We start from the raw sequence: 114,059 nt of genomic DNA, 5'->3' as shown, positions 1-114,059 counted from the left end.
CACGGTGGCGGTGTCCGCTGCGTCGCGTTGGAGTTGGCGCAGGGTTTGCAGGATATCGGTCTGGCGGCGCAGGCGCTCGGTGTGCACCTGCTGCGGGTCGAAGCCAGACTGCGCCACCTGCTGGCGGATCAGCGCTTTTTGGGCCGCATCCATGCGGCCATAGACCATCTCGGCGCGCTCCAGGGCTTTATCAAAACGCTTTTGGGTCCGCTCGGCAGGGGCCGGGGCCAGCCAGTCGCTGCGGTATTCGGCGTTGGTCTTGGCGTATTTGCGCTCCAGGGTGTCGATTTGCGCCGGTGCGAGGCTGTGCGCCAGGGCCGTTGCAGCCGGTTCGGCATCGGCCAGCAGGGTGTGGACGTAGCCCCGCACGGTGCTGCCGACGGCACACACCTGCTCGGCATCCACCTGCTGGCGCACCAGCGCCTGCGCGTGCTCCAGGGTTTGGGCATAGGCGGGTAGGGCTTGGGTGCGGTGGCGTGCCTGCCACTGGCGCAGGTCGCCGCGCAGTTGCTGGGTTTGGGCTTTGTCCAGGTCTACATAGCCATCTAGCCGCCACACGGCCAAGTCCACCGCGTTGTTGTAACCCAGCTGGATGCCGGTGCAGGCCTGGAGCGCCAAAACCAGACCTAACAGACCCATAATTCGGATCCATTTAACTAAAAAGTAGCAACACATGGCAGAAGTCGATGTAGTCATCATGGCGGCGGGCAAAGGCACCCGCATGAAAAGCAAGTTGCCCAAAGTGTTGCATTCTTTGGCCGGGCGCGCATTGCTGGCCCATGTGGTGGACACCGCTAGCGCCCTGCAACCCCGCAACGTGGTGGTGATTACCGGGCACGGTGCTACAGAAGTTGAAGCGGCTATTCCAGCATACATATGCGCTGGAGCCGAATTTTCTATAAATTTTGCGCGGCAGGAACCCCAGCTGGGTACGGGCCATGCGGTGCAGCAGGCGCTGCCGTTTTTGCCCGACCATGAGGGGGGGGATAAAGGCGTGGTGCTGGTGCTGTCGGGCGACGTGCCACTCACCCAGGTAGACACCCTGCGCCAGCTGGTGGCCGCCAGCGGGGGCAAGCAGCTGGCTCTGCTGACGCTGGAGCTGCCCAACCCTAGCGGCTACGGCCGTATCGTGCGCAGTGGCGACGCGGTGCAGGCCATCGTCGAGCACAAAGATGCCACCGAGGCGCAGCGCGACATCCGCGAAATCTACAGCGGCATCATGGCCGCGCCCGCCGCCCGCCTGCGCACCTGGCTGGCCCGGCTGGACAACCACAACGCCCAGTCCGAGTACTACCTGACCGACATCGTCAAGATGGCCGTGGCCGACGGCGTGCCGGTGGTGGCCCACAAAATCACCGACGAAGTGCAGGTGGCCGGTGTCAACAGCCCTGTACAACTGGCCGAGCTGGAGCGTGCCTACCAGCGCCAGCAGGCCGTGGCCCTGATGGAGCAAGGCGTGCGCCTGGCCGACCCGGCGCGGCTGGACGTGCGCGGCAGCCTGGTCTGTGGGCAAGACGTGTCCATTGACGTGAACTGCGTGTTTGAAGGCACGGTCACGCTGGGCGAGGGCGTGCGCATCGGCGCGAACTGCGTCATCGCCAACGCCAGCATCGCGGCAGGCGTGCACGTCCATCCTTTCACCCACATCGACGGCGAGCAGGCCGGAGTCAGCGTGGGCCGCAACGCCCGCATCGGCCCGTTTGCCCGCCTGCGCCCCGGCGCGGTGCTGGGGGCAGATGTGCACATCGGCAACTTTGTCGAGGTCAAGAACTCCACCCTGGCCGAGGGGGCCAAGGCCAACCACTTGGCCTACCTGGGAGACGCTACGGTGGGCGCGCGCGTCAACTTTGGCGCGGGCAGCATCACCGCCAACTACGACGGCGTGAACAAACACCGCACCGTCATCGGCGACGACGTGCACGTGGGTAGCAACTGCGTGCTGGTGGCTCCCATCACCCTGGGCGCGGGCGGCACAGTGGGCGGCGGCTCCACGCTGACCAAAGACGCACCCGAGGGCGTGCTCAGCGTGGCCCGGGGCCGCCAGGTGGCGATTGCTAACTGGAAGCGCCCCGCCAAGAGAGTGCAGCCTTGAGCGATCTGGCAGCCCGCCTTGCTGATGTAGAGGCCCGTTTGGGCCAGAGCGAAGCCCGCAACGCCGCCTTGCAGGCCGAGCTGGAGCGCTTTGTGTTCAGCGTCTCGCACGACCTGCGGGCCCCGCTGCGCCACATCAGCGCCTACGCCCCGCTGGTGCGCGAAATGCTGGCCGAGGGTGAAGACCCCGGCCCTTGCCTGGACACGTTGGAGCAATCGGCCCGCAGCATGGCCCGCATGGTGGATGCTCTGCTAGAGCTGTCGCGCCTGTCGCGCATTCCGCTGCAAACCGCCCCGGTGGTGATGGCCGACCTGGTGGCCGAGGCGCAACATGCGCTGGCGGCCGACATGGCCGGGCGCAGCATAGCCTGGCAACTGCCCACCGACTGGCCCGCCGTGCAGGGCGATGCCGCGCTGCTGCGCCATCTGTGGCAGCAGCTGCTGTCCAACGCCCTCAAGTTCACCCGGCCCCGGCCGGTGGCGCAGATCACATTGGGCTGGGAGCCCGCAGCCGACGGCATGGCTTTTTGGCTGCGCGACAACGGCGTGGGCTTCAACCCGGCCACCAGTGGCACTATGTTTGACCTGTTCCAGCGCCTGCACACCACCACCGCGTTTGACGGTGCCGGTGTCGGCCTGGCCCTGGCCCGCCAGATCGTGCAGCGCCACGGCGGCGGCATCACTGCGCACGGCGTGGTAGACGGCGGCTGCACCGTGCGGTTTACCTTGCCCTTACTTTTGCCACATTCTTAGCTGGCGATAATCATTGGCAGCACCTTCTTACGTTTTAACCCCGAGACCTGACCATGAAACACACATTACTGGCCGTTGCGCTGCTATCCGTTGCGGCTTTGGTGCATGCCGAAGCCAATCCGGCCAAGAAGGAGCTGGTCAATAAGGTGCTGCAATTACAGCAAGCAGCGGTAGACAGCGTGGCCCGCTCGATCGCGGAACAACCGGCCTTGCAGCTTATGCAGCAGGCCGCGCAAGTGGTGCAGATGCGGGTGCCGATGGAAAAGCGCGAAGCCCTCGGCAAAGACATCCAGGCCGATGTAAAGAAATACCTGGACGAAGCCTCCCCCCTGGTACGCGAGCGTGCGGCCAAGATCGCCCCGGCCACCGTGGGCACATTGCTGGAAGATAAATTCAGCGAAGACGAACTGCGCCAGCTCATCGCCATCATGGAGTCGCCCGTGCAGAAAAAATACGCGCAAATGGGCGTTGAAATCCAGAAGGCGCTGGGCGAGAAGCTGGTGGCCGATACCCGGGCCCAAATAGAGCCCAAAGTGAAGGCACTTCAGCAGGCCGTCACCAAACGCCTGGATGCCGCACTGAAGCCGCCAGCGCCTGCCAAGTAGGCTGGGTTCAGGCCGTTGCCATCTCGCGGGCGACCGAACCCGCATACGCCAAACCCGCCGCCACGCTGCCAAAGCGGTCGCCCGCCACCAGGCGGACCTGCGGAAACAGGGACTGCATGGCGGTTTGCAGCGGGGCCAGGGCCGACGAACCACCGGTCAGGTAGACCGCATCGGGCCGCACCACCCCGGCCAGCGCCACACATTCCTGCGCGCACTGCACCACCCGGGCCAGCTGAGCTTGCAGCGCCTGGGCCAGACCGTCGGGGCTGATCTGGGCGGTCAGGTTGCGCTCGATGCAGTCCAGATCGACGCCAGTGGCTGCGCCAGACAGCGAGCAGGCAATCTTGGCGGTTTCCACGTTGGCCAAAATATGGTGGCCCACCCGCTCTTGCAGCACGTGCAGCAGGCGCTGGTGCAAGGTCCGGTTGGCATAGGCATCGCGCAAATCGGCCGCCTGCGCCAGGCTCTTGCGGGAATACGACTGGTGGATCAGATGCCAGGTGCTCAGGTCAAAAAACACGCCCGACGGCACCTCGCGCCCGCTCGGGCCAATGTGGCCCAGGCCCAGCAGCGGCATGGCATGGCGCAGGTTCAGCAACTGGTCGAAATCGGTTCCGCCAATGTGTACGCCGGTGGTGGCCAAAATATCGCGGCTGCGGTCGCCCAGGGCTCGCCGGCCGGGGCCTACGCGCACCACCGTGAAGTCGGAGGTGCCGCCGCCAATGTCCACCACCAGCACGGTGGTGTCGGTGCTCACGCGGCGCTCGAAGTCGAAGGCGGCGGCGATGGGTTCCAGCTGGAACTGCACCTCGTCAAAGCCCGCCGCACGGGCGGCCCGCTCCAGCGTGGCCTGCGCCAGCGCATCGCGCTCGGGGTTGTCGTCTACAAAATGCACCGGGCGGCCCAGCATGGCGTGCTGCACCGCGTGGCCCAGGTGGGCCTCAGAGCGCTTTTTCAGCTCCTTGAAGAACATGCCCAGAATGTCGGTGAAGCTGACCAGCTGGCCGTTGACCACGGTTTTTTCGTCCATCAGCGGGCTGCCCAGCAGGCTTTTGATGGAGCGCATCAACCGCCCCTCGGTGCCTGCCAGGTAGGCCTGCATGGCGGCGCTGCCATAGCTGGTGTGCTGGTCTTCGTGGGAGAAGAACAGCGCGGTAGGCAGCGTGGGCTTGCCCGCGTCCAGCGCAATCATGTCCAGGCTGCCGTCGGCGCGCACCAGTGCGGCTACGGTGTTGGAGGTGCCAAAGTCGATCCCGAGCATCATGCTTTTACAGCTCCCAGCACCGATTGCAGAAACGCGCTGATGTCGGCCACTTCCTGTGGATGCACGCTGTGCGGCATCGGGTAGGTGTGCCATTGCACGGGGTAGCCCAGCGCCAGCAGGGCCTGGCGCGAGGCCTCGGCGCGGGCCAGGGGCACCACCGGGTCGGCCGTGCCGTGGGCCATGAAGATGGGGGTTTGGAAGTTGGCCGGATGCCGCTCGGTGGCCAGCGTGTCGGCCAGCGGCAAGTAGCCTGACAAAGCCATCACCCCGGCCAGCCGGGCCGGATGCCGCAGCCCGGTGTGCAAGGCCATCGCGCAGCCTTGCGAGAAACCGGCCAGCACGATGCACTCGGGCGCAATGCCACGGGCCACTTCCACGGCGATCAGCGCCTCAATGGCGCGGGCCGAGGCGTGGATGCCGGCCGGGTCTTCTTGGCGCACCAGGTCGGCGTTTTTGATGTCGTACCAGGCGGGCATCACGTAGCCGTTGTTGATGCTCACCGGCATGGTGGGCGCGTGCGGAAAGACGAAGCGAATGGCGGCGCAGCCGCGCAGGTTCAGCTCGGGCACGATGGCCGCAAAGTCATCGCCGCTGGCCCCCAGGCCGTGCAGCCAGATCACGGCGGCGGTGGGGTGGGGGGCGCTTTCGATTTCGATGCGTTGCAGTAAGGTGTTCATGGTGGTCATCCAAGGGCTTACCCTAGGATTGCGGTCTGGAGAGGAGCGTGATTTTAAAGAGGTCGCGCCAACCCGGGCAAAATCACCTGCATGCCCATTTGCCGCCTATCCCTGTTGCTATCGTTTTGCCTGGTGTTCTGTGGCGCAGCCGGGGCTGCCAGCAAAGACATGCAGATCGTGCAGCGCATCGACGACGTGCTGGTGGGCGTGGACGCGGTGTCGCTGGAGGTCATCGGCCGCCGCCATGTGGCGGGTAGCTATTTTTTGATCAACCTGCACCGGCCCAGCCCCTTGGTGGGTACGGCGGAATTTGTGGCCGATTGCGACAACCCGCCCCGCCTGGCCACGCTGGCCTCCAGCCTGCCATCGGCCTCGCTCCAGCCCGAAGCCCCGGTGTTGCAGCGTCGCGCCACGGCTTTGGACATTGATAGCCTGAACTTCGCCCCGGTCCACATGCTGGACGGCAGCTGGATGGTGGCCGAATTTGCCTGCCGCAGCACCAGCCAGCCCGGCCGTGCCCGGCAGATCGCCCAAGCGCTGCTGGAACACGGTGGCCCGCCCGACATGGCCAGCCTGTGGTGCGATTTGCAGGCCGATGGCAGCACGCAGACGCGGCGCAGCGCCGAGGTGCGTTATAGCGTGGCCGACGACGCGGTGGCCGTCCACACGCAGTGGCTGAGTTCGGGGTTTGTGGGCGGCACCGAGGTGGTGTTTGGCAGCGGTGCCCAGTGGATCGTGGACCGCCGGGCCAGCCGTGCGCGGCTGCTGGGGGCCGACGGGGCGCTGCTGTTTGTGGGAGCTTGCAGCAGCGTCGCCCCTACGCCAGCAGCGCCTGGGCAAATTCCCGGGCGTTGAAGGTTTCCAGGTCTTCCAGCTGCTCGCCCACGCCAATAAAGTACACCGGAATCGGCCGCTCCTGGGCAATGGCCGCCAGCACGCCGCCCTTGGCCGTGCCGTCCAGCTTGGTGACGATCAGGCCGGTGAGCTGGATCGCATCGTCAAAAATCTTCACCTGGCTCACGGCGTTTTGCCCGGTGTTGCCGTCGATCACCAGCAGCACCTCGTGCGGCGCGCTGGGGTCGGCTTTGGCCACCACGCGGCGGATCTTCTTCAGCTCTTCCATCAGGTGCAGTTGCGTGGGCAGGCGGCCTGCGGTGTCCACCAGCACCACATCTTTGCCACGCGCCTTGCCTGCGCTGACCGCGTCAAACGCCACCGAGGCCGGGTCGCCGCCCTCCTGGCTGACGATGTCTACCGTATTGCGGTCGGCCCACACGCCCAGTTGCTCACGGGCAGCGGCGCGGAAGGTGTCGGCGGCTGCTAGTAAAACGCTAGCACCCGACGCAGACAGGTGGCGCGTTAGCTTGCCAATGGAGGTGGTTTTTCCAGCCCCGTTCACGCCGGTGACCATGATGACGGTAGGCGTGTGCTGGCCGATCACCAGGGGTTTTTCCAGCGGGGTGAGCAGGGCGGTGATGGACTCGATCAGCAGCGCCTTCACGGCCTGGGGTTCGGTGGCCTTGGCGGCTTTAACGCGCTGGCGCAGGTCGTCCAGCAGAAATTGCGTGGCCTTCACGCCGGTGTCGGCCATCAGCAGGGCATCTTCCAGCTGCTCGTATAGCGCATCGTCGATCTGCGTGCCGGTGAACACGGTGGCGATGCTGGAGCCGGTTTTGCGCAGGCCGTTTTTGAGCTTGTCCATCCAGCCTGCGCGGGGGGCGGTGGGGGCTTCAACCTCGACAGGTTTAGCTGCAAATGGGTTGCGCAACCAGCCGGTGGTGGGGGTTTCTGTGGCGGGCGCAGGGGCCGCAATTTCGGGAGAGGGGGGTTTTTTCTTGAAAAAGCTGAACATTGGGTGGGTTCTTAGAATCAGCCATTCTATGAAACGTCTACTTTTCCCGTTTTTCGCTCTGTTCAGCGCCGTCGCAGGTGCCCAAACCCAGCCCACCCAATGCGACCTGCCCAACGGCATGGCCGTCATCGTCCAGCCCGACCACCGTGCACCCACTGCCGTGCAGATGCTGTGGGTGCGCGTGGGCGCGATGGACGAGGTGGATGGCACTTCGGGCGTGGCCCACGTGCTGGAGCACATGCTGTTCAAAGGCACGCCTAGCCTGCCGCCGGGCGAGTTCTCGCGCCGCGTGGCCGCTGTGGGCGGGCGTGAAAACGCGTTTACCTCGCTGGACTACACCGGCTACTACCAGCAAATCCCGGCCGATAAGCTCGAAGCCGTGATGCAGCTGGAAGCCGACCGCTTCGCCCACAACCAGTGGAGCGACGAAGAATTCCAGCGCGAGCTCGCCGTGGTGCAAGAAGAGCGCCGCATGCGCACCGAAGATGCCCCCCGGGCGCGGATGCACGAGGCGCTGATGGCCAGCGTCTTTACCGCATCGCCCTACCGCCGCCCGGTGGTGGGCTGGATGAGCGACCTGGAGGCCATGACCCCAGCCGATGCCCGCGCCTTCTACCAGCGCTGGTACACCCCGGCCAACGCCGCCGTGGTGGTGGCCGGTGATGTGGACCCGGCCCAGGTGTGTGCGCTGGCGCAAAAGCACTACGGCAGCATCCCGGCGCGCGCCGTGCCTGCCCGCAAGCCCCGGCTGGAGCCCGCGCAAGTGGGCATCCGCCGCCTGGACTTCAAAGCCCCGGCCGAGCAAGCCCTGGTCAGCCTGGCCTTCAAAGTCCCCAGCCTGCAAGCGGAGAGCGACGACGCATTGGCCCTGACTGTGCTGGCCGCCGTGCTCGACGGCTACAGCGGTGCCCGGCTGGAGCGCGCCCTGACGCAAGACCACGGCCAGCCCGGCGGCCCGGTGGCCGACAGCGCTGGCGCCCACAACGGCCTGTCTGGGCGCGGCCCGCAGCTGTTTGTGCTGGACGGCGTGCCCGCCGCAGGCCACAGCGCCGCGCAGGTCGAAGCCGCCTTGCGCGCCCAAATTGCCCTGGTGGCGCACAAAGGCGTGACCGAGGCCGAGCTGAGCCGCGTCAAAACCCAGTGGGTGTCCAGCGCCGTCTACAAGCGCGACTCGGTGATGCAGCAGGCCCGCGAACTGGGCAGCCATTGGGTGCAAGGCCTGCCGCTGGATGCCAATGACCGCCTGATCGCCCGGCTGCGCGGCATCACCGCCGCCCAGGTGCAGGCCGTGGCGGCGCAATACTTTGGCGACGACCAGCTGACGGTGGCCACGCTGCGCCCGCAGCCGCTGGACCCGAATCGTAAGAAACCCCGCACTACGCCCCAGGGGGAGCTGCACTGATGATTACTATTAAAAACATAGCTGCTTGCGCAGGTGCTATATGCGCTAGCGGCCTATTTGGCTTAAATTTTGCGGTGGCAGGAATACCTATCCAGCACTGGACGCAAGCCAGTGGCGCACAGGTCTACCTCGTGCCTAGCCCGGCCATCCCCATGCTGGACGTGCAGATCGACTTTGATGCCGGTAGCCGCCGCGACCCGGCCGCGCAGGCCGGACTGGCGGGGCTGACGGCAGGCATGGCGGCGCAAGGCGTGCGGGCGGTGGGCAAAGACCCGGCCTTGGACGAAAACGCCCTGGGCGAAGCCTGGGCCGACCTGGGCGCAACGCTGTCCAGCAGCGCCAGCACCGACCGCTTCAGCTTCTCATTGCGCACCCTGACATATCCCGACCTGCTGGCGCAAGCCACTGCCCTGGCCGCCCGCCAGATCGGCGAGCCCGCCTTCAGCGACAGCCTGTGGCAGCGTGAACGCCAGCGCGTGGCGGCCCAGATCAAGGAGACCAATACCCGGCCCGCCACCCTTGCCGGGCGGGCGTTTGCCGCCGCTGTGTACGGCAGCCATCCCTATGGTTTTGAGCTGACCGCCGATACGCTGGCCCGCATCCAGGTAACCAACATGCGCACGCTCTACGCCCGCAGCATCCTTCCCTGCCGCGCCACCGTCAGCCTGGTGGGCGCGGTAGACCGGGCGCAGGCCGATGCGCTGGTGACCCGGCTGCTGGCACGCCTGCCTGCCACGGCGTGCACGCCATTACCCGCTGTGGCCGATGTGCAGCCCCTCACACGCGCCAGCGCGCAGCGCATTCCCTTTGATGCCGCCCAGGCCCAGGTGCTGATCGGCCAAGTGGGCTACCCGCGCAATGACCCGGCCTTCTTCGCCCTTCTGGTGGGCAACCACATTTTGGGTGGCGGCGGCTTTGGTTCGCGCCTGACCACCGAGGTGCGTGAAAAACGCGGCCTGAGTTACAGCGTGTACAGCGGCTTTGCCCCCGGCTTGCACGCCGGGGCCTTCACCATTGCCCTGCAAACCCGGCCCGACCAGGCCAAACAGGCCATCCAGGTGGCCCAAGACGTGCTGGCGCGCTTCGTGGCCGACGGCCCCACAGGGGCAGAACTGCAAGCTGCCAAAGACAATTTGGCCGGTGGATTTGCCCTGCGCATCGACAGCAACCGCAAACTGCTCGACAACGTGGCTAACATCGCCTGGAACCATCTGCCACTGGACTACCTGGACCACTGGACCGCACAGATCGCCCGCGTCACGCAAGCCGACATCCAAACGGCATTTGCCCGTATCCTGCAACCCGAAAAAATGGCCACCATCGTGGTCGGAGAAACCCAATGAGCACGTTGCAACGTCCCCCCAAAAAAGCCGCCCGTAAAACCAAACCCCGCCCGTCCGACCCGCATCCCGTGGGCGGCAAGCCCGGCGAGATCCGCATCATCGGCGGCACCTGGAAGCGCACCCGCCTCACCGTGGCCAGCAAGCCCGGCCTGCGCCCCACGCCCGACCGGGTGCGCGAAACCCTGTTCAACTGGCTGGGCCAGGACCTGACCGGCTGGCGCTGCGTGGACGTGTTTGCGGGCACCGGCGTGCTGGGCTTCGAGGCCGCATCGCGCGGCGCCGCCAGCGTGCACCTGTTCGAGCAAGACCCGGCCCTGGTGGCCCAGCTCAAAATCACGCAAACCAAGCTACAGGCCACAGCCACCCAGGTCCAGCGCGGCGATGGCGTGGCGGGCCTGCGGCAACTGGCGGTGGGCAGCCTGGACCTGGTGTTCCTCGACCCGCCGTTCGAGTCTGGTCTGTACGAACCGTCCTTGAACGCCGCAGCCAAGGCGGTGCAGGCCAACGGCTTTGTCTACATGGAAGCCCCCGCCAAGTGGACCGATGAGCTGCTGGCCCCGCTGGGCCTGCGGCTGCACCGCTACCTGAAGGCCGGTGCGGTCCACGCCCATTTGCTGCAATTGCTGACCGCCGCCGTCGCGCCATGAATCCCCCGGTGATAGCGGTCTACCCCGGCACCTTCGACCCCATGACCCTGGGCCACGAGGACGTGGTGCGCCGCGCCGTGCGCTTGTTCGACCAGGTGATCGTCGCCGTGGCCGCCGGACACCATAAAAAGACGCTGTTCAGCCTGGAGCAGCGGCTGGAGATGGTGCGTGCATCCGTCAAAGCCTACCCCCAGGTGCAGGTAGAAAGCTTCAGCGGCCTGCTGCGTGATTTTGTGGTGGCCAAGGGCGGTAAAGCGATGGTGCGCGGCCTGCGCGCCGTGACCGACTTCGACTACGAATTCCAGCTGGCCGGCATGAACCGCACCCTGATGCCCGATGTGGAAACCGTCTTCCTCACCCCCAGCGACGGTTACCAGTTTGTCTCCAGCACCTTTGTGCGCGAGATCGCCTTGCTGGGTGGCGAGGTGCACAAGTTTGTCTCGCCATTTGTACTGGAAAAGCTGGCTGAAAAGGTGCGCGAGCAGGGCTGATTTTTAAGCCAAATCGGCATCTGGCGCATGTTCTATATGCGCAGGTAGCTATTTAAAATATAGCATCACAATGCGAGCCGACCTAACCAGTCCAGCAGCACCGCGTTGACTTCTTCCGGCTGCTCCATCGTCAGCATGTGCCCGCAGCGGGGCAGCAGGTGCAGTTCCGCACCGGGCACCAGGCTGGCGATTTCTTCCGACAGCAGAGCCGGGGTCAGCAGGTCTTTGTCGCCACACAGCACCAGCGTAGGGCAGCGCACCGCGCCCAGGTGCAGGCGTGCGTCGGGCCGGTCCGACAGGGCGCGGTTTTGCTGCACCCACAGGGCGGGCGGGGTGCGCAACACCATGTCTTTGTAGCGTTGCAGATCGGCTTTGTCGCTGGGGTGGGTGGGCGAGAAGGCCATCGCGGCGGTGGCGCGCACAAATTCAGGCAGGCGGCCGGCTTCGACCATCTGGATGGCGGTTTCGCGCTGCTGGCGGTGGTGCGGCAGCTCGGGCCGGGCGCTGCTGCCCAGCAAGGCCAGGGCCTGGATGCGCTGCGGGGCCCGGCGCACGGCTTCCATCGCGATGATGCCGCCCATCGACGCGCCGCACAGCACCATCTCACCAGGGTACGCATCCAGCACGGCCTGGGCCATGCTGGCGATGCTGGGGTGGTTGAGCACGTTGGCCACCGTGGCGTGCCAGGCTGGCGGCACGGCGGCCAACTGGTCTTGCCACATGTCGGCATCGGTGGCCAGACCGGGAATGAAGATGAGTTGGGGCATGCGTGAATCTTTGCGAGAAGAGGGGGGAATTTGGCCTATGCTGGCCCTATTCAAACCACGGGAGGATACCGCCATGAAAATTTTGCTGCCCCTAGACGGTTCCGAAGTCTCGCTGCAAGCCGTGCGCCAAGTGATCCGCTTGGTGCGCCAGGGCCTGCAGGTGGACGTGCTGCTGGCCAATGTGCAGGAGCCGCCGCAGCTGTACGAGATGGTGATGGCCGCCGACCCGGCGTTGATCGCCCGGGCCAGTGCCCAGGCCGGTGCCAAGGCGCTGAAGGCGGGCGAGGCGCTGCTGCGGCACGCCGGTATCGGCTACGCCACCGAGGTGGCCGTGGGCGACCCGGCGCACACGTTGATCGACATCGTGGAGCGTTTTGGCTGCGACATGGTGGTGATGGGCGCGCGCGACAAGGGCAGCCTGCGCAGTGCGCTGTTGGGTTCGGTATCGCACGAGGTGCTGCACGCCGCGCAGGTGCCGGTGATGCTGATCAAGCCCCAGGACGAGGATCTGCCCGAGGCATCCGACTGACTTTTTTCAGGCCAGCCTACGTAATTACCCGGCCCTCTGCCTACGTGGTTTCCCATAGCGCAGATGGTTGCAGCGTGGCTATGATCGGCCCCATTTACACAGGAGCTTTGATGAAGAAACTCGTTACCTTGTTGGCCCTTACTGCCGTTGCATTGGCCAGCCATGCGACCGACTACCCCAACAAACCGGTCAGCATCATCGTGCCGTTTACGGCCGGTGGCCCGACCGACCGTGTGGCCCGCGACTTGGCCGAAGCCATGCGCAAGCAGCTGGGTGGCGTGAGCGTGGTGGTGGATAACGTGGCGGGGGCGGGCAGCTCCATCGGCTCGGCCAAGGCAGCACGGGCTACGCCCGATGGCTACACCCTGTTGTTGAACCACATCGGTATGGCCACCATGCCGGTGCTGGTGCGCAACCTGCCGTTCAAGGTGGAGAGCGACTTTGAATACCTGGGCCTGATTAATGAAGTGCCCATGACTCTGATCACCAAGCCCACCCTGCCAGTCAACAACTACAAAGAGTTGTCGGCCTGGTTGGTGCAAAACAAGGGTCGTGTGAATCTGGGCAACGCTGGTGTGGGCTCCGCTTCGCACCTGTGCGGCCTGCTGTTCCAGAACGCTGTGCAAATCGACATGACCACCGTGCCCTACAAAGGCACGGCACCGGCCATGACCGACCTGATTGGTGGCCAGATCGACCTGATGTGCGACCAAACCACCAACACCACCAGCCAGATCGAAGCCAAAAAAGTGAAAGCCCTGGCGGTAACCACCCCCAAGCGCCTGACCACGCCTTCGCTGAAAGACCTGCCCACCTTGCAAGAGTCGGGTTTGAAAGACTTTGAAGTCACCATCTGGCACGGCCTGTACGCCCCTAAAGGCACGCCTGCTGAGGTGTTGGCCAAGTTGAATACGGCGTTGAAGGCCGCGTTGAAAGACCCCGATTTCATCAAGAAGCAAGAAGGCCTGGGCGCAGTTGTGGTGACCGACAAACGCATGGAGCCGGCTGAGCACAAGAAGTTTGTGATGGCCGAAATCGCCAAGTGGAGCCCGATCATCAAGGCGGCCAACGTCTACGCTGACTGATCTTTTCTGCTGTAAAAAGCCGCCGCGCCGCAAGGTCCGGCGGCTTTTTATTGGGCACTGTGGGGCGAAGCCCGCATTTGCACCTTGACGCGCAGGGCGGTCACGTCCCATCCCTTGGTGCGTAAATGCGCCAATAGTGCGGGCGTCAATTGGCGCAGCTTGGCGGCGGCGGCGTTGCTACCGACCAATAGGCACCAACTGGCACCGTCAATCGGCCCAGGTTGGATGGCCGACCACAGGGCTTCGGGCATGAGCGGTTTGATGGCTTTGAGCCGGTCGCTGGAGTCTTTGGCCAAAGCCGATAACCGGGCCAATGTGGGCGAGTCGGCTGCGGCTTGCAGCAGCGTGAAGGAGCGGTTGCTTTGGCGCATGGTGCGGCAATTATTACAGGCGATAGAGGGAGGTTTTGGGCATCTGCCCCGGATTTCTGCCCCGGCTGACAGATAGGTAAAATCCCAAGGCTGTGGATCGCAAACTGGCCCGTCGCGGGTTGATTTTTGCTGTCAAAGCCTCATCTGACTTCAAGATTATTTAGGAATTTCGATCGCCCACCCCCGGCTTGCGTGGCGGTGGCGGTCTCGCATCCATGACCATCAACTTTCTGACCAAAATTTTCGGCAGCCGTAACCAGCGTTTGTTGAAGCAGTACCGCAAGACGCTCGAAGGTATCAATGCGTTGGAGCCGCAGTATGAAAAGCTGTCTGACGAGGCGCTGCGCGAAAAAACGCTGTCCTTCAAGCAGCGTGTGGCCGGGGGTGAAACACTGGATGCGATCTTGCCAGAGGCCTTTGCCCTGGTCCGCGAAGGCTCCAAGCGCGTGATGAAGATGCGCCATTTCGATGTGCAAATGCTGGGCGGCATGTCGCTGCACAACGGCAAGATCTCTGAAATGCGCACCGGTGAAGGCAAGACCCTGACCGCCACGCTGCCGGTCTACCTGAACGCACTGTCCGGCAAGGGCGTGCACGTGGTCACGGTGAACGATTACCTGGCGAACCGTGATGCTCGCTGGATGGAGCGCCTGTACAACTTTCTGGGCCTGACCGTCGGTGTCAACCTGCCCAACATGCCGCGCGAAGAAAAGCAGGCCGCCTACGCCGCCGACATCACCTACGGCACCAACAACGAATACGGCTTCGACTACCTGCGCGACAACATGGTCTACGAGGTGCGCGACCGCGTGCAACGCGGCCTGAACTTTGCCATCGTGGACGAGGTGGACTCCATTCTGATCGACGAAGCCCGCACCCCGCTGATCATCAGCGGCCAGGCCGAAGACCACACCGCCACCTATATCGCCATCAACAAGATCATTCCGTTCCTGACCCGCCAGGAAGGCGAGGCCGATCCGCGTACTGGCGAGGGTGTCACCAAGCCCGGCGACTTCACGCTGGACGAAAAATCGCACCAGGTGTTCCTGACCGAAGACGGCCATGAAAACGCCGAGCGCATTCTGGTCGAGCACAGCCTGCTGCCCGAAGGCGCGTCGCTGTACGACCCGGCCAACATCACCCTGATGCACCATTTGTACGCCGCGCTGCGGGCTAACCACCTGTACCACCGCGACCAGCACTATGTGGTGCAAGACGGCGAAATCGTCATCGTCGATGAATTCACCGGCCGCCTGATGGCCGGCCGCCGCTGGAGCGAAGGCCTGCACCAGTCGGTGGAAGCCAAAGAGGGCGTGCAGATCCAGGCCGAGAACCAAACCTTGGCCTCGATTACCTTCCAGAACTACTTCCGCCTGTACAGCAGCCTGTCGGGTATGACCGGCACGGCGGATACCGAGGCGTATGAGTTCCAGTCGATCTATGGTTTAGAGACCGTGGTGATTCCGCCCAACCGCGTCAGCCGCCGTGAAGACCAGCTCGACCGCGTCTACAAAACCACGCGCGAGAAGTACGAAGCCGCCATCAAGGACATCCGCGAATGCTATGAGCGCGGCCAGCCGGTGCTGGTGGGCACCACCTCGATCGAGAATTCGGAAATCATCGACCGCCTGCTGATCGACGCCCAGCTGCCGCACCAGGTATTGAACGCCAAGCAGCACGCCCGCGAAGCCGACATCGTGGCCCAGGCCGGTCGCGCCAAGATGATCACCATCGCCACCAATATGGCCGGGCGCGGCACCGACATCGTGCTGGGTGGCAACCTGGAAATGGCGGTCAAAGCTGTCGAAGCCAATCCGTCGCTGGACGATGCCGCCAAGGCGGTAGAGGTCGAACGGGTGCGTGCGCAATGGACCATCGACCACGAGGCCGTGAAGGCCCTCGGCGGCCTGCGCATCATCGCCACCGAACGCCACGAATCCCGCCGAATCGACAACCAGCTGCGCGGCCGTTCGGGCCGCCAGGGCGACCCCGGTTCTTCGCGCTTCTACCTGAGCCTGGACGATCCGCTGATGCGCATCTTTGCCGGTGACCGCGTCAAGTCCATCATGGACCGTCTGAAGATGCCCGACGGTGAAGCCATCGAGGCCGGCATCGTCACCCGCAGTATTGAAAGCGCCCAGCGCAAGGTGGAAGCCCGCAACTTCGACGTGCGCAAGCAATTGCTGGAATACGACGACGTGTCCAACGACCAGCGCAAAGTGATTTACCAGCAGCGCAACGAGATTCTGGACGCGCAGGACCTGACCGCCCAGATCGCCTCCCTGCGCGAAGGCTGCGTAGAAGATGTGGTGCGCCAGTTTGTGCCGTCTGAATCGGTGGAAGAGCAGTGGGACATTGCCGGGCTGGAAAAAACCATGCAGGACGAATGGCAACTGGCCTTGGCCTTGCGCGAGCAGGTGCAGTCCGCCAGTGCCATCACCGACGAAGACATTCTGGAAACCGTGCTGACCGCTGCCCATGCCGCTTTCCGCGCCAAAGTGGACCAGGTCGGCGGCGAGAACTTCACCCAGTTCGAGCGCATGGTGCTGCTGCAAAGCATCGACACCCATTGGCGTGAACACCTGAGTTCGCTGGACTACCTGCGCCAGGGCATCCACCTGCGCGGCTATGCGCAAAAGCAGCCTAAGCAGGAATACAAGCGCGAAGCCTTCGAGCTGTTCGGCCAGTTGCTGGACGCGGTGAAAAACGACGTGACCAAGGTGCTGATGACGGTCAAGGTGCAGTCCAACGAGCAACTGGGCGAAGCCGCCGAAGCCATGGAAAACCGGGCCGAACGCATCGCCAACGTGACCTATACCGCCCCCACCGAAACCGGTGAAGCCGAAACCCGCAGTGATACGGGTGCAGCCATGCCCCGCGTAGGCCGCAACGACCCCTGCCCCTGCGGCAGTGGCAACAAATACAAGCTCTGCCACGGCAAGCTAGCCTGAGCAAAGCTCTGGTTTTTCAACGGGCTTCGGCCCGTTTTTCACATCTTTATGCCCTTTTGAAAGCCCACCATGCCCGTTAACCTGTCTGCCCCCGATCCTGCTGGCCTGCACCCTGTTCCCGGCGTGCTGCTGGGCATCGCCGAGGCCGGTGTCCGCAAGGCCAACCGCAAGGACGTGACCGTGGTGTTGCTGGAAGAGGGGGCATCGGTGGCGGGCGTATTCACCCAAAACCGTTTCTGCGCTGCCCCGGTGCAAATCTGCCGTGAGCACTTGGCGTTGGATATGGGCATCCGCGCCATCCTGGTCAACACCGGCAACGCCAATGCGGGCACGGGCCACGACGGCCTGATGCGCGCCAAAGCCACCTGCATCGCGCTGGCCCAGCACCTGGACTTAGCGCCAGAGCAAATTTTGCCGTTCTCCACCGGTGTGATCATGGAAACCCTGCCGCACGAGCGCATCAACGCCGGATTGCCCGCCGCCCTGGCCGATGCCCGCGCCGACCACTGGGGCCGTGCGGCCGAGGCCATCATGACGACCGACACCATCGCCAAAGCCTTCAGCACCCAGGTGCAGATCGGCGGCGCCACCGTCACCGTCACCGGCATCAGCAAAGGCGCGGGCATGATCCGCCCCAACATGGCCACCATGCTGGGCTTCATGGCCACCGATGCCTGCATAGCCCCGGTATTGCTGCCGCAACTGGCCAAAGACCTGGCCGATGCCTCGTTCAACCGCATCACCATCGACGGCGACACCTCCACCAACGACTCGTTCGTGGTCATCGCCACCCACAAGGCCGCCCACGCACCCATTACTTCGATGGACAGCGCCGATGGCCGCATCCTGAAGGCGGCGATGCAGCAAGTCGCCCAGCAACTGGCCCAGGCCATCGTGCGCGACGGCGAAGGCGCCACCAAGTTCATCACCGTGCGGGTAGAAGGCGGCAAAACGTCTGAAGAATGCCGCCTGGCCGCCTACGCCATCGCCCATTCGCCGCTGGTCAAAACCGCCTTCTTCGCCAGCGACCCGAACCTGGGCCGCATCCTGGCCGCCGTGGGCTACGCTGGCATTACCGATCTGGACCAGACCGGTATCGACCTGTTTCTGGACGACGTGCATGTGGTCATTAACGGTGGCCGCAACCCTAGCTACCGCGAAGAAGATGGCCAGCGTGTGATGCAGCAAAGCGAAATCACCGTGCGCGTGGGCCTGGGCCGTGGCACTGCATTTGATACCGTGTGGACCTGCGATTTCAGCCACGAATACGTCACCATCAACGCGGATTACCGCTCATGAACGACAAGTTTGAACGCCTGATCGACCGCGCCGAGCAGCTGATGCAGCGCATCGAAGCGGCCTTGCCCCAGCCGGTTTCCGCCCCCGACTGGAACGCCGCCATCGCCTACCGCTACCGCCGCCGGGGCAACGGCCACGGCGTGTTGGAGCCAGTGCGCCACATCGGCCGCATGGCCCTGAGCGACCTGAAAGAGATCGACATCCAAAAGGACAAGATCCAGCGCAACACCTTGCAGTTCGTCGAAGGCAAACCCGCCAATAACGTGCTGCTGACGGGTGCGCGCGGCACCGGCAAGTCCTCGCTGATCAAAGCCTGCCTGAACACCTACGCGCCCCAAGGCCTGCGCCTGATCGAGGTGGACAAGGCCGATCTGGTCGATCTGCCCGACATCGTGGACGTGGTGGCCGACCGGCCCGAGAAGTTCATCGTTTTTTGTGACGACTTGAGCTTTGAAGACGGCGAGCCCGGCTACAAGGCGCTGAAGTCGATTTTGGACGGCTCGGTGGCCATGTCTACGCCCAACGTGCTGGTCTACGCTACCAGCAACCGCCGCCATCTGCTGCCCGAGTACATGTCAGAAAACCTCACCTACACCCACACCGACGATGGCGAAGTCCATCCCGGCGAGGTGGTGGAAGAGAAGATATCTTTGTCCGAGCGCTTTGGCCTATGGATCAGCTTCTACCCGTTCACCCAGGACGAGTACTTGGCCATCGTGGCGCAGTGGTTGCAGTCTTTCGGTGTGGGGAAGGAAGCGATTGCGGCGGCACGTGGTGCCTCGCTGGTCTGGGCGCTGGAGCGGGGCTCGCGCAGTGGCCGCGTGGCCTACCAGTTTGCGCGTGACTATGCGGGCCAACACCCGCTGTCTCTATGACCGGCCAGCCGTTGGTTGCCGACGCTGACCGTCCGCGTGAGGGCGGACCGGACCGCGCCACCGTCGATGTGGCGGTGGGGGTGCTGGTGCAGCCGAATGGCGATTTTCTGGTGACTTCGCGGCCCGAAGGCAAGGTCTACGCGGGCTACTGGGAATTCCCTGGTGGCAAGCTCGAAAAAGGCGAATCGGTAGAGCAGGCCCTGCGCCGCGAGCTGGTGGAAGAACTGGGCATCACCATTGGCCCCGCCCAGCCCTGGAAGGTGGAGCTGGTGGATTACCCGCACGCCTTGGTGCGGCTGCATTTCTGCAAGGTTTTTGATTGGGTGGGCGAACTGGAAATGCGCGAAGCCCAAACCCACGCCTGGCAGTCCCTACCGCTGCAAGTCGGCCCGGTGTTACCGGGAACCGTGCCCGTGCTGGCCTGGCTGGCCGCAGAGCGTGGTTTCGAGGGTGCTACATATTAGATAGCTGCTAGCGAAGGTGCTACCTGCGCTAGAGTCATATTTTTTATAAATTTACTGTAGCCGGGCATCGCCGAACACGAGGTCGTCTGGCGGTGCATCCGCAGGCAAACTGAAGCTGGCGCTGGCCCAGGCGCCAAAGTCCAAATTTTTACAGCGCTCGCAGCAAAACGGGCGGAACGCGTTGCTCGGGGCAAACAGGCTTTGGCCTTTGCAGGTGGGGCAGGCGACCCATTTTTGCGGTGTGTCTGTCATGTTCAAGAGCACAAGGTCAATTCAAAAGAAGCGTCTTCGCTGCACGCGTGCAGGCGGTCATCGGAGCCGTGGCGCATCATGCGCACCGACACCATCAGGCGGTTGCCGCTGATTTCGGGAATCAAGTCCAGCGCCGGGTCAATCCGCAGGCGCAGCAGCTGGTAGGTGCGGCCCTGCGGCAGGTTTTGCTGGAACTGGCCGCTAGGGGCAACCACTTTTTGCGGCGCACCCGAGTCGCGCAGCATCTTCAGCAGGTGGTGGATGGACTCGGCCAGCGGGGCCAGGGTGGAGGCCCATTGCTCTATCGCATGGCGGCGCACATCGGCGGGTTTGTGCTGCCAGGCTGCGTAGGCGGGCAGGTCAAAGCCGCAGGTGCCGCCAGGAATGCCGACGCGGCTACGCAGGCCCATCAGCCAATCGTTTTCGGTGAGTGCGTGGCCCGCTTTGCCAGGCTGCTCGTGCAGGGCGGTGTAGCAGCGGTCGAGCTGGGCGATGACATCGTCCAACACCTCTTCGGCAATCGACGGGTTGCCCCGGTAGCCGTTGAGGATGACTTTTTGCTTCTCCAGGTCGCGCATTACGTCAGATTTGAGGTCGGCGCGGGCCGCCACGTCCATCACTTCAAAGATCGTGGTCAGCGCGTAATGGTGGTCCAGCGGGTGGCTGCGGGGCACCAGTTCCCCCAAGCGCCTGAACAGGTGTTCCAGCCGCAAATAGGTGCGGATGCGTTCGTTAAAGGGGTATTCGTAGAGGATCACGCGGTTTTTCCAGTGGCGGCATCATAGCCCGAACAAGGGGGCGATTTTCTCCACCTCCCGTTGCAGTTGCGCCAGCGTTAGGCCCTCGTTGAGGAGGATCACGTCGGCCACGGCTAAGCGCTGTTCCCGGCTGGCCTGGCTCTGGATGATTTGGCGCACGTCGGCTTGCGCCATGCCGCTGCGGGCCACCACGCGGGCTATTTGCGTCTCAACCGTGCAGTCCACCACCAGTACCTGGTCCAGCCGGTCTTTCCAGTGGCCGGATTCGACCAGCAGGGGGATGTCAAACACCACGCAACGGGCTCCACTGGCCTGCGCCTGCTGAAATTGGGCCTCAATCTCTTGGCCGACCAGCGGGTGGAGGACAGATTCCAGGCGCTTTTTTGCGCCGGGGTCGCTGAAGATGAGGGCCCGCATCCGGTCCCGGTCCATCGCGCCCTCGGCGGTGATGCAGTCCGCCCCAAAGGCGGCACGGATGGCCGGCATGGCAGGCCCTGAGGCGGCGGTAGCCTGGCGCGAGATGGCATCTGCATCAATAACTGTAGCGCCCTGTGCAAGCAGCATAAGCGCTACAGTGCTTTTTCCACTCCCAATTCCGCCGGTGAGCCCGAGCCGTAGGCAGTGTGGCATGGCCTTACAAACCGACAAAATGCAAGATGGCGTTGGGGCCAAAAACCATCGCCGTCAAGCCTGCACCCGCTAAAAATGGGCCGAACGGGATGTAACCTCCCTCGCGCAGGCCGCTGCTGAATTTCATGGCAATACCCACGATGGCCCCAATCACCGAGGCCATCAAAATCATCGGCACCAGCGCCTCCCAGCCAAACCAGGCCCCCAGCGCGGCAAACAGCTTGAAGTCGCCATAGCCCATGCCCTCTTTGCCGGTCAGCAGCTTGAAGACCCAGTAAATGCTCCACAGCGAAAGGTAACCGGCCACCGCACCCCACAAGGCGGGGAATAAGGGCACCGCCGTCCAATGCAGCGAGGAAGCGATCAATCCGGCCCACAACAAGGGGAGGGTGATGTCATCGGGCAGCAGAGTGGTGTCCCAGTCAATCAGCGCCAGCGTCAATAGTGCAGCGGCAAAACCGCACCAGGCCAAGCCGGTGGCCGTGGGCCCCCAATGCCAAATGCAGAAGAAAAAGAGCCCGGCTGTCGCAACTTCCACCGCCGGGTAGCGGGGGCTAATGGGGGCGCGGCACGCAGAACATTTGCCGCGCAGCGCCAGGTAGCTGGCGACGGGGATATTTTCGAACCAGCGGATTGGGTGGCCACAGTGCGGGCAACGCGAGCGCGGCACCGACAGGCTAAACGGCTCGGCCGCCACCGACGGGTGGGGCTCGGTGCCCTGCATGTCGGCATATTCCTGCGCCCATTGCCGTTCCATGATTTTGGGCAGGCGGTAGACCACCACATTCAGAAAGCTGCCCAGCAGCAACCCGAAAAGACCGCCTAACAGGGCGGCCAGCCATTGCGCGTCCAGCATCAAACGACTTGGCCCAGCTTGAAAATCGGCAGGTACATCGACACCACGATGCCGCCAATGATGGTGCCCAAAAACACGATGATGATGGGCTCCATCAGGCTGGACAGACCGGCCACCATGTCGTCTACTTCGGCTTCGTAAAAATCGGCTGCCTTGCCCAGCATGTGGTCGATGGAGCCGGATTCTTCGCCGATGGAGCACATTTGCAGCACCATCGACGGGAAGATCTTGGCGTTGCCCATCGCGGTAGTCAGGCTGGTGCCGGTAGACACTTCTTGCTGGATTTTGTCGGTCGCCAGCTCAAACACCGAATTGCCCGAGGCGCCGCCGACCGAGTCCAGCGCTTCCACCAGTGGTACACCGGCGGCAAACATGGTGGACAAGGTGCGGGTCCAGCGGGCGATGCATGACTTTTCAACCAGCACACCAAACACCGGCATTTTCAGCATGATGCGGTCCATGACCTGCTGCATCTTGATGTTGCGTTGCCAAGCCTGCATGAAAAAGTAGATCCCGCCGCCAATGCCGCCAAAAATCAGCCACCAGTAACTCACGAAAACTTCGCTGACGGCAATGATGAACAGCGTGGGTGCGGGCAGGTCGGCACCAAAGCTGCTGAACACCTCTTTGAAGGCCGGAATCACAAAAATCATGATCACCGCCACCACGATAAACGCCACCACCACCACCGATATGGGGTACATCAGGGCCGACTTGATCTTGGATTTGATGGCCTCGGTTTTCTCCATGTAGACCGCCAGGCGGTCCAGCAGGGCCTCCAAAATACCCGCCGCCTCACCCGCTTCGACCAGGTTGCAATACAGGCTGTTGAAGTACAGCGGGAACTTGCGGAAGGCGGCACTCAGCGAGCTGCCGGTTTCCACATCCTGGCGGATATCGTTGAGCAGCTTGGTGACGCTGGCGTTGGCGTTGCCGCGCCCCACAATGTCAAAGGATTGCAGCAGGGGCACACCGGCCTTCATCATGGTGGCGAGCTGGCGGGTAAAAATGGCAATGTCTTTGGGCTTGATGCTTTTGCCCGAGCTCATGCGGCGTTTTTTGATCTTGGTGGGGAACACCCCCTGGCGGCGCAAGGAAGCGGTGACCTGGTTTTCGCCCGATGCCCGCGTTTCGCCGCGCACCTGCTTGCCGTTGCGGTCCTTGCCCTCCCATTCGAAAACAAATTCTTTGATATTTCTGGATGCAGCTGTTGCCATAAAGTGCTTTGCTAAGTCGTGGTCTATTCATTGCTCACGGCGAGCACTTCTTCAAGCGAGGTCATGCCCAGCTTTACCTTGTGCAACCCGGCCTGGCGCAGGGTTCGCACGCCTTCAAGTTTTGCCTGTTCGGCAATGTCCAGTGCGCTACCGTCGCGCAAAATGATGCGCTGGATATCTTCGGAAATGGGCATCACTTGGTAAATGCCGACGCGGCCTTTGTAGCCGTTGTTGCAGGCATTGCAGCCTACCGGGCCGTAGGGTTTCCAGGAACCATCCAGTTCTTCGGGCTTGTAGCCGGATTCCAGCAAGGTCTTTTGCGGAATATCAATCGGAGTCTTGCATGCCGGGCACAAGCGCCGAGCCAAACGCTGGGCGGTGATCAGGATCACGCTGGATGCGATGTTGAACGGTGCAATGCCCATGTTGCGCATGCGGGTCAAGGTGGTGGGCGCATCGTTGGTGTGCAGCGTGGATAGCACCAGGTGACCGGTTTGCGCGGCCTTGATCGAGATGTCGGCGGTCTCCAGATCGCGGATTTCGCCCACCATGATGATGTCTGGATCCTGGCGCAGAAAGGACTTCAGCGCCACCGCGAAGGTCATGCCCGCTTTTTCGTTCACGTTGACTTGGTTCACGCCCGGTAAGTTGATTTCGGACGGGTCTTCGGCCGTGGCAATGTTCACGCCCGGTTTGTTCAGCAGGTTCAAGAAGGTGTACAGCGACACGGTTTTGCCCGAACCCGTGGGGCCGGTGACCAGCACCATGCCGTACGGGCGGCCAATGGCTTCCATGACCCGGGCTTTTTCTTCGGGCTCGTACCCGAGCGCATCAATGCCCAGCTTGGCACTGTTCGGGTCCAGAATCCGGATTACGATTTTTTCGCCAAACAGCGTGGGCAGGGTGCTGACGCGGAAGTCGATGACCCTGTCTGGGCCAATTTTGAGCTTCATCTTGCCGTCTTGCGGAACCCGCTTTTCCGAGATGTCCAGCCGCGATATGACCTTGATGCGTGAAGCCAGCTTGTCTTTGATGGCGACTGGCGGCGAGGCGATTTCGCGCAGTTCACCGTCAATGCGAAAACGCACCCGGTAGTTGTGCTCGTAGGGTTCAAAGTGCAAGTCGGAGGCACGCATGCCGTAGGCGTCCAGCAGCATTTTGTGCAAAAACTTGACGACCGGAGCGTCTTCCACCTCGGCCATATTGATTTCGGCGGCTTCAGCGGGGGTGCTTATCACCGAGTCGTCAAAGTCAAAGTCGCCACCGATGATGTGGTCCATCGTTTCACCGGTGGTGACGGCGTTGGCATCCACCATGCGCGACAGCTTGTCGTATTCGGCAATGATCCAGTCCACACCCAATTGGGTGGAGAATTTGATTCTTTCTGCGGCCTCTTGGTCCGATGGATCGGCGGTGGCCACGATCAGGCGGTTGTTGCGTTTGCTTAACACCACCACGCGGTAAGACTGGCAAATCTTGGCATCCAGCAGGTCTTTGGGCAGACGGTTGCGGTCTACTGCGTCGATGTCCAGCAGGGGCGCGGCAAACGCGGTGGACATGGTGTGTGCCAGGTCCGATGCCGATACCGCCCCGGAGGACATCAGTTCGGCAATGAAGCTGGAACGATTGGTTTGGGCTTTACGGTAAATGTCTTCGGCTGCACGTTGGCCAAGCTTGCCGGCAGAGATCAGAACCCTTCCCAAGCCGGGAAGCGCTACAGAAGATGTTTCTTTGGAGAAGGGTTCAACAGCGGCCATAAGCCCAAAATGTAGCAGGTAGCAAAAGGTAACTGAATCATCCTTGATTCAGCCATGCCTGTAAACCTGCATCAGCCGGGGGAGTGGGTGGTTTTCGCTGGTAATACAGATGAAAATCGCTGCAATTCTTCTGGCAGGCTGGCGTTCAGTACCACGGTTTCAGCGCTGGCGGGGTGGCTCAGTTGCAAGCGCCAGGCATGCAAAAACATGCGTTTAAGCCCCTGTTTTGCCATGGCTTTGTTGGCCTCGAAGTCGCCATATTTATCGTCGCCAGCGATGGGGAAGCCCTCGGAGGCCAGGTGTACGCGGATCTGGTGGGTGCGGCCGGTTTTGATGGTGACCTCCAGCAGGCTGAAGCCGTCAAAATGCTGCGCCACTTTGACCAGGGTGAGCGACCGCATACCGTCTGGATCGTCTTTGGCCACCACTTTGACACGGCGCTCGCCATTGGGCAGCAGGTATTTGTGTAAAGACTTGTCCAGTACCTTTTTGTTTGCGGGCCACTGGCCGATGACCAGCGCCAGATAGGTTTTGCCGGTTTCCCGGTCGCGGAACTGGTCTTGTACGTTTTTCAGGGCGCTGCGCTTTTTGGCCAGCAGCAAAATGCCCGAGGTTTCGCGGTCCAGGCGGTGCACCAATTCCAGAAATGGGGCTTTGGGTCGGGCCATGCGCAGTTGCTCGATGACCCCAAAGCTCACACCACTGCCGCCGTGCACGGCCACACCTGCGGGCTTGTCAATGGCCAGCAGGTGCTCGTCTTCCAGCAGAATGGGGAATTCGCGGGCCGGGGCCGAGGCGGCGGACATGGCTTCGGCTTTAACGGCTACGCGTTCGGAAATACGGGTGGGGGGCAGCCGCACCACGTCGCCACCGTTGACGCGGGTGTCGGCGGACGCACGGCCCTTATTCACCCGCACTTCGCCGCTGCGGATGATGCGGTAAACGTGGGTTTTGGGCACGCCTTTGAGGTGGCGCATGAGGAAATTGTCCAGCCGCTGTCCGGCATCGTCGGGGTCGACCGTAATGAATTTGACTTCTGGCATGGGGGGTGGGGTGTTAGCCCCTATAATATTTTTCACCAGCGTCGTGTCGTAAGTGCTTGATTCACCACAGTTTAGAGCATTGCATCTACGGCGCTGCGAAGTCGATGCCACCCGATGTGATCTGCCGCCAACCCGAGCACCCAAGGCTCCGTTAGCAGCAAAAGCGGATGGGGCGAGCTGACGCGATGGAAATACAGATACGGAATACCCCCCAACTTGCCTGGCTGAACCTCTGCGCTTTGCAGTGTGTCCAGCTTGCTCAACGGATCGAAGCGAGAACTCTTGTGTTGATGGTGATACTTCAAACCTGCTGGCGGTGGCTCATAGCTCCGGTTATGGCCCCGGTTTTTGGCATGGAATCACCCCTGGCGCAGATCTACTATGCGCGAGCAGCTATTAAATTAGTAGCTGTTCAAGCCAACACATCCCCCGCTTCCTTCTACCTCCCCCCGCTGTCACCTTGTGAGCCCAGGCTTACCTAGTGCAGTCTTGGGTCATTCCGGCTGTTTCCGCGCGTTGGTTCAGGCATCAATAGGCCCGATTTGGGCCGTATTGAATTGAAGAACATTGCTGGACCCCCCGTGGTCCAGTTAAAGGAAGCGCACCATGAAACGGATGCTGATTAACGCAACCCAGTCGGAAGAACGTCGGCTGGCGATTGTGGACGGGCAAAAACTGCTCGACTATGAAATTGAAATTGAGGGGCGCGAACAACGCAAGGGCAACATTTACAAGGCGGTAGTTACCCGCGTCGAGCCCTCGCTGGAAGCCTGCTTTGTCGATTACGGTGAAGACCGCCACGGATTTTTGCCGTTCAAGGAAATCTCCAAACAATACTTTGCCCAAGGCGTGTCCGCCAGCCAGGCCCGCATCCAGGATGCGATCCGCGAAGGCCAGGAACTGCTGGTCCAGGTCGAAAAAGAAGAGCGCGGCAACAAGGGTGCAGCCCTGACGACCTTTGTGTCGCTGGCCGGTCGCTATGTGGTGCTGATGCCCAACAACCCCCGTGGCGGTGGCGTATCGCGCCGCATCGAAGGCGACGACCGGGCCGAGCTCAAAGAAGCCATGGACCAGTTGGAATACCCCAATGGCTCCAGCATCATTGCCCGCACCGCCGGTATCGGCCGCAGCGCGCCTGAACTGCAATGGGACCTGAACTACCTGCTCAAGCTCTGGACCGCCATTGACGGTGCCGGCAAGCAGGGCAAGGGCGCGTTCCTGATTTACCAGGAATCCAGCCTGGTGATCCGTGCCATCCGCGACTACTTCAACACCGACATCGGCGATATCCTGATCGACACCGACGACGTGTACGAGCAGGCCCAGCAGTTCATGGCCCACGTCATGCCCGAGCACGCCGCCCGCGTGAAGCGCTACCGCGATGACGCGCCGCTGTTCAGCCGCTTCCAGATCGAGCACCAGATCGAATCGGCCTACGCCCGCACCGTGCAGTTGCCTTCCGGCGGTGCCATCGTGATTGACCACACCGAAGCCCTGGTGTCGGTGGACGTCAACTCGGCCCGCTCCATCCGTGGTGGTGACATCGAAGAAACCGCTACCCGCACCAACTTGGAAGCCGCCGAAGAAGTGGCCCGCCAGATGCGTCTGCGCGATTTGGGCGGCCTGATCGTGATCGACTTTATCGACATGGAAGAGTCGCGTAACCGCCGTGACGTCGAAAACCGCCTGCGCGACGCGCTGCGCCAAGACCGCGCCCGGGTCCAGTTTGGCACCATCAGCAAGTTTGGTTTGATGGAAATGAGCCGCCAGCGCCTGCGTCCGGCGCTCAGCGAAGGGGCTTCGATTCCCTGCCCACGCTGCGGTGGTTCCGGCCATATCCGTGACACCGAATCCAGCGCACTGCAAATTTTGCGCATCATCCAGGAAGAGTCGCTCAAGGACAACACTGCCTCGGTCATGTGCCAAGTGCCGGTGGATGTCGCGTCATATCTGCTGAACGAGAAGCGCACCGAGATCGCCAAGATTGAGCTGAAACAGCGCATCAACGTGCTGATGGTGCCCAATAAAACGCTGGAAACGCCCAACTACAAGCTGGAACGCCTGAAGCACGACGACCCGCGCCTGGACCATATCGAAGCCAGCTACAAAATGGCCGACGTGGTGGACGAGTCCACTTCGGTAACGCGCCGCTCCCAAGAGCCCACCAACAAGCAAACCCCGGTGATCAAGGGTGTGCTGCCCGATGCACCTGCACCGCAAGTTGCGCCCAAGGCCGTGGCCCCTGTGCCTGTGGTGGCGCCGGTGACCGTGCCGGTCGCTGCGCCCGTAGAGGCGGGCTTTTTCGGTTGGTTGAAAAACCTGTTTGGTGCCGCGCCTGCGCCCGTGGTGGTAGCTGCTGTCGTGTCGTCCACGGTGACCGATGCGCCCAAACCCGAAGCCAAGCGTGACCCCCGTAACCCACGGGGTGACGGTGCCAGCCGAGGCGGTCGCAATGGCCGTGGTGGCCGCGAAGAAGCAGCCGAAGGCCAAGGCCGTGGCCGTGGTCCCCGCAATGCCGAGCCCCGTGAAGGCCAGGAAGCCCGTCCAGAGCGCGCTCCACGCAATGGTGCAGACCGCCCAGAGCGCAATGAGGCACCGCGTGCTGAAGGCGACGCCGGCCGTGGCAACCGGGGTGGCCGTGGCCGAGGTGAGCGCCAGCAGGGTCCGCGTGAGCGTTCCGAGGTGGACGCTCAGGCCCTAGGGATGGACGCTGCGGTGATGGACGGCGCCGCCAACATCGAAGTAGGCGACTCCGAGGTGCGTCCAGAACGCGCGCCCCGCAGTGCCGGTGAGCGCAGCCCACGCGGTAGCCGTGGTGGCCGTGGCCCGCGTGAAGACGCGGCCCCAGGCCAGGATCGCCAAGACGAGCCCCGTCCCGACCTGCGTGAACCCCGCGCCCCCCGCGAGGCCCAGCCCGAAGCCAACACTGAATCCGCAGCCGAAGCGGGTCGTAATGGTCGCCCAGAGCGCGAACCGCGTGCGGACCGCGAGCCCCGCCCAGCGCGTGAGCCCCGTGCCGACCGCGAACCCCGTGCCGAGCGCGAGCCCCGCGAATCCCGCATGGACCGTGAACCTGCCGAGCGCCCCGAGCGTCCGTCCTACTTCGCTGCAGCCCAGGCCGCGACGGAAGCCGATGCAGCCTTGTCGGTAGCCGCCGATGCCGATGCCTCCGTGGCGGAACGCAGCGACGAAGCCCGTCCCGAAGGCGAAGAGCCCCAGCGCCGCGAAAAGCGCTCCCGTGACCGCTATGGCCGCGACCGCAAGGACCGCGCGCCGCGTGACAACTCCGGTGAACCTGCCGCGTTTGTGCCCAACCCCGTGGAGTCGGACGCACAGCCGCAAGCCGAGTCTCTGGTAGAGCGCGCAGCAGCGGTGGTGGTAGAGCCGGTGGCGGCACCTGCCCCCGTCGTGGTGGCCGAGATGGCTGCACCGGTGGTGTCTGCGCCGGTGGTAGTACCTGTGGCAGCCCCGGTGGCCGTTGCCATCGCACCCAAGCCGGTGTTCGCCCTGCCGACCGCCGAGCTGGACCAATTGGCCCAGAGCTCGGGTCTGCAATGGGTGGGCACCAGCCCAGAGCGCGCCGCTGCCGTCCAGGCCGCGATTGCCGCCGAAGCCACCGTGGTGCATGTACCCCGCGTACGTCCCGCAGTAGCCCCCATCCAGGCTGAACCCCTGGTGATGGTCGAAACCAAGCGCGACCTAGGCAAGATGGACCTGCCGTTTTAGGAACACCCCCAGGCTACACACTGCGTGTTTACGCCCACCCCCCTTGCAGGGGGCAACACCAGCAGCCTGGCAAAGCCAGTTCTGCGGTGTTCTTGGCGGGCGGACGTTCTGGCTGAAGCCGGGTGTGCGTAGCTGTAGTGGCTACATCTAAAAAATGGACCTTCGGGTCCATTTTTTTTGGCATGGGTTTGCTATTACTTTTAACTCTATTTTTTATAGCTGCGCACGCAAATTGAATATGCGCTAGAGCACTATTTGAACCTATAAAAACAAGTAGAAATTCAAGGATCCCCCGCCCACCAAGAGGCAGAACGCACGCCTCGCAGGAACCCGTGGAACCGGCTTTGCCGGGCCACTGGGTTCGCCCCCTGCAAGGGGGTTGGCGCTGCTACATGCGTTCTCGGCTTTGCAAGCCGATCCCGGGCAGTGAGCAAGCCTGGGGGTGTACCTATATACCTGCGACCTGCTTATAAGCGGCTTGTGCTGCCGCCGTGTCGCCGCGCTGCTCGGCCAAGGCGGCCAGGGCACGCCAGGCGCTGCGTTGCAGGCTGGGGTCGTCCAGTGGGTGGACGGATTGCGCCAGCAGTTGCTGGGCTTTGCCCCAGAGCTGGTGGCGCAGGCAGGCCATGCCAGCCAGGTATTGCAGCCGGGCATCGCGCGGATTGCGCTGCTGGGCGGCTTCGATGCGGTGCAGCCAAGGCAGGTCGGGTGGGCTGTCGTGGCTGGCGAGTCCGGCTTCCAGTGCCCGGACCAGCTTGGTGGCGTAGGCGTGTTCTTGCTCAGGGTGGGCCACCATCTGCTCCCAGATGGGGAGCAGCCAGAGGCGGGCCATAGCGGGATCGCCTTGTAATGTGACCAGACGCTGGGCGGCCTGGATGGCCACGTCGGGCATCAGGCGTTCGGCCGGGTCCAGTTCGGCCCAAGCGCGTTGGAGTTGGGCCGGATCGTGGGCGGTTTGTAGGAGTTCTAGCGCCAGGCCGCGCAGGATGCTTTGGGCGGCGGCGGGCGAGAAGGCCCGGTGCTTGGTCAGCAAGCGGGCGGTTTCCAGTGCGGGCAAGGTTTGGCGCGCCAAGCGGGTGGCCTTGAGGCGCACGCGCAGGGCCAGGGTGCGGCGGGCGGCACCTTGGGGAAGGGTATCCAGCCATTGCAGGGCGGCATCGGCATCGCGGTCGGCCAGCGCCCAGTGGGCGGCGCGCAGTTGCACGCCTTCGCGGGTTTCTTGGGGGTCCAGAGTGTGGCGCTGGGCAGTGCTGTCCAGGGCCAGTTGCAAGTGGATGTCGCGGGTGGTTTTGTCTTGTAGTGAATGGCCACTTTCGGCTGTCACCAGGTGGGCCAGGGCGCGTAGCTTGTCGCCGTGGGCCAGGGGGTGGCCGCTGGCCAGCAGGGCTTGCTCTTGGCGCAGCGCTACTTCGGCGGCCTTGCGGGCACGCAGAAAGCGCCCGGCCAGCAGATGGGAGAACGCATCCAGCAGGGCGGCGTGGGTGGCCCGCTCTTTTTGTTGCAAGCGCCAGCGCTGGGCTTGCTGCGGCATGGCAAACAGGGCCGACAAGGCTTTCAGGGCGAAGTGCAGCGCAATAAAAGTGGCCACGGTGAGCAGCAGCACCAAGTTCAGCGACAGATCGATGCGGTACGGCGGCCAGAAAACGGTGACCGTGCTTTGGTTGTTACCCGCCAGCAGGGCGGTGGCCACCGCCACGCCAAACAAGGCCAGGAGCCAGGCAATTGCGCGCATGCTTAGCGCCCCGCAGCGGCTGTGGCCAGGGCGGCCAGGGTTTCATCGACCTGCGGCAGCTCTACCGTCTTCATTTGGCCTTGCACTTCTTGCAGCAGGGTGGCCATGACCTGGGTTTTGCGCGAGGCGGGGTCGAAGTATTTGTTCAGCGCGGCCTCGGCGGCGGCCAGGTCGGCGCGGGCGGATACCAGTTGGCGGGCCAGCAGGCCCAGGCGGGCGTTGAGCAGTTTGAGTTTGAGGTTTTCGCGCAGGAAGAAGCTTTGCTCGGGCGACAGCAGCGCCGCTTCGGGCTGTTCGATGCGGCTCACGCGCAGCAGCTTGCGGGCTTCCTGGTGCACCAGGTTGAGGGCGCGCTGCCACCATTCTGCGGCCAGCGGCGGGGCGGTTTTGCCCGCGCCCACGGCGGAGGCGGCGACCACGGCATTGGCGGTGGGGATTTCGTCCACCTGGCGCACCAGTTCGTCGAGCTTGACCAGCAGGCCGGGGGTGTCGGTGGTGGTGGCGGTTTTGATGCGCTCGGTGTCGGTGGCGATGGCCCGCTGCAAGGGCGATAGGCGCGGCTGGGCGGCGCGGGTGATGCGCTCGTCGGCACTTTTCAGGGCGGCCAGCAGGGGTTCTATGCTGCCGGTGAGCTGGGCCTGTTGCTGGGCCAGGCGCACGGCGGATTCGATGTCGACCACCAGGTTTTCATCGCGTGAGCGCGACAGGCTTTGCATCAGGTCTTCGAGCTGGGTGCGTTGCAGCGTGGTTTCGCTGATGCGGGCATCGGTGACGGCCTGGCGGGCGGCAATGTCGCGGGCCTGGTCTAGGGCTTGGTGGGCGATGGTGCGGGCCTCTACAGCCTGGGCTCCGGCATCGGCGCTTTGGCGGGCCAGTTGTTCCTGGATGTGGCTGAGCTTTTGCCACAGCATGCCGCTGCTGACCAGGGCCAGCACGGCGACACCACCCGCCACCAGCGTGGGCATGCTGGAGCCTTTGTGCGGCGGTGTCACGGAGGGGCTGGACGGGGTGGAGTTTTCTGTGGGCAGCTCGGCATTCATGCCAGCGATTCTATCGATGCGACTATGTCGGCAAGCAGCGGGCGTGACTCGCAAACAACACCAAAACCCATATTCCGTGCGGCTTGTGCGATGCGGGCGTGGGTGGTGACGGCGCGGGCGGCGCGGAAGTCCTGGCCGGGCAACAGGTTGTGCAGGTGGGTGATGGCCTCGGAACTGCTGAATAACCATACGCTGCCGTCGGTGCAGGCCTGCCGGGCCAGGGCGATGTGGTCGGCCGTCCACACCGGTACGCGGCGCTCGTAGGCCACCACGGTGTCGAGCTGGGCTCCGGCGGTGGCCAGTTGCTCGGCCAGCCAGCTGCGCCCCGCCGCTTCTCCGGTGTGGTCGCTGCCGCGCACCACCAGGATGCGGCTGCCGGGGTGCACCTGGGGGGCGACGATGTGCCACAGGGCTTCCGAGTCGAACTGGCCTGCCGATGCATCGGGTGCGTCGATCAGCGCGGCTGGCACGCCCGCCTGGTGCAGTGCTGCCACGGTGCCGGGGCCGGTGGCCCATGCTCTGGTATTTATAGCTGCTTGCGCAGGTGGAATATGCGCTAGAGGCTTATTTAATGCATAAAAATGGCTGACGGCGTTGCCACTGACGAACATGGCCGCCTGGTAGCGGGCCCAGTGTTGCCAGGCCTGTTGCACGGGCAGCGGGTTCGCCGCCGGTGCGATGGTGATCAGCGGCAGGGCCACGGCGTGCTGCCCCTGTGCGGACAGTCCGCGCACCCAGCGCTGGGCATCTTGCGTGGGCCGGGTGACGATGACCGAGGCCAAAGCTAGGCTGCGCCGCCTGCACGCAACTGCGCAGCCACCTGTTCGCCCAGGGCGGTGGCGCTGGTCAGATCGGTGACGGTGGCTTGCGCGCGGGCGGTAACCAGTGGCGCGGGCTGTTCGGCATCGCCCCAGGCTGCATCTATATGCAGTTGTCCATCCATCCAGGTGGCAAACGCGGCCAGCGGCATGGAGCAGCTGCCTCCCATGCTGCGGCTGACGGCGCGCTCGGCGGCCACGGCCTGCCAAGTGGCGGTGTGGGCCAGCGGGGCCAGGGCGGCCACCAGATCGGTCCGGTCGGCGCAGATTTCAATACCTAAAGCGCCTTGCCCGGCGGCGGGCAGCATGTCTGTAGCAGCAAAGCGGCTGCGGATGCGTTCGGGCAGGCCTAGTCGCAGCAGCCCAGCCGTGGCCAGCACGATGGCATCGAACTGGCCCTCGTCGAGCTTGCGCAAGCGGGTATCGAGGTTGCCGCGTAAGGGTTCGATGCGCAGATCGGGCCGTAGGGCGCGCAACAGCACGGTTCGGCGCAGGCTGGAGGTGCCGACCACGCCGCCCAGGGGCACGTCGGACAGCGTGGCGTAGCGGTTGGAGACAAAAGCATCGCTAGGGTCTTCGCGCTCCAGCACACAGGCCAGGGCAAAGCCCTCGGGCAGGTCCATCGGCACGTCTTTGAGTGAATGCACGGCGATGTCGGCGCGGCCTTCTTCCAGCGCCACTTCCAGCTCTTTCACAAACAGGCCCTTGCCGCCTACCTTGCTGAGGGAGCGGTCCAGAATTTGGTCGCCACGGGTGGTCATGCCCAGCAGGCTGACGCTGTGGCCCAGATTTTGTAACAGGGTTTTGACGTGTTCCGCCTGCCAAAGGGCCAGACGACTTTCGCGCGTAGCGATCACGATTTTCAAAGAAGGCAAGGAATTAGTGCGCAAACCAGTAACCGATTGGTAATTGAGGGGGGGTACTGGATGCTAGCATGGGGTTTGCTCGTATTTTTAGACACTTTTCAGCCCATTTCCACGCTATTTACCGCATTTTTAGGAAGTCCACGCATGACACCGGCCGATTCCCCCAGCGCCCCCAAGCTCTCCAAAGTGACCGGCACCAAGCCAGCGCCAACTGCCGTGGGCCGTTCGGCCAGCCGCGACAAGGCGAACGAGCGCCCACTGGTGGAGGATATCCGTCTGCTGGGCCGCATCTTGGGCGACGTGATCCGGGAGCAAGAAGGCGATGCCGCATTTGAGCTGGTGGAGCAGGTGCGCAAGCTGTCGGTGGCCTTTCGCCGCGATGCCGATGCCGAGGCCGACAAGGCCCTGAAAAAGCTGCTCAAGACCCTGACCGGCGACCAGACGGTGAGCGTGATGCGCGCCTTCACCTACTTCAGCCACTTGGCCAATTTGGCCGAAGACCGCCACCACATCCGTCGCCGCGCCGTGCACGAGCGTGCCGGTGACACCCAAGAAGGTAGCATCGAAGTGGCTCTGTCGCGCCTGCGCTGGGCGGGTATAGCTCCTAAAACAATAGCGCAAACGCTAGCCCGCGCCTACGTGGCCCCGGTGCTCACCGCCCACCCCACCGAAGTGCAGCGCAAAAGCATTCTGGATGCCGAGCGTGATATCGCCCGCCTGCTGACGGTGCGCGACACCTTGCGCGAACGCACCCTGGTGGGCACCACCAAAGATGCCCTGGCTCCGCGCGAGCTGGCCGCCAACGAGGCGCAGCTGCGCGCCCGCGTGATGCAGCTGTGGCAAACCCGCCTGCTGCGCATGAACAAGCTGACCGTGGCCGACGAGATCGAAAACGCGTTGAGCTACTACGAATCGACCTTTTTGCGCGAGATCCCCAAAATCTACGCCGACCTGGAAGGTGCGTTGGGCGACCACCCGGTGCACAGCTTTTTGCGCATGGGGCAGTGGATTGGCGGCGACCGCGACGGCAACCCGAATGTCAGCGCGCAAACCCTGGAATACGCGCTGCGACGCCAGTCGGACGTAGCCCTGCGCCACTACCTGACCGAGGTGCACTACCTGGGCGGCGAGCTGTCGCTGTCGGCCGGTTTGGCCGGTATGTCGCCCGAATTGCAAGCGTTGGCGGCCAGCTCGCCCGACACCAATGTGCACCGCCAGGACGAGCCCTACCGGCTGGCCTTGACCGGCATCTACGCCCGCCTGGCCGCCACTTTGAAGAGTCTGACCGGGGGCGATGCCGCCCGCCATGCCGTTGCGCCGCAAAACGCGTACCTGCTGGCGGAAGACTTTTTGGCCGACCTGCGCACCATCGAAAACTCTTTGTTAGCCAACCACGGTGCGGCGCTGGCCGCCGAGCGCCTGCACCCACTGATCCGCGCGGTGGAGGTGTTTGGCTTCCACCTGGCCACGGTGGATTTGCGCCAAAGCTCGGACAAGCACGAAGAAGTGGTGGCCGAGTTGCTGGCCACGGCCCGCATCCAGGCCGATTACTCCGCCTTGGACGAGATGGCCAAGCGCACCCTGCTGATGGGTTTGTTGAACGACGCGCGTCCGCTGCGCGTGGTGGGGGCCACGTACTCTGAGCACACCTGCAAGGAAATCGCGATTTTCGAGGCGGCCCGCGCATCCCGCGCCCGCTATGGCGCGCAGGCCATCCGCCACTACATCATCAGCCACACCGAAACGGTGAGCGATTTGCTGGAAGTGCTGCTGCTGCAAAAAGAAGTCGGCCTGATGCACCGCACGCTGGACAACCAGGCCACCGCCGACCTGATCGTGGTGCCCTTGTTCGAAACCATTGAAGACCTGCGCAATGCCGCGCCCATCATGCGCGAGTTCTACGCCCTGCCGGACATGGCCGAGCTGGTGCAGCGCAGCGGGGCAGAACAAGACATCATGCTGGGCTACTCGGATAGCAACAAAGACGGCGGCATCTTCACCAGCAACTGGGAGCTGTACCGCGCCGAGATCGCGCTGGTCGAGCTGTTTGACCAGCTGGCCAGCAGCCACAACATCACCCTGCGCATGTTCCACGGCCGGGGCGGCACAGTGGGCCGGGGCGGTGGCCCGAGCTACCAGGCCATCCTGGCCCAGCCCCCCGGCACGGTGCGCGGCCAGATCCGCCTGACCGAGCAGGGCGAAGTCATTGGCTCCAAATATGCCAACCCGGAAATCGGCCGCCGCAATTTAGAAACCCTGGTGGCCGCCACGCTAGAGGCCACGCTGCTGCAACCCACCAAATCCGCCACCCCGGCGTTTTTGAAGGCGGCAGCGCAGCTCTCTACCGCCAGCATGGCCGCCTACCGGGCGCTGGTCTATGAAACACCTGGTTTCACTAATTATTTCTTTGAATCCACGCCGCTGCGCGAGATTGCCGAGCTGAACATCGGCTCGCGCCCCGCCGCCCGCAAGCCTTCGCAAAAAATCGAAGACCTGCGCGCCATCCCCTGGGGCTTTAGCTGGGGCCAGTGCCGGTTGACCCTGCCGGGCTGGTTTGGCTTTGGTTCGGCGGTGGAGGTGTTTTTGAATGAAAACGGCCCCGCAGGCAAGAAGGACGCGCTGGCAGTGCTACAAAAAATGTACCGCCAATGGCCTTTCTTCAGCACCCTGCTGAGCAATATGGACATGGTGCTGGCCAAAAGCGATCTGGCGCTGGCCTCGCGCTATGCCGAGCTGGTGAGCGATGCCAAGCTGCGTCGGCGCATCTTCTCCAGCATCGAAGCCGAATGGCACCGCACCGCCCACGCGCTGACCCAGATCACCGGCGAGAAGCAGCGCCTGTCGGGCAATGCCTCGCTGCAACGCTCCATTCGCCACCGTTTCCCCTACATCGACCCGCTGCACCACTTGCAGGTGGAGCTGGTGCGGCGCTACCGGGCCGGGCAGGGCGACGAGCGGGTGCAGATCGGCATCCACATTTCTATCAATGGAATTGCGGCGGCGTTGCGCAATACCGGCTAAAACCGACCGTTGGCGCTGAAATGCGCTATGTTGCTCTGCAATAATAAAAACCAATGGCCTTTGATGAAGTTCTGGGGCCCTTGGTTTTTTTACTTTTGGGAGTTTTATGCTGATTCAACCCGTAGTTCTCTCCGGTGGCTCCGGCACCCGTTTGTGGCCTTTGTCGCGTGAAAAGTACCCTAAACAACTGCTGCCGCTGATTGGCGACGATTCGCTGCTGCAAGCCACCGTGCGCCGGGTCGAGGGCCTAGGGGTAGGCGCGTTGGTCGCGCCGATGGTGGTCTGCAACGAGGAATACCGCTTCGTCATCGCCGAGCAACTGCGCCTAATGGGCCAGCCCGGCAGCATCGTGCTGGAGCCCTGTGGCCGGAACACGGCCCCGGCCCTGACCCTGGCTGCGCTGGCCGCACTGCGGGACAGTGCCGACCCGGTGCTGCTGGTCATGCCCGCCGACCATGTCATCGTAGACAAGCCCGCTTTCCAGGCCGTGGTGCGCCAGGGCGCGTTGCTGGCTGCCGAGGGTGCGGTCGTCACCTTTGGCATTACCCCCGACAGCCCGGAAACGGGCTACGGCTACATCCAAGCGGGTGCGCCCTACGGCAATGGCGGCGCATCCACCATCGCCCGCTTCGTTGAAAAACCCGATGCGGCCACGGCCCAAAGCTATCTGGACGCAGGCACCTATTCGTGGAACAGCGGCCTGTTCATGGTCAAGGCCTCGGTCTGGCTGGCGGCGATGGCCGTGTGCCGCGCCGACATTCTGGCCGCCTGCCAAACCGCCTGGGATGCAGGCAGCACCGACGGCGAATTTGTGCGCGTCGGCAAAGACCTGTTTGCCGCCTGCCCCAGCGATTCCATTGACTACGCGGTGATGGAGCGCATCGCCTCCGGCCAAGCCGGTTTGCCAACGGGCGTGGTGATTCCGCTGGCGGCGGGCTGGTCCGACGTGGGCGCCTGGGACGCGCTGTGGCAGGTGCTGCCCAAAGACGGCGCGGGCAACGTGGCCCAGGGCGACGTGCTGCTGCACGACTGCCGCAACACCCTGGCCCTGTCTGAAGGCCGCCTGATCGCCTGCGTGGGTGTAGACGACATCGTGGTGGTCGAAACCGCCGACGCGATTCTGGTGGCCCACAAGGACAAAACCCAGGACGTGAAAAAGATCGTCGAAAGCCTCAAGCAACAAGGCCGGTCCGAGGGCCAGCTGCACCGCAAAGTCTTCCGCCCCTGGGGCTGGTACGACAGTGTGGACAATGGCGCGCGCTTCCAGGTCAAGCGCATCGTGGTCAAGCCCGGCGGCACCTTGTCGCTGCAAATGCACCACCACCGCGCCGAGCACTGGATCGTGGTGTCTGGCACGGCCAAGGTCACGAAGGGCGAGGCCACCTTTTTGGTCAGTGAAAATGAATCCACCTACATCCCGCTGGGCACCACCCATCGGCTGGAAAACCCGGGCCGTGTCGATCTTGAAATGATCGAAGTGCAGTCCGGCAGCTATTTGGGCGAGGACGATATCGTGCGCTTTGAAGATGTCTATGGCCGCTAGCCAAGCCCGGCAATTTGACCTGATCGCCTTTGACTGGGACGGCACGCTGTTCGACTCCACGGCCATCATCACCCGCAGCATCCAGGAGGCGGTGCGCGACGTGGGGGGAACCGTGCCCAGCGATGCGGCGGCCTCGTATGTGATCGGCATGGCCCTGATCCCCGCGCTGGCCCATGCCGCGCCGGACGTGCCAGCCTCGCGCCATGCCGAGCTGGGGGCGCGCTTCAGCCACCACTATCTGGCGCACCAGCACGACATCAGCCTGTTTGCCGGGGTGCTGCCCATGTTGGCCCAACTCAAGGTCCGCCAGCATTGCCTGGCCGTGGCCACTGGCAAGTCCCGCCGGGGCCTGGATGAGACCTTGCAGGCGGTAGAGCTGCACGGCCTGTTTGACGGCTCCCGCACCGCCGACGAAACCCAGGGCAAGCCGCACCCGCGCATGCTGCATGAGCTGATGCGCGAATTTGGCGTGGCCCCCGAGCGCACCCTGATGGTGGGTGACACCACACACGACCTGCAAATGGCGGTCAACGCCGGTTGCGCCAGTGTGGGCGTGGGCTACGGCGCGCACACCACGGAGGCGTTTGCCGCGCTCAAGCCGCGCTTTGTGGCCCAAACGGTTGCTGAGTTACACGCCTGGCTGCTGGCGCACGGTTAATTTTTTGGAATCCGTACCCATGGACGAAATCCCCCTGTGCAGCACCGGCGACCTGAGCGATGGCGGCGAGGCCGTGCCGTTTGATGTGGTCTACCAGGGCGAGAACTGCCGCGCCTTTGCCATTCGCTACAACGGCCAACCCCACGCCTACCTGAACCGCTGCACCCATGTGCCGATGGAGCTGGACTACCAGCCGAACCGCATTTTTGACGACTCTGGCGAATGGTTGCTGTGTGCCACCCACGGTGCCGCCTACCGGCCCGACACCGGCGACTGTGGCGGTGGCCCCTGCCGGGGCGGGCTGGTGAAGATAACCCTATCGGAGTCTGACAGCGTTGTGCGCTGGCATACTCGTGAACAATTGCAAGCTGTTGATTTTTAACCCTTATTTTTAACCCCTATGGATGCAGCGCTGCCGTTTTGGCAATGCACTGCTCCCTCGCACGATGACCGAACCCACACAACCATTTGAATCCACCCTCCAGACCCCGACAGGCCCGCATCCGAGTGACACGCCAGGTTGGGAGCGTGCCACGCTAGAGAAGCTGGCTTTTGCGGCTTTGGCAGAGCAAAAAACCGCCCGTCGCTGGCGCAATTTTGTGCGGCTGGCCTGGTTGCTGTGCTTTGTGGTGGCAGGTTGGATCGGCCTGTCGCGCACGGCACCCAGCATCGATAAATCTACCGCCCACACTGCCGTGGTCGAAATCAAGGGCGAGATCGCCTCGGGTGCCGATGCCGGGGCGGAATTTGTGGTGGCTGCGCTGCGCAGTGCGTTTGAAGACGAGGGGGCCCAAGCCGTGGTCTTGCTCATCAACTCGCCCGGCGGCAGCCCGGTGCAGGCCGGCATCATCAATGACGAAATCCGGCGGCTGAAAGTGCTGCACAAAAAGCCTGTTTATGCCGTGGTGGAAGAAACCTGTGCCTCGGCGGCCTACTACATCGCGGTGGCTGCCGACGATATTTACGTCGATAAAGCCAGCATCGTCGGCAGTATTGGGGTGTTGATGGATGGCTTTGGCTTCACCGGGCTGATGGACAAACTCGGCGTGGAGCGCCGCCTGCTCACGGCCGGTGCCAACAAGGGGTTTCTCGATCCGTTCAGCCCGCAAAGCGACACCCAGCGCGCGTTTGCCCAAAACATGCTGGACCAGATCCACAGCCAGTTCATTGATGCCGTCAAAACCGGCCGGGGCCAGCGTCTGAAAGAAACCCCTGAAACCTTCAGCGGCCTGTTCTGGAGCGGCCAGCAAGCCGTGGAAATGGGCTTGGCTGACCACCTGGGTAATCTGGATTACGTCGCCCGCGAAGTCGTCAAGGCCGAAGAACTGATCGACTACACCCGCCGTGAAAACGTGGCCGAACGCCTGGCCAAGCGCTTTGGTGCGGCGATTGGCGAGGGTGCCGTGCGGGCCTTGCAGAGCATGCCTGCGCTGCGCTGATCAGCGCCCGATGGCAAACACGGCGGGCTGGTCACTGACCAGGCCCGCTTTGTTTTTTTGTCGCCAGCCTTTCACCGTGTCGCTAACAGTACGGGGGGCCTCCAGTGTCATCCCGCTGCTGACTGCCAAACGGGTGTTTTGCTGCAAAGTCTGTAGCAGGCCCTGCAAGAGGGACGCGTTGCGATAGGGTGTTTCGATAAAAATCTGGGTTTGCCCGGTTTTCAATGCCAAAGCCTCCAGTTCGCGGATTTTTTGGCCGCGCTCCGGTTCTGCCTGGGGCACATAGCCGACAAACGCAAAGTTTTGCCCATTCAATCCACTGGCGGCCAAGGCCAGAAGCAAGGATACCGGGCCGACCAGCACCACCACTTCCAGTCCCAACTCGTGCGCGGCGCGCACCACGGAAGAGCCCGGGTCGGCCACCGCAGGCATGCCCGCTTCGCTCACCAATCCGATGTCAAAACCCTGCAAGGCAGCGGCCAGTAGCGGCTTGGCATCAAAGTTGCCGCTGTGGTCGCCTTTTTTATGCACTTCGCGCGGTAGCTCCTGGATCTGCAATGCCTGTAGGGGCTGCACCAGCGGCACCAATGCGTCCACCCGCTTCAGGTAAGCGCGGGTGGTTTTGGCGTTTTCACACACCCAGTGTTGCAAGCGAGCGGCCACACGCAAGGTTCCCAGAGGCATCACGTCTTCCAGCGGCGTTTGGGCGGCACAGCCAAAGTCCAGCGGCGCGGGTACCAAATAGAGTTTTCCGGGGGTCATAGCAGCACCACTCCGGCGGCACGCAGCAATTGGCAGGTGCGGATCAGCGGCAAGCCGATGAGGGCGGTGGGGTCATCGCTGTCGATGCGTTCCAGCAGGCTGATGCCCAGGCCCTCGCTTTTGGCGCTGCCCGCGCAGTCGTAGGGTTGCTCGGCCAGCAGGTAGGCTTCGATTTCGGCATCGCTGAGGTCGCGAAACAGCACTTGTACCGGGGCCAGCGCGGTCTGCGCAAAGCCGGTTTCCAGGCAGACCACCGACAGTGCGGTCTGAAACACCACTGTCTGGCCGCGCATTCGACGCAATTGCGCTACCGCGTTGGCGTGGTTGCCGGGTTTGCCCAGCGGTTCGCCGTGCAAATCCGCCACCTGGTCAGAGCCGATCACCACGGCCTGTGGAAAGCGTGCCGCGACAGCGCGGGCCTTTGCCAGTGACAGGCGCAGCGCCAGATCCCGTGGAGATTCGCCAGGCAGCGGGGCTTCATCCACGTCCGGAGCTGCGGTTTCAAAAGGAATGCGCAGGCGTTGCAATAGCGCGTTTCGGTAGCGCGAGGTAGAACCTAAAACCAGGGTACGGGGGGTAGGGGAGTGCATGGCGGGATTCTCTTACACTGTGCCCATGAAAACCGAGATTGCTTCTACCCCCCTGGACGTGCGCGCCTTCGCACAGGCTGCCAGCACCCGCTCCGCCCAAGAATTACTATCAAAATATGAGCGCCTTACGCAGGAAGCATCTGCGCCAGAGGCTGATTTTGTTGTAAATTGGAGTGCCCAGGGCGAGTTGCGTCCTGTGTCTAGCGGTGAGGCCGAAATCTGGCTGCACATCCAGGCTGATACCTGCTTGCCCATGACTTGCCAGCGCTGCCTGACCCCGATCAGCATTCCTTTGGCGGTAGACCGCTCGTTCCGCTTTGTAGCCGACGAAGAAACCGCTGCCGCGTTGGACGATGAGTCGGAAGAGGATGTTCTGGCGCTCGACCCCGCATTTGATCTGGCCACTTTGGTAGAGGATGAGCTGCTGATGGAGATCCCCCTGGTGCCCCGCCACGACGTATGCCCGGTGGCGGTCACGCTGGAGGTGGTTGATCCGGCTTTTGAGACAGCCTTGTCTGAAAAGCCCCATCCCTTTGCTGCGTTGTCCAAGCTGCGTGGTGGGGGCTAGCCTAGTTTCACATCCTTGGGCTATAATCTAAGGCTTAGCGCGAAAAGGCTTTGAGTTTTTTACTTCAAAGTGGAGTGGCCTCTCGTGTGTTTCTCATCTTTAAGCGTTTAGCTTGAAACGCATTTACAGCACATATTTATAGGAGCCGACCATGGCAGTCCAACAGAACAAAAAGTCCCCTTCCAAGCGCGGTATGCACCGTTCGCACAACGCACTGAACGTGCCTGGTATCGCAGTGGAGTCCACTACCGGCGAAACCCATCTGCGCCACCACATCAGCCCCAACGGTTTTTACCGTGGTCGCCAGGTGCTGAAAAATAAATCTGAAGCCTAAGCTGCGCTCGCCATCACAGGCCCGGTGCTACGTAACCCGTAGCCACGGGCCTTTGTTTTGATGCCTGCTATGTCTAGACTTAATGTGAAACAACTTTCATGGTTCGGGGTGCTCTGCACCCGAGTTCATGAAAGTTAGTGTGCCGACCGGCGCTGCTACACCATGATCACACTTGCTGTGGATTGCATGGGTGGCGACCACGGCCCCAGCGTTACGCTGCCCGCCTGTCGCCATTTTCTCGACAATACCCCTGATGTTTCGCTGCTGCTGGTGGGTTTGCCTGCCAGTCTGGCGGGCTTCGTGCATCCGCGCGCCCAGATCGTTGCGGCCAGCGAAGTGGTGGGTATGGATGACTCCATTGAAATTGCCCTGCGCAAGAAGAAAGATTCTTCTATGCGCGTGGCGATCAGCCAGGTCAAGCTGGGCATGGCCCAAGCGGCGGTGTCGGCGGGTAATACCGGGGCTTTGATGGCGATTGCCCGCTATGTGCTCAAAACACTGGACGGTATCGACCGCCCCGCGATTGCTGGGCAAATCCCCAATGCCAAAGGCGGCGCCACCACGGTGCTGGATTTGGGTGCCAATGTGGATTGCACGGCAGAGCATTTGTTGCAGTTTGCCGTGATGGGTTCGGCCCTGGTGTCGGTGCTCAGCGATAACGAGAACCCCACAGTAGGCCTGCTCAATATTGGCGAAGAAGCCATCAAGGGCAACGAAACCATCAAGCGGTCGGGTGAATTGCTGCGGGCTGCTGCACGTGCGGGCGATTTGAACTTCTACGGCAACGTCGAAGGCAACGACATTTTTGTGGGCACGACCGATATCATCGTGTGCGATGGTTTTGTGGGCAACGTGGCGCTGAAAACCAGCGAAGGCCTGGCCAACATGATTGTCAATTTTTTGCGTGCCGAGTTCTCGCGCAACATCTTCACTAAATTTACGGCATTGCTCGCTACTCCGGTGTTATCTGCGCTTAAAAAACGTATGGACCATCGGCGCTACAACGGTGCGGCCTTGTTGGGTCTACGCGGGTTGGTGTTTAAAAGCCACGGTTCGGCGGACGCATTTGCGTTCGAGCAGGCCTTGCACCGGGCGTATGATGCAGCCCGAAACAACCTGCTGGACCGTGTCCAGGCCCGCATTGCGCACGCAGCGCCGCTTTTGACGGTATCTGTGGCACATGCGCCGGACACGACCGCAACCATGAGCGCATGACGAGTCCTTATTCCCGCATCACCGGCACCGGTAGCTATCTCCCCCCCCGTCGATTGACCAATGCCGATCTGGTAGCCGAGCTGGCCGCCAAAGGTATCGAAACTTCAGATGACTGGATCGTGGAGCGTACTGGCATCCGAGCCCGCCACTTCGCCGCTGCCGATGTCACTTGCAGTGACTTGGCGGTGCATGCCGCCCGGCATGCACTAGAGGCGGCGGGTGTTCCGGCCCAAGAGATTGACCTGATTATTGTGGCCACGTCCACGCCAGACATGGTCTTTCCCTCGGCCGCCTGCATCGTGCAAAACAAACTGGGTATCCACGGTTGTCCGGCGTTTGACGTGCAGGCCGTGTGCAGCGGTTTTGTGTATGCCCTGACGGTGGCTGACGCAATGATCCGCACCGGCACGGCCCGCAAGGCGCTGGTGATCGGGGCTGAAGTTTTCTCCCGGATTCTGGATTTCTCCGACCGCACCACCTGCGTGCTGTTTGGTGACGGTGCGGGTGCCGTGGTGCTGGAGGCTTCGAATACACCCGGTATTCTGGCCAGCGACCTGCATGCAGATGGCAAACACGTGGGCATCTTGTGCGTGCCCGGCCAGGTGTCTGGTGGTGCCGTGGTCGGTAATGCCATGCTCACGATGGACGGTCCAGCCGTGTTTAAGTTGGCTGTGGGCGTATTGGAAGAGGCTGCACGCGCCGCTTTGGCCAAGGCCGGCAAAACCCATGACGACATCGATTGGTTGATTCCGCACCAGGCCAATATCCGCATAATGCAAAGCACTGCCAAGCGGCTGAAGATGCCACTGGACAAGGTCATCGTGACCGTGGACCAGCACGGCAATACTTCTGCCGCGTCGATTCCTCTGGCGCTGGACTTCGGTGTGCGCAGCGGAAAGGTTAAGCCGGGCCAGACCCTCATGCTTGAAGGTGTGGGTGGCGGGTTTACCTGGGGTGCAGTGCTGCTAAATTTGTAGCATTTTGCGCAGGCGTAATAAGCGCTACCGGCATTTTTGACTCATAAAATCCATGAACCATTTCGCTTTTATTTTTCCCGGCCAGGGTTCCCAGTCAGTCGGCATGCTCGATGCCTGGGGCGACCATCCTGTGGTGCGCCAAACCCTGCAAGAGGCCTCCGATGCCTTGGGCGAAGACGTGGCCCTGCTGATCAAAGACGGTCCCAAGGAGGCGTTGGCCCTTACCACCAACACCCAGCCGGTGATGCTGGTGGCCGCCGTAGCCGCCTACCGCGCCTGGATGGCTGAAACTGGTGCTGCACCTGCCGTGGTGGCGGGCCATTCGCTGGGCGAATATTCTGCGCTGGTGGCATCTGGCGTATTGACGCTGGCACAGGCCGCGCCGTTGGTGCGCTTTCGGGCGCAGGCGATGCAGAACGCCGTACCGGTGGGGGTCGGGGCTATGGCCGCGATTTTGGGTTTGGATGCTACCAAAGTAATAGCTGGTTGTGCAGATGTAACAAGCGCTATGCGTGCTTTGGGTGCTGAATTTGCAGGGGAGGTCGTTGAGGCGGTGAACTTCAACGACCCAGGCCAAACGGTGATCGCGGGCAGCAAGGCTGCGGTAGAAAAAGCCTGCGAAGTTCTCAAAGCCAGCGGTGCCAAGCGCGCCCTGCCTTTGCCGGTGTCGGCTCCGTTCCACTCCAGTCTGATGCAGCCAGCAGCCATGCAGTTGCGCGAGAAGCTGGCACAAACAGTGTTCGCCGCGCCGCAGATTCCAGTTGTCAACAATATTGATGTGGCGGTGGAGTCGGATGCCGACCGCATCCGCGATGCCCTGGTGCGCCAGGCTTTTGGCCCGGTGCGGTGGGTGGAGTGCGTGGCCGCCATCAAGGCCCATGGCGTGACTACGCTGGTCGAGTGCGGCCCCGGCAAGGTGCTGGCCGGCATGGTCAAGCGCATTGATGCGGGCATGATCGGTCTGCCTTTGTTTGACCCCGCCAGCATGGCCGTGGTCCAGTCCCAACTATTAGGAGCCGCCGAATGAGTGCCGTTGAATTTACAGGCCAGGTGGCCTTGGTCACAGGCGCTTCGCGCGGTATCGGTGCGGCGATTGCGCTGGAGCTGGCGCAGCGCGGCTTGAGGGTCATCGGCACCGCCACCAGCGATGCGGGCGCGGCTGCCATTGGCCAGGCGCTGGCGGCCTTTCCGGGTTGCAGTGGCAAGAAGCTGGATGTCAATGACGCGGCCGAGGCCGAAGCGGTGGTCGATAGCATCACCAAAGAGTTCGGTGGCTTGCAGGTGTTGGTGAATAATGCGGGCATCACCCGCGATACGCTGGCCATGCGCATGAAAGACGATGACTGGGATGCGGTGCTGGACACCAACCTGAAGGCGGTGTTTCGCATGAGCCGTGCGGTGATGCGCACCATGATGAAACAGCGCTATGGCCGCATCATCAGCATCACTTCGGTGGTTGGGGCATCGGGTAATCCGGGCCAGGCCAATTACGCCGCCGCTAAAGCCGGTGTGGCGGGCATGACGCGGGCTCTGGCGCGCGAACTGGGTTCGCGCAACATCACGGTCAACTGCGTGGCTCCTGGCTTTATCCACACCGATATGACTGCCAGCCTGCCCGAAGCGCAGCAAAAAGCCCTGTTGGGGCAAATTCCACTGGGCCATCTGGGCTTGCCCGCCGATGTGGCGCATGCCGTGGCTTATTTGGCATCGTCCCAGGCAGGCTACGTAACGGGCCAGGAGTTGCACGTCAACGGCGGCATGTACATGTAATTCCATTTTTAAATCATCCGTGCAGGTCGTTGCCCCTCCTAGCCGTGCAAAAGCACTCTCTTTGTCGGTGCGCTTACTGCACAAATGATTTGAAAATGGAATCAGTATTTTGACAATAAGGTCAAGGTACTAGTTCACACAAAATCCAGCCGTTCTATCCGTACGGCAGTCTGGGCAGGGGATCTTCTGCAGCCCGGCTAAAATCACGGATTCTTTTACAACCCTCAGAGGGAACTATGAGCGATATCGAAGCACGCGTTAAAAAAATCATTGCCGAACAACTGGGTGTGGAAGAAGCCCAAGTCACCAGCGAAAAGTCTTTTGTGGCCGATCTGGGCGCAGACTCGCTGGACACTGTGGAACTGGTGATGGCACTGGAAGATGAGTTTGGCATCGAGATCCCGGACGAAGATGCCGAGAAGATCACTACCGTGCAAAACGCGATCGACTACGCTACCAGCCACCCCAAAGGCTAATGAGCCTCTTTCGACTGGCTGTGTGCAACCTGCGTGGATACAGCCAGTAGAAAACAAGCGGCACTCGGTGCCGTTTTTTTGCAGCATATAGCTGCCCACTACACCCCATATATTTATGTCCCGTCGTCGTGTCGTCGTCACAGGTTTAGGTTGCGTCAGCCCCGTAGGTAACACCGTGGCCGATACATGGTCGGCTTTGCTGGCCGGGCAGTCGGGCATTGACCACATCAAGTCATTTGATCCAAGCCCCTTCTCCTGCAAGTTTGCTGGTGAAGTCAAGGGTTTTGATATAACAACATTGATTCCTGAAAAAGAAGCGCGCCATATGGACCGCTTCATCCATCTCGGAATGGCCGCCGCGATTGAGGCGGTTCTGGATTCCGGGTTGCGTACCGGGGATGCCCTCAGCGAAGAAGAGGCTACGCGCATTGGCTGCAATATTGGCTCCGGCATCGGTGGCCTGCCAATGATCGAGCAAACACATACCGAGTACGTCAACCGTGGCGCACGGCGGATTTCACCTTTCTTCATACCGGCCTCCATCATTAATATGATTTCGGGCCATGTGTCGATCAAATTTGGCTTTCAAGGGCCCAATATCGCAGTGGTGACCGCCTGTACCACGGGTTTGCACGCGATCGGGCAGTCGGCCCGGATGATTGAGTATGGCGATTGCGATGTGATGGTTGCCGGCGGCGCAGAAGCGGCTATTTCGCCGCTGGGCTTGGGGGGCTTCGCGGCCGCCCGTGCCCTGAGCACCCGCAACGACGATCCCCGCACCGCCTCGCGTCCCTGGGACAAAGACCGTGATGGCTTTGTGCTGGGCGAAGGCTCTGGTGTCGTGGTACTCGAAGAATACGAGCATGCCAAAGCGCGCGGAGCCAAGATTTATGCAGAAGTCGTCGGTTTTGGTTTGACGGGCGATGCCTACCATATGACCGCGCCGAACGAAGACGGTCCACGCCGTTCGATGCAGATGGCATTAAAAAATGCCGGCATCAATGCGGACCAAGTGGACTACATCAATGCCCACGGCACCTCGACACCCCTGGGGGATGCCAATGAAACCAATGCCATCAAACGGGCATTTGGTGACCATGCCAAGAAACTGGTGGTGAACTCCACCAAGTCCATGACCGGCCACTTGTTGGGCGGCGCGGGCGGGATTGAAAGCGTCTTTACGGTGCTGGCCTTGCACCACCAAAAGAGCCCGCCCACCATCAACATCTTCAACCAGGACCCGGCGTGCGACCTGGACTATTGCGCCAATACGGCCCGTGATATGCGGATCGACGTGGCGGTGAAGAACAACTTTGGCTTTGGCGGCACCAACGGCACTCTGGTGTTCAAGCGCGTTTAACCAGACCTCTCAACCCGTATGCACAACGCCCCACCGGTGACTTATCCGGTGGGGCGTTCGCGTTTTCAGGCAGGTGCGCAGTGTGCGCTGTGGCTGCTGGGTGCGGCCACCGTAGCGGTTTGGTGCGGGCAGGTGGATTTTTGGGGTTGGCGGCAAGGCCTGGCGGTGCTTGCGGTGTTGGTGGCTGGCGTGCAGGCAATGTATGGCTGGTGGAAAACGCCGGAGGCGAGCCTGCGCTGGGATGGTCAGCAGTGGTTTTGGACCTGTGCTGGTGCAAGCTGCCCGGTGGTTGTGAGCGCCCATCTGGATTTGCAGCAGCACCTGCTGCTACGGCTGCGGCCCGAGTTGGGGCAGGCACGGTGGTGCTGGGCCGAGCGGGCCCGACAGCCTGTGCTCTGGCGCAGCCTGCGCCGTGCGGTATATTCGCCCGCCAGACCGCTTGAAGCCTCCTCCAGTGCGCTCGGATCTGAACCATGACTGCACTACCTCCCCCTCTTTTGACGACCCCGGCCACGGCCACCGATAGCGACCTGATGTTGGTCGAGCGCACCGTAGCGGGCGACCAGCGGGCCTATGGGTTGCTGGTGGTGAAGTACCAGCGCCGCATCCAGCGGCTGATTGGCCGCATGGTGCGTGATGTGGACCTGGTGGAGGACATTGCCCAGGAAACCTTCATCCGCGCCTACCGTGCCCTGCCCAAGTTCCGGGGGGATGCGCAGTTCTACACCTGGCTGTACCGCATCGCCATCAACACTGCGAAGAAGACCTTGATGGATTTCAAGCGCGATCCCACGGTGTCGGAAGCCGCTCTGCGACCTTCTGATGACGATGATGAAACTTACTACCGAAAGAATGAACCAACCAGTCCTGACACCCCGGACTCGGTGCTGGCGGCCAAGCAAATATCCACCGCCGTGAATGAAGCTATGGCGGCGCTGACCGAAGATTTACGCCAGGCAGTGACTCTGCGCGAGATCGAAGGTATGAGCTACGAGGACATTGCCGAAATGATGCAGTGTCCGATTGGCACGGTGCGGTCGCGTATTTTTCGGGCCCGGGAGGCGATCTCAGCGCGGGTGAAGCCCCTGCTGGAGAACCAGTCTGGCAAACGCTGGTAAGCGTTGGTAAGCAAGAACCAAGAAACCAAGGTATTGATGATGGCTACAGAACACGCAAATAACCCCCAGGATGCCCTGTCGGCATTGGCCGATGGGCAATTGCGCGGTGAGGCTTTTGCGCGGGCGGTTGAGCGCGTGGCGCAGCAACCCGAAGCCCAGGCCACCTGGCACGCCTACCACGTGGTGGGCGATGTGCTGCGTTCCAATGAGCTGGCTGTGGGTGCCGACGACACGGGTTTTCTGGCCCGTTTTCAGAGCCGTCTTGCGCTGGAGCCGGTTTTGGTGTCTGCGGTAAATACTACTAATTTAATAGCTATAGCCGCATATGAATCAAGCGCTAAGGCCATATTTGACACTGAAAATGAATCGGTAGATGCCGCTGCCAACGCGCCCAGCTTCCGCTGGAAGATGGTGGCCGGCGTGGCCTCGCTGCTGGCTGTCGTGGCGGTGGGCTGGAACGTGGCGGGCGGCTTGGGCAGTAGCGTGTCTGGCGCGCAGTTGGCGCAAATACCACCGCTAGCCCCGGTGCTGCAAACCGTGGCCAGCGCCGATGGTGCCCCCCAAGTCATGCTGCGCGATGCCCGGCTGGATGCTTTGATGGCGGCGCACAAGCAATTTGGCGGCACCTCGGCCTTGCAGATGCCTGCGGGCTTTATCAGTAATGCCACTTACGAAACCCCCGCCCGCTGAGGGTATGGCAAGCGATATGCAAATGACCACCCGCCACGGATTCCTGCTGGCCGCGCTATGCACGCTGGTGCCGCTGGCGCAGGCGGGGCCTGCAGAGCCCCCTGCCGCCACCGCTGCGGTCGTGCCTGAGCGCAGCGTCAGCGAATGGCTGATGCGCATGCACGATGCCTCGCGCAAGCGCGCCTATGTGGGTACTTTTGTGGTGTCGTCGGGTGCGGGCAATATGGCCAGTGCACGCATCTGGCATGTCTGCGACGGCACGCAGCAGATGGAGCGGGTCGAGTCGCTGACCGGCGCACCCCGCTCTACCTTCCGCCATAACGACCAGGTGATCACCTTTTTGCCCGATGCCAAGGTGGCGGTAACGGAGAAACGTGAATCCCTGGGCCTGTTTCCCCATTTGCTGGAGGCGGGTGACTTTGCTATTTCCTCGTTTTATGCGGCCAAGCAGGCCGGCAGCGAGCGTGTGGCGGGGTTTGATGCCGACGTGGTGCAGCTCAAGCCTAAAGATGGCTTGCGCTACGGCTACCGCATCTGGAGCGAGAAGAAGACCGGCCTGGTGGTCAAACTGCAAACCCTGGATGCCGATGGACAGGTGCTGCAGCAAGCGGCGTTTTCTGAGTTGCAGCTGGACGCGCCGGTGAAGATGGACAAATTAGGCCAAATGATGGCCAACACCGCTGGCTACCGCGTGGAAACGGCGACGATGGTCAAAACCACGGCTTTGTCGGAGGGTTGGGTCTTGAAAAATGGCGTGCCCGGCTTCAAACCTATGGGCTGCATGCGCCGCTCGGTGGGCGGCTCTGCGGACAGCACGGTGCAGTGGGTTTTCTCCGACGGTCTGGCTTCGGTCTCGTTGTTTGCCGAAGCGTACGAGCCCCAGCGCCATGCCCAAGAGGGAGCGATGGCCGTGGGTGCAACCCAGTCCCTCACCCGCCGCGTGGGCGCATGGTGGCTGACGGCGGTGGGCGAGGTCCCACAGCCCACGTTGAAGGCGTTTGCCCAGGGTTTGACCCGGGCAAAGTAGGGTTTTGTATCCGGACTTGCGCAAGACACTTTGTGCGCCCAGCGGGCGGCACAGAGAGAGCGCGGCGGAAGTCCTCTGTATATTTTGTGAAGGGGTGGACGATGTTCCAAGTCAGTTTGAAAAATTTCCGTTCGGCTGCGCTGTTGTGCAGCATGGCTTTGGTGTCTGTGGCCACCTTGGTCCCAAGCGCGCCGGTCTGGGCGCAATCCCGCACGCTGCCGGACTTCACCGATCTGGTGGAGCAGGTAGGACCGTCGGTGGTCAACATCCGCACGCTGGAAAAAGCCTCGGCCCATGCGGCCCAGGGCAATGGCATGGACGAAGAAATGCAAGAGTTCTTCAAGCGTTTCGGTGTGCCCATCCCCAATATGCCGCGCCAGACTCCGCGCCAGCAAAAACCCCAGCAGCAGGAAGAAGAAGTGCCACGCGGCGTGGGCTCGGGTTTTATCCTGAGCGCCGATGGCTTCATCATGACCAACGCCCACGTGGTGGAAGGGGCGGATGAGGTCATGGTGACCCTGACCGATAAGCGCGAGTTCAAGGCCAAGATCATCGGTTTTGATAAGCGCAGCGATGTCGCCCTGGTCAAGATTGAGGCCACCGGGCTGCCCGCCGTCAAGCTGGGTGATGTGGGCCGCCTCAAGGTGGGCGAATGGGTGATGGCGATTGGTTCACCCTTTGGTCTGGAGAACACGGTTACGGCCGGCATCGTCAGCGCTAAGCAGCGCGACACGGGTGATTATTTATCGTTCATCCAGACCGACGTGGCCATCAATCCCGGTAACTCTGGCGGCCCCCTGATCAATATGCGCGGTGAGGTGGTGGGTATCAACAGCCAGATTTATTCGCGCTCGGGCGGTTTCATGGGCATTTCGTTTGCGATTCCGATCGACGAAGCCTCCCGGGTGAGCGACCAGTTGCGCGCCTCGGGCCGGGTGTCGCGGGGCCGTATCGGCGTGCAGATCGAAACCGTGTCCAAAGAAGTGGCGGAGGCGGTGGGGCTGGCCAAGGCGCAAGGGGCCTTTGTGCGTGGTGTGGAAACCGGCTCTCCAGCGGAAAAGGCGGGTGTGGAAGCCGGTGACATCATCACCAAATTTGAAGGCAAGACCATCGACAAGTCCTCGGACCTGCCGCGTCTGGTGGGCAACACAAAGCCCGGCTCCAAGAGCAGCCTGACGGTGTTCCGCCGGGGGGTGACCAAGGAACTGACGGTGTCCATCGCCGAGATCGAAGACGACAAACCGGTCAAAAAAGCTTCGGGTAAAGAAGACAAGCCCAAGGCCTCGTCGGCGGGCCAGCAGTTGGGCTTGGTGGTGAGCGAACTGTCCGATGCGCAGAAAAAAGAGTTCAAACTCAAAGGCGGTGTCAAGGTCGATAGCGCCACCGAGGCGGCCGCCCGCGCAGGGGTCAAGCCTGGCGACGTGATCGTGGCCATCGCCAATGCCGAGGTGGGCAGCGTCAAAGAATTCGAGGCCGCAGTTGCCAAAATGGACAAAAACAAGCCGATCAACCTGCTGTTGCGCCGGGGCGAGTGGGCGCAATATGCCTTGATCCGGCCTGTGAAGTAAAAAAGAAGGGCCGCCAGCCCCTCCATCTTGAGGAGGCTGCGGGATTTTGAGAGACCAATGAAGTTGGCAGCTGCTAACTTAAAAATGGCCTAGCAATGATTTTGGATAGAATCAATGCCTCGTTTGGTAGGTTTTGGACATATCAAAAGTGCGGAAAACCACGATGCGGTAAGCCATTTCGTGGCACGCTGCTGGCCTACAAACCACCCACACCTTGTCCAGAAACCTATCCACCTGCCTGTGAATATATTGTGCATAAGTCCCCTGTTGTGGCCCTGCAACGCATGACCCACCTGGGTGTCCGGACTTTGCAAGCCAGGCTTTTTGCCTACAATGAAGCTCCAGCTATCGCAGTTGCCAAAGATTGTTGGTTCAGGGCGCGTTCGTTTTCGACGCGCCCTTTTTTCGTTTTTTCCTTTAAATAAAGCTTTTCGTTGATGAAAAACATCAGAAATTTCTCCATCATCGCGCACATCGACCACGGTAAATCAACGCTGGCAGACCGCTTGATCCAACGCTGTGGCGGTCTGGCCGAACGCGAAATGGAAGCCCAGGTGCTGGATTCGATGGACATCGAAAAAGAGCGCGGCATCACGATCAAGGCGCAAACCGCCGCCCTGCATTACAAAGCCAAGGATGGGCAGATCTACAACCTGAACCTGATCGACACCCCCGGCCACGTGGACTTTTCCTACGAGGTCAGCCGTTCGTTGTCGGCCTGCGAAGGCGCGCTACTGGTTGTGGATGCCAGCCAGGGCGTAGAAGCGCAAACCGTGGCCAATTGCTACACCGCGCTGGAGCTGGGCGTGGAGGTGGTGCCGGTACTGAACAAGATCGATCTGCCCAACGCCGACTTGGACAACGCCAAGCTGGAAATTGAAGACGTGATCGGCATTGATGCCACGGATGCGATTCCGTGCTCGGCCAAAACCGGTGTGGGCATTGACGAAATTCTGGAAGCCATCGTGGCCAAGGTGCCCGCGCCCAAGGGTGATCCGGCGGCCCCATTGCGGGCCATGATCATCGACAGTTGGTTCGACCCGTATGTGGGCGTGGTGATGCTGGTGCGCGTGGTTGATGGCCGCCTGGCCAAGGGTGAACGCATCCGCATGATGGCTTCGGCCGCTTGCTACAACGCCGACAACCTAGGGGTGTTTACACCCGCCACCGAAGTGCGCCAGTCGCTGGAAGCGGGCGAGGTGGGTTTCATCATCGCCGGCATCAAGGAATTGCAGGCTGCCAAGGTGGGCGATACCGTCACGCTGGACAAAAAGCTGCCCAACAACGCAGGTCCGGCAGAACAGGCTTTACCCGGCTTTAAAGAGATCCAACCGCAGGTGTTTGCCGGGCTGTATCCCACCGAAGCCAGCGAATACGAGTCGCTGCGGGATGCATTGGAAAAGCTCAAGCTCAACGATGCGTCGCTGCACTACGAGCCCGAGGTGTCGCAGGCGCTGGGCTTTGGCTTCCGCTGCGGCTTCCTCGGCTTGTTGCACATGGAGATTGTGCAAGAGCGCCTGGAGCGGGAGTTTGACCAGGACCTGATCACCACCGCGCCCAGCGTGGTGTACCAGGTGGCGCGCGCAGACGGCACCATCACCATGGTGGAAAACCCCGCCAAAATGCCCGATTCTGGCCGGATGGAAGAAATCCGCGAACCCATCGTCACCGTGCATCTGTACATGCCGCAAGAGTACGTGGGCGTGGTGATGACGCTGGCCAACCAGAAGCGCGGCGTGCAGATGAACATGGCCTACAAGGGCCGCCAGGTGGTGCTGACCTACGAGATGCCGCTGGCCGAAATCGTGCTGGACTTCTTTGACAAGCTCAAATCGGTGAGCCGGGGCTATGCCTCGATGGACTATGAGTTCAAGGAATACCGCGCGGCCGATGTGGTCAAGGTGGATATTTTGCTGAACAGCGAAAAGGTCGATGCGCTGTCGATCATCGTGCACCGCAGCCAGTCGCAGTACCGGGGCCGGGCCGTGGTTGCCAAGATGCGCGAGATTATTTCGCGCCAGCAGTTCGACGTGGCCATCCAGGCGGCCATTGGCTCCGGCATTATTGCCCGTGAGACAATTAAAGCGCTGCGTAAAAACGTGATTGCCAAGTGCTATGGCGGCGACATTTCACGCAAGCGCAAGCTGCTTGACAAGCAAAAACAAGGTAAAAAACGCATGAAGCAAATCGGCTCGGTAGAAGTGCCGCAAGAGGCTTTTTTGGCAATTCTGCAGGTGGAAGATTAATGCAAGTTCTGACGGCGATGATTCTGGCGGCCTTTGTCGCCTACGGTGGGTCTTGGTACATGGGCATGCTGGAGGGCAACTTTGCCCTGCTGCTGTTTTTGGCCACATCTGTCACCGGTGTGTACTGGTTGGCCGAGCGGTTTTACTTTTTACCCCAACGCCAGCGGGCGGTGGTGGCACTGGCGCAATCCAAGGCGCAGCGGCTGGCGGAACTCAACAAAATGGGGATCACCCAAGTCGATACCGAGTCACCCGACACCAAGGCGCTGTTGCTGCAACAGCCGTGGTGGCTGGACTGGACAGCGGGTTTGTTCCCGGTGATTTTGGCGGTTTTTTTGTTGCGCTCTTTTTTGTTTGAGCCGTTCAAAATTCCGTCGGGCTCGATGATTCCCACGCTGTTGGTGGGCGATCTGATTCTGGTGAATAAATTCCACTATGGCGTACGTTTGCCGGTGCTCAATACCAAGCTCACCGATGGCACACCACCCCAGCGTGGGGATGTGATGGTGTTCCGCTACCCGCCCAAGCCCAGCCTGGACTACATCAAGCGGGTGGTGGGTGTGCCGGGTGACGAAGTGGCCTACATCAACAAGCGTTTGACCATCAACGGTAAAGAGATTGATACCAAGGCCGTGTCGGATTTTTTCGACGAAGACCAGATGCGCTACTTCAAGCAGTTTGAGGAAAAACTGGGTGACCAGCCGCACCGTTTGCTGAACGATGAAAATCGCCCGGCATTTGTGCAAGGTGCCGAGGACTTTGGGTTTCGGCAAAACTGCCAGTACAGCGTCGAAGGCGTGGTCTGTAAAGTCCCTGAAGGCCAGTACTTCATGATGGGCGACAACCGTGACAACTCGTTGGATTCGCGCTACTGGGGCTTTGTGCCTGACAAAAACATCGTGGGCAAGGCCTTCTTTGTGTGGATGAATTTCGGCAACATCAAGCGCATTGGCGCGTTCCACTAGTTTTGAAAGAACCCGTATGAAACGTGCATTGAAATCCAAGCAGCGTGGCCTGTCTTTTATGGGGGTCATCTTTTATGGTGTCGTGATCTTCTCGGTGTTTGTCGTGGGTGCCAAGCTGGTGCCGACGGTGATTGAGCACCAGGCCATTTTGAAAGCCCTCGAAAAATCCAAGTCTGGCAATACCGTGCCCGAAGTGCGCATGATCTTTGACAAGGCCGCCGCCGTGGATGACATCTCGTCCGTATCCGGCAAGGATTTGGAAGTCACCAAAAACGGTGACAAGGTCGTGGTCCGCGTGGCCTATAACAAAGAACTTGAATTGGTAGGCCCGGCCTATTTACTCATCAAATACACCGGGACCAGCAAATAGCGTGAACGATGGCCTTTTAGCGTTGCAGCAGAGACTGCAACATGTTTTTTCCGATGGAAAATTGCTGGTGCGTGCCACCACCCACCGCAGCTTCTCAGCCGACCACAACGAGCGGCTCGAATTCTTGGGGGATTCGGTTTTGAATTTGTCGGTGGCGGGCTTGCTCTACACCCGGCTCAAAGACTTGCCCGAGGGCGATCTGTCCCGCGTCCGTGCCAATATGGTTAAGCAAGACACCTTGCACCAGCTGGCTGTGGTGCTGGATTTGCCGAGTGTGCTGCGCCTGGGGGAGGGTGAAGCCCGCTCCGGCGGCCAGAATCGCCCTTCGATCCTGGCCGATGCCCTGGAAGCCGTGATTGGTGCCGTCTACCTGGATGCCGGGTACGTTGCGGCCGAAGCCTTGGTCCACCGCTTGTTCAAAGAGGTGGAAATCAACCCCCAGATGCAGGCCATCGGCAAAGACCCGAAGACCGAGTTGCAAGAGTGGTTGCAGGGTCGCAAAATGAAAGTACCCGCTTACCGCGTGGTCAGCACCTTGGGGGCTGCCCACCGGCAAACCTTCGATGTGGAATGTGAAATTGTTGAGCTTGGCCTTGCCGAGCGCGGCATTGGCGGCTCGCGCCGCGCTGGTGAACAGGCGGCGGCGGCGGCCATGCTGGTCAAACTTCAATCTAAAGCCGTCACCGTGAAAGCTCCAAAATGACCGCAACCCAAAATCCTATTCCTGAATCCACTGACGTTCCTGAAGATGCACTGTCCTCGCTGGAAGGCATGCTGGCCGGGCTGAAAAAAATAGCGCCCGGCGGCGACACCACCGGCCAGCGCTGCGGCCTGGTGGCCATCGTCGGTAAGCCCAACGTCGGCAAGTCCACCCTGCTCAATGCCGTGGTGGGCCAAAAAATCAGCATCACCTCGCGCAAGGCACAGACCACGCGCCACCGGATTACCGGCATCCGCACCCGCGAGAACACCCAGTTTGTGTTCGTCGATACCCCCGGTTTCCAAACCCACCACAACAACGCGCTGAACCGTTCGCTGAATAAAACCGTGCTGGGCGCGGTGGGCGATGTGGACCTGATCTTGTTTGTGGTCGAAGCCGGTAGCTTCACCCTGGCCGATGCCAAGGTGCTGTCGCTGCTGAAGCAAGACATTCCCGTGCTGCTGATCGCCAACAAGCTGGACAACATACACCGCCGGGCCGAAATCGCCCCCTGGCTGCAAACCATGCAAGAGCGCCACGCCTTTGCCGAATTTGTGCCCATGTCGGCCAAGAACGCCAAGGATGTCGAGCGTCTGTTCGCCATCTGCGCCAAGTACCTGCCCGAGCAGGGCTGGTGGTACGCCGAAGACGAACTTACCGACCGCAGCGAGAAGTTCCAGGCGGCAGAGACTGTGCGCGAAAAGCTGTTTCGCCTGACCGGCGACGAGCTGCCCTACACCTCGACCGTCATCATCGACAAGTTCGAAGAAGAGCCGCCCGCCCGCAAAGGCCAGAAGCGGCTGCTGAAAATCGCCGCCACCATCGTGGTCGAGCGCGATGGCCACAAAGCTATGGTTATCGGCGACAAGGGCGAGCGCATCAAGCGCATCGGCATGGAAACCCGTGTCGAACTCGAAAAGCTGATGGATGCCAAGGTGTTTATTGAAGTCTGGGTCAAAGTCCGCTCCGGCTGGGCCGATGACGAGGCCCGTGTCCGTTCCTTCGGCTACGGCGACTGAGTAAGCACACCCCCAGGCTGCCGATAGGCCTAGGCGTGCATTCTGTCTACTATGGCCACCAAACGCACCCTGGATGAACCCGCTTATGTGCTCCACCGTTATGACTGGAGCGAATCCAGCCTGATCCTGGAGGTGTTCACCCGCCACCACGGCCGCATGGCGATTGTGGCGAAGGGGGTGAAGAAGCCGACCTCCAACTTCCGCCCCATCCTGCTGCCCTTGCAGCCCCTGCGGCTGTCGTTTGGCGGCGATGCCGAGATCCGTACCCTGAAGGCCGCCGAATGGGTAGGCGGACATGTTATGCCGACCGGCGACGCGCTGTTGTCGGGCTACTACCTCAACGAATTGCTGATGCGCCTGCTGGCCCGCGACGACCCGCACGCCGTGCTGTTCGATGCCTATGCTGTCGCGGTGCAGGTACTGGCTTCCGAGCATGGCGAGGCGCTGCAACCCGCGCTGCGGGCGTTTGAGCTGCTGCTGCTGCGCGAAATCGGACTGCTGCCGTCGCTAGACGCGCAAACCATGACACTGGAGCCGCTGCACCCCACAGGCCGCTACAGCTTGGTGGCCGAAGGCGGCTTGCGCCAAAGCCAGACGGACGACCGCGCCAGCCTCAGCGGCGCGCAGTGGCTATCGCTCCAGCAATCGCTGCAAGCCGGCGCACCGTTTACCGCCACCTTGCGTGCCTGCGCCGAGGTGCTGAACGGCCTGAAACCCCAACTGCGGGCGGTGCTGCACTACCATTGCGGCATGGCAACGCTGCATACGCGGCAATTGATGATGGACCTCCAAGCCTTATGACACATTCCCCCGCGCGCACCGCGCTTTCCGTCAATGTCAACAAGGTCGCCCTGGTGCGCAACACCCGGCACCTGGGCATCCCCAGCGTCGCCCGCGCGGCCACGCTGTGCCTGGAGGCGGGGGCGCAGGGCATCACTGTGCACCCCCGGCCCGACGCACGGCATATCCGTCCGGAAGACGTGACCGAACTGTCCACACTGCTTAAAAAATGGCCGGGCCGTGAGTTCAATATCGAAGGCAACCCGTTCCAGAACCTGATGGACTTCGTGCGCCAGTGCCGCCCCCAGCAGTGCACCTTTGTGCCCGACGGCGAAGACCAGTTCACCAGCGACCACGGCTGGAACCTGGCGCAAGACGGCGAACGCCTGCGCCCCCTGATCGCAGAGGCCCAAAGCCTGGGCGTGCGCGTCAGCCTGTTCATGGACCCGGTGCCCGCCTCTATGGCGCTGGCCAAAGTGGTCGGGGCGGACCGCGTCGAGCTGTACACCGAAACCTTTGCCAGCGCCTTTGGGCAGCCTAATTTTCAAGAGGTTTTTGAGCAGTTCGTGCAGACAGGACGTTCGGCAGCAGCTATTCATTTAGGAGTGAATGCCGGCCACGACCTGAACCGCGACAACCTCACCACCTTTCTGCGCGGCTGCCCGATGGTGCAGGAAGTGTCGATCGGCCACGCGCTGGTGGCCGACGCGCTGGAGCTGGGCTACGCCGCCACGGTGCAAGACTACCTGCGCTGTATTGACGCAGCCTTCCGCCCGGAGGTTTAGGGTGATCTACGGCATTGGCACCGACATCTGCGATGTGCGCCGCATCCGCGCCAGCCTGGGGCGGCATGGCGACCGGTTTGCCGAAAAGGTGCTCAGCGATGCCGAACTGGTGGTCTGGCGCCAACGCAGCGAACGCAACCCCGAGCGCGGTCTGCGGTTTCTGGCCACCCGCTTCAGCGCCAAAGAAGCCTTCAGCAAGGCCATCGGCATGGGGATGCGCATGCCCATGACCTGGCGGCTGTGCGAAATTGGCAACCTGCCCAGCGGCCAGCCGGTGCTGGTGCTGCACGGTGTGCTTCAAGCCTGGTTTGAAGAACGTAAGCTGACCGCCCATGTCACCGTGACCGATGAGACCGACTACGCCGCCAGTTTTGTGGTGGTGGAGCAGTCGCCACTCGCATAACGAATTGCTATAGTATTAATAGCTACTAGCGCAGGTTATATATGCGCTAGAGCCTTATTTTTTATAAAGTATTGCCATGTCCCAACACGCACCTTTGATCATTGACATTGCCGGTACCAGCCTGACCAAAGTAGACCGCCAGCGCCTGAAACACCCGCTGGTCGGTGGCCTGATTCTGTTTGCCCGCAATTGGCAAGACCGGGCGCAACTTACCGCCCTGTGCCGCGCCATCAAGAAGGTTCGCCCGGACGTACTGATTTGCGTGGACCACGAGGGCGGCAGGGTGCAGCGCTTCAAGACCGACGGCTTTACCCACCTGCCGCCCATGCATGTGCTGGGCGAGCTGTGGATGGCGGATGCCTTGCAGGCCACCAACATCGCCACCGCCTGCGGCTACGTGCTGGCCGCCGAGCTGCGCGCCTGCGGTGTAGATTTCAGCTTCACCCCGGTGCTGGACTTGGACTATGGCGACAGCAGCGTGATCGGCAACCGCGCCTTCCACCGCGACCCGCGCGTGGTCAGCATGCTGGCCAAGAGCCTCATGCACGGCCTGCTGCGGGCGGGCATGGGCAATTGCGGCAAGCACTTCCCAGGTCACGGCTTCGTCACCGCCGACTCGCACACCGCGATTCCGGTAGACAAGCGCGGCCTGAAAGCCATTCTTGCCGATGACGCCGCGCCCTATGGCTGGCTGAACACCAGCCTGAGCAGCGTGATGCCCGCCCACGTGGTCTACCCCAAGGTGGACAAGCGCCCGGCGGGCTTTTCCGCCAAGTGGCTGCAAGAGATTTTGCGTGGCAAGCTGGACTTTCAGGGCGCCATCTTCAGCGACGACCTGAGCATGGCCGGAGCCCGCCAGATTGACGGCCAGGAACTGAGCTACACCCAAGCGGCCATTACCGCGCTGCAAGCCGGGTGTGACTTGGCATTGCTGTGCAACCAAAGCGTGGGCGATGGCCAGGAAGTGGATGCCCTGTTGAACGGCTTGACGGAGGCCCAGCTCAAGGGCCAATGGCAGCCCGATGAAGCCAGCGAAGCCCGCCGCCAGGCCCTGCTGCCAGCGACCCCGGCGTTGGATTGGGACACCCTGATGACCCAGCCCGCCTACATGCAGGCACTGTGGCTGGTGCCTTAGCAGGTGCTGCGTTTTTTATAGCTGCTCACGCTTATTGAATAAGCGCTGGAAGCCTAAAAAGCATATGAGTTACTCTTTTCGGAGTGCCGGGAACAGAATCACATCGCGGATGCTGGCACTGTCGGTCAGCAGCATCATCAAGCGGTCGATGCCGATGCCGCAGCCGCCGGTGGGGGGCATGCCGTATTCCAGAGCGCGCACGAAATCAGCGTCGTAGTACATGGCTTCGTCGTCGCCGCTGTCTTTGGCAGACGCCTGGGCGTTGAAACGGGCGGCCTGGTCTTCGGCATCGTTCAATTCGCTGAAGCCGTTGCCGAATTCGCGGCCCGTGATGTAGAGCTCGAAGCGCTCGGTCACCTCGGGGCGGTCGTCGTTGGCGCGGGCCAGGGGCGATATTTCGGTGGGGTGTTCCATGATGAAGGTGGGTTGCCAGAGCTGGCTCTCCACGGTTTCCTCAAAGTACAGCACCTGCAAGCTGGCCAGGGTGCGGCCCGCCAGTTTATTTTTGGCTTCCGTCAGGCCCAGTTTTTTCACCGCGTTGGTCAGCCATTCGGCGCTGTGGACGTCGTCGCCCGCCTCGGTGTACTTCTGGATGGCTTCCACAATCGTCAGGCGCTCGAACGGCTGGCTCAGATCGACCGGCTTGCCCGTGTAGGTGAGTTGCAGCGACCCGGTGGCGCGCTGGGCGGCATCGCGGATCAGGCGTTCGGTGTAGTCCATCAGGTCCTGGTAGTTCCAGTAGGCCGCGTAGAACTCCATCATGGTGAACTCGGGGTTGTGGCGCACCGAGATGCCTTCGTTGCGGTAGCTGCGGTTGATCTCAAACACGCGCTCGAAGCCGCCGACGATCAGGCGCTTCAGGTACAGCTCGGGCGCGATGCGCAGAAACATTTCCTGGTCCAGCGCGTTGTGGTGCGTCTTGAACGGCTTGGCGTTGGCACCGCCGGGGATGGGGTGCAGCATCGGCGTTTCGACTTCCAGGAAGTCGTGGCCGACCATGAATTCACGCAGGGCGCTGACGGCCTTGCTGCGCGCCAGGAAGCGTTTGCGGGCCTCCACATCGGTCATCAGATCGACATAGCGCTGGCGGTACTTGGTTTCCTGGTCGGCCATGCCGTGGAACTTGTCGGGCATGGGGCGCAGGCTTTTGGTCAGCAGGCGCACGCGGGTGGCGTGGATCGACAACTCGCCGGTCTTGGTCTTGAACACCGTGCCCTCTGCCGCCACGATGTCACCCAGGTCCCAGTGCTTGAAGCTGGCGTACAGCTCCGCGCCAACGTCTTCGCCCTTGATGTAGATCTGGATACGGCCACCCGTGTCACCAAACGACGCGTCTTGCAGGGTGCAAAAGCTGGCCTTGCCCATGACGCGCTTGAGCATCATGCGGCCTGCCACCTTGGCGGTTGCGCCCAGGGCGGCCAGCTCTTCGGTGGACTGGCCGTTGAAGCGCTCAAACAGGCTGGCGGCGTGGTCTGTGGGCTTGAAATCGTTGGGGAACGCAACACCCTTGCCCTCGGCTTGCTGCTGGCGGATAGCTTTGAGCTTTTCGCGGCGCTCCAGAATCAGTTGGTTTTCGTCTTGGGCTGGAACGGCGGGGAGGGTGTTTTCAGACATGGGGCAATACGTTAGGGAAAGAGGGCGAATGTCGCCGAACCCGCGATTTTAAAACGCGGTCAGTGCGTTATTCCGTCACGGCGCAATACCTTGAAGAAGGTCAGCGCCAGAATCCGCAGATCCAGGCCGAAAGAGCGGTGGCGCAGGTAGTAGGCATCGAGTTCCACCTTGGACGGAATCGGTAATTCATCGCGCCCGTGGATCTGCGCCCAACCCGTCAGGCCCGGCACCAGGGTGTGTACGCCTTCGGCCGTGCGCAGGGCCACCAGATCGTGCTGGTTGAACAGCGCAGGGCGCGGCCCGACAAAGCCCATATCGCCTTTCAAAATGCTCCACAACTGAGGCAGTTCGTCCAGGCTGCTCTTGCGCAAAAAGCTGCCGATAGGGGTCAGGTAATTATCAGGATTTGCTAGTAAATGTGTAGCTACTGCCGGAGTATCTATCTGCATGGAGCGGAACTTTGGCATAGAGAAAATGCTATTGTTTTTGCCAACGCGGTTGGACCAGTAGAGCACCGGGCCGGGGGAGGTAAGGCGCACGCTCAGGGCGACTAGCAGCATGGGGAGGGCCAGGATGCAAAATATGGCTATGCCCATGAGTAGATCGAAAAAGCGCTTCATCACTGCATTCCTGCGATGGTGCGACGCAGGCCTTCATCCACGCTGATAGGGGGAGTCCAGCCCAGCAGGTCGTGGGCCTTGCGGATGTCTACCTGTAAGTTGCTACAAAGGCGCTGCACTGCTGCGTGCTTGCCCAGCACGCTGCCCCCGGCCTGCAACAGCCAGGGCGGTATAGGCAATAGGTGCGCAGAGCGACCCATAGCCTGCGCCATACGGCGAACCAATGCAGCTGTGGACAAATCTTCACCGTCGCTGACCAAGAAAGTCTGGTTCGCGGCCGCCGGGTGGGTCATGCAGGCGAGGATGAAGTCCGTCAGATTGCCCAGCCCAACCAGACTGCGCAGGTTGTGGATGGCACCCAGCGGCAGTGGCACACCCCGTGCCACCGCACGTAATAGGGCGGCGAAGTTGGCCTTGACACCGGGGCCGTAGATCAGGGGCGGGCGGATGATGGTGACTTCCATACCGGTCTTAGATGCGATTTGGCGCAGAGCGATTTCCGCTTCGTACTTGCTGACGGCATAGGGGGTGGATGGGTGCGTTGCATCCTTTTCGGTGAATGCTTGTTTTGGCAGCGTTAATTCACCATTGACCTTGACTGAGCTGATGTACACGAAGCGTTTTACACCATGGGCCACTGCGGCAAGGGCCAGATTTTTTGTTCCAAGCACATTGATCTTACGAAATTCGGCCAGTTTATCGGGTGCCGTGTCATTCATCACATGCACCCGGGCGGCGAGATGAATGACGGTATTTGCACCTGCCAACATGCGGGCCCATTGAGTTTTGGGCTCAGAGCCCCCTTCCTGCGAAGTTTGCTGGAACCCACTTCTGTGGAATGCGTGGTCGGGCAGCTGGAGAGGCTTGGGATTCCAAGAGGAATCTGCGCCTATTCTGAGCATTAACGCTCGTCCTACAAAGCCTGTTGCACCCGTAATAACAACGTCTGAAGTCATTCTCCTAATCTCCGTGAAGGAATCCATATCGCGGCCACTACGCAGGAGAAAAAGAAAAATACTTGTTCAATCCGTTTGCGTCGGCAATGCGGTGCTTTTAATGCCAAACGCAAGATGCCTATACGTCCACCTTTTAGTAAATTTATCACCGGGTGCCCCATGGGTAAGCCCGAGACTTGTGCAATTAAAGTCGCTTGTCCCAAGGCCTCTCCGGTGCGTATCTTTTGAACTCTTTTCAAAAAAGGTTTCCAGCCCACATTAACACCGACCTGGTTTGTCGCATGTTGGCGGTACAACAAGGTCGGGTATTCATCAATAATCCAGCGATGACCGTTAATCCGTGCAAAGGCATAAATAAACCAGTCGTGATAGCGCAGTCTCGACAATGTATCGCGATGCTGGCGTGCTGTGAATTGCAAAGCACAAGCCAGATTTCGACGGACAACGTAAGTACAACCGGGACCGGCAGCTTCAAAAAAATGATCCCATTCTTTTTGTGGTTGCGATTTCTTTATCAGCTGTATTTTTCCAGATGGCCAGAATGCAGTCACATTGCTTGAATAGCCATTCGCTTCATGGGCAGTCATTTGCCTGTGCGCTCGAATCAGCTTGTTTCGGTCCCATATATCGTCTTGATCCGAGAAGCTAAGATAGTCAAAATCTTCCAAATTTAAATTTCGGATCACCCGCAAAAAGTTGGGTGCTGCACTACCAAATACCTCTCCGCAGGTAAGTAATTTGACTCGAAATTCAACTTTTGCCAAACGCTCAAACCAAGCCTCGGTACCATCTGAAGATGCATCAACGCTGGCAAAAATGGTTACCTCAACGCCTGTTTGATTCAGGATGGAATCAACCTGCTCGGCGATATAAGCAGTACCATTATAAGCAGCAAGGGCGACCGCGACCTTGGGAGGTGAATTATTCACAGATTTTTAGATAAGCAGAAATTGGCATAAAGCATTGCGGCTGTGACGTGTGTGGGTATACACAAAAACATCAGACCCTCTTGAAGGTTGCAACCAAACAGTATTGTTTAAAATTTTTTGATAATATTTTGTTTTGAATGAAAAATGGTGTTGAGAAAATATTTATTAAAGTCCAACGTTTATCCAAATTTTTCAGAGCCAGGGAGTCATAGAACATTTTATGATCATCGTCCGACTGATAACCAGAAATTCCAGGAACGACAATTATTAGTCCACCATTTTTCTTGGTTATTCGATGACATTCGCTTAGTATTTTTATAGGATTTTCAATGTGTTCCAAGACATTGTCGAGAACACAAGCGTCGATTGAGTCATCCGCGACAGGAAAGTTGCCATCGCTCTCGATCAGGTGGGTATTCAGTTTCGCCGCTATGCAGTGTTCAACTGCTAAAGGATTTATTTCGAGGCCAGTGACAGTTTTAGGGAACGCTCCCAGAATACCGCTACCAATCCCGCAGCCAATTTCGGCGATACGGTGACCAAAGCGCAGTACACAAAAATAAAGGATGGGCGAAGCATAATATTTTTTATAAATACGCCCAGTAAAACTGATGTTTTTCAAATGTTTATAATAGTCGGAAAATTTGCTTGATGCTGTTGACATTTTTATTTTTCTTTTTTGAATTGGTGCGTATCAACTGGTTCCGTTTTTTCATGGTTGAAAAATATTATTTCTCTGATGGCTTCGAGATATTGGTGGCCGTATTTCTCATCTGGTTCAAGATATGCCCCTTCACTCCATTCGTTCCATGCATTAAGGAATATAAAATCCTCTGGAAGATTGCGCTGAGGTAGCGTTTCCACTAAACGGGTAAGCCATTTGGCGAAGTTTTCGGGACTGGCCCCGCGAAATATTGTTGCTCGATTTTTATATCTAGAAGAATTATCCCAGTCTACAAAAGCTCCCGGGAAAGTTGTTAGATTTTGATCTGGGCGTATTTCTAAAATATGTTTCCAGGTGGTTTCGTAATCGTGAAATTTTAATTTTTTTATAAATTTTGATTTGATTCCACGCAGCATATCGAGGTGACGCTCGGGAATTCCACGGATTAACTTGTATAGCAGTGATTGTTGAATATTTTTCTTTGAAAAATTTGGAGAGTACACCGCCTCAAATGGTTGAAATTGAAAAATGGCATCAAATGATTTCAAGTGGCTATTGTTTGGTAATTCATACTGTTTTTGGAAGATAAAATATAATCCGGGTAGTCCATCGTTCTTTGCTAAATCTCGCCAAAAAGTAAGCATTTCATCTATATTTTCGATGAAATGCGGCCTGTAGATCACGAAGACGGGCTTTCCATCTACTTTGATGGCTCTTGGGTCGGTCCAAGCTTTGATTAAATAATCATAATGTCGTTTCCAACTTTTATGGATTGGCGGGTGCGTTTGTTGCATTAGCACTTGGTGGTCATTTCCATCCCATCGTCTTGACCATGTTTCATTAGCCCATGATAAACAAAATGGAAAATCAATGTCTTTGTTTTCCAAGAAGATATCTGTTGGTTTTTCAAGTAATTGTTTTCCGTCGAACCAGTAGTGGTAATGGCAAAATCCATAGATGCCATACTTTTTTGCGACATCTACTTGCCACTTTAATGTTGTTATTTGTGATTGATCGTAATAATTATTATGAAGTGGCGATCGAGGTTGATAATGTGATTCAAACTGCGGAGCTGCGGATTTTACATTATCCCAGTCTGTGAATCCATTGCCCCACCATGAATTATTTTCCGATATTTCGTGAAATTGAGGGAAATAAATTGCAATTAATTTTGCCCTCTTGTGGGTAGGCTCTTCATGTTGTGAGCTTAAGTAAGAAGTCCGAGATTTTTTGATGTTTGCATTCATGTTCATGCTGGATTTTTTGTTTGAATCAAGAGATATTATTTTTACCATGGCATGTGGTGCAAATATTTTATAATAAACTGATCTATTTTTCCCATCGTTGACTGGTGCGATTAAAGTGTTTTATTGTTTTTGCAGGACTACCAGCAGCAATGGTATTCATGGGAATGTTTTGCAAGACAACTGAATTGGCTCCTATCACCGCACCATCGCCGATACTTAGTGGGCCAATAATAATGACGTTATCTCCCAGCCATACGTTGGAGCCTATCGTTACGGGCCCCAATGAAAGCAATTCGCGATCAACAGGAGGGTGCGCCGGGTCGCTGTGCTCGGTGCCTTTGTACGAGCCGTGATTGTGGTCGCTGATGTAGATGCCGCTTCCAAACAGGCAGTTATCGCCGATTTCTATGCGGTTGACGGCTGAAATATGTAGTCGGTCGGAGGCGCTGAAGCCGCGCCCTATCTGGATGACAGGTGCGAAGCTTTGTGCACGGAAGGTATGCACCGCTTCAATCCACGCGTACCGGTTTATATAGGCGCGCTTGCCGACGCTGATGTGACGAGACCCCATAACTCTGGCCCCGGGGCCTATATAGCCGCCTTTCCAGCCCAGAAAGCCCGCAAACAGGCGTCCAACGAGTTGCTCAGCCATTTTCCGGGAAACGGCAAACAGTGCATAAGGCAGACGCTCGTGGCGCATGGCCCGGAGGGTTATTTTTATCATTTTATCTTTTCAACAATTTCCTGACGACGCTAAAAAGCTTGCGGTCCATCAGGAGAATAAGAATCAGATAGGTGGCAAGAAAAGATGCTATTAAAGCCGCGTTCACCCAGAGTTGCGGAAGAAAATCATCCAGCCAGGACTGGGGCTTTCCCATCAGATAAATAAGTATAGGGATCGCTGCCGCCGTGCCAGCTAGGCTCAAGGTTTTTAGAAAATTAGGAAATTTAATTTCCAAACCAAAGAAGTGCACAGCCAGGAAGCCGAAGGGTAAAAAATACAGTAAATCGATAGCCACGCGCGCATAAGGAATACCCTTGTAACCCAGCTTGGTGACTAGGTTAAAGGTCAGTAATATCAAAAAAATATTACCAATGGTGCCAAAAAAAGATGGCCAAACAAGCCGCTGGAATGATTCCACAGTTCTGCCATTCAAGGTGAATAGGCAGGTCAGCGGTACGGAAAAAGCCAGTAGTTGAAGGCAGTTCGCCGCCACCTCCACGTTGTCGTCGGAAAAGGCACCTCGCTGGAAAAGTACCTCTACAATTTCTCTAGAAAAGCAGAAGAAAATAACTGCAATGGCTATTGAAAAATACAATATTATTTTCACTAGATTGTCATATTGAAGCTGAAAAGCCCTCATGTCATTCAGCGCCCGGTATTCGGAAAATCTGGCGCGCGCTATTTCTAACAGCGGATTAATAATTAACGCCACCGGCATGGTAAAGAGACGCTGGGCATAGGTTGTCGATGTCAGTATGCCGACACCCAGGCCCGTTGCCATGTAGTCAAAGAAAAACGTGGCGAAATGGGTTATCAGCCCGGCCGAGGCATAGGGGGCGGAAATTGTCAGGAAATGCGTTGCCGCATGGTTTTTGGCGATCAGGAACCTTAGCCGTATCCCGCGGCCTTTGAGCATCCACAGCAGCATCAGCAGGACGGCGGATTTTGATGCCAGCAGAGACAAGGCGAGCAACTCCTGTCTGAGGTTCTCATCCGGATACAGCAGCAAAGCCACCAGAATGACCGGCGGCAGCAGGGCACCTAGTGCCGCCACGGTATAGCCGCCCAATGCGATGAGTACCAGCCGGAAGTATTCCGACATTACCGAAACACAGAAAACCGGTGCGAAGTAGATAAGGATGCTTCTTTGCTGGTGCAGCTTCAGTTCGCCGAATTTCGACACGGTAGCGAAAAAGGCATCGTGAAAGGCGAAGGTGCCGACTCCGATCAGCAGGCAGCCCACCAAACACCAGCTTAAAACAATGCTGCCAAACTGGTTGGCTGCATCCATACCATGACGCACTTTGAGTTCGATGAATACCGGCAGAAACGCGGCGGAAAGCACGCTGGCGATCAGGGCGGTGAAGATGGTGGTGAGGGAGAATAGGTAAAAATACGCATCGCTGACAGCCGTGCCGCCGAACTGCTGCGCCATCAGCGAAAGTGAAAAATAGGTGGCCAGCGCGCCAACCAAGCTGATGCAGATATTGATCAGCCCGAGCCTGGAGAACGACATCTTGGCGGGGCGCGCTGCCATTTCAAACCAACGCTCTGGAATGGACTGTGCGCTTCAGCGCATTGATGAACCGGTCGTAAACAACAGCGGCCCTCAAATGGCTGTTGACAAACTGACAACCTGCCTCGGCAATTTTTTTCAACTGTTCCGGGTGCTGCTGGAAAAACCCGACCTTGTTCATCAGGTCCGCAACCGTGCCGTCGTAACAGACGTAATGAACACCCGGCAACAGTCCCAGATTCCTGTACATGGGATCGTCAAGGCCGAAATACGCTGCACCACATGCCATGCCCTCCACAAAACCGATCGCGGGCAAGTCGCAAATTTCTTCGGGAACCGCAAACATCGCGTAAGAGTTGTACAGCGCGACAATGTCTTTCTTGTAGTACGCCTGTTGCGAGTTGCCTTGACTTCCTGCTTCGGTGCGGCTTGCGTTCAAGTCGGACACAAAGCAATCCATTTGCGCCGTGTAGTTGGCCGCTTGTGAATATATCTGCCGCCTCATAGGCTGTAGTTCATCTCCATGAAAAAATTCCTGAAACTCAGGATCTTTCATTTTGTAGGTGATGGAGCCCGTGACCAGCAGTTTGTTGATGCGTTGCCCGAAATCGGTACTGTGGATGAATTTGTCCGCCGCAATATATGGCAGACACCAGAAATCACAGGCTATTTTTTTGAAGTGGTGACTGAAAAATCCAGAGTTAGATTTCAGATCATTTTCAGCAACTAGCAAATCCGGCTGTAGTCGCGCCAAGTTATGGGCGCCTGTGCGCGGGCAGTATACATAGTGTGTCAAATGGACGATCTTGTATATCCGCTCGCCAGACAGGCAATCCGCCACCAGTTGGCCCTTGCCGGCAACATCTACCGTTTCATTGGTCAAATTTCCATAATGCATGATGAATAATGCATCTTTGCCCGCCAGCTTTCTCTTGCTGAAAATGAAACCTATCCTTTGGATGCTTATCTTGTTCAAGATGCACCACGAGAACAATTCAAAACAGTCAAATGCCCATTGAAGAAAAGCTTTCGGATTTAATGCGCGGTCCAGAGAGGGTGTGAAAAAAACATCCACATCAGACTTCAACAGGTGATCAAAAAAAGGAGCGTACTTATTGGGGTAGAGTTTATTTTTTAGAATCCTGCCCACCGTATTCCTGAACCATATGTTTGAATGAGGGCGATATATTACGAATTTCAGACGAGTTTTAGTATCAGAGGTGGTTCTGACTTGAGCATCGACACTAGGCATATTATTCGAGAAATAAGCATTCAGGATTGATGTTGACGAGAATATCGTTCCTGATCTCCTCGTTGTAAACCCCGGCTTTCAAAATGACAACTGGTGCCTGGATCTCACGCAGTATTTTGGAAGATTGAACCAAAAGTTGGGTGCCATATAGTCGCCGACCCTGCTTCTTCGGATCATTGTCAAGCAGGCTAGCGATACGACTGGTGTCCAGGCCAAACGCTATCAAATACTGGGCAAATATATGGGCTCCAAACAGGTACACGGGGTTCTTCAGTTCGGCGAGCTTCTGATTCAAGTCATGGATCAGATTTTCATGGTAGCTCACGTAATTTAAATAGAGCTGCTTGTTTTTTTCGTAGAGATCGGGCGGCAGCTTAGTGGCTTGCACCGAGTCATCACGCACCGCAGCATAGAAAATACTGTGGTCACCCATGAAGTACTTCTTCTCCAAAACTTTAAATCCGTGTTTGGCTAGCAGATGGTCCACATAGGGTTCTGTCAAAAAAACTGAGTGCTCAAAGTTAATGCAGTTGGTATATTTTTTTTCAAGCCATTCGAATAGATTGGGAACCGAAAATACCATTCTGGTTCCGGGTTTCGTGAATTGGCGCAGCTGCAGCATGAATTGATCAGGCTCATACATGTGCTCAAATACATGCGAGTGCACGACCGTGTCGAAGTCCTCTGCATAGGTAAATTTTTCATCAAAAAATCCCTTGATGAACTTGGCGTTACATCCCTCTATCGGTGAAGGATTGGGCTCCAAAATGGTCCACGGTATGCTGCCATGAGCTTGGTATTCTTTTTCTAGAATTCCATGGGCACCGCCAAATTCAATGACCTTGCGTGGGGCATGGCGGTACAGAAATCCGGCAAACGCCTTGTGGTGCGCCATCCACAGCGCACCGACCGCCGTCGTCGTCGTTTGCGCCTGGTATAAAACGTCCAGCGGCAACGGATTTTTTAGCTGTATCAAACCTGAATAGCGTGAAATAGACCATGCCAGATCCGCGACCAGATCTTGTGATTTTGGGTGGTCAACCGATCCCATGAATACCGGAAAATCATGCAGGACATGCAAGTCTTCTAGATCCGTCTCACCAGTGACTACATCTTTTTTTCGTTCTAATAGTTTCATTTATTTGTCCAATGCGTTTTCAAGCATTTTTTTGCCCAAAGAGTAAAGCAAAAGACTGTATGGATAATGATGTAGGGCGGCGATGTTCAAGTAAACAAGAGCTGTCAGGACGTATGTTTTTTTTCTGTCATAACCTTCTCTGATTACCCAATTTTCAAAATACTTTTCACATTCCACCAGAATCTGCTTTCGACGGAAGTCATAGCTTATTTCCTGCGCATGCCAAGTGATTGAATACTGGTCGTTGGCGATGATTTCATGGTTGATGATCATGCCGTGCAACAGCTTGGCAAAGTCATAGTAGATGTCGCCTTTAACAATATCTCCCGCAAAATCCTGCCGCCAGTCGAGGAATGTGAATTTCTGATCAGTGTCGTTCCAGAGGATGTTCTCAAAATGGAAGTCACCGTGGAAACGCACTGGGACACCCTGCGAAAGCCAGTCCCAATCGACTGCACCCAACAGCTCATCGAGTGCTGGCATCGCCAGTCCATTGATGGACTCAGTGCCGTCCCGCCGGGAGAAGTTCTTGTAAAACAGCTCAACCCTCTCATAGGTTTTATCGCGATAAAACCTCTTGCATGCGATGTTGAAGTCCATCGTCGCGGGTTCATTGAGCGCCATTCCCGTCCAGAAGCCTTTGCTGTGGGTGAGTAGCTTTTCAAATAGCGGAAGTGTGATCAACTCCGACAGCACCCGGCCCTGCGCCTTGGGGTAGCTGTACATATGGGGCTGAACAGCAGCCACCTCCGGCACGTAGCCCCGCAGAGAGTGGGCGCGTAAAGCACGGTTGGCGATGAATTTCTGGTCATCGGAAAATTTGATGACCAACCTGTCGACAAACCAGATGGCCTCATTGGCCTTTTCCAGGATATTGGGAGCATCTACTTCGGCATAGTCAGCCCGCGCCTGGGCCAGTTTTTCTGGGTTGCCGGTGTCATGCCAAGTAAAGTCATGCGCCGAGATTCCCGTAGTTAGCAGACGGCGCAAACCGTGCGTTTCACCGGTATCGACGGCGGCTTGGCCTCCTTGTTCCATCGCCGACCAGAAGTCTGTGTAGTCGGCGATGCCCGCCAGGCCTATGTACGGCTTGTGGCTGCCTGCCTGCCCCACGCCCTTCTCGCAGATGGCGCTAACGCGGCCATTCTTGATGCTTAGCGTACGGTAGGGGGCAAGATCATCAAGCTGTGCGCAGGCCATCCAGTTGACGTCGGGTGCCGGGACCGGCTCTTTGACTAGCGTGTCACAGGAGATGAAAACAAAAGCCTGCTGTAGGTACGGTTTGCAGGCTAGCAGACTCAATCCCAGGCCCGAGCCGGGGCCTTCGAAAGAGCTAACATCGGCGAACATGAAGCAGCGCCCGGGATAAGCCAATGCCAGGAACTCACGAACCAGGGCGCCCTTGTGGCCCAACGCGATGACAAATTCGGTGTCTTCGGGAAACTGTTCTATCTGATGCGCGAGGGTGGGGCGGTTGGCAATGCTGACCAGCGATTTGTTAATGTAGCGGGTCAACTCACCAAGTCGCGACCCCGTTCCGGCAGTCGGTATGCAGACGCGATAACTCATTACGGCGCGCGCTGGTAGTCGTCTACCAGCCGGACAACATCGTCCATTTCTGGTGTACTGGCCTCAAGATAAACACTGTCGGTTACCGCTTCCATGCGGTGGATAATGCTTGGGACCAGGGTAATAGAGTCGTTTTGTTCGTATATTTTTGATATCAACTTATCCTGCGTTGGGCCACTGTAGATACGAAGTTGCCCGCTTAGGACATAGATAGTCTCACGTTTGATATTGTGATACTGTAGGCTGCAACGATGCCCTGCCCACATCGTCAGCTTCTTCATCATGTAACGATCATTGATTTCGATGATTTCTTCCTTGCCCCAGGGCTTTTCAATAACTTGCATAAAACGCTCTCATATTTGATAGGACGAAAACTCGGGGTGAAACTCAAAGAATTTGTCGTAGAAGCATTTGACATACTGTTGCATGGACCATCGGCTGTTGAAGCCGTATTTATGGCGCATCCAGCTACGGCCTTCTTCGACATAAAGTTGCAAGTTCTCCTTGTATCCTTCTGTTTTGATCAAGTCGGCCTGGGTCAAAAGATGTGATTCGTTTTCCATGGCCCATACTTCGGAAGTGATGGCAGCGGCCCAATCGTTGGCATAGGCTTTTGCAATCAGTTCGCTTTCAGCCCCATAGCCGCGAAAATTGGAACCGTCAAAAACAAAGCCCATATGGTCAGGCTGGTGCTGATTGAGAATAGCCTCCACAAATTCACGCCTGAGCAAATAGGCGTTGTTGTGGATGAACCAGAAGTATTTGGTGGATTGTTCCTTGAGTAATAAACGTTCTCCCCACCGCTCGGCGCAAGGGGAGAGAATGCCCACCCTTGGATGCTGGTCTAGCACATTCATCAGGGGGGCCACGGTGGCACAGGCTTGCAGTTCAGTGTCGTTTGTTAGCAGGAAGAATGCATCGTATTGTTTGAACTTGCCGTCCTTCCAAAGCTGGCTGAGTCCGTGGTTCATTCCGCGGGAGTAGCGTAGGCCATGAGCAAGTGCATCAGGCCAGTCGGCGTGCCAGGACGTATGTGTGGACAGTTGCTCGGCATCGGAGCCTGCTTCAACTACAAATACATCGGTCAGATCCCCGTCGTGATGTATGAGGTGTCGGCAAAGGCTGTCTGTAACCGCTGGTAGATTTCTATTCAGAATAATTGTCGCAACACGTTTCATGTCGACCTCACCAGACGGAAATTGCGAAGATAGCGCAGGATGCTGTTTTTGACGTGCTGACGTAAGTATTGATCAAGGTTTATTCCTTTCGATTCAAGGGCACGACTTGCCTCTTCCTTTAGTGCCACGCACTCCGGTGTTGAAAATACATAGTGCCCCGCGATGATGGCGCGGTCGCGGTCTGTTGCCTGGGTGTCAGGCAGCATCCACTTGTTCCATTTGTTGGATGCATGGGCAATTTGCAGGAATCGTTCGGAGAGCCCTGCTAGATTGTTTGCTTCCAGAATACTTAATAAGGCGCGAGTTTCCGTAACTCCGAACTCGGGCGCCACATTGGCTGCATGGATACCCAAGCGGGGATGCCATTGGAGCGCTTCGTCGGACAGGTAGTCCGTGTTGTGTTCTTTCATGAAGATGCCATAGCGATTGCATATTTCGATCATCTTCGGCAATTGAATCTCTGCTGGAAGCTCATCTGCAACCCGAATCGGGCTGTCGAATGAGCCCACATTTCTGGTTTCCATCACACGTGTGCCACATTGAATGACCACAAAGGTGGGCTGTGGAAGACGGTACTTTTTGCAAAATTGCTGAACCGCGTTCAACGTGTAATCCAGTTCTTCCTGGCTGTTGGTGCTGCCGCTTTGTTCTTCGGTGCCAATCTCAAAAATGACGTCCTGTCCCAATTGCTGTGCTTGGCTCCAGCAATATTCATAGAGTTCAAATATGCGGTCATGAACCTCGTCTACATCGGGTTGGCCGTGTACGTCAATACTGGGGTCTATGTGCAGTATTTGAAAACCGGCTTCAAGGTCTGCGCGATATGAGGCCTTTGCAGACTCCATGGCGCGCCGAAGGCTGAGATTTTCTATTACCTCTTGGGTGTTCTGCCAAGGGCCACCGTGATCACGGGCAAGGAGTAGCTTGCCTTTTTTGTCATTGTCTATGACATACCGGGCAAATTCTTCCGTGGTCCAGTTATTAACGTAGCCACCGCCAAATTCTTTCGAGTCGATTTGGCGGCGACTGGCAATGAGGAGGATAGGAACTTCATGTTCGTTGGAGAGTTCGATTGCGGCGTCAATGCAATTTACGCTCATGGGGCCTACCCCTAACAGCGTACATTTCCTTTTTTGTAAGAAGGATTCAAGTCTTTGTTGGATCATACGGTCCACTCTCCTGATAGTTTCGCATGAGCGCTAGGTAGTTCATTTGGGTTATAAGCAGTGAAGAATTTCTCCATGACGTGAAGGCAAGCTTCCGCCACTGCGCGATCCCCTCCAGCGCGCTCTGTAATGAAATTGGCATGAGTCTTGGCCAGTTTGTCGGCATTGGCGGGTGCAATTGCGTACCCCACTTCGCGCATGACATAGTGATCAAAAATACCGTCTCCCATATAGATGACGCTGTCAAGCTGATACCGTTCCTTAATCCAATCGATTCGGTGAATGGTACTGACAACGTCCAATCGGAAATCCATGTCTTCGACGATACGTTTTTTTGATATCTCGAAGCCTTTTTTATCTCCAGTGATAAAGCGGATATCGAGGTATGGCCTCAGCAGCGAGAGTGCATCATTGTCGTCAGGCCCAAATATCTTCATTACTTTACCTTCGGATGTATAGAGGAAATGTCCTGTTGTTAGGACTCCGTCGACATCAAAGATAAAACAAGTAGGCGTAATTTTTCTGTCCCTTGAGTCAATTTGAGACTCAGTGTTTTGTATGGGGTTGATCTTCTTCATATTCGCTTACGAGATTTTTTAATACTGACTTTAGCTTTCCGGTGTCGTTATTGTTTATTACCACACTTAAACTGCTTAGATGGATAGTCAGTTCCATCCATTCCTTGTAGTGTTCAGTGGCTTTCATGATGCGCGGATGCTGGGTTGTAATTGGATTATTGCCTATCAACAGCTCTTCATAGAGTTTTTCTCCTGGGCGTAATCCCACGATGGAAATTTCTATGTCGCCTCCGGGGCAGTTTTTGTTTCGAAGTTTCAACCCCGAGAGTGCCACCATCCTTTCAGCCAAGTCCAGGATTTTCACCGGCCTCCCCATCTCCAGCACAAACACATCCCCCCCCTGCGCCATGGCACCCGCTTGCAGCACCAGTTGCGCGGCCTCGGGGATGGTCATGAAGTAGCGGGTCACCTCTGTATGGGTTACCGTCAGCGGACCGCCTTGGGCTAGTTGTTTGCGAAATAAAGGCACGACGCTGCCGCTGGAGCCGAGTACGTTACCAAACCGCACCATGGCGAAGAGGGTGCTGTTGGGGCTGCTGGTGTTGTCATTCCATTGCACCACCGGGCTGGCAGCCAAGGCTTGCAAGATCAGTTCGGCGATGCGTTTGGTGGCTCCCATCACATTGGTGGGGCGCACGGCTTTGTCGGTCGAGACCAAAACAAAATGTGCAACGGATGTGGTGATCGCCGCACGCGCCATATTCAGCGTGCCAAACACGTTGTTCAAGATGCCCTCACTCGGGTTGCTTTCAACCAGCGGCACGTGTTTGTAGGCGGCGGCGTGGTAGACCGTGGTGGGGCGGTAGCGGGTGCAGATGTCTAGCATCCGCGCATAGTTGCCCACGCTACCCAGCAGTGGCACCAGCTCCACGGCCAGGCCGTGTGTGGCACACAGAATTTGCAGTTCTGCATGGATGGTGTAGAGCCCAAATTCATTATGGTCTACCAGCACCAAGCGGGTGGGGTGTTCCACCACAATCTGGCGGCACAACTCGCTGCCGATGCTGCCCCCGGCCCCGGTTACCAGCACGGTTTTGGCGGTGAGGTTGCGGGCCAGCAACTCAGGGTGGGGCGGAATGGGTTCACGGCCCAGCAGGTCTTCAATATCCAGTTCGCGGATGTCTTGCACTGTGACGCGACCGCTGGCCAGGTCGGCCATGCCGGGCAGGGTCCGCACGTGTACCGGCAACGTTTGCAGGGTTTGCAAAATGGCATTGCGGCGCTCTCGGCTGACGCTGGGGATGGCTAGCAAGATGTCGGTGATGTTTTCTCGGCTGACGATGCCGGGCACCTGCTGGGGGCCATATACCGGCACGCCATTGATGCTGCGGCCGGCTTTGGTGGCATCGTCGTCCACAAACCCCAGCAAGGTGTAGGTCCGTGTGCTGCCCAGTGCAGCGGCGGTTTGTACGCCGGCGTTGCCTGCGCCATAAATCAGCAAGCGAGCATCGGGGTGGCGGGACGCGCTGCCCAGGCCGGCCAGCCAATGGCGTGCAATCGACCGGCTGATTCCCACCAGCAGCAAAAAAACCAGCGGTTGCAGGATGCCGATGCTGCGTGGGATGACTTCCCATTGCATCCACTGCAGCCATTGCAGCAAGATAAATAGCCATACGGTGTAGATACCTACCGCCTTGGCAGTGGCCGTGAGTGCCGCCATGCCGGTGTAGCGAAAAATGGCACGGTACAGGCCAAAGCGTACAAAAATCGGCACCGCCAACAGCGGGCCTAGTGCATATACCGCCCATTGCGCCCCGGCAGGCCAATGCAGCTTGTCCAGCCGCAGCGTAAAGGCCAGCCACATGGCAAACAAGCCCAGAACGACATCCAGCGAAACCACCACCAACTGCTTGGTGGATCGAGGCCATTCCAGAATCGCGTGGTGGTTAGGCAAAGGCATCCGCATCATGCCGCACGGGGCTGGGTTGGCAGCGGTTTACCCCCATGCAAAGGCAGCAGGCCACCGGGGAATAGCATGGTTTCCTGGGGGAACAAGAGGGGGCTGGCGTGGCGGTGGGATGTGGACAAAGGGGACTCAGGGCAAGCAGTGACAGGCGCTATCATCCCACGACCCGAATAGGCGTTTGCATGTTGTACCAAATCATCTCGTTTTTGTTAGAGGTCGCCACCGGTCTGGTGGGCAGTGCCTGTTTATTGCGTTTGTATATGCAATACCAGCGGATTTCCTTCCGCAATCCGGTTGGCAACCTGGTGTTTGCTTTGAGCGACTGGCTGGTGCTTCCGCTGCGGCGGGTGGTGCCTGCGGTGGGCCGCTGGGATCTGGCGAGTGTGATCGCCCCGATCGTATTGAAGCTGTTGCAGTTTTTCTTGCTGTGGCTGCTGGCGGGCGCCGGGGCTGGAGCCGGGGCGGTGCCGGTGTTAGCCGTGTTTGGGGTGGTGTCGATGGCGATTACCGGCCTGATTGGCATGCTGTTGGTTTACAGCGTGCTGTCATGGGTGCAAGCCCGTTCGGCCCTGTCGGACGTGTTAGAGCGCCTGTGCGCCCCTTTGCTGCTGCCCGTGCGCCGCATTGTGCCGCCGGTGGGGGGCTTTGATTTGTCGGCGCTGGTGCTGTTGGTGCTGCTCCAGGTGGCGTCCATCGTGCTGAATTACGCACTGCCTGCGGTACTGGCGATGTTTTAAGCCCCGAGGCTTGCTATACTTATTTTAAGTATTTTGATAGCAGCTGGCGCAGGTGTTACTTGCGCTAGTTGCCAATTCGGCTTGTGAAAATTTGCCTAAAAACCTACACCACCGCATCGACTGGCTGCTTGAGCAGCATGGCCAACGTGTGGGCAATGGTCTTGCGCAGTTCCTTGCGGTTGCAGATCAGGTCGATGGCACCTTTTTGTTGCAAGAATTCGGCCCGCTGGAAGCCTTCGGGCAAGGTGACCCGCACGGTGGATTCAATCACCCGGGGGCCGGCAAAGCCGATCAGCGCCTTGGGCTCGGCAATCACCACGTCGCCCACAAACGCAAAGCCTGCGCTCACGCCGCCCATGGTGGGATCGGTCAGCACGCTGATGTAAGGCAGGCCTTTTTTGGCCAGGCGGGTTAAAGACGCATTGGTTTTGGCCATTTGCATCAGGCTCAATAGGCCTTCTTGCATGCGTGCGCCGCCGGTGGCGGTAAAGCAGATGAACGGCACTTTTTGCTCGATGGAGGCGTGCACCGCCCGCACAAAGCGCTCGCCCACCACGCTGCCCATGCTGCCGCCCATAAATTCAAATTCAAAACACGCCACCACCACGTTGATGCCGTGGACCGAGCCGCCCATCACCACCAGCGCATCGGTCTCGCCGGTGTTTTCCATCGCCTCTTTGATGCGCTCGGGGTACTTGCGGCTGTCTTTGAACTTCAGCGGATCGACCGGCACCACCTCTTGGCCCAGCTCGTAGCGGCCTTCTGCATCCAAAAACACGTTTAACCGTGCCCGTGCGCCAATGCGGTGGTGGTGGCCGCAGCTGGGGCAGACGTTCTGGTTTTGCTCCAGATCGTTTTTGTACAGCACGCTCTCACAGCTTGGGCACTTGATCCACAGCCCTTCGGGCACGCTGCGGCGGTCGGCAGGGTCGGTGTGCTGGATTTTGGTGGGGAGCAGTTTTTCAAGCCAAGACATAGGGTTTCCTCTGGTCAGGTGGCGCGCCCAGGGTGTGGGCGCGCGGGGGATGGATTATGCGTCCAGCGCAGTGCGGATGCCGCGCAGGAAGTCGGCGGCGGTGGCCACCACCTGGTCGTGCGGTTGGTTTTCGATCAGCTGGATGATTTTGCTGCCGATCACCACCGCGTCGGCCACCTGGCCAATGGCGCGGGCGGTTTCGGCATCGCGGATGCCAAAGCCCACGCCCACGGGGATGTGTACGTGCTGGCGGATGCGTGGCAGCATGGCCTCGACCGCGCCGGTGTCCAGCGTGCCTGCACCCGTCACGCCCTTGAGCGACACGTAATACACATAGCCACTGGCCACCTTGGCTACCTGCTGCATGCGTTTTTCGGTCGAGGTGGGGGCCAACAGAAAGATCAGGTCCATGTCGTGGGCCTTGAGCTTGGCGGCAAAGTCCACGCATTCTTCGGGCGGGTAGTCCACGATCAGCACTCCGTCTACACCGGCTTTGGAGGCGTTCTGGATGAAGGCATCCGTGCCGTGGGTCTGGTCATAGCGCTCCACCGGGTTGGCGTAGCCCATCAGCACCACGGGGGTGTGGGCGTTTTGTAGGCGGAACTGGCGCACCATCTCCAGCACGTCGGCCATGCCGATGCCGAAAGCCAGGGCTTTTTCGCCCGCCTTTTGGATCACCGGGCCGTCGGCCATGGGGTCGCTGAACGGAATGCCCAGCTCGATCACATCGGCCCCGGCGGCCACCATGCCGTGCATCAGCGCGGGCGTGATGTCGGGGAAGGGGAAGCCTGCGGTGACGTAGGGAATCAACGCGGTGCGGCCATCTTTTTTAAGCTGCGCGAAGGTGGTGGTGGTGCGGCTCATGTGGCTTCTTTCAAGTTGGTTCCGGCACCTTTGACGGTCAGGCCGCGCATGGAAGGGCGGTCGTAGAAGTCGCTGCCGGACAAGTCGGCCACGGTGCCGATGTCTTTGTCGCCCCGGCCCGACAGGTTCACCAGAATCGACTGGTCGGGCCGCATGGTTTTGGCCAGCTGCATGGCGTAGGCAAAGGCGTGGCTGGATTCCAGCGCGGGAATGATGCCTTCGGTGCGGCACAGGTAGTGGAAGGCGGCCAGCGCTTCTGTGTCGGTAATGCCTACGTATTCGGCGCGGCCAATGTCTTTCAGAAACGCATGCTCCGGGCCAACGCCGGGGTAGTCCAGGCCCGCGCTGATGCTGTGGGTTTCGGTGACTTGGCCGTTCGCATCTTGCAGCAGATAGGTGCGGTTGCCGTGCAGCACGCCCGGGCTGCCTTTTTGCAGCGATGCCGAGTGTTTGCCCGATTCCAAGCCTTCGCCCGCCGCTTCCACGCCAATTAACCGCGTGGCCGTGTGGTCAATGTAGGGGTAGAAAATGCCCATCGCATTGCTGCCGCCGCCCACGCAGGCCACCACGGCGTCGGGCTGGGTGCTGGTACAGCCCGCAGCCGCCAGCATTTCAGGCATTTGCACCAGGCATTCGTTGCCGATCACACTCTGGAAGTCGCGCACCATCATCGGGTAGGGGTGCGGGCCGGCCACCGTGCCGATGATGTAGAAAGTGTTGTCCACATTGGCCACCCAGTCGCGCATGGCTTCGTTCAGCGCGTCTTTCAGGGTTTTGCTGCCCGACTCTACCGGCACCACGGTGGCACCCAGCAGCTTCATGCGGTAGACGTTGGGGCTTTGGCGCTTCACGTCTTCGCTGCCCATGTAAACCACGCATTCCAGGCCGTAGCGGGCGCAGATGGTGGCCGTGGCCACGCCGTGCTGGCCCGCGCCGGTTTCGGCAATCACACGGGGCTTGCCCATGCGCTTGGCCAACATGGCCTGGCCGATGGTGTTGTTGATCTTGTGCGCGCCGGTGTGGTTCAGGTCTTCGCGCTTGAGGAAGATCTGCGCGCCGCCCATTTCACGGCTGGTGCGGGCCGCGTGGTAGATGGGCGAAGGGCGGCCGACAAAGTGGGCCAGTTCCGACGCGAATTCGGCCAAAAATGCCGGGTCATGCTGGTACTGGGCGTAAGCGTCTTTCAGCTCTTCAATGGCGTGGGTTAGCGTCTCGGAGACAAAACTGCCGCCATAAATGCCGAAGTGGCCTGAGACATCAGGCTGTTGGTAGGTGGTCATGGTTTAACTTTGCAAGTTGGTCGTCTGCCGCGCGCACTGCGGCGACAAACTGGTGGATTTTTGCGGCATCTTTAATCCCCTTGGAGATTTCGACACCGGAGCTCACATCAACGGACAGCGACAGAGCGCGTGGCCGAACCTGCAAAATGCCATCGGTCACGTTTGCAGGCGTGAGTCCACCACTTAAGACGAGGTGAGAGCTGACGCTTGGAGGAAGACGTGACCAATTGAATGTTTTTCCGCCGCCGCCATATCCATCGACGTGTGCGTCGAGCAGGATGGCTTGGGCTGTTGCGTAATCGGATGCGAATTTTAGCAAGTCGAAGCTGCCACTGTCACCGAGTGGGATACGCGCTGCCCGCAGATAAGGTCGTGTGCCTTGCGCACTGGCCGCCCAGCAGTCCGCAGGCGACTCTTCACCATGAAATTGCACTGTAGCGCTTGGTATATATGCGCAAGCAGCTATCACATTAATAGCGGATTCGTTAACGAACAGCAATACCGGCGTGACGAAAGGCGGCAGGCGCTTGGCCAGTTCGGCGGCGCGTTGGGGTGTCACAAAGCGGGGGCTGGGTGGGTACAGCACAAAGCCGACGGCATCCGCCCCGGCGGCTACGGCGGCATCTACGTCCTGCTCGCGGGTCAGGCCGCAGATTTTGATGCGGGTGCGGAGGTGGGTCATGGCTAGGGCATCCAGTCAAAAGCGGCGGTTCGGGTGGGCAAGCCCCAGTGTTCGGGATACACCGGACCCATGAAGTACAGGCCGTCGGGTGAAAACGTGGGGGCTGCGGCGTTGCGGTCCCGCGCGGCCAGCACTTCCAGAATCCAGTCCGGTGGCTGAAAACCTTGGCCGATCACCACCAGGCAGCCCATCAGGTTGCGGATCATGTGGTGCAAAAACGCATTGGCTTCAAACTCGAAGCGCCAGTACACGCCGCGCTGGGCGATGTCGATGCGGCGCATGGTTTTGACCGGCGACAAGGCCTGGCAGCGCGCCGCCCGGAACGATGAAAAATCGTGCTCGCCCAGCAAATGGGCGGCGGCCTGCTGCATGGCGGCCAGGTCCAGTGGGCGGTAGACCCAGCCTACGCGGCCCGCTTCCACGCTGGGCCGCACGGGCGACTCCAGCAATGCGTACATATAGCGGCGGGCCACAGCGCTGGCGCGGCAGTGGAAGCTGTCGGGCATTTCCTGCGCCCACTGCACGGCGATATCGCGGGGTAAAAATGCATTCACACCGCGCACCCATGATGCAATCGGGCGCTGCAAAGGCGTATCGAAGTGCACTACCTGCATCAGGCCGTGCACACCGGCATCGGTGCGACCCGCACACAAGGTTGACACCTTGCGCTGGCTGAACGCGGCTAGCGCGGCCTCCAGCTTGTCTTGTACGGTGTTGCCGGTCAGCTGGCTCTGCCATCCCTCGTAGCCCTGGCCGTTGTAGCTAACGCCCAGGGCTATGCGCATGGCACAGGCATCAGGACAGGCTGTCCAGGAACTTCTGGGCTTTGGTGCGCAGCGCGCCGGTGGCTTCTTCCAGCACTTCTTCGGCCAGGGCGCGGGCACCGTCTTCGTCGCCGATGGAGTTGAACTCTTCGGCCAGCGAGAGTTTGGTGGCCAAGGGGTCGCCTTCTTCGATGTCACCTTCGTCGATACCGATGTCTGCGGACTCGGCAACGGCTGCTGGCTGCGGGTCTTCCAGGTCGAGTGACAGGGAGCCCAGATCAAATTCGATGTTGCCGTGGCTGTTTTCCGCTATGGGCGGTGGGGGCGCGGTGGTTGCGGACTCGGACAGAGGGCTGCCAGCCGTGCTCAGGTCAAGGTCAAAGTCAAGCCCGCTAAACGGTGCTTCATTGGTCGAGTCGGGAATGTCCAGTGCGGCGGGCATGGTCAGGGCGGTAATGGGGTCCGATGGGGGCGCAGAGATGTCTTGGGCTTGCAGATCGCTGTCCAGGAAATCCAGGTCCAGGTCGAGGTCCAGACCTTCCAGGCCGGCCGGGGCTTCCAGGGGCGGCTCGGTCGATACGCTGGACATGGGCACATCCACAGGCGTTTCTACACGCACGCTATCCATCCACGCAGGGCTAGCGGTTGCGGTGGCCGCAGCATTCTGCTCTGCCGATTTGTACAAGCTATTGCCGGGCTCCAGTCCGTGGCCCATGGCGGCAATGCGTTCCCATTCCGCTCCCTGGCCATTGGTGAGGGCCTGGACTATGGCGGCCAGGCCCGCAAAGTTGACTGCATCCCGGCGCTTGGCGTAGATCTCTAGCAGTTTGCTGTGGATGGCGATGCGCTGAGGCGAGGCACGCAAGGCTTCCTTGAGGATTTCTTCGGCCTGTAAATCGCGGCCGTAGGCCAGGTAGACATCGGCCTCGGCAACCGGATCGACATCGCTGGTGGCATCGAGTTGGCTGGGCGAATACGACATGCTGGAGGCGGGCGCATCGTCAGAGTGGGTGTCCACCCGTTGGCCACCGCTGGCACCAAAGAACGAATCGGCCTGGAGACGGCTTTCCAGGAAGGAGCTGTCGGCAGTGGATGCATGTTTGCGCCGCCGTGCGCGGTAGAGGCCAAAGCCTCCTAGCAATGCCGCCAGACCGGCACCGGCCAGCACCAGGGGGTTCTCGCGCAAGGCATCCATCCAGTCGCCGGATTCTTCGAGGGCGGGGGTAGGCGGGGCGCTGGCGGCAGAGGCTGGTGCAGCAATGGGCGTTGCCGGTTCTGAGGCGGGTGCCAATGCGCCAGATGCAGCGGCGATGGGTGCGGATGCGGCAGGCTCAGCGCTTGCCGAGGCCACCGGTGCTGCGGGCACGGCGACGGGAATGGTTGGGATCTCCACCACGGGCGCTTTTGCTGCACTGGCTACTTTGGCCGGTGGCGTGGCGGTGGAGGCACCCAGTTTATTCAGCTCGGTGATATTTTTGGCGAGTTCTGCCACCCGGGCTGCGGCCTCTTGGTCGGCTTTGTCGCGGGCAATCTTGTCTTCGTCCGGCTTGCTTTTGAGTGCACCTTTGGACAGCGTCAATTTGTCAGGGGTGGCGGCGGCAGGCTTTTTCTCATCGACTTCGGCTTGCACCTTGCCACTGGCTTTGCGGTCGGGCTCGGCCATTTGCACGGCCGGCACATTGGTTGCCAATTTGTTGCGGAAGGCGTTGAAGTCGCGGCTTTGCGCATTGATGATCTGGGTCGCTTCCACGGGGGGCGTTACACCGGCCTGGGTTGCGTCTGGCAGGCTCAGCACGGCACCGGCCTTGATGCGGTTCACGTTGCCGCTGATGAAGGCGTTCGGGTTGGCACGCAGCATGGCCACCAGCATTTGGTCCAAGGACACGCTGGTGGGCTTGTGGACACTGGCAATTTTGCTGGCCGTATCGCCGGCTTTGACCACCGCTGTTGTGGCATCGCTGACTGGGGGCTTGGGATTGGCTGCGGGCTTGGGGGCTGCGGTCCGGGCCGGAGCAGCTGGCGCTGGTGCGGCGGCGGGAGCCACGGCCCCTGCTGTGGGGGCAGCTGCCGGGGTGACCGTTGCCGGAGCCGTGATTTGCGCCGCCGTAGCGGCTGCCTGCGCCTGGCGCTGCACCGGTGGGTCCAGCAAGATGGTGTAGTCCCGGACGATGCGGCCCGAAGACCAGCTGACCTGCAAGATCAGGTCGATAAACGGATCGCTCACGGAGCGGCTGCTGCTCAGGCGCAGGATGGATTTGCCGTCGGCCCGGCGCTGGAGCACGATGCGCAGGTCGGTTAAAGCCGTGTTGTATTCCAGCCCGGCGGCGCGAAAGGCTTCGGCCGGGGCGACTGCGGGTTGGAGGCTGCTGGCTTCGTCGGCCGTGATGTCCGGCAGTTCGATCTCCGCACGCAGAGGCTCTCCCAAGCCGGACAACACCGTCATCCGACCCAGCGATAGCGCCATGGCACTGCTACTGGCAAGTCCCACCAGTGCCGTTACAACGGCTGCCGTGATGGCAGATTTCTTCCAGTGGGGAGCCGAAAGAGGGCTTGGGGCGCTATCAACCGGGCAATTTTTGTTCATCATTCGGGCATGCACTACGACACTGAAGTAGAAAAATTACCCTGCATTTATGTCGTGGGCTGACCCGTTGATGCAAGGTACGCAAAACTGCAACATCGGTTTCCACAGATGTTGCATAAGGTTACATCCTACCAAAGGAGAGGTAACGTGAAAGTTAAGCTGCGAGCAAAATTCGAAGCATACGCCGCAAAGGCTCGGCCGCGCCCCACAGCAGCTGGTCGCCGATGGTAAACGCACCCAGGTACTCTGGCCCCATCGCCAGCTTGCGCAGACGGCCCACCGGGATGCCCATCGTGCCGGTAACGGACACCGGGGTCAGGTCTTTTACCGTGGCTTCGCGGGTGTTTGGCACCACGCGCACCCACTCGTTGTCCTGGGCGATCAGGGCTTCGATGTCGGCCAGAGGCACGTTCTTTTTCAGCTTGAAGGTCAGTGCCTGGCTGTGGCAGCGCATGGCACCGACGCGCACGCAGAAGCCGTCCACCGGGGTGATGGCCGTGCCGAAGCTGGGGCCTTGGCCGAGGATCTTATTGGTCTCAGCACCGGCTTTCCATTCTTCCTTGCTGGAGCCGTCGCCCAGGTCTTTGTCGATCCAGGGGATCAGCGAGCCGCCCAGCGGTGCGCCAAAGTTGGTAATCTCCGCTGCGCTAAGGCTTTGCTGCTTGGCCAGCACCTTGCGGTCGATTTCCAAAATGGCAGATTTGGGGTCGTCCAGCAGGGTGCGGACTTCGGCGTTCAGCGTGCCAAATTGTGTGAGCAGCTCGCGCATGTGCTGGGCACCGCCTCCGGATGCGGCCTGGTAGGTCATGCTGGTCATCCACTCGACCAGACCTGCCTTGTACAGCGCGCCCACGCCCATCAGCATGCAGCTGACGGTGCAGTTGCCGCCGACCCAGTTGTTGCCGCCCTTGGCCAAGGCGTTTTGGATGACGGGCAGATTCACCGGGTCGAGCACGATGACGGCGTTGTCTTCCATGCGCAGTGTGCTGGCGGCGTCGATCCAGTGGCCGTTCCAGCCCGCAGCGCGCAGCTTGGGGAAGACTTCGGAGGTGTAGTCGCCGCCCTGGGCAGTCAGGATGATGTCGCAGCGCTTGAGTGCGTCGATGTTGTACGCGTCTTGCAGCGTAGTTTCATTTTTGGCTTGGGCCGGGGCCTTGCCACCGGCGTTGGAGGTGGAGAAGAACATCGGCTCGATCAGGGCAAAGTCGCCCTCGGCCTGCATGCGGTCCATCAACACCGAGCCGACCATGCCGCGCCAGCCGACCAAACCTACGAGATTTCCTACTTTCATGTCATCGCCCTTTAAAAAATTTTTAACCCCCGGCTCGTCGAACCGGGGAGGGCGTGACGAACCGGGCTGGATCAGCCTTTGGTTGTCTTGGTAATCTTGGAAAGTGCAGCGACAACAGCGTCGCCCATTTCCCGCGTACCCACCTTGGTTGTGCCTGCGGAATAGATGTCACCCGTGCGCAAACCTTGGGCCAGCACGGACTGCACCGCAGACTCGATACGGTCGGCGGCGTCGGCTTGTTGGAGTGAGAAACGTAACATCATGGCAGCGCTCAATATTGTAGCCAATGGATTGGCGATGCCTTTGCCTGCGATGTCGGGTGCGCTGCCGTGGCTGGGCTCGTACAGGCCCTGGTTTTGCGCGTTCAGGCTGGCCGAGGGCAACATGCCGATGGAGCCGGTGAGCATGGCGGCCGCGTCGCTCAGGATGTCGCCAAACATGTTGCCGGTGACCAGCACATCGAACTTCTTGGGCGCTTTGACCAGCTGCATGGCCGCGTTGTCCACATACATGTGGTCCAGCGCCACGTCGGGGTATTCCTTGCCCACCTCGGTGACCACGTCTTTCCAGAACTGGAAGGTTTCCAGCACATTGGCTTTGTCCACGCTGGTGACGCGCTTGTCACGTTTGCGGGCCGCCTGGAAGGCGACGTGGGCGATGCGCTCGATCTCCGGGCGGCTGTAGCGCATGGTGTCGAAGGCTTCTTCGGAACCGGGGAAGTGCCCGTCCACCGCAATGCGGCGGCCGCGCGGCTGGCCAAAATAGATGTCGCCGGTCAGCTCGCGGATGATCAGGATGTCCAGACCCGCCACCAGCTCGGGCTTGAGGCTAGACGCATCCACCAACTGCTCGTAGCAGATGGCCGGGCGGAAGTTGGCGAACAGGCCCAGGTTCTTGCGCAGACCCAGAATGGCTTGCTCGGGGCGCAGCGGGCGGTCCAGCGTGTCGTATTTCCAGTCGCCCACGGCACCGAACAGCACGGCATCGGCCTCTTTGGCCAGTTTGAGCGTGGCATCGGGCAGCGGGTGGCCGAAGGCGTCAAAGGCGCAGCCGCCGACCAGGGCGGTTTCCATCTCGAACGGCAGGTCCAGCACGTTCAATACCTTGATGGCCTCGGCCATGATTTCGGGGCCGATACCGTCGCCGGGCAATACTGCAATTTTCATAGAAGTCATTGGGATAAATTTATAAGAAATAGGGCTATAGCGCAGGTTCTACATGCGCAAGTAGCTATTAAATTGATAGTTAAGTGCCCACCGCCACGGTGTGCGCCAACCAAGGCTTGGTGGCTAGCCGTTCGGCTTCAAATGCCTTGATCTTGTCAGACTGCAACAAGGTCAAACCGATGTCGTCAAAGCCGTTCAGCAGGCAGTATTTGCGGAAGGCCTGCACGTCGAACGGTAGTTCTTCGCCCTGCGGTTGGACCACCACCTGGCGCTCCAGATCGACCGTCAACTGGTAGCCGGGGAAGGCCAGGCAGGCATCGAACAACGCGGCCACTTGCGCCTCGGGCAACACGATCGGCAGCAGGCCATTTTTGAAGCTGTTGTTGAAGAAGATGTCGGCGTAGCTGGGCGCGATGATGGCGCGAAAGCCGTACTGGTCGAGCGCCCAAGGCGCGTGTTCGCGCGAGGAACCGCAGCCGAAGTTTTTGCGTGCCAGCAATACGGAGGCGCCTTGGTAGCGGGGCTGGTTCAGCACGAAGTCGGGATTCGGCTTGCGGCTGGCGGGGTCTTGGCCGGGGAAGCCCGCGTCCAGGTAGCGCCATTCGTCGAATAAATTCGGGCCAAAGCCGGTTTTGCGGATCGACTTCAAAAACTGCTTGGGGATGATGGCATCGGTATCGACGTTTTCGCGGTCCATCGGGGCCACGAGGCCGGTGTGTACGGTGAATTTTTGCATGTTATTTCTTCGACGAATTCTCGATTTTTTCGCCTACTTTTTGCACGTCTTGCCCGAAGCCGTGGATGGTGTTGCAGCCGGCCAAAACAAAGGCCAGGGCCAGCAGAGCGGTAATTTTTTGCATGGTGTAGCTCCTTAAACGAATTGGCGAACGTCAACAAAATGGCCATGTACGGCGGCGGCGGCGGCCATCGCGGGGCTGACCAAGTGGGTGCGGCCACCGGCACCCTGGCGGCCTTCGAAGTTGCGGTTGCTGGTGCTGGCGCAGCGCTCACCGGGCTCCAGCTTGTCGGCGTTCATGGCCAGGCACATCGAGCAGCCGGGTTCGCGCCACTCGAAGCCTGCGGCGATGAAGATTTTGTCCAAGCCTTCGCGCTCGGCCTGTTCTTTGACCAAACCGGAGCCGGGCACGACCAAGGCCAACTTGATGTTCTTGGCAATTTTCTGGCCCAGGCTTTTGACGACCGCAGCGGCTTCGCGCATGTCTTCGATGCGGCTGTTGGTGCAGGAGCCGATGAACACTTTGTCCACGAAGATGTCGTTTAGCGCCTTGTTGGGCTGCAGGTTCATGTAGGTCAAGGCGCGCTCGATGGCCAGGCGCTTGTTGCTGTCTTTTTCCTTCTCGGGGTCGGGCACGCGGCCGTCGATGCCCAGCACCATCTCGGGCGAGGTGCCCCAGGTGACTTGCGGAATGATCTGGCTGGCATCCAGCTCCACCACGGCGTCGAAATGCGCGCCGGGGTCGCTGTGCAAGGTTTGCCAGTAGGCGGCGGCCTGGTCCCATTCGACACCGGTGGGGGCCAGCAGGCGGCCTTGCACGTAGTTAATCGTCTTCTCGTCCACTGCCACCAAGCCGGCCCGGGCTCCGGCCTCAATCGCCATGTTGCAGACCGTCATGCGGCCTTCCATGCTCAAGGCGCGGATGGCTGCGCCGCCGAATTCGATGGTGTAGCCGGTGCCGCCTGCGGTGCCGATTTTGCCGATGATGGCCAGTACGATGTCTTTGCCGCCGCAGCCTTTGGGCAGGGTGCCTTCGACGCGCACCAGCATGTTTTTGGCCTTTTTGGCCAGCAGGGTTTGCGTGGCCATGACGTGTTCGACCTCGCTGGTGCCGATGCCGTGCGCCAGCGCGCCAAACGCGCCGTGGGTGGAGGTGTGCGAGTCGCCGCAGACGACGGTCATGCCGGGCAAGGTGGCACCGTTTTCAGGGCCGATGACGTGGACGATGCCCTGGCGCTTGGACATGAAGGGAAAGTAGGCCGCCGCGCCGGATTCTTTGATATTGCTGTCCAGCGTGAGGATTTGCTCTTTGCTCACCAGGTCGGTGATGCCATCAAAGCCCAGTTCCCAGCCCGTTGTGGGCGTGTTGTGGTCTGCCGTGGCCACGATGGAGCTGATGCGCCACACCTTGCGCCCGGCCTGGCGCAGACCTTCAAAGGCTTGCGGGCTGGTGACTTCGTGGACCAGATGGCGGTCGATGTAGAGGATGGTGGTGCCGTCTTCTTCGGAGTGGACGACGTGTTCGTCCCAGATTTTGTCGTACAGGGTGCGTGCCATTTTTTGCTTCTTTCGTGAGGATGCTAATTTTAGGTTGCAGTGAGGTGGTCTAGCAGTAGCCGGGCGGTAACGGGCAGGGTGGCGAAGTCGCGCGCCACCAGTTCTATCTGCCGGGTGGCCCAGTCGTCTTTCAGGGGGATGGCGGTGAGCTGCGGGTTGTGCATCAGCGCAAACGCCCGCTGCGGCATCACGCCGACCCCTAGGCCGTTGGCGATCATGCGGCACATGGCATCCAGCCCGGCCACGTGGATGCGCAGTTTGATGCTGCGGCCCTGCGCGGCGGCGGCGCGGTGCATGGCCAGGTAGATGGAGCTGGTGGCCTGTAGGCCCACATGGTCGTCATCTAGGGATTCATCAAAATGAATAGCTGCTCGTGCAGATAGGGTATGCGCTACAGGCACTATTAATACTAAATTATCTTGCCGGTAGGCTTGGGTTTGCAGTGTGCCCACGCCGTCGGCTGTGTTGCAGATACCGAGGTCGGCCGCGCCTTCTTGCACGGCGCGGATGACTTCAGAGCTCAGGTGTTCTTCCAGGTCAATCTTGACCTGCGGATGCGCCCGGCTGAACGCGCCCAGGTCTTCGGGCAGAAACTGCACCACGGCGGAAATGCTGGCGTGGATGCGCACATGGCCGCGCACGCCGCACGCGTATTCGCTCAATTCGCTCTGCATCTTCTCCAGGCTGTAGAGCATGGAGCGGGCGTGGTGCAGCAGGCTTTCGCCCGCCGGGGTCAGGTCTACGCCGCGCGTGTGGCGGATGAGCAAAGGCGTGGCCAGGGTGGCTTCCAGGTCGCTCAGGCGCTTGCTGACGGCGCTGGCAGCAATGAATTCGCGCTCCGCCGCGCGGCCAATGCTGCCCAGCTCGCACACGGCTACAAAGAGCTGGAGCGAGGTGAGGTCGATGCGGCGGGCGAAGTTGCGTTCAGTGGGTTGCATGGTGGGGGCATCGCGGTGGGCGATGGGTAGCTATTTTCTCGCCTTTAAAAGATGCTTACCGTCTGAATTGGCGATGACCGCCATCGTCTGAATGGTATTGAAAATTTATATGTTTTAGGGCTCTAGCGCATGTTCTATCTGCGCAAGTAGCTATATAAAAAGTAGCAAAACATGTAGGCATGAAAAAACCCGCCGACATTGCTGTGGGCGGGTTCTTGAGGGGTCAGATAGATCAGCGGTTAGCGATGGGCTTCACATCGCGAGCGGCCGAGCCGGTGAACAACTGGCGTGGGCGGCCGATCTTGTACTCGGGGTCGCCAATCATTTCGTTCAGCTGGGCGATCCAGCCGGTGGTGCGGGCCAGAGCGAACACGGCGGTGAACAGCGGTGTGGGGATGCCGATGGCGCGCTGCACGATGCCGGAGTAGAAGTCCACATTGGGGTAGAGCTTGCGGGAGACGAAGTAATCGTCTTCCAGGGCAATCTTTTCCAGGGCCATTGCCAGCTTGAACAGCGGGTCGTTCTCTAAGCCCAGCTCTTGCAGCACTTCCTTGCAAGTTTCTTGCATCAGCTTGGCGCGGGGGTCGTAGTTTTTGTAGACGCGGTGGCCAAAACCCATCAGCTTGACGCCGGAGTTTTTGTCCTTGACCTTCTCCATGAACTCGCCGACCTTGGACACGCCGCCCATTTTCTGGATGTCTTCCAGCATGTTCAGGCAGGCTTCGTTGGCGCCGCCGTGGGCAGGGCCCCACAGGCAGGCCACACCAGCGGCGATGGCCGCAAACGGGTTGGTACCCGACGAGCCGCACAGGCGCACGGTGGAGGTGGAGGCGTTTTGCTCGTGGTCGGCGTGCAAGGTGAAGATGCGGTCCAGGGCGCGTTCCAGCACCGGGCTGACCACATACTCTTCGCACGGCGTGGCGAACATCATGTGCAAGAAGTTGCCTGCGTAGCTCAGGTTGTTCTTCGGGTACATGTAGGGCTGGCCGATGGTGTACTTATAGGCCATGGCCACCAGCGTCGGCATCTTGGCGATCAGGCGGATCGCGGAAATCTCGCGGTGCGCCGGGTTGGTGATGTCGGTGCTGTCGTGGTAGAAGGCCGACAGTGCGCCTACCAGGCCGGTCATGATGGCCATCGGGTGGGCATCACGGCGGAAGCCGCGCAGGAAGAACTGCATCTGCTCGTTGACCATGGTGTGGTTGGTCACAAGCTTGGTGAAGTCGGCTTTTTGCGTGGGGTTGGGCAGCTCACCGTACAGCAGCAGGTGGCAGGTTTCCATGAAGTCGCAGTTGGTGGCCAGCTGCTCGATGGGGTAGCCACGGTACAGCAGTTCGCCCTTGTCACCGTCGATGTAGGTGATGGCCGATTGGCACGACGCGGTGGACAAAAAGCCCGGGTCGTAGGTGAACATGCCGGTCTGGGCGTAGAGCTTGCGGATGTCTACGACATCTGGGCCCACGTTGCCCGAGTACACGGGGAGGTCCACACTGGGGCTGCCGTTACTAAACGACAGGGTGGCTTTGTTATCTGCTAACTTCATTTCATTGCCCTTTCAGCGGTTTCTCAACATAGTCAAAATTTCGTGCACGTCGCTGCGGTCCAGCGCGGGTTCCACTTCACTTAGCGGTTTCCGTGCTAAGTGCAGATCCAGCAAATCGTGGTCGCTCAACGCCATTAAATCGCCCATAGCTTGCCCTTGGCTGACGGTCAGCGTGGCGTCAAACTGGTTGAAGAAGCGTTCGATGTAAATATCGTTTTCCAGCAAGCCACGGCGGCAACGCCAGCGCAGCTTGCTCAGGGCGCGTTCATCCAGCAGGTCAGAGCCTGCGGGGGCGGAGGAGGAGGTTAGCGATTGCACGAACCGTCCTTAGATGGCGCGACGCACCATCAGCTCTTTGATCTTGCCGATGGCCTTGGTGGGGTTGAGACCCTTGGGGCACACGTCTACGCAGTTCATGATGGTGTGGCAGCGGAACAGGCGGTACGGGTCTTCCAGGTTGTCCAGGCGGGCGGCGGTGCTGTCGTCGCGGCTGTCGGCGATGAAGCGGTAGGCTTGCAGCAAACCTGCGGGGCCGACGAACTTGTCCGGGTTCCACCAGAAGCTGGGGCAGCTGGTGGAGCAGCTGGCGCACAAGATGCACTCGTACAGGCCATTCAGCTCATCGCGCTCTTCCGGGCTTTGCAGGCGTTCGCGCTCGGGTGGCAGGCTCTCGTTGACCAAATACGGCTTGATCGAGTTGTACTGCTTGAAGAAGTCGGTCATGTCCACGATCAGGTCGCGGATCACCGGCAGGCCGGGCAGCGGCTTGAGGACGATGTCGCCCTTGAGCGTGAGCATATTGGTCAGGCAGGCCAGGCCATTTTTGCCGTTGATGTTCATGGCGTCCGAGCCGCACACACCTTCGCGGCAGGAGCGGCGGAACGACAGGGTGGGGTCTTGTTGCTTGAGCTTGATCAGCGCGTCCAGCAGCATGCGCTCTTGGCCGTCGAGCTCAATCTCGATGGTTTGCATGTACGGCTTGGCATCGGTGTCCGGGTCGTAGCGGTAAATTTTGAAAGTGCGGGTGGTCATTTTTTATTCCTAATCGTGCTTAGAACGTACGCACTTTGGGTGGGATGCTGTCGACCGTCAGGGGCTTGAGGTTGACGGGTTTGTAGCTCAGGCGGTTGTCGACGCTGTACCACAGGGTGTGTTTCATCCACTCCTTGTCGTTACGGCCCAGGGGGAACTGGTCGTGGTCGGCGGGGTGCTCGTAGTCGTACACGGTGTGTGCACCACGGCATTCGCGGCGTGCAGCAGCCGAGACGATGGTGGCCTGGGCGACTTCGATCAGGTTGTCCACTTCCAGCGCTTCGATCCGGGCGGTGTTGAAGATTTTGGACTTGTCTTTCAGGGTGATGCCGGCCACGAGCTGGCGGATGGCAGCGATCTTTTGCACGCCTTCGTCCATGCTGACCTGGGTGCGGAACACGCCTGCGTGCAACTGCATTGCGGTGCGGATTTCGCCCGCGATCTCTTGCGAGTAGTTGCCCTCGGTCGAGGACTCCAGCCGGTTCAGTCGCTCCAGCGTGCGGTCGGCGGCATCGGCGGGCAGGGGCTTGTGCTCTTTGTTCTTCTGGTTGAATTCGACGATGTGGCGGCCTGCGGCCTTGCCAAACACCAGCAAATCCAGCAACGAGTTGGTGCCCAGACGGTTGGCACCGTGCACGCTGACGCAAGCGCATTCGCCCACCGCGTACAGGCCGTTGACGACGGAGTTGTTTACGCCGTCTTTTTGCTCAATTACCTGGCCGCTGATGTTGGTGGGTACGCCGCCCATTTGGTAATGGATGGTGGGCACCACGGGGATGGGCTCTTTGGTGATGTCCACGTTGGCGAAGTTGACGCCAATTTCAAACACCGAAGGCAGGCGTTTGTGGATGGTGTCCGCGCCCAGATGGTCCAGCTTGAGCAAGATGTAGTCCTTGTTGGGACCGCAGCCACGGCCTTCCTTGATTTCTTGGTCCATGCAGCGGGACACGAAGTCGCGCGGGGCCAAGTCTTTCATGGTGGGCGCATAGCGCTCCATGAAGCGCTCGCCATTGCTGTTGAGCAAAATCGCGCCTTCGCCTCGGCAGCCTTCGGTCAGCAGCACGCCTGCACCGGCCACGCCGGTGGGGTGGAATTGCCAGAACTCCATGTCTTGCAGCGCAATGCCGGCACGTGCCGCCATGCCCAGGCCGTCGCCGGTATTGATGTAGGCGTTGGTGGATGCGTCAAAAATACGGCCTGCGCCGCCAGTGGCCAGTAGCACGGTCTTGGCTTGCAGGATGTGCAGGTCGCCGGTTTCCATCTCTAGCGCGGTCACGCCGACGACATCGCCTGCTTCGTCGCGGATCAGGTCCAAAGCCATCCACTCGACGAAGAAGTTGGTCTTGGCCTTGACGTTTTGCTGGTACAGGGTGTGCAGCATGGCGTGGCCGGTACGGTCGGCTGCGGCGCAGGCGCGTTGCACCGGCTTTTCGCCGTAGTTCGCGGTGTGGCCGCCAAAGGGGCGCTGGTAAATCGTGCCGTCGGGGTTGCGGTCAAACGGCATGCCGAAGTGTTCCAGCTCGTAGACCACCTTGGGGGCTTCGCGGCACATGAACTCGATGGCATCTTGGTCGCCGAGCCAGTCGGAGCCCTTGATGGTGTCGTAGAAGTGGTAGTGCCAGTTGTCTTCGGACATATTGCCCAAAGATGCACTCACGCCGCCCTGGGCTGCCACGGTGTGGCTGCGGGTGGGGAACACTTTGGACAGCGAGGCCACGTTCAGGCCGGCTTGGGACAATTCGAGTGCAGCGCGCATGCCCGAGCCTCCGGCTCCGACGATCACGACATCAAATTTACGTTTGGAAATGTGGGCTTTGGTGTAAGTCATTTTTAGTTTGCTTCTGTCGAATGTTCTTTAGACGCGCCAGAGGACCTGGATGGCCCAGCCTGCGCAGCCGACCAGCCAGACCATCGTGAAAATTTGCAGTAGCAAACGCAGCCAGACCATCGAGGTGACATAGTCCATCCAGATGTCGCGCATGCCCACCCAGACGTGGTACAGCAGGGCGATGATGACCGAGAAGGTGACGATCTTCATCCACTGTGCAGCGAAGATGCCGGCCCACAGGTCGTAACCGATAGGGCCTTTGTTGAGCAGCAGTTGCGCCAGCACCACCACGGTGAACAAGGCCATGATGCCTGCGGTGACGCGTTGCGCCAACCAGTCGCGCAAGCCGTAATGTGCGCCCGTGACGACGCGTTTGGATCCGTAATTTACCGACATGTTGAAAGTGCTCCGGGAGAAATTAGTACAGGCCGAACAGCTTGGCTGCCAGCACAACGGTCAGACCAATGCTGAGTGCCAGGGTGAATTTGGCCGACGATGCGCCGAATTCTTTGGTCACAGCGTCGTGGCTGGTATCCATCCACAAGTGGCGGATACCGGCGATGAAGTGGTGCAAATACGCCCAGATCAGCGCCAAAGCCACCAGTTTGAAGAAAAAGCCCGGCACATAACCGGCACCTATGTTGAACACAGCTTTGAATTTGGCAAACGAGATTTCGCTGGACACCGAGGTGTCAAACATCCAGATGATGAAGGGCATCAGCAAGAACATGATGAAGCCGCTGATCCGGTGCAGGATGGATACCCAGGCCGCTGGGGCCATGCGGTAGGTGGGTAGGTCGGTAAGCGCATTGATGTTGCGAAATTCGGGCCGCTTCGGGCGGGAGGTGGAGGCAATCTCTGTCATGGGTTCGCTTTCGTGGTTTGTAACTGCGTTGTAATTATTGAGAATTCTGCTTGCAAAATTCTATTGCAATGCAGCATGAGGGGGAAAGTCACACCCAAATTGGCCCCGACTCTGGTTCAACTTAATTCGTTGTGGTAATGGTGGGTGAGGGTGGTGTATAGGCCGCGCCGCAGTTCCATGGGAACGTCGTTGTAGGTGTAGGCCACGCGTTCCACGCTGAGCAGTGGGGCAGTGGCGGCGACCTTCAGGAGGTGGGCTTGTTCGGCATCGGGATGGACGGCGCGGATTTTTTCTGCGGCCCGAACCATGTGCACATTGAATTCGGTTTCAAACAGGGCGTACATCGCCCCTTGGTAGCCCGCCAGCCGCTCGGCTGTCAGGCCCTTGAAGGGACCACCGGGCAACCACAGGTCTTCCAAAATGGTGGGGATGAAGATGCCATTGACGGGGAACGCCAGCACCCGGCGTACTTGCAGCACCGCATCGCCCGCCCGCAGGCCCAAGGCTTTGGCTACATCGGTGCTGGCGCGTTGGCGTTTGCAGTCGATGATGTCGCGTTGGGCGGGCCCTTCGCTGGTCGGGCTACCCGCGTCGGGTTTGAGTTTCAGAAAGCGGTAGGGCACGTGCTGGGCGGCGTGGGTGGCCACAAAGGTGCCCTTGCCTTGGCGGCGTACCAGCAGGTTGTCGGCAGCCAACGCGTCAATCGCTTTGCGCACCGTGCCCTGGCTGACGCGGTAGCGCACGGCTAAATCCATTTCGCTGGGAATGGATTCACTGGGCTTCCATTCGCCTGATTGCAAGCTTTGCAAAATCAACCCCTTGATCTGCTGGTACAGCGGGCTGAACGCCGGAGTCGTGGATGCGGTAGCCGCACCGGACTCGGAGCCTGCGTGGAGAGAATCAGCAGTGGTAGGGGCTGTGTGGGCCATGAAAAACGTGATGAATGGCGTAAAAACTACATCTTGAAACCTGTCGGATCATATCTTATATAAGACATAAGACAAATTGGCGCATGCGGGTTTTCGAGAGTAAACTCCGACGCTGATTTCCAGTGCCCAGGCGTTGGCTTGGCACATGCCATCCTCCTTTTTTATAACTTTCTGGAGTTTTCCCCATGAGCAAGAAGCCTGTTCGCGTTGCTGTTACCGGCGCCGCTGGTCAAATTGGTTACGCCATTCTGTTCCGCATCGCCTCCGGCGAAATGTTGGGCAAAGACCAGCCGGTCATCCTGCAATTGCTCGAAGTTCCGATGGAAAAGCCCCAGCAAGCGCTGCAAGGCGTGATGATGGAATTGCAAGACTGCGCTTTCCCGTTGCTGGTGGGTATGGAAGCCCACGGCGACCCGATGACTGCTTTCAAAGACGTGGACTACGCGCTGCTGATCGGTTCGCGCCCCCGTGGCCCCGGCATGGAACGCGCCGAGCTGCTGGCCGTGAATGCTGAAATCTTCACCGCCCAAGGCAAGGCCCTGAACGCTGTGGCCAGCCGCAACGTCAAGGTGCTGGTGGTCGGCAACCCCGCCAACACCAATGCCTACATCGCCATGAAGAGCGCGCCCGACCTGCCACGCAAGAACTTCACCGCCATGCTGCGCCTGGACCACAACCGTGCCCTGAGCCAGATCGCCGCCAAAACCGGCAAGGCCGTGGCCGACATCGAAAAGCTCACCGTCTGGGGCAACCACTCGCCTACGATGTATGCCGACTACCGTTTCGCCACCATCAATGGCGACAGCGTAAAGACCATGATCAACGACCAGGAATGGAACGCCAACACGTTCTTGCCCACTGTGGGCAAGCGCGGTGCGGCCATCATTGCTGCACGCGGCGTGTCGTCGGCTGCTTCGGCTGCCAACGCTGCCATTGACCACATGCGCGATTGGGCCCTGGGCACCAACGGCAAGTGGGTCACGATGGGCATCCCATCGGACGGCCAATACGGCATTCCGGCTGACACCATGTTCGGCTTTGCCGTGACCTGCGAAGGCGGCGAATACAAGGTTGTCGAAGGCTTGGAAGTGGATGCATTCAGCCAGGAGCGCATCAACATCACCCTGAAAGAACTGCAAGACGAGCAAGCTGGCGTCGCCCACTTGCTCTAATTGGCCATGCAGCATCCCCGCCATGTTCTGCTGGGTGCCCAGGCTGCGCAGGTTTTCCTGCCAGTCTGCGACCACTACAGCGGCGTGGAAGCGCGGATGCGCAAAAGCCTGCAATTGCAGGCCGAAATGACCGAGGAGTTCGGGGCCTGCGTGTTTGACGTGACCCTGGACTGTGAAGATGGTGCACCCGTGGGCGGCGAGGCCGAGCATGCCGCGATGGTGGTGGCACTGGCGTTGGCCGCTGCCCCCGAGGCCCGCGTGGCGGTGCGGGTCCACGCGGTAGACCACCCGGCTTTTGAGCATGACATCGCCGTCATTGCGGCCCAGGCGGGCCACCGCTTGACCCACATCATGGTGCCCAAGATCGAGTCGGTGCGCGACGTAATTCAGGTCGAAAAAGCCCTTCAGCGTATATCCTGCCTGCATCTGCCGCTACATGTTTTGATTGAATCGCCTGCCGCAGTGCAGCGCGCGTTCGAGATCGCCGCCCAGCCGCGCGTGCAGTCCCTGAGCTTTGGACTGATGGATTTTGTGTCCAGCCACGGCGGGGCCATTCCGGCCGATGCGATGGGCGCTTCGGGCCAGTTCACCCACCCGCTGGTGGTGCGCGCCAAGCTGGAGATCGCCTCGGCCTGCCACGCGCATGGCAAGGTGCCATCGCACTGCGTCGTCACCGAATTTGCCGATACCCAAGCCTTGCAAGCGGCTGCCGAGCGCGCCGCCCGCACCTTGGGTTTCACCCGCATGTGGAGCATCCACCCGAGCCAGATCCGGCCCATCGTGGCCGCGTTTGCGCCGGGCGAGGCCGAAATTGAGGCGGCCGCCCAGATCATCGCTGCCGCCGTGGCCGCCCAGTGGGCTCCGATTTCTTTTGCCGGTCAGCTGCATGACCGGGCCAGTTACCGCTACTTTTGGCAGGTGCTGGAACGTGCCCACCAAACCGGGCGTGCCCTGCCGCCTGAGATGGCGGTGTATTTCAAGCCGCCTGCGGCTATCCCCACTCTTGAGACTGTATGAAACTAACCTTCTCTATCGCCTTGTTGGCCTTGGTTCCCGCGTTGGTGTTGGCCCAAGAAGCGCCTAAAAAACCGCTGAAAGCCAGCGCCAAAGTCGCCCCCAAACCCACCAGCAGCCGCATCCAGCTCAAGTCGGCCGCCAAAAACGTAGCTGCCGGTATCGAGGCCGCCGAGGCTGCCCTGACCCCCGCCGAGATGGAGATTGCCGAGCGCGTGCAAGTCGGCACCGTACCGTGCGAGCTGGGTACCAGCGTTACCTTGGTGGCCGATGCCAAATACCCCGGTTACTTCAATGTGCAGGTTAAAAATCTCAAATACCGCATGTTCCCGGTGTCCACCAGCACCGGTGCCATCCGCCTGGAAGACCAAAAGGCCGGTGCCGTGTGGTTGCAGTTGGGTAATAAATCCATGCTGATGAACCAAAAACTGGGCCAGCGCCTGGCCGACGGCTGCCAAAGCCCGGCACAGCTGGCCATAGATGAAACGCTAAAGACCAGCCCGGCACCCAGCATGTTTGCCGCGCCCGCCGAAGTGGCTAAAAAATAAAATTTGTCGAACCCCCGTCCCCCCACGATTATTTGAACCAGGAGAAAACCATGTTGCAAGCCTATGCCGCCCATGTGTCTGAGCGCGCCGCCCTCGGCATCCCCCCGTTGCCCCTGTCTGCCAAGCAGACAGCTGAGCTGATCGAGCTGCTGAAAAACCCGCCCGCAGGCGAAGAGGCCAACCTGCTGAACCTGATTACGTACCGCATCCCCGCCGGTGTGGACGATGCCGCCAAGGTCAAGGCCAGCTACCTGGCCGCCGTGGCCCACGGCACCGAAAAATGCCCTCTGTTGTCGCGTGAAAAAGCAGCCGAATTGCTGGGCACCATGCTGGGCGGCTACAACATCAGCCCGATGATCGACCTGCTGGACGACGCATCCGCCACCGTGGCCGAGGCCGCAGCCGCTGGTTTGAAGAAAACCCTGCTGATGTTTGACCAGTTCCACGACGTGCAAGAGAAAGCCGAAAAGGGCAACACCTACGCCAAGGCTGTGCTGCAAAGCTGGGCCGATGCCGAATGGTTCACCAGCCGCCCCGCCGTGCCCGAGAGCATCACCGTCAGCATCTTCAAGGTGGCCGGTGAAATCAACACCGACGACCTGTCGCCCGCCCCGGATGCATTCAGCCGCCCCGACATTCCGATGCACGCCTTGGCCATGCACAAGAATGCCCGCCCCGGCATCGTTCCTGAAGAAGACGGCAAGCGCGGCCCGGTCAAGTTCATTGAAGACCTGCGCGCACGCGGCCATCTGGTGGCCTATGCGGGCGATGTGGTCGGCACTGGCTCCAGCCGCAAGTCGGCCACCAACTCGGTGCTGTGGTTCACCGGCGAAGACATCCCCTTCGTGCCGAACAAGCGCTTTGGCGGCGTTTGCCTGGGTAACAAGATTGCCCCGATTTTCTACAACACCATGGAAGACTCCGGCGCGCTGCCGATCGAGTTGGACGTGAGCCAGATGGCTATGGGCGACGTGGTCGAGCTGCGCCCCTACGAAGGCAAGGCCCTGAAAGACGGCCAAGTGATTGCCGAATTCACGCTAAAGAGCGAGGTGCTGTTTGACGAAGTGCGTGCCGGTGGCCGCATCCCGTTGATCATTGGCCGTGGCCTGACCACCAAGGCCCGTGAAGCGCTGGGCCTGCCCGTCAGCACCCTGTTCCGCCTGCCGCAAAACCCGGTGGACACGAAGAAGGGCTTCACCCTGGCGCAAAAGATGGTCGGCCGCGCCTGCGGTTTGCCTGCGGGCCAAGGCGTGCGCCCCGGCACCTACTGCGAACCCAAGATGACCTCGGTCGGCTCGCAAGACACCACCGGCCCCATGACCCGCGACGAGCTGAAAGACCTGGCCTGCCTGGGCTTCAGCGCCGATCTGGTGATGCAATCCTTCTGCCACACCGCTGCTTACCCCAAGCCGGTGGACGTGAAGATGCACCACGAGTTGCCCGACTTCATGAGCACCCGTGGCGGCGTGCCCCTGCGCCCCGGTGACGGCATCATCCACAGCTGGTTGAACCGTATGCTGCTGCCCGACACCGTCGGCACCGGCGGTGACAGCCACACCCGTTTCCCCATCGGCATCAGCTTCCCCGCCGGTTCCGGCTTGGTAGCTTTTGGTGCAGCCACCGGCGTGATGCCTTTGGACATGCCCGAGAGCGTGTTGGTGCGCTTCAAGGGAGAAATGCAGCCCGGCATCACCCTGCGCGATCTGGTGAACGCGATTCCGCTGTACGCCATCAAGGCCGGTTTGTTGACCGTGGCCAAGCAAGGCAAGATCAACATCTTCTCTGGCCGTATTCTGGAAATCGAAGGCTTGCCCAACCTGAAGGTCGAGCAAGCGTTTGAGCTCAGCGATGCGTCTGCCGAGCGTTCTGCGGGCGGCTGCACCGTGCACTTGAACAAAGAGCCGATCATTGAGTACATCACCAGCAACATCACCATGCTGAAGTGGATGATTGCCACCGGGTACTCCGATGTGCGCACCATCAACCGCCGCATCAAGGCGATGGAAGCCTGGCTGGTCAACCCCGAACTGATGCACGGCGATGCCGATGCCGACTACGCTGCCGTCATCGAAATCGACCTGGCCGACATCCACGAGCCTATCGTCGCCTGCCCGAACGACCCGGACGACGTGAAGACCCTGGCCGAAGTCGAAGGTAGCAAGATCGACGAAGTCTTCATCGGCTCCTGCATGACCAACATCGGTCACTTCCGTGCCGCCTCCAAGCTGCTGGAAAACAAGCGCGACATCCCCGTCAAGCTGTGGATGGCCCCGCCCACCAAGATGGATGCCAAGCAGCTGAGCGAAGAAGGCCATTACGGCGTGCTGGGCAGTGCCGGTGCGCGCATGGAAATGCCCGGTTGCAGCCTGTGCATGGGCAACCAGGCGCAGGTGAAAGAGGGCGCGACCGTGTTCTCTACCTCCACCCGCAACTTCCCCAACCGCCTGGGAAAGAACAGCAATGTGTACCTGGGTTCGGCCGAGCTGGCCGCTATCTGCTCCAAGCTGGGCCGCATCCCCACCAAGGCCGAGTACATGGCCGACATGGGCGTATTGACCAAAGACAGCGCCAAGATCTACCAGTACCTGAACTTTGACCAGGTCAAGGACTACACCGACCTGGCCGACACGGTGAAAGACACCACTTCGGCATAAGTATCTGCGGATAGAGGGCTGGTAACGGTCCTCTTGAAGGCTGCTAAAAAGCGCTGCTAGCTATTTAAAATATAGCTGCCAGCGCTTTTTCTATATGCGCTGGAGGCCTATTTGGCTATATAAGTTCGGACAGACGCTTTGCCTCGGGCGGCAGCGCCACTACGTCATTGATATTCACCGGCAGATTGGTGTGCATGGACTGCACGGCGGCAATGCCCACGGCAATGGACGCGGCACCCTGCTCGTGTCCGGCGGTGCGGCCCCAGGCATCGGGCGCTTGCGGCGGGCCGTAGAAATGGGCGTTCAGGATCGCATCGGCACCGCCGTGGGCTGCGCGGATTTCTGGCATGGACACGGTGTAGCTGCTCTGGAAGTGGGGAAACACGCGTATCCATTCGCCCTCGGCTTCTGCGCCGGGTTTCTCTTCGATCTGCCAGTGCTTCGGGCTCACGGCGCGGTTCATGTGGGTGCCGATGAATTCAAAGTATTCGATGCGGCCCCGGTCGCCATTGAAGGTCACGCGCATACCCTCGCGCGGGCTGTAGCAGACGAGTGAGTAGGTGAGCACCTGGCCGGTGCGGTAGCGCACGTTGAGCGACATCTGGTCGGGGATGGTGATGCCGTCGCGGAACACGTTTTGGTCGCGCAGATAGCCAGAATCCGCCTCGCCCGCCAGGTACAGGCCACGGAATGAGGCGCTCTCGTTCAGGTCCAGGCAGAACGGGTCGTCCTGGGCCTCGGGCACGCCGGTGTAGCGGGCATAGCGGGTAAGCTTTTCGTCGCCCCGATTGATGGCATTTTGCTTGCCATAAAACACCAGGTCGCCATAGGCAAACACCTGCTGCGGAATGGCGTCCAGCCACCAGTTCACCAGGTCGAAATGGTGCGTGCTTTTGTGCACCAGCAAGCTGCCGGAATTCTCGATCTGCGCATGCCAGCGCCGGAAGTAATCGGCCCCGTGGTTGGTGTCCAGCAGGTACTCCAGGTTCACTGAATGGACCTTGCCGACCACGCCGTTGGCAATCAGCTCCTTGACCTTGGTGCGGAACGGGGCCCAACGGTAGTTGAAGGCCACCCGCACCCGCCGCCCGCTGGCCTGCACGGCTTCCAGAATGGCTTGGCACTTGGCGGCATCGGTGGTCATGGGTTTTTCGGTGACCACGTCGCAGCCGGCCCGCAAGGCCCGCACGATGTAGTCGTGGTGGGCCGAGTCCTGGGTGCAGACAAACACCTCATCCGGCTTTTGCTCGCGCAGCATGTCGTCGAAGCGGTCGGCGGTGTAGGCGGGTACGGCGTGGTAGCCGATCTCACCGGCCAGCAAGCCGTTGTAGTAGGCCATGCGGGCCGGACTGAGATCGCAAATGCCCACCAGTTCGTTGTGCTCGGCATAGGCCGTGACCAGCGGTTCGATGAAGCTCAGAGCGCGTCCGCCGGTGCCGACGAACGCATGGCGTTTTTTGACCATAGTGCTAAAGAATGTGGCCGCAAATGGGGACATGCAGCGGGTGGGTAAACCTGTCGGTGCAGGGCACCCCAGGGCGGCGGGTCAGGTGGAAATCATAGCTTTATTTCACTAATTGGTGAATAAAATCCGGTGGTGCGGCTATTCTGGTGCTGTGCCCCCGGCAGATACGCAATTTTTTCATCGCTGTGCAGACCTTATGACTACCTCTATCACCTCCGCGCCAGAGCCCCGTTCCCGTGATGCCGACCGTTCCCAATTGGCCATCCTGGCGGCGGCCCGCGATGAGTTTTCCCGCTATGGGCTGGCCGGTGCGCGGGTGGACCGGATTGCTGAAAACGCCCAGCTCAACAAGCGCCTGATCTACTACTACTTCACCAGCAAAGATGGCCTGTTTCTGGCGGTGCTGGAGCGCACCTATGCCGATATCCGCGATGCCGAGCGGGCCCTGCATCTGGCCGATCTGGAGCCCGCCAAGGCCATCCGGCGGCTGACCGAATTCACCTGGGAATACTACATTTCCCACCCGGAATTCATTGCTTTGCTCAATAGCGAGAACCTGCACCAGGCGCAGCATCTGGGCCAGTCGACCCGCATCCGCGAGATGAATTCGCCGCTCATCCAGACGCTGGGCGAGATTCTGGAGCGGGGCCGGGCCGACGGGGTGTTTCGCGGCGGTATCGACCCGGTGCAGCTCTACATTTCGATCGCTAGCCTGTCGTACTTTTACCTGTCTAACCACCACACCCTGTCGGCCATCTTTGGGCGCGACCTGATGGTGGCCAAGGCGCACAGCGAACGGCTGTCGCACATCTGTGATGTGGTCCTAGGGTATGTCCTGAGAGATTGATGCATTGGGCCCATATACAGGCGGAATGTGCGATTTCATAATTCACCATTGAGTTAATTGTTTACGCCTTTCCCGTACTAAGGAGCCAGCGGTTATGACACTCTTGACCCGCCGTCAATTCGGCAGCAGCGCAGCGGCCACCACGGCCGCATTCGGCCTCAGCCCCTGGCTGGCACAGGCCCAGTCGGCCACGCGCTTGCGCTGCTTTTGGTGGGGTAACCCCGACCGCGACAAGCGCACCAAGGCGCTGCTGGATGCGTACAGCAAAAAAACCGGCACCGTGATTGCCGCCGAGTCGCTGGGTTGGGGGGACTACTGGACCAAACTGGGCACCCAGACGGCGGGCGGCAATGCGCCGGATCTGATCCAGATGGACTACCGCTACCTGTTTGAATACGCCCGCCGCGAAACCCTGTTGCCGCTCGATAAACTGCTGCCCCTGGCCGACTTCAGCCCGCAAGAAAAAGACGGCGGCAAGGTGGACGGCAAGCTCTACGGTGTGAACCTCGGCTCCAACTCTAAAGCGATGGTGTACGACACCAGCATGCTGGAGAAAGTAGGCATCAAGTCCATCGACATGAATTGGACCTGGGACGATTTCGCCAAGATCGCCACTGACATTTCCAAGATCAACCCTGGCAAATACTGGGGTGCCAGCGACAACAGCCGCTGGGAGCAGGGCTTTGAGCAGTGGCTCAACCAGCGCGGCAAGATGCTCTACACCGCCGACGGCAAAGTCGCCTTTACCCGTGACGATGTGGCTGCCTGGTTCGACCTGTGGGACAAGCTGCGCAAGGCCGGCGCCATTCCGCCGGCCGATGTGGGGGCCACCAACAACGGCAAGGTCGAAGAGTATGAAATCACCCGTGGCCTGGCGGCCATGAGCTTTGTCAACTCCAACCAGATCGTGGCCTTCCAGGGCATCAACAAGAACAAGCTGGCCATCAGCGTGTTTCCGCGTGCCAAGACCGGCACCTCCGGCCACTACATCAAGCCCTCGCAAATGATGAGCGTGTCGGCCCGCTGCAAAGCGCCGGAAGAGGCGGCCAAGATCATCCAGTTCATGGTCAACGACCCCGAGGGCGTGAAGATTCTGGGCATTGAGCGTGGTGTGCCGTGCTCTGCCGCCGCGCGGGCGGTGTTGGCCCCCGATCTGGATCCCTTGGGCAAGATGCAACTGGACTATGTGGCCGCCGTCACCAAGGTGGCCGTAGTGCTGCCGCCACCCCCACCCAAGGGCGCGGGCGAGGCTGAGAACCTGCTGCGCCGGGTGGCCGATGCGGTGGCCTTTGGCCGCACCAGCATCAAAGATGGTGCGCAGCAGTTCCACACCGAGGTGGAAGGCATTCTCGCCAGGGCTTGATCGCCTTCCCAGTGCCCAGCACTGCCGCTCGTTGTTCTTAGCCCGGAAGGCAAACTACCGTGTCCACTGTTGATGAAAAAACCTCCCGTGCGCGGCGAGGGCAGTCGCGTGCTGCCTGGCGCAGGGATTGGGTGGGCTATGCCTTCCTGCTGCCTTGGTTGCTTGGCTTCTTGTGCTTCTCGCTCGGGCCGGTGCTGGCTTCGCTGTACCTGTCGTTCACCAAGTTCGATCTGCTGCGCCCGGCGGTGTGGGTGGGCGCAGACAACTATGTGCGCATGTTCACCGCCGATGCGCGCTTCTGGCAGTCTTTGAAGGTCACCTTTAACTACATGCTGATGGAAGTGCCGCTGAAGCTGGCCTTTGCGCTGCTGGTGGCGGTGGTGCTGGACAAGGCGATACGCGGCGGCGCGCTGTACCGGGCACTGTTCTACATTCCGTCGCTGCTGGGCGGCTCGGTGGCCATTGCGGTGCTGTGGCGGCAGCTGTTTGAAGGCAATGGCACGCTGAACCAGATTTTGCTGTGGGCCTTCAACTACAAAGGCCCGAGCTGGATCGCCAACCCCGACACCGCCCTGTACACCCTGGTGCTGCTGGCCGTGTGGCAGTTTGGTTCGCCCATGATCATCTTTTTGGCCGGACTGCGGCAGATTCCGCAAGACCTGTACGAGGCCGCCGCTATGGACGGCGCGGGCACTTGGCGCAAGTTCCGCAAGATCACTTTGCCGCTGTTGGCCCCGGTGATTTTTTTCAACATGGTGTTGCAGATCATTGAGGGCTTCAAGGCCTTCACTCCGGCCTATGTGGTGTCGGGCGGCACGGGCGGGCCGATTGATTCCACGCTGTTCTACACCCTGTACCTGTACCAGGAAGCCTTTTCCTACTTCCGCATGGGCTATGCCTCGGCGCTGGCCTGGGTGCTGCTGCTGATCATCGGGGCCTTCACCGGCATCAGTTTTTTGACCTCCAAATACTGGGTCTACTATGAAGACGATCCGCGCTAAAAAATCTGTATTGCGCTGGCTGGCCGGTGGCTTGCTCCGCCACGGCGTGCTGGTGGCGGTGACGTTTTTGATGCTGTACCCGCTGCTGTGGATGGTGGCCTCGTCGTTCAAGCCCGAGGCCATCATCTTCACCGACCTGTCGATCTGGCCGCATGCGTTGGACTTCGGCAACTACGTGCAAGGTTGGACGGCGCTCCAAGAGAGCTTCACCGTGTTCTTCAAGAACTCGCTGCTGGTGGCCGTGCTGGTGGTGGTTGGCAACACCTTGTCCTGCTCGGTCACCGCCTATGCGTTTGCGCGGCTGGAGTTTAGGGGGCGACGCATTTGGTTTGTGGTGATGCTGGGCACCTTGATGCTGCCCTACCACGTGACGCTGATTCCGCAGTACGTGCTGTTCTTAAAACTGGGCTGGATCGACAGTTTCTTGCCCCTGGTGGTGCCCAAGTTTTTGGCGGCAGATGCGTTCTTTATCTTTTTGATGGTGCAGTTCTTTCGCAGTATTCCGCGCGAGCTGGACGAGGCGGCCGTGCTCGATGGCTGCGGCCCCTGGCGCATTTACTGGAAGATTATTTTGCCGCTGTCTACCCCCGTGCTGGCCACTACCGCCATCTTCTCGTTCCTGTGGACCTGGAACGATTTTCTGGGCCCGCTGGTGTACCTCAACGAGGCCAGCAACTACACCGTACCGCTGGCGCTGCGCTCGTTTGTGGACTCTACCGGGCAATCGGCCTGGGGCCAGCTGTTTGCCATGTCGGTGTTGGCCATCCTGCCGATCTTTCTATTTTTTCTGTGCTTTCAGCGCCTGATTATTGAAGGCGTTGCCCAATCTGGAATGAAACGATGACCTCTGCTTTGATCCGGTTCTCGGCCATCGGCCTGAACCACAGCCACATCTACGGCCAGACCCGCGCCATGCTGGACGCCGGGGCCACGCTGGTCAGCTTCCACGCCGTCGAAGACGACCTGGCCGCCGACTACGCCAAGGCTTTTCCGCAGGCCCGCCGCGTGGCAGACCTGCGCGAGATTTTGGAAGACCCCAGCATCCAGCTGGTGGTCAGCGCCACCATTCCCGATGTGCGGGCCGCCACCGCCATCGCCGTGATGCGCCACGGCAAAGATGTGATGGTTGATAAACCCGGTGTCATCAGCCTGGATGAATTGGCCGCCGTGCGCCAGGTACAGGCAGAAACCGGGCGGATTTTTTCGGTGTGTTTTTCAGAGCGCTTCGAGAACCGCGCCACCGAAAAAGCCAGCCAGCTGGTGGCCGCCGGGGCGATTGGCCGGGTGGTGCAAACCGTGGGCCTGGGCCCGCACGCGCTGCGCAACAACCCGCGCCCCGACTGGTTCTTTGAGCGCAAGCGCTACGGCGGCATTCTGTGCGACATCGCCGCCCACCAGTGCGACCAGTTTTTGCACTTCACCGGCTCCACCCGGGCCGAAGTGGTGGCTTCGCACATCGGCAATTTTGGCAACCCCGAAACCCCCGAGCTGGAGGACTTTGGCGAAGTACTGCTGCGTGGCAACGGCGGTACCGGTTTTATCCGCGTCGATTGGTTTACTCCCAAGGGCTTGGGCGTGTGGGGCGATGGCCGCCTGACGATTTTGGGGACCGAGGGCACTATCGAGCTGCGCAAATACGTAGACATTGCCGGGCGCCCGGGGGGCGACCACCTGTTTCTGGTGGACGGCCAAAGCACGCAGTACATGGACTGCCGGGTCGAGGCGCTGCCCTATGGCCCGCGCCTGGTCCAAGACATTCTGAACCGCACTGAAACGGCCATGTCGCAGGCCCATTGCTTCCTGGCGACCGAGCTGGCATTACAAGCCGAAGCCCTGGCGATACGGGTTGGGGGAGTTGCGTAATGGAACAAAAATTACGCGTAGCCGTGGTCGGTCTGGGCGTGGGCAAGGGCCATCTGCAAGCCTATGCCGCGCTCCCCGATTTGTACGACATCGCCGCCGTGTGCGACCTGGATGCGGCCAAGGCCAGCGCTGCTGCTGCCGAGTTCGGCGTGCCCTGGCACACCACCGACTTCAGCGCGCTGCTGGCCAGTGGCCGGGTGGACATGGTGGATATCTGCACACCACCCAATACCCACTGCGCCTTGATCACGCAAGCGCTGGCCGCCGGTCTGCACGTGGTGTGCGAGAAGCCACTGGTGGGCTCGCTGGCCGAGGTCGATGCGATTACCGAGGCCCAAAAAACGGCCAAGGGCACGCTGTTTCCTATCTTTCAGTACCGCTTTGGCCACGGGCTGCAAAAGCTCAAGCACCTGCAAACCAAGGGCTTTGCGCACACGCCGTTTTTAACCACTATTGAGACCGCGTGGCGGCGCGATGCGGATTACTACGCGGTGCAGTGGCGTGGCAAATGGGCCACTGAGATGGGCGGCTGCTGCCTGACCCAGGCCCTGCATGCGCACGACATGCTGTCGTACATCAATGGCCCGGTGAAAACCGTGTTTGCCCATCTGGCCACCCGCGTCAACCCCATCGAGGTGGAAGACTGCGCCGCCATCACCATCGGCATGGAAAACGGCTCCGTTGCCACGCTGGGCGTCACCCTGGGCGCGGCCGAAGAGCTGTCGCGGCTGCGCTTCATGTTCTCCGACCTGACGGTGGAGAGCCGCAGCGCCGACCCCTACCGGCCCGGCAAGGACCCCTGGCACTTCCAGGGAAAAACACCGGAAATCCAAGCCGCCATCACCGCTGCACTGGCCGATTTTGTGCCCGGGCCGGAATCCTTTGAGGGCGAGTTTGCACTGGTCCATGCCACCGTGACTGCGGGCGCGCCCACCCCGGTGACGTTGCACGACGCGCGCCAGTCGCTGGAGCTGATCACCGCCATCTACCATTCTGCGGAAACCGGTATGCAGGTCCGCCTGCCGATTCCGCCGGGCCACGCCAAATACCACTGCTGGGCACCGACGGGTGGCAGCTTCAACAAGACGGTGCAACATGGCTGAACTGACACTGCGCGGAATCAAAAAACGCTATGGCAACGTGGAGATCATCCACGGGGTCGATCTGGACATTCGCGACGGCGAGTTCGTGGTTTTCGTCGGCCCCTCGGGCTGCGGCAAGTCCACCCTGCTGCGCATGATTGCCGGGCTGGAAGAAATCTCCGACGGCGAGTTTTGCATCGACGGCGAGCGCGTCAACGAAGTGCCCGCCGCCCAGCGCAAGATCGCTATGGTGTTCCAGTCGTACGCGCTGTACCCGCACATGAGCGTCTACGACAACCTGGCCTTTGGCCTGCAAACCGCCGGTGAGAAAAAGGAGGTGATCGACCAGCGCGTGCAGCACGCCGCCAAGATGCTGAAGATCGACAGCTACCTGCAACGCAAGCCCAAAGCCCTGTCCGGCGGCCAGCGCCAGCGGGTGGCGATAGGCCGGGCCATCGTGCGCGAACCCCGGCTGTTTTTGTTTGACGAACCCCTGTCCAACCTGGATGCCGAGCTGCGGGTGCAGATGCGGGTCGAGCTGTCCAAGCTGCATGCCGACCTGGGCACCACGATGGTCTACGTGACCCACGACCAGGTCGAGGCCATGACGATGGCCGACCGCATTGTGGTGCTGCACGACGGCCTGATCGAGCAGGCCGGTTCGCCGCTGGAGCTGTACAACCACCCGGCGAACCGCTTTGTGGCGGGCTTCATCGGCAGCCCGAAGATGAATTTTTTAGACGGCGCGGTGGTGGGCCGCAACCCCAGCGGCCTGGATGTGCGCCTACTGGGCGGCGAGGCAGTGCACCTGCCGGTACGGGCGGATGGCATGGTTGATGGCGCATCGGTCTGTATAGGCATCCGCCCCGAGCACGTGGAGCTGGCTAGCCACGGCCTGCCCATGCAGGTGGTGCTGACCGAGCAACTGGGCGGCAACACCGTGCTCTACGGCAGCCTGGGTGCGCAACAGTCGCTGGTGGTGCAGGTGGTGGGCCAAAGCCATTTCAAGCGCGGCGACACCGTGCATGTGCACCTGCCCCCCGCCCAGTGCCACGGCTTTGCCGAGAGCGGCCTGACCTTGGCCCGGCATTGATGAACTACGCATACCCCCAGGCTACAGCGCAAGCGCTTTTCGCCAACCCCCTTGCAGGGGGCAACACCAGCAGCCGGGCATTGCCAGTTCTGCGGTGTTTCTGGATGGCGCACGTTCTGGCAGTACGAGGGATCTGAGTAGTTATTTTTCCATTTATTTACATACCACCATGACGACACACACCCTCGGCCTCATCATGCACGGCGTTACCGGGCGCATGGGCATGAACCAGCACCTGATCCGTTCCATCGTGGCCATCCGCAAGCAGGGCGGCGTAACCCTCTCCAATGGCGACAAGGTGATGCCTGACCCCATCCTCATCGGCCGCAACGCCGAGAAGATGCAGGCCCTGGCGCAAGCACACAACATCGCGCGCTGGGGCACAGACCTGGACGCCGCTTTGGCCAACCCGGCCGACACCGTGTTCTTTGACGCGGGCACCACCCAGATGCGGCCCACCCTGCTGGCCAAGGCCATCCGCGCGGGCAAGCATGTGTACTGCGAAAAGCCGATTGCCACCAACTTGAATGAGGCGGTGGAGATCGCCCGCCTGGCCGAGCAATCCGGCCTGAAGCACGGTGCGGTGCAAGACAAGCTGTTTCTGCCCGGCCTGCGCAAGCTCGACATGCTGCGCCGTGCCGGCTTCTTCGGCCAGATGCTGAGCGTGCGCATCGAATTCGGCTACTGGGTGTTCGAAGGCGATCTACAGCCCATCCAGCGCCCCAGCTGGAACTACCGTGCGGAGGACGGCGGCGGCATCATCCTCGACATGGTGTGCCATTGGCGCTATGTGCTGGACCACCTGTTTGGCGAGGTGCAGTCGGTGTCCTGTCTGGGGGCTACCCACATTGCGCAGCGCTGGGACGAGGCGGGCCAGCCCTACGCCTGCACCGCCGACGACGCGGCCTACGCCACCTTCGAGCTGAAGGGCCACCAGGGCGAAAAGGTGATTGCCCAGGTCAACAGCAGCTGGACCACCCGGGTCCGCCGCGACGATCTGGTGACCTTCCATGTAGACGGCACACACGGCTCTGCGGTGGCGGGCCTGGACAGCTGCCGCGCCCAGAGCCGGGTCAACACCCCACGCCCGGTGTGGAACCCGGACGAGAAGCAGACCATGCCGTTCTTCGAGCAATGGGCCGAGGTGCCCGACAGCCAGGTCTTTGATAACGGTTTCAAGATCCAGTGGGAGCACTTCATTCGCCATGTGGTGGAAGACGCGCCCTACCGCTGGACCCTGCCCGAAGGCGCAAAGGGCGTGCAACTGGTCGAAGCGGCCTTGCAATCCTGGAAAGAGCGGCGCTGGGTGGATGTGCCTTCACTACATATTTGAGCCACTTGCACAATTCTGCGGATGACCAAGCGGCCAATGTGCCAGCGACAAAAATCAAGACGAAGCGAAGGGATTTAGCGGGTTGCGTGGTTGAGGTGCATCGAAAGCCATGTAT

General features: G+C 60.1%; 110 protein-coding genes (1 of these 110 running past the window's edge). 55 read left to right on the top strand and 55 right to left on the bottom strand.

Annotated features, from left to right (window positions below; genetic code table 11):
• Nucleotides 1–639, bottom strand: partial view of a DUF6279 family lipoprotein gene (locus tag AC0969_RS10355; protein WP_479624066.1) — the 5' portion only. 207 nt of this gene lie to the left of the window's left edge; 639 of the gene's 846 nt are visible here — the first part of the coding sequence; the start codon lies at nt 637–639; its stop codon lies off the left edge, out of view.
• A 34-nt stretch (nt 640–673) separates the two neighbouring features.
• Between AC0969_RS10355 and glmU the strand changes: the two genes are divergently transcribed.
• Genes glmU through AC0969_RS10340 form a run of 3 tightly spaced genes read left to right on the top strand, consistent with a single transcriptional unit; the run spans nt 674 to nt 3,449 of the window.
• Complete coding sequence (glmU, locus tag AC0969_RS10350; RefSeq protein WP_479624065.1) at nt 674–2,092, top strand: bifunctional UDP-N-acetylglucosamine diphosphorylase/glucosamine-1-phosphate N-acetyltransferase GlmU; 1,419 nt, start codon at nt 674–676, stop codon at nt 2,090–2,092.
• A complete protein-coding gene (locus AC0969_RS10345) occupies nt 2,089–2,844 on the top strand; it encodes a sensor histidine kinase (RefSeq protein ID WP_479624064.1) in 756 nt (251 codons plus the stop codon). The genes glmU and AC0969_RS10345 overlap by 4 nt, the downstream gene beginning before the upstream one ends.
• A gap of 53 nt (nt 2,845–2,897) precedes the next feature.
• A complete protein-coding gene (locus AC0969_RS10340; RefSeq protein ID WP_479624063.1) occupies nt 2,898–3,449 on the top strand; it encodes a DUF2059 domain-containing protein in 552 nt (183 codons plus the stop codon).
• A 7-nt stretch (nt 3,450–3,456) separates the two neighbouring features.
• Here AC0969_RS10340 and AC0969_RS10335 read toward each other — a convergent pair whose 3' ends face one another.
• Nucleotides 3,457–4,713 (bottom strand): Hsp70 family protein, encoded by a 1,257-nt coding sequence (locus AC0969_RS10335; protein ID WP_479624062.1) that lies wholly within the window; start codon nt 4,711–4,713, stop codon nt 3,457–3,459.
• Nucleotides 4,710–5,399 (bottom strand): alpha/beta hydrolase, encoded by a 690-nt coding sequence (locus AC0969_RS10330; protein WP_479624061.1) that lies wholly within the window; start codon nt 5,397–5,399, stop codon nt 4,710–4,712. The genes AC0969_RS10335 and AC0969_RS10330 overlap by 4 nt, the downstream gene beginning before the upstream one ends.
• An 81-nt stretch (nt 5,400–5,480) precedes the next feature.
• Here AC0969_RS10330 and AC0969_RS10325 point away from each other — a divergent pair, with 81 nt between their 5' ends.
• On the top strand, nt 5,481–6,245 hold the full coding sequence (locus tag AC0969_RS10325; RefSeq protein ID WP_479624060.1) for a hypothetical protein: 765 nt from the start codon (nt 5,481–5,483) through the stop codon (nt 6,243–6,245).
• Here AC0969_RS10325 and ftsY read toward each other — a convergent pair.
• Nucleotides 6,208–7,242 (bottom strand): signal recognition particle-docking protein FtsY, encoded by a 1,035-nt coding sequence (gene ftsY / locus AC0969_RS10320; protein WP_479624059.1) that lies wholly within the window; start codon nt 7,240–7,242, stop codon nt 6,208–6,210. The genes AC0969_RS10325 and ftsY overlap by 38 nt on opposite strands.
• 28 nt (nt 7,243–7,270) lie before the next feature.
• Between ftsY and AC0969_RS10315 the strand changes: the two genes are divergently transcribed.
• The 4 genes from AC0969_RS10315 to coaD are packed head-to-tail and all read left to right on the top strand — an operon-like array spanning nt 7,271 to nt 11,125.
• A complete protein-coding gene (locus tag AC0969_RS10315; protein ID WP_479624058.1) occupies nt 7,271–8,644 on the top strand; it encodes a M16 family metallopeptidase in 1,374 nt (457 codons plus the stop codon).
• Entirely contained in the window at nt 8,644–9,987 is a 1,344-nt protein-coding gene (locus tag AC0969_RS10310) for a M16 family metallopeptidase (RefSeq protein ID WP_479624057.1), read from the top strand. Before AC0969_RS10315 ends, AC0969_RS10310 begins: the two co-directional genes overlap by 1 nt.
• Nucleotides 9,984–10,634 carry a 16S rRNA (guanine(966)-N(2))-methyltransferase RsmD gene (gene rsmD / locus AC0969_RS10305; protein ID WP_479624056.1) on the top strand — a complete coding sequence of 217 codons (651 nt, stop codon included), beginning with the start codon at nt 9,984–9,986 and terminating at the stop codon, nt 10,632–10,634. The genes AC0969_RS10310 and rsmD overlap by 4 nt, the downstream gene beginning before the upstream one ends.
• Nucleotides 10,631–11,125, top strand: a complete 495-nt coding sequence (coaD, locus tag AC0969_RS10300; protein WP_479624055.1) for a pantetheine-phosphate adenylyltransferase — start codon at nt 10,631–10,633, stop codon at nt 11,123–11,125. Before rsmD ends, coaD begins: the two co-directional genes overlap by 4 nt.
• Nucleotides 11,126–11,190: 65 nt before the next feature.
• Here the strand turns inward: coaD and AC0969_RS10295 are convergent, their stop codons facing one another.
• Complete coding sequence (locus tag AC0969_RS10295; protein WP_479624054.1) at nt 11,191–11,892, bottom strand: alpha/beta fold hydrolase; 702 nt, start codon at nt 11,890–11,892, stop codon at nt 11,191–11,193.
• A 73-nt stretch (nt 11,893–11,965) separates the two neighbouring features.
• Here AC0969_RS10295 and AC0969_RS10290 point away from each other — a divergent pair, with 73 nt between their 5' ends.
• Both AC0969_RS10290 and AC0969_RS10285 read left to right on the top strand, forming a co-directional pair.
• Nucleotides 11,966–12,421 (top strand): universal stress protein, encoded by a 456-nt coding sequence (locus AC0969_RS10290; RefSeq protein ID WP_479624053.1) that lies wholly within the window; start codon nt 11,966–11,968, stop codon nt 12,419–12,421.
• Nucleotides 12,422–12,531: 110 nt separating this feature from the next.
• Entirely contained in the window at nt 12,532–13,506 is a 975-nt protein-coding gene (locus AC0969_RS10285) for a tripartite tricarboxylate transporter substrate-binding protein (RefSeq protein ID WP_479624052.1), read from the top strand.
• Between the two features lie 47 nt (nt 13,507–13,553).
• Here AC0969_RS10285 and AC0969_RS10280 read toward each other — a convergent pair whose 3' ends face one another.
• On the bottom strand, nt 13,554–13,877 hold the full coding sequence (locus AC0969_RS10280; protein ID WP_479624051.1) for a hypothetical protein: 324 nt from the start codon (nt 13,875–13,877) through the stop codon (nt 13,554–13,556).
• A 215-nt stretch (nt 13,878–14,092) separates the two neighbouring features.
• Here AC0969_RS10280 and secA point away from each other — a divergent pair, with 215 nt between their 5' ends.
• From secA to AC0969_RS10260, 4 genes are all read left to right on the top strand, one after another.
• A complete protein-coding gene (gene secA, locus AC0969_RS10275; RefSeq protein ID WP_479624050.1) occupies nt 14,093–16,828 on the top strand; it encodes a preprotein translocase subunit SecA in 2,736 nt (911 codons plus the stop codon).
• 69 nt (nt 16,829–16,897) lie between these two features.
• Nucleotides 16,898–18,127 (top strand): bifunctional glutamate N-acetyltransferase/amino-acid acetyltransferase ArgJ, encoded by a 1,230-nt coding sequence (gene argJ / locus AC0969_RS10270; protein WP_479624049.1) that lies wholly within the window; start codon nt 16,898–16,900, stop codon nt 18,125–18,127.
• Nucleotides 18,124–19,002, top strand: coding sequence for an ATP-binding protein (locus tag AC0969_RS10265; RefSeq protein WP_479624048.1), 879 nt, complete (start codon nt 18,124–18,126; stop codon nt 19,000–19,002). The genes argJ and AC0969_RS10265 overlap by 4 nt, the downstream gene beginning before the upstream one ends.
• Nucleotides 18,999–19,466: an NUDIX domain-containing protein gene (locus AC0969_RS10260; RefSeq protein WP_479624047.1), complete on the top strand. Its 468-nt coding sequence runs from the start codon at nt 18,999–19,001 to the stop codon at nt 19,464–19,466. The genes AC0969_RS10265 and AC0969_RS10260 overlap by 4 nt, the downstream gene beginning before the upstream one ends.
• Before the next feature lie 51 nt (nt 19,467–19,517).
• Here the strand turns inward: AC0969_RS10260 and AC0969_RS10255 are convergent, their stop codons facing one another.
• The 7 genes from AC0969_RS10255 to AC0969_RS10225 all read right to left on the bottom strand — a co-directional run bounded on the left by AC0969_RS10255 (nt 19,518) and on the right by AC0969_RS10225 (nt 26,015).
• Nucleotides 19,518–19,718, bottom strand: a complete 201-nt coding sequence (locus AC0969_RS10255; RefSeq protein WP_479624046.1) for a DNA gyrase inhibitor YacG — start codon at nt 19,716–19,718, stop codon at nt 19,518–19,520.
• A gap of 2 nt (nt 19,719–19,720) precedes the next feature.
• Nucleotides 19,721–20,476 (bottom strand): cell division protein ZapD, encoded by a 756-nt coding sequence (gene zapD / locus AC0969_RS10250; protein ID WP_479624045.1) that lies wholly within the window; start codon nt 20,474–20,476, stop codon nt 19,721–19,723.
• A gap of 21 nt (nt 20,477–20,497) precedes the next feature.
• The gene (gene coaE / locus AC0969_RS10245) at nt 20,498–21,106 is read right to left on the bottom strand and encodes a dephospho-CoA kinase (RefSeq protein WP_479624044.1); all 609 of its coding nucleotides are present in this window, start codon (nt 21,104–21,106) and stop codon (nt 20,498–20,500) included.
• 4 nt (nt 21,107–21,110) lie between these two features.
• The gene (locus tag AC0969_RS10240; RefSeq protein WP_479624043.1) at nt 21,111–21,962 is read right to left on the bottom strand and encodes a prepilin peptidase; all 852 of its coding nucleotides are present in this window, start codon (nt 21,960–21,962) and stop codon (nt 21,111–21,113) included.
• Nucleotides 21,962–23,179: a type II secretion system F family protein gene (locus tag AC0969_RS10235; protein WP_479624042.1), complete on the bottom strand. Its 1,218-nt coding sequence runs from the start codon at nt 23,177–23,179 to the stop codon at nt 21,962–21,964. The genes AC0969_RS10240 and AC0969_RS10235 overlap by 1 nt, the downstream gene beginning before the upstream one ends.
• Nucleotides 23,180–23,202: 23 nt before the next feature.
• Nucleotides 23,203–24,936 carry a type IV-A pilus assembly ATPase PilB gene (pilB, locus tag AC0969_RS10230; protein ID WP_479624041.1) on the bottom strand — a complete coding sequence of 578 codons (1,734 nt, stop codon included), beginning with the start codon at nt 24,934–24,936 and terminating at the stop codon, nt 23,203–23,205.
• Between the two features lie 71 nt (nt 24,937–25,007).
• Nucleotides 25,008–26,015: an RluA family pseudouridine synthase gene (locus AC0969_RS10225; RefSeq protein WP_479624040.1), complete on the bottom strand. Its 1,008-nt coding sequence runs from the start codon at nt 26,013–26,015 to the stop codon at nt 25,008–25,010.
• Nucleotides 26,016–26,585: 570 nt separating this feature from the next.
• Here AC0969_RS10225 and AC0969_RS10220 point away from each other — a divergent pair.
• Nucleotides 26,586–29,705: an Rne/Rng family ribonuclease gene (locus tag AC0969_RS10220; protein ID WP_479624039.1), complete on the top strand. Its 3,120-nt coding sequence runs from the start codon at nt 26,586–26,588 to the stop codon at nt 29,703–29,705.
• Nucleotides 29,706–30,153: 448 nt separating this feature from the next.
• On the opposite strand, the gene AC0969_RS10215 is transcribed toward AC0969_RS10220, so the two are convergent.
• Genes AC0969_RS10215 through hemC form a run of 4 tightly spaced genes read right to left on the bottom strand, consistent with a single transcriptional unit; the run spans nt 30,154 to nt 34,185 of the window.
• Complete coding sequence (locus AC0969_RS10215; protein ID WP_479624038.1) at nt 30,154–31,437, bottom strand: heme biosynthesis HemY N-terminal domain-containing protein; 1,284 nt, start codon at nt 31,435–31,437, stop codon at nt 30,154–30,156.
• Nucleotides 31,438–31,439: 2 nt separating this feature from the next.
• Nucleotides 31,440–32,477, bottom strand: a complete 1,038-nt coding sequence (locus AC0969_RS10210; RefSeq protein WP_479624037.1) for a uroporphyrinogen-III C-methyltransferase — start codon at nt 32,475–32,477, stop codon at nt 31,440–31,442.
• Nucleotides 32,474–33,259: a uroporphyrinogen-III synthase gene (locus AC0969_RS10205; RefSeq protein WP_479624036.1), complete on the bottom strand. Its 786-nt coding sequence runs from the start codon at nt 33,257–33,259 to the stop codon at nt 32,474–32,476. Before AC0969_RS10205 ends, AC0969_RS10210 begins: the two co-directional genes overlap by 4 nt.
• 2 nt (nt 33,260–33,261) lie before the next feature.
• On the bottom strand, nt 33,262–34,185 hold the full coding sequence (hemC, locus tag AC0969_RS10200) for a hydroxymethylbilane synthase (protein WP_479624035.1): 924 nt from the start codon (nt 34,183–34,185) through the stop codon (nt 33,262–33,264).
• Nucleotides 34,186–34,305: 120 nt separating this feature from the next.
• Between hemC and ppc the strand changes: the two genes are divergently transcribed.
• From ppc to AC0969_RS10175, 5 genes are all read left to right on the top strand, one after another.
• A complete protein-coding gene (ppc, locus tag AC0969_RS10195; protein ID WP_479624034.1) occupies nt 34,306–37,182 on the top strand; it encodes a phosphoenolpyruvate carboxylase in 2,877 nt (958 codons plus the stop codon).
• Nucleotides 37,183–37,288: 106 nt separating this feature from the next.
• A complete protein-coding gene (locus tag AC0969_RS10190; protein WP_479624033.1) occupies nt 37,289–38,725 on the top strand; it encodes a mannose-1-phosphate guanylyltransferase/mannose-6-phosphate isomerase in 1,437 nt (478 codons plus the stop codon).
• Nucleotides 38,715–39,383 (top strand): HAD family hydrolase, encoded by a 669-nt coding sequence (locus AC0969_RS10185; protein ID WP_479624032.1) that lies wholly within the window; start codon nt 38,715–38,717, stop codon nt 39,381–39,383. The genes AC0969_RS10190 and AC0969_RS10185 overlap by 11 nt, the downstream gene beginning before the upstream one ends.
• Before the next feature lie 19 nt (nt 39,384–39,402).
• On the top strand, nt 39,403–39,765 hold the full coding sequence (locus AC0969_RS10180) for a Rieske (2Fe-2S) protein (protein ID WP_479624031.1): 363 nt from the start codon (nt 39,403–39,405) through the stop codon (nt 39,763–39,765).
• 64 nt (nt 39,766–39,829) lie between these two features.
• Entirely contained in the window at nt 39,830–40,822 is a 993-nt protein-coding gene (locus tag AC0969_RS10175; RefSeq protein WP_479624030.1) for a S49 family peptidase, read from the top strand.
• On the opposite strand, the gene AC0969_RS10170 is transcribed toward AC0969_RS10175, so the two are convergent.
• The gene (locus AC0969_RS10170; protein WP_479624029.1) at nt 40,823–41,584 is read right to left on the bottom strand and encodes an SAM-dependent methyltransferase; all 762 of its coding nucleotides are present in this window, start codon (nt 41,582–41,584) and stop codon (nt 40,823–40,825) included.
• Nucleotides 41,581–42,174 (bottom strand): Maf family nucleotide pyrophosphatase, encoded by a 594-nt coding sequence (locus AC0969_RS10165; protein ID WP_479624028.1) that lies wholly within the window; start codon nt 42,172–42,174, stop codon nt 41,581–41,583. The genes AC0969_RS10170 and AC0969_RS10165 overlap by 4 nt, the downstream gene beginning before the upstream one ends.
• Before the next feature lie 25 nt (nt 42,175–42,199).
• Between AC0969_RS10165 and AC0969_RS10160 the strand changes: the two genes are divergently transcribed.
• From AC0969_RS10160 to nagZ, 22 genes are all read left to right on the top strand, one after another.
• Nucleotides 42,200–42,742 carry a YceD family protein gene (locus AC0969_RS10160; protein ID WP_479624027.1) on the top strand — a complete coding sequence of 181 codons (543 nt, stop codon included), beginning with the start codon at nt 42,200–42,202 and terminating at the stop codon, nt 42,740–42,742.
• Nucleotides 42,743–42,893: 151 nt separating this feature from the next.
• A complete protein-coding gene (rpmF, locus tag AC0969_RS10155) occupies nt 42,894–43,076 on the top strand; it encodes a 50S ribosomal protein L32 (RefSeq protein ID WP_295955448.1) in 183 nt (60 codons plus the stop codon).
• Nucleotides 43,077–43,238: 162 nt separating this feature from the next.
• Complete coding sequence (gene plsX, locus AC0969_RS10150) at nt 43,239–44,291, top strand: phosphate acyltransferase PlsX (RefSeq protein ID WP_479624026.1); 1,053 nt, start codon at nt 43,239–43,241, stop codon at nt 44,289–44,291.
• Nucleotides 44,288–45,268, top strand: coding sequence for a beta-ketoacyl-ACP synthase III (locus AC0969_RS10145; protein WP_479624025.1), 981 nt, complete (start codon nt 44,288–44,290; stop codon nt 45,266–45,268). Before plsX ends, AC0969_RS10145 begins: the two co-directional genes overlap by 4 nt.
• Before the next feature lie 52 nt (nt 45,269–45,320).
• Complete coding sequence (gene fabD, locus AC0969_RS10140) at nt 45,321–46,295, top strand: ACP S-malonyltransferase (protein ID WP_479624024.1); 975 nt, start codon at nt 45,321–45,323, stop codon at nt 46,293–46,295.
• Nucleotides 46,292–47,038: a 3-oxoacyl-ACP reductase FabG gene (gene fabG, locus AC0969_RS10135; protein WP_479624023.1), complete on the top strand. Its 747-nt coding sequence runs from the start codon at nt 46,292–46,294 to the stop codon at nt 47,036–47,038. The genes fabD and fabG overlap by 4 nt, the downstream gene beginning before the upstream one ends.
• A gap of 236 nt (nt 47,039–47,274) precedes the next feature.
• The gene (acpP, locus tag AC0969_RS10130) at nt 47,275–47,514 is read left to right on the top strand and encodes an acyl carrier protein (RefSeq protein WP_295955453.1); all 240 of its coding nucleotides are present in this window, start codon (nt 47,275–47,277) and stop codon (nt 47,512–47,514) included.
• A 115-nt stretch (nt 47,515–47,629) separates the two neighbouring features.
• The gene (gene fabF, locus AC0969_RS10125; protein ID WP_479624022.1) at nt 47,630–48,874 is read left to right on the top strand and encodes a beta-ketoacyl-ACP synthase II; all 1,245 of its coding nucleotides are present in this window, start codon (nt 47,630–47,632) and stop codon (nt 48,872–48,874) included.
• Nucleotides 48,875–48,892: 18 nt separating this feature from the next.
• Nucleotides 48,893–49,351: a hypothetical protein gene (locus AC0969_RS10120; RefSeq protein ID WP_479624021.1), complete on the top strand. Its 459-nt coding sequence runs from the start codon at nt 48,893–48,895 to the stop codon at nt 49,349–49,351.
• Nucleotides 49,348–49,992 carry an RNA polymerase sigma factor RpoE gene (rpoE, locus tag AC0969_RS10115; RefSeq protein ID WP_479624020.1) on the top strand — a complete coding sequence of 215 codons (645 nt, stop codon included), beginning with the start codon at nt 49,348–49,350 and terminating at the stop codon, nt 49,990–49,992. Before AC0969_RS10120 ends, rpoE begins: the two co-directional genes overlap by 4 nt.
• A gap of 39 nt (nt 49,993–50,031) precedes the next feature.
• Complete coding sequence (locus AC0969_RS10110) at nt 50,032–50,682, top strand: sigma-E factor negative regulatory protein (RefSeq protein WP_479624019.1); 651 nt, start codon at nt 50,032–50,034, stop codon at nt 50,680–50,682.
• Nucleotides 50,683–50,698: 16 nt separating this feature from the next.
• The gene (locus tag AC0969_RS10105) at nt 50,699–51,709 is read left to right on the top strand and encodes a MucB/RseB C-terminal domain-containing protein (RefSeq protein ID WP_479624018.1); all 1,011 of its coding nucleotides are present in this window, start codon (nt 50,699–50,701) and stop codon (nt 51,707–51,709) included.
• A gap of 152 nt (nt 51,710–51,861) precedes the next feature.
• The gene (locus AC0969_RS10100) at nt 51,862–53,277 is read left to right on the top strand and encodes a DegQ family serine endoprotease (protein WP_479624017.1); all 1,416 of its coding nucleotides are present in this window, start codon (nt 51,862–51,864) and stop codon (nt 53,275–53,277) included.
• A 437-nt stretch (nt 53,278–53,714) separates the two neighbouring features.
• The gene (gene lepA, locus AC0969_RS10095) at nt 53,715–55,523 is read left to right on the top strand and encodes a translation elongation factor 4 (protein WP_479624016.1); all 1,809 of its coding nucleotides are present in this window, start codon (nt 53,715–53,717) and stop codon (nt 55,521–55,523) included.
• A complete protein-coding gene (lepB, locus tag AC0969_RS10090; RefSeq protein ID WP_479624015.1) occupies nt 55,523–56,488 on the top strand; it encodes a signal peptidase I in 966 nt (321 codons plus the stop codon). Before lepA ends, lepB begins: the two co-directional genes overlap by 1 nt.
• A 16-nt stretch (nt 56,489–56,504) precedes the next feature.
• Nucleotides 56,505–56,858 carry a DUF4845 domain-containing protein gene (locus AC0969_RS10085; RefSeq protein ID WP_479624014.1) on the top strand — a complete coding sequence of 118 codons (354 nt, stop codon included), beginning with the start codon at nt 56,505–56,507 and terminating at the stop codon, nt 56,856–56,858.
• A gap of 1 nt (nt 56,859) precedes the next feature.
• The gene (gene rnc, locus AC0969_RS10080; RefSeq protein ID WP_479624013.1) at nt 56,860–57,561 is read left to right on the top strand and encodes a ribonuclease III; all 702 of its coding nucleotides are present in this window, start codon (nt 56,860–56,862) and stop codon (nt 57,559–57,561) included.
• A gap of 68 nt (nt 57,562–57,629) precedes the next feature.
• A complete protein-coding gene (era, locus tag AC0969_RS10075; RefSeq protein WP_479624132.1) occupies nt 57,630–58,577 on the top strand; it encodes a GTPase Era in 948 nt (315 codons plus the stop codon).
• Nucleotides 58,578–58,628: 51 nt separating this feature from the next.
• Entirely contained in the window at nt 58,629–59,378 is a 750-nt protein-coding gene (gene recO, locus AC0969_RS10070; RefSeq protein WP_479624012.1) for a DNA repair protein RecO, read from the top strand.
• Nucleotides 59,375–60,142 (top strand): pyridoxine 5'-phosphate synthase, encoded by a 768-nt coding sequence (locus AC0969_RS10065; protein ID WP_479624011.1) that lies wholly within the window; start codon nt 59,375–59,377, stop codon nt 60,140–60,142. Before recO ends, AC0969_RS10065 begins: the two co-directional genes overlap by 4 nt.
• 1 nt (nt 60,143) lies before the next feature.
• Nucleotides 60,144–60,545 carry a holo-ACP synthase gene (acpS, locus tag AC0969_RS10060; RefSeq protein WP_479624010.1) on the top strand — a complete coding sequence of 134 codons (402 nt, stop codon included), beginning with the start codon at nt 60,144–60,146 and terminating at the stop codon, nt 60,543–60,545.
• A 76-nt stretch (nt 60,546–60,621) separates the two neighbouring features.
• Nucleotides 60,622–61,680, top strand: a complete 1,059-nt coding sequence (gene nagZ / locus AC0969_RS10055; RefSeq protein ID WP_479624009.1) for a beta-N-acetylhexosaminidase — start codon at nt 60,622–60,624, stop codon at nt 61,678–61,680.
• A gap of 69 nt (nt 61,681–61,749) precedes the next feature.
• On the opposite strand, the gene lysS is transcribed toward nagZ, so the two are convergent.
• The 16 genes from lysS to AC0969_RS09975 form a co-directional block, all read right to left on the bottom strand.
• Nucleotides 61,750–63,294: a lysine--tRNA ligase gene (gene lysS, locus AC0969_RS10050; protein ID WP_479624008.1), complete on the bottom strand. Its 1,545-nt coding sequence runs from the start codon at nt 63,292–63,294 to the stop codon at nt 61,750–61,752.
• A 59-nt stretch (nt 63,295–63,353) separates the two neighbouring features.
• Complete coding sequence (locus AC0969_RS10045; protein ID WP_479624007.1) at nt 63,354–63,914, bottom strand: sugar transferase; 561 nt, start codon at nt 63,912–63,914, stop codon at nt 63,354–63,356.
• On the bottom strand, nt 63,914–64,870 hold the full coding sequence (locus tag AC0969_RS10040; protein ID WP_479624006.1) for a UDP-glucose 4-epimerase family protein: 957 nt from the start codon (nt 64,868–64,870) through the stop codon (nt 63,914–63,916). Before AC0969_RS10040 ends, AC0969_RS10045 begins: the two co-directional genes overlap by 1 nt.
• Complete coding sequence (locus tag AC0969_RS10035) at nt 64,867–65,799, bottom strand: glycosyltransferase (protein WP_479624005.1); 933 nt, start codon at nt 65,797–65,799, stop codon at nt 64,867–64,869. Before AC0969_RS10035 ends, AC0969_RS10040 begins: the two co-directional genes overlap by 4 nt.
• Nucleotides 65,800–65,869: 70 nt before the next feature.
• Entirely contained in the window at nt 65,870–66,463 is a 594-nt protein-coding gene (locus tag AC0969_RS10030) for a class I SAM-dependent methyltransferase (RefSeq protein WP_479624004.1), read from the bottom strand.
• A gap of 2 nt (nt 66,464–66,465) precedes the next feature.
• Entirely contained in the window at nt 66,466–67,716 is a 1,251-nt protein-coding gene (locus tag AC0969_RS10025) for a glycosyltransferase WbsX family protein (RefSeq protein WP_479624003.1), read from the bottom strand.
• A gap of 76 nt (nt 67,717–67,792) precedes the next feature.
• Entirely contained in the window at nt 67,793–68,434 is a 642-nt protein-coding gene (locus tag AC0969_RS10020) for a DapH/DapD/GlmU-related protein (protein WP_479624002.1), read from the bottom strand.
• Nucleotide 68,435: 1 nt separating this feature from the next.
• Nucleotides 68,436–69,971, bottom strand: a complete 1,536-nt coding sequence (locus AC0969_RS10015) for a lipid II flippase MurJ (protein WP_479624001.1) — start codon at nt 69,969–69,971, stop codon at nt 68,436–68,438.
• Between the two features lies 1 nt (nt 69,972).
• A complete protein-coding gene (locus AC0969_RS10010) occupies nt 69,973–71,025 on the bottom strand; it encodes a glycosyl transferase family 90 (protein ID WP_479624000.1) in 1,053 nt (350 codons plus the stop codon).
• Between the two features lie 178 nt (nt 71,026–71,203).
• Complete coding sequence (locus AC0969_RS10005) at nt 71,204–72,340, bottom strand: class I SAM-dependent methyltransferase (protein WP_479623999.1); 1,137 nt, start codon at nt 72,338–72,340, stop codon at nt 71,204–71,206.
• A complete protein-coding gene (locus AC0969_RS10000) occupies nt 72,341–73,909 on the bottom strand; it encodes a phosphotransferase (protein WP_479623998.1) in 1,569 nt (522 codons plus the stop codon).
• Nucleotides 73,909–74,253 carry a cupin domain-containing protein gene (locus AC0969_RS09995; RefSeq protein ID WP_479623997.1) on the bottom strand — a complete coding sequence of 115 codons (345 nt, stop codon included), beginning with the start codon at nt 74,251–74,253 and terminating at the stop codon, nt 73,909–73,911. Before AC0969_RS09995 ends, AC0969_RS10000 begins: the two co-directional genes overlap by 1 nt.
• A gap of 9 nt (nt 74,254–74,262) precedes the next feature.
• Nucleotides 74,263–75,087 (bottom strand): glycosyltransferase family protein, encoded by an 825-nt coding sequence (locus tag AC0969_RS09990; protein WP_479623996.1) that lies wholly within the window; start codon nt 75,085–75,087, stop codon nt 74,263–74,265.
• Nucleotides 75,084–76,253, bottom strand: coding sequence for a class II D-tagatose-bisphosphate aldolase non-catalytic subunit (locus tag AC0969_RS09985; protein WP_479623995.1), 1,170 nt, complete (start codon nt 76,251–76,253; stop codon nt 75,084–75,086). Before AC0969_RS09985 ends, AC0969_RS09990 begins: the two co-directional genes overlap by 4 nt.
• Nucleotides 76,250–76,831 (bottom strand): HAD hydrolase family protein, encoded by a 582-nt coding sequence (locus AC0969_RS09980; RefSeq protein WP_479623994.1) that lies wholly within the window; start codon nt 76,829–76,831, stop codon nt 76,250–76,252. Before AC0969_RS09980 ends, AC0969_RS09985 begins: the two co-directional genes overlap by 4 nt.
• Nucleotides 76,800–78,731 (bottom strand): polysaccharide biosynthesis protein, encoded by a 1,932-nt coding sequence (locus AC0969_RS09975; RefSeq protein WP_479623993.1) that lies wholly within the window; start codon nt 78,729–78,731, stop codon nt 76,800–76,802. Before AC0969_RS09975 ends, AC0969_RS09980 begins: the two co-directional genes overlap by 32 nt.
• A gap of 188 nt (nt 78,732–78,919) precedes the next feature.
• On the opposite strand from AC0969_RS09975, the gene AC0969_RS09970 reads away from it, so the two are divergent.
• Nucleotides 78,920–79,474 carry a YggT family protein gene (locus AC0969_RS09970; protein WP_479623992.1) on the top strand — a complete coding sequence of 185 codons (555 nt, stop codon included), beginning with the start codon at nt 78,920–78,922 and terminating at the stop codon, nt 79,472–79,474.
• Between the two features lie 103 nt (nt 79,475–79,577).
• Here AC0969_RS09970 and accD read toward each other — a convergent pair whose 3' ends face one another.
• The 19 genes from accD to AC0969_RS09875 all read right to left on the bottom strand — a co-directional run bounded on the left by accD (nt 79,578) and on the right by AC0969_RS09875 (nt 98,509).
• A complete protein-coding gene (accD, locus tag AC0969_RS09965) occupies nt 79,578–80,450 on the bottom strand; it encodes an acetyl-CoA carboxylase, carboxyltransferase subunit beta (protein WP_479623991.1) in 873 nt (290 codons plus the stop codon).
• A gap of 54 nt (nt 80,451–80,504) precedes the next feature.
• On the bottom strand, nt 80,505–81,314 hold the full coding sequence (gene trpA / locus AC0969_RS09960; protein ID WP_479623990.1) for a tryptophan synthase subunit alpha: 810 nt from the start codon (nt 81,312–81,314) through the stop codon (nt 80,505–80,507).
• Nucleotides 81,311–82,594 carry a tryptophan synthase subunit beta gene (trpB, locus tag AC0969_RS09955; protein WP_479623989.1) on the bottom strand — a complete coding sequence of 428 codons (1,284 nt, stop codon included), beginning with the start codon at nt 82,592–82,594 and terminating at the stop codon, nt 81,311–81,313. The genes trpA and trpB overlap by 4 nt, the downstream gene beginning before the upstream one ends.
• A complete protein-coding gene (locus tag AC0969_RS09950; protein ID WP_479623988.1) occupies nt 82,572–83,276 on the bottom strand; it encodes a phosphoribosylanthranilate isomerase in 705 nt (234 codons plus the stop codon). Before AC0969_RS09950 ends, trpB begins: the two co-directional genes overlap by 23 nt.
• A gap of 2 nt (nt 83,277–83,278) precedes the next feature.
• Nucleotides 83,279–84,061 (bottom strand): tRNA pseudouridine(38-40) synthase TruA, encoded by a 783-nt coding sequence (gene truA, locus AC0969_RS09945; RefSeq protein WP_479623987.1) that lies wholly within the window; start codon nt 84,059–84,061, stop codon nt 83,279–83,281.
• 10 nt (nt 84,062–84,071) lie between these two features.
• Nucleotides 84,072–86,504 (bottom strand): FimV/HubP family polar landmark protein, encoded by a 2,433-nt coding sequence (locus AC0969_RS09940; protein ID WP_479623986.1) that lies wholly within the window; start codon nt 86,502–86,504, stop codon nt 84,072–84,074.
• A 274-nt stretch (nt 86,505–86,778) separates the two neighbouring features.
• Nucleotides 86,779–87,915: an aspartate-semialdehyde dehydrogenase gene (gene asd / locus AC0969_RS09935; protein WP_479623985.1), complete on the bottom strand. Its 1,137-nt coding sequence runs from the start codon at nt 87,913–87,915 to the stop codon at nt 86,779–86,781.
• Between the two features lie 71 nt (nt 87,916–87,986).
• Nucleotides 87,987–89,081 carry a 3-isopropylmalate dehydrogenase gene (gene leuB / locus AC0969_RS09930; protein ID WP_479623984.1) on the bottom strand — a complete coding sequence of 365 codons (1,095 nt, stop codon included), beginning with the start codon at nt 89,079–89,081 and terminating at the stop codon, nt 87,987–87,989.
• Between the two features lie 79 nt (nt 89,082–89,160).
• Nucleotides 89,161–89,817, bottom strand: a complete 657-nt coding sequence (leuD, locus tag AC0969_RS09925; protein WP_479623983.1) for a 3-isopropylmalate dehydratase small subunit — start codon at nt 89,815–89,817, stop codon at nt 89,161–89,163.
• Between the two features lies 1 nt (nt 89,818).
• Nucleotides 89,819–89,941 (bottom strand): entericidin A/B family lipoprotein, encoded by a 123-nt coding sequence (locus AC0969_RS09920; RefSeq protein WP_479623982.1) that lies wholly within the window; start codon nt 89,939–89,941, stop codon nt 89,819–89,821.
• A gap of 11 nt (nt 89,942–89,952) precedes the next feature.
• Nucleotides 89,953–91,374, bottom strand: coding sequence for a 3-isopropylmalate dehydratase large subunit (gene leuC, locus AC0969_RS09915; protein WP_479623981.1), 1,422 nt, complete (start codon nt 91,372–91,374; stop codon nt 89,953–89,955).
• A 29-nt stretch (nt 91,375–91,403) separates the two neighbouring features.
• Complete coding sequence (locus AC0969_RS09910) at nt 91,404–92,312, bottom strand: LysR family transcriptional regulator (protein WP_479623980.1); 909 nt, start codon at nt 92,310–92,312, stop codon at nt 91,404–91,406.
• A gap of 232 nt (nt 92,313–92,544) precedes the next feature.
• Entirely contained in the window at nt 92,545–93,855 is a 1,311-nt protein-coding gene (gene gltA / locus AC0969_RS09905; RefSeq protein WP_479623979.1) for a citrate synthase, read from the bottom strand.
• A 12-nt stretch (nt 93,856–93,867) separates the two neighbouring features.
• Nucleotides 93,868–94,173 carry an FAD assembly factor SdhE gene (locus AC0969_RS09900; protein ID WP_479623978.1) on the bottom strand — a complete coding sequence of 102 codons (306 nt, stop codon included), beginning with the start codon at nt 94,171–94,173 and terminating at the stop codon, nt 93,868–93,870.
• Between the two features lie 9 nt (nt 94,174–94,182).
• On the bottom strand, nt 94,183–94,887 hold the full coding sequence (locus tag AC0969_RS09895; protein WP_479623977.1) for a succinate dehydrogenase iron-sulfur subunit: 705 nt from the start codon (nt 94,885–94,887) through the stop codon (nt 94,183–94,185).
• 19 nt (nt 94,888–94,906) lie between these two features.
• Nucleotides 94,907–96,715 (bottom strand): succinate dehydrogenase flavoprotein subunit, encoded by a 1,809-nt coding sequence (gene sdhA, locus AC0969_RS09890; RefSeq protein WP_479623976.1) that lies wholly within the window; start codon nt 96,713–96,715, stop codon nt 94,907–94,909.
• 27 nt (nt 96,716–96,742) lie between these two features.
• Entirely contained in the window at nt 96,743–97,111 is a 369-nt protein-coding gene (sdhD, locus tag AC0969_RS09885) for a succinate dehydrogenase, hydrophobic membrane anchor protein (protein WP_479623975.1), read from the bottom strand.
• A gap of 22 nt (nt 97,112–97,133) precedes the next feature.
• Nucleotides 97,134–97,580, bottom strand: a complete 447-nt coding sequence (gene sdhC / locus AC0969_RS09880; RefSeq protein ID WP_479623974.1) for a succinate dehydrogenase, cytochrome b556 subunit — start codon at nt 97,578–97,580, stop codon at nt 97,134–97,136.
• A 116-nt stretch (nt 97,581–97,696) separates the two neighbouring features.
• Nucleotides 97,697–98,509 carry a GntR family transcriptional regulator gene (locus AC0969_RS09875; RefSeq protein ID WP_479623973.1) on the bottom strand — a complete coding sequence of 271 codons (813 nt, stop codon included), beginning with the start codon at nt 98,507–98,509 and terminating at the stop codon, nt 97,697–97,699.
• A gap of 185 nt (nt 98,510–98,694) precedes the next feature.
• Between AC0969_RS09875 and AC0969_RS09870 the strand changes: the two genes are divergently transcribed.
• The 4 genes from AC0969_RS09870 to acnB are packed head-to-tail and all read left to right on the top strand — an operon-like array spanning nt 98,695 to nt 103,897.
• Nucleotides 98,695–99,681 (top strand): malate dehydrogenase, encoded by a 987-nt coding sequence (locus tag AC0969_RS09870; protein ID WP_479623972.1) that lies wholly within the window; start codon nt 98,695–98,697, stop codon nt 99,679–99,681.
• Between the two features lie 6 nt (nt 99,682–99,687).
• A complete protein-coding gene (locus tag AC0969_RS09865) occupies nt 99,688–100,698 on the top strand; it encodes an HpcH/HpaI aldolase/citrate lyase family protein (RefSeq protein WP_479623971.1) in 1,011 nt (336 codons plus the stop codon).
• Entirely contained in the window at nt 100,695–101,243 is a 549-nt protein-coding gene (locus AC0969_RS09860; protein WP_479623970.1) for a hypothetical protein, read from the top strand. The genes AC0969_RS09865 and AC0969_RS09860 overlap by 4 nt, the downstream gene beginning before the upstream one ends.
• A 50-nt stretch (nt 101,244–101,293) precedes the next feature.
• On the top strand, nt 101,294–103,897 hold the full coding sequence (acnB, locus tag AC0969_RS09855; protein ID WP_479623969.1) for a bifunctional aconitate hydratase 2/2-methylisocitrate dehydratase: 2,604 nt from the start codon (nt 101,294–101,296) through the stop codon (nt 103,895–103,897).
• 115 nt (nt 103,898–104,012) lie between these two features.
• On the opposite strand, the gene AC0969_RS09850 is transcribed toward acnB, so the two are convergent.
• Entirely contained in the window at nt 104,013–105,395 is a 1,383-nt protein-coding gene (locus tag AC0969_RS09850) for a Gfo/Idh/MocA family oxidoreductase (RefSeq protein ID WP_479623968.1), read from the bottom strand.
• A gap of 163 nt (nt 105,396–105,558) precedes the next feature.
• Here AC0969_RS09850 and AC0969_RS09845 point away from each other — a divergent pair, with 163 nt between their 5' ends.
• From AC0969_RS09845 to AC0969_RS09810, 8 genes are all read left to right on the top strand, one after another.
• Complete coding sequence (locus tag AC0969_RS09845; protein ID WP_479623967.1) at nt 105,559–106,209, top strand: TetR/AcrR family transcriptional regulator; 651 nt, start codon at nt 105,559–105,561, stop codon at nt 106,207–106,209.
• A 94-nt stretch (nt 106,210–106,303) separates the two neighbouring features.
• Nucleotides 106,304–107,572 carry an ABC transporter substrate-binding protein gene (locus tag AC0969_RS09840; RefSeq protein ID WP_479623966.1) on the top strand — a complete coding sequence of 423 codons (1,269 nt, stop codon included), beginning with the start codon at nt 106,304–106,306 and terminating at the stop codon, nt 107,570–107,572.
• A 59-nt stretch (nt 107,573–107,631) separates the two neighbouring features.
• Nucleotides 107,632–108,573 carry a carbohydrate ABC transporter permease gene (locus AC0969_RS09835; RefSeq protein WP_479623965.1) on the top strand — a complete coding sequence of 314 codons (942 nt, stop codon included), beginning with the start codon at nt 107,632–107,634 and terminating at the stop codon, nt 108,571–108,573.
• Nucleotides 108,554–109,417: a carbohydrate ABC transporter permease gene (locus tag AC0969_RS09830; protein ID WP_479623964.1), complete on the top strand. Its 864-nt coding sequence runs from the start codon at nt 108,554–108,556 to the stop codon at nt 109,415–109,417. Before AC0969_RS09835 ends, AC0969_RS09830 begins: the two co-directional genes overlap by 20 nt.
• Nucleotides 109,414–110,436 carry a Gfo/Idh/MocA family protein gene (locus AC0969_RS09825; RefSeq protein ID WP_479623963.1) on the top strand — a complete coding sequence of 341 codons (1,023 nt, stop codon included), beginning with the start codon at nt 109,414–109,416 and terminating at the stop codon, nt 110,434–110,436. Before AC0969_RS09830 ends, AC0969_RS09825 begins: the two co-directional genes overlap by 4 nt.
• Entirely contained in the window at nt 110,436–111,539 is a 1,104-nt protein-coding gene (locus AC0969_RS09820; protein ID WP_479623962.1) for a Gfo/Idh/MocA family protein, read from the top strand. Before AC0969_RS09825 ends, AC0969_RS09820 begins: the two co-directional genes overlap by 1 nt.
• The gene (locus AC0969_RS09815; RefSeq protein WP_479623961.1) at nt 111,532–112,611 is read left to right on the top strand and encodes an ABC transporter ATP-binding protein; all 1,080 of its coding nucleotides are present in this window, start codon (nt 111,532–111,534) and stop codon (nt 112,609–112,611) included. Before AC0969_RS09820 ends, AC0969_RS09815 begins: the two co-directional genes overlap by 8 nt.
• Nucleotides 112,612–112,780: 169 nt before the next feature.
• Nucleotides 112,781–113,944, top strand: a complete 1,164-nt coding sequence (locus tag AC0969_RS09810; protein ID WP_479623960.1) for a Gfo/Idh/MocA family protein — start codon at nt 112,781–112,783, stop codon at nt 113,942–113,944.
• Nucleotides 113,945–114,059: the final 115 nt, after the last annotated feature.

The organism is Rhodoferax sp. LB1P47 (assembly GCF_056521445.1).
Note: the sequence above shows the minus strand (reverse complement) of the source record. Positions and strands in the feature narration are given on the sequence as shown.

Coding starts and splice junctions, on each gene's coding strand:
- AC0969_RS10120 (WP_479624021.1), top strand. CDS start 48,893: ATGCACAACGCCCCACCGGTGACTTATCCGGTGGGGCGTTCGCGTTTT.
- AC0969_RS10015 (WP_479624001.1), bottom strand. CDS start 69,971: ATGGCAGCGCGCCCCGCCAAGATGTCGTTCTCCAGGCTCGGGCTGATC.
- asd (WP_479623985.1), bottom strand. CDS start 87,915: ATGAAAGTAGGAAATCTCGTAGGTTTGGTCGGCTGGCGCGGCATGGTC.
- AC0969_RS10160 (WP_479624027.1), top strand. CDS start 42,200: ATGAAAACCGAGATTGCTTCTACCCCCCTGGACGTGCGCGCCTTCGCA.
- AC0969_RS09830 (WP_479623964.1), top strand. CDS start 108,554: ATGAAGACGATCCGCGCTAAAAAATCTGTATTGCGCTGGCTGGCCGGT.
- truA (WP_479623987.1), bottom strand. CDS start 84,061: ATGCGCATAGCCCTGGGCGTTAGCTACAACGGCCAGGGCTACGAGGGA.
- AC0969_RS09995 (WP_479623997.1), bottom strand. CDS start 74,253: ATGCAAGTTATTGAAAAGCCCTGGGGCAAGGAAGAAATCATCGAAATC.
- AC0969_RS10330 (WP_479624061.1), bottom strand. CDS start 5,399: ATGACCACCATGAACACCTTACTGCAACGCATCGAAATCGAAAGCGCC.
- lysS (WP_479624008.1), bottom strand. CDS start 63,294: ATGTCTGAAAACACCCTCCCCGCCGTTCCAGCCCAAGACGAAAACCAA.
- AC0969_RS09850 (WP_479623968.1), bottom strand. CDS start 105,395: ATGTCCCCATTTGCGGCCACATTCTTTAGCACTATGGTCAAAAAACGC.
- fabF (WP_479624022.1), top strand. CDS start 47,630: ATGTCCCGTCGTCGTGTCGTCGTCACAGGTTTAGGTTGCGTCAGCCCC.
- acnB (WP_479623969.1), top strand. CDS start 101,294: ATGTTGCAAGCCTATGCCGCCCATGTGTCTGAGCGCGCCGCCCTCGGC.
- AC0969_RS09840 (WP_479623966.1), top strand. CDS start 106,304: ATGACACTCTTGACCCGCCGTCAATTCGGCAGCAGCGCAGCGGCCACC.
- AC0969_RS10215 (WP_479624038.1), bottom strand. CDS start 31,437: ATGCGCGCAATTGCCTGGCTCCTGGCCTTGTTTGGCGTGGCGGTGGCC.
- leuC (WP_479623981.1), bottom strand. CDS start 91,374: ATGGCACGCACCCTGTACGACAAAATCTGGGACGAACACGTCGTCCAC.
- rsmD (WP_479624056.1), top strand. CDS start 9,984: ATGAGCACGTTGCAACGTCCCCCCAAAAAAGCCGCCCGTAAAACCAAA.
- AC0969_RS09815 (WP_479623961.1), top strand. CDS start 111,532: ATGGCTGAACTGACACTGCGCGGAATCAAAAAACGCTATGGCAACGTG.
- AC0969_RS09810 (WP_479623960.1), top strand. CDS start 112,781: ATGACGACACACACCCTCGGCCTCATCATGCACGGCGTTACCGGGCGC.
- AC0969_RS10100 (WP_479624017.1), top strand. CDS start 51,862: ATGGCTTTGGTGTCTGTGGCCACCTTGGTCCCAAGCGCGCCGGTCTGG.
- AC0969_RS09860 (WP_479623970.1), top strand. CDS start 100,695: ATGAAACTAACCTTCTCTATCGCCTTGTTGGCCTTGGTTCCCGCGTTG.
- AC0969_RS10260 (WP_479624047.1), top strand. CDS start 18,999: ATGACCGGCCAGCCGTTGGTTGCCGACGCTGACCGTCCGCGTGAGGGC.
- AC0969_RS09825 (WP_479623963.1), top strand. CDS start 109,414: ATGACCTCTGCTTTGATCCGGTTCTCGGCCATCGGCCTGAACCACAGC.
- ftsY (WP_479624059.1), bottom strand. CDS start 7,242: ATGTTCAGCTTTTTCAAGAAAAAACCCCCCTCTCCCGAAATTGCGGCC.
- AC0969_RS10335 (WP_479624062.1), bottom strand. CDS start 4,713: ATGATGCTCGGGATCGACTTTGGCACCTCCAACACCGTAGCCGCACTG.
- AC0969_RS09920 (WP_479623982.1), bottom strand. CDS start 89,941: ATGCAAAAAATTACCGCTCTGCTGGCCCTGGCCTTTGTTTTGGCCGGC.
- AC0969_RS10170 (WP_479624029.1), bottom strand. CDS start 41,584: ATGACCCCCGGAAAACTCTATTTGGTACCCGCGCCGCTGGACTTTGGC.
- AC0969_RS09980 (WP_479623994.1), bottom strand. CDS start 76,831: ATGAAGAAGATCAACCCCATACAAAACACTGAGTCTCAAATTGACTCA.
- trpA (WP_479623990.1), bottom strand. CDS start 81,314: ATGAGCCGCACCACCACCACCTTCGCGCAGCTTAAAAAAGATGGCCGC.
- AC0969_RS10295 (WP_479624054.1), bottom strand. CDS start 11,892: ATGCCCCAACTCATCTTCATTCCCGGTCTGGCCACCGATGCCGACATG.
- AC0969_RS10145 (WP_479624025.1), top strand. CDS start 44,288: ATGACGAGTCCTTATTCCCGCATCACCGGCACCGGTAGCTATCTCCCC.
- glmU (WP_479624065.1), top strand. CDS start 674: ATGGCAGAAGTCGATGTAGTCATCATGGCGGCGGGCAAAGGCACCCGC.
- lepA (WP_479624016.1), top strand. CDS start 53,715: ATGAAAAACATCAGAAATTTCTCCATCATCGCGCACATCGACCACGGT.
- recO (WP_479624012.1), top strand. CDS start 58,629: ATGGCCACCAAACGCACCCTGGATGAACCCGCTTATGTGCTCCACCGT.
- era (WP_479624132.1), top strand. CDS start 57,630: ATGCTGGCCGGGCTGAAAAAAATAGCGCCCGGCGGCGACACCACCGGC.
- AC0969_RS10180 (WP_479624031.1), top strand. CDS start 39,403: ATGGACGAAATCCCCCTGTGCAGCACCGGCGACCTGAGCGATGGCGGC.
- AC0969_RS10285 (WP_479624052.1), top strand. CDS start 12,532: ATGAAGAAACTCGTTACCTTGTTGGCCCTTACTGCCGTTGCATTGGCC.
- AC0969_RS10255 (WP_479624046.1), bottom strand. CDS start 19,718: ATGACAGACACACCGCAAAAATGGGTCGCCTGCCCCACCTGCAAAGGC.
- AC0969_RS09940 (WP_479623986.1), bottom strand. CDS start 86,504: ATGGCGCTATCGCTGGGTCGGATGACGGTGTTGTCCGGCTTGGGAGAG.
- plsX (WP_479624026.1), top strand. CDS start 43,239: ATGATCACACTTGCTGTGGATTGCATGGGTGGCGACCACGGCCCCAGC.
- AC0969_RS10210 (WP_479624037.1), bottom strand. CDS start 32,477: ATGAATGCCGAGCTGCCCACAGAAAACTCCACCCCGTCCAGCCCCTCC.
- AC0969_RS09820 (WP_479623962.1), top strand. CDS start 110,436: ATGGAACAAAAATTACGCGTAGCCGTGGTCGGTCTGGGCGTGGGCAAG.
- AC0969_RS09990 (WP_479623996.1), bottom strand. CDS start 75,087: ATGAAACGTGTTGCGACAATTATTCTGAATAGAAATCTACCAGCGGTT.
- AC0969_RS10020 (WP_479624002.1), bottom strand. CDS start 68,434: ATGATAAAAATAACCCTCCGGGCCATGCGCCACGAGCGTCTGCCTTAT.
- trpB (WP_479623989.1), bottom strand. CDS start 82,594: ATGACCACCTACCAACAGCCTGATGTCTCAGGCCACTTCGGCATTTAT.
- rpmF (WP_295955448.1), top strand. CDS start 42,894: ATGGCAGTCCAACAGAACAAAAAGTCCCCTTCCAAGCGCGGTATGCAC.
- AC0969_RS10000 (WP_479623998.1), bottom strand. CDS start 73,909: ATGAGTTATCGCGTCTGCATACCGACTGCCGGAACGGGGTCGCGACTT.
- AC0969_RS09895 (WP_479623977.1), bottom strand. CDS start 94,887: ATGACCACCCGCACTTTCAAAATTTACCGCTACGACCCGGACACCGAT.
- AC0969_RS09975 (WP_479623993.1), bottom strand. CDS start 78,731: ATGCCTTTGCCTAACCACCACGCGATTCTGGAATGGCCTCGATCCACC.
- sdhA (WP_479623976.1), bottom strand. CDS start 96,715: ATGACTTACACCAAAGCCCACATTTCCAAACGTAAATTTGATGTCGTG.
- AC0969_RS10240 (WP_479624043.1), bottom strand. CDS start 21,962: ATGCTGGACGCGCAATGGCTGGCCGCCCTGTTAGGCGGTCTTTTCGGG.
- fabG (WP_479624023.1), top strand. CDS start 46,292: ATGAGTGCCGTTGAATTTACAGGCCAGGTGGCCTTGGTCACAGGCGCT.
- gltA (WP_479623979.1), bottom strand. CDS start 93,855: ATGAAGTTAGCAGATAACAAAGCCACCCTGTCGTTTAGTAACGGCAGC.
- AC0969_RS10005 (WP_479623999.1), bottom strand. CDS start 72,340: ATGAAACTATTAGAACGAAAAAAAGATGTAGTCACTGGTGAGACGGAT.
- AC0969_RS10235 (WP_479624042.1), bottom strand. CDS start 23,179: ATGGCAACAGCTGCATCCAGAAATATCAAAGAATTTGTTTTCGAATGG.
- AC0969_RS10030 (WP_479624004.1), bottom strand. CDS start 66,463: ATGTCAACAGCATCAAGCAAATTTTCCGACTATTATAAACATTTGAAA.
- AC0969_RS10165 (WP_479624028.1), bottom strand. CDS start 42,174: ATGCACTCCCCTACCCCCCGTACCCTGGTTTTAGGTTCTACCTCGCGC.
- AC0969_RS10025 (WP_479624003.1), bottom strand. CDS start 67,716: ATGAACATGAATGCAAACATCAAAAAATCTCGGACTTCTTACTTAAGC.
- fabD (WP_479624024.1), top strand. CDS start 45,321: ATGAACCATTTCGCTTTTATTTTTCCCGGCCAGGGTTCCCAGTCAGTC.
- lepB (WP_479624015.1), top strand. CDS start 55,523: ATGCAAGTTCTGACGGCGATGATTCTGGCGGCCTTTGTCGCCTACGGT.
- sdhC (WP_479623974.1), bottom strand. CDS start 97,580: ATGACAGAGATTGCCTCCACCTCCCGCCCGAAGCGGCCCGAATTTCGC.
- AC0969_RS10290 (WP_479624053.1), top strand. CDS start 11,966: ATGAAAATTTTGCTGCCCCTAGACGGTTCCGAAGTCTCGCTGCAAGCC.
- argJ (WP_479624049.1), top strand. CDS start 16,898: ATGCCCGTTAACCTGTCTGCCCCCGATCCTGCTGGCCTGCACCCTGTT.
- AC0969_RS10310 (WP_479624057.1), top strand. CDS start 8,644: ATGATTACTATTAAAAACATAGCTGCTTGCGCAGGTGCTATATGCGCT.
- AC0969_RS09870 (WP_479623972.1), top strand. CDS start 98,695: ATGAGCAAGAAGCCTGTTCGCGTTGCTGTTACCGGCGCCGCTGGTCAA.
- ppc (WP_479624034.1), top strand. CDS start 34,306: ATGACACCGGCCGATTCCCCCAGCGCCCCCAAGCTCTCCAAAGTGACC.
- acpP (WP_295955453.1), top strand. CDS start 47,275: ATGAGCGATATCGAAGCACGCGTTAAAAAAATCATTGCCGAACAACTG.
- AC0969_RS10190 (WP_479624033.1), top strand. CDS start 37,289: ATGCTGATTCAACCCGTAGTTCTCTCCGGTGGCTCCGGCACCCGTTTG.
- coaD (WP_479624055.1), top strand. CDS start 10,631: ATGAATCCCCCGGTGATAGCGGTCTACCCCGGCACCTTCGACCCCATG.
- AC0969_RS09910 (WP_479623980.1), bottom strand. CDS start 92,312: ATGCAACCCACTGAACGCAACTTCGCCCGCCGCATCGACCTCACCTCG.
- AC0969_RS10105 (WP_479624018.1), top strand. CDS start 50,699: ATGCAAATGACCACCCGCCACGGATTCCTGCTGGCCGCGCTATGCACG.
- rpoE (WP_479624020.1), top strand. CDS start 49,348: ATGACTGCACTACCTCCCCCTCTTTTGACGACCCCGGCCACGGCCACC.
- nagZ (WP_479624009.1), top strand. CDS start 60,622: ATGTCCCAACACGCACCTTTGATCATTGACATTGCCGGTACCAGCCTG.
- sdhD (WP_479623975.1), bottom strand. CDS start 97,111: ATGTCGGTAAATTACGGATCCAAACGCGTCGTCACGGGCGCACATTAC.
- AC0969_RS09950 (WP_479623988.1), bottom strand. CDS start 83,276: ATGACCCACCTCCGCACCCGCATCAAAATCTGCGGCCTGACCCGCGAG.
- secA (WP_479624050.1), top strand. CDS start 14,093: ATGACCATCAACTTTCTGACCAAAATTTTCGGCAGCCGTAACCAGCGT.
- AC0969_RS09875 (WP_479623973.1), bottom strand. CDS start 98,509: ATGGCCCACACAGCCCCTACCACTGCTGATTCTCTCCACGCAGGCTCC.
- AC0969_RS10315 (WP_479624058.1), top strand. CDS start 7,271: ATGAAACGTCTACTTTTCCCGTTTTTCGCTCTGTTCAGCGCCGTCGCA.
- AC0969_RS10325 (WP_479624060.1), top strand. CDS start 5,481: ATGCCCATTTGCCGCCTATCCCTGTTGCTATCGTTTTGCCTGGTGTTC.
- AC0969_RS10185 (WP_479624032.1), top strand. CDS start 38,715: ATGGCCGCTAGCCAAGCCCGGCAATTTGACCTGATCGCCTTTGACTGG.
- AC0969_RS09985 (WP_479623995.1), bottom strand. CDS start 76,253: ATGATCCAACAAAGACTTGAATCCTTCTTACAAAAAAGGAAATGTACG.
- AC0969_RS10220 (WP_479624039.1), top strand. CDS start 26,586: ATGAAACGGATGCTGATTAACGCAACCCAGTCGGAAGAACGTCGGCTG.
- AC0969_RS10175 (WP_479624030.1), top strand. CDS start 39,830: ATGACCGAACCCACACAACCATTTGAATCCACCCTCCAGACCCCGACA.
- AC0969_RS09845 (WP_479623967.1), top strand. CDS start 105,559: ATGACTACCTCTATCACCTCCGCGCCAGAGCCCCGTTCCCGTGATGCC.
- accD (WP_479623991.1), bottom strand. CDS start 80,450: ATGTCTTGGCTTGAAAAACTGCTCCCCACCAAAATCCAGCACACCGAC.
- AC0969_RS10110 (WP_479624019.1), top strand. CDS start 50,032: ATGGCTACAGAACACGCAAATAACCCCCAGGATGCCCTGTCGGCATTG.
- leuB (WP_479623984.1), bottom strand. CDS start 89,081: ATGAAAATTGCAGTATTGCCCGGCGACGGTATCGGCCCCGAAATCATG.
- AC0969_RS10085 (WP_479624014.1), top strand. CDS start 56,505: ATGAAACGTGCATTGAAATCCAAGCAGCGTGGCCTGTCTTTTATGGGG.
- pilB (WP_479624041.1), bottom strand. CDS start 24,936: ATGGCCGCTGTTGAACCCTTCTCCAAAGAAACATCTTCTGTAGCGCTT.
- AC0969_RS10065 (WP_479624011.1), top strand. CDS start 59,375: ATGACACATTCCCCCGCGCGCACCGCGCTTTCCGTCAATGTCAACAAG.
- AC0969_RS09865 (WP_479623971.1), top strand. CDS start 99,688: ATGCAGCATCCCCGCCATGTTCTGCTGGGTGCCCAGGCTGCGCAGGTT.
- AC0969_RS10340 (WP_479624063.1), top strand. CDS start 2,898: ATGAAACACACATTACTGGCCGTTGCGCTGCTATCCGTTGCGGCTTTG.
- leuD (WP_479623983.1), bottom strand. CDS start 89,817: ATGCAAAAATTCACCGTACACACCGGCCTCGTGGCCCCGATGGACCGC.
- AC0969_RS10265 (WP_479624048.1), top strand. CDS start 18,124: ATGAACGACAAGTTTGAACGCCTGATCGACCGCGCCGAGCAGCTGATG.
- AC0969_RS10045 (WP_479624007.1), bottom strand. CDS start 63,914: ATGAAGCGCTTTTTCGATCTACTCATGGGCATAGCCATATTTTGCATC.
- coaE (WP_479624044.1), bottom strand. CDS start 21,106: ATGCCACACTGCCTACGGCTCGGGCTCACCGGCGGAATTGGGAGTGGA.
- AC0969_RS10280 (WP_479624051.1), bottom strand. CDS start 13,877: ATGCGCCAAAGCAACCGCTCCTTCACGCTGCTGCAAGCCGCAGCCGAC.
- AC0969_RS10040 (WP_479624006.1), bottom strand. CDS start 64,870: ATGACTTCAGACGTTGTTATTACGGGTGCAACAGGCTTTGTAGGACGA.
- AC0969_RS09970 (WP_479623992.1), top strand. CDS start 78,920: ATGTTGTACCAAATCATCTCGTTTTTGTTAGAGGTCGCCACCGGTCTG.